The following is a 112,861-nucleotide window of genomic DNA, read 5'->3' as shown; positions in this document are numbered from 1 at the left end:
TAGCTGATCCATCTTTTTTGAAGGAAATTGAAAAGCTATGTAATCAGTACAATGCTCTTTTTATTATAGATGAAGTACAAACTGGAATAGGCAGAACAGGAACACGATTCGCTTATGAGCAAATGGGAATAGGTCCTGATATCGTTACCATCGCAAAGGCGCTTGGGAATGGTATTCCAGTTGGAGCGATGATTGGCCGGAAAGAACTAGCTTCTTCTTTTACTGCAGGGTCACACGGTTCAACTTTCGGTGGGAATTATATTGCTATGACTGCAGCGAAAGAAGTATTGCAATTCATTAAGGAACAATCGTTTTTAAAAGAAGTACAGGAAAAGGGCGAGTACGTATTAAAGAAATTGCAAGAAGAATTACGACACGTTGAATGTGTTCAAAGTATTCGTGGTAAGGGACTTATGATTGGAATCGAATGTAAGCATGAGGTTGCAAATTTCATAGAACAATTAGAAAAAGCAGGACTTCTCGTATTACAAGCAGGGCCTAATGTTATAAGACTATTACCACCACTTATTGTAACGAATGAAGAGCTAGAACAGGCAGTATATATGATAAAAAAAGTGGTTTGTACAAAAAATGCATCAATAATATAAGGGGGAAATTTCATGTCAACTGTACAAGTACCGAAATTAAATACGAAAGATCTTTTAACGTTAGAAGAATTGACGCAAGAAGAAATCATTTCTTTAATTGAGTTCGCTATATATTTAAAAAAGAATAAGCAGGAGCCTTTATTGCAAGGGAAAATATTAGGGCTCATTTTTGATAAACATTCAACTCGTACTCGCGTTTCTTTTGAAGCAGGAATGGTGCAACTCGGAGGACATGGAATGTTTTTAAGTGGGAAAGAGATGCAAATTGGAAGAGGAGAGACGGTTTCAGATACTGCGAAAGTATTATCTCATTATATTGATGGGATTATGATACGTACATTCTCACACGCGGATGTGGAAGAGCTTGCGAAAGAATCGAGCATACCTGTTATTAACGGTTTAACTGATGATCATCACCCTTGCCAAGCGTTAGCAGATTTAATGACGATATATGAAGAAGTTCATACGTTTAAAGGAATTAAATTAGCTTACGTAGGTGACGGGAATAATGTATGTCATTCACTATTGTTAGCAAGTGCAAAAGTCGGAATGAATATGACTGTTGCAACTCCCGTAGGGTATGAACTGAATGAAGAAATTGTTAAAAAAGCGTTAGCGATTGCTGATGAAACAGGAGCTGAAATTGAAATTTTGCATAACCCTGAATTAGCGGTAAACGAAGCGGACTTTATTTATACTGACGTTTGGATGAGCATGGGGCAAGAGGGAGAAGAAGAGAAATATACTTTATTTCAACCTTACCAAATCAATAAAGAACTTGTTATGCATGCGAAACAAACATATCGTTTCTTACACTGTTTACCTGCCCATCGTGAGGAAGAAGTAACAGGAGAAATTATAGATGGGCCACAGTCTGTTGTCTTTGAGCAAGCTGGTAATCGATTGCATGCGCAAAAAGCACTATTAGTAAGTTTATTTAAAAATGTAGAAGAGCCTTCCTAAAAGGGAGGTTTTTTTATATTGAAATGTCGGATGTATATTTAGTTAATTATCTCTATATCATTTATAATAAAAAGAGAAAACTAATTTTATTTTTCATATCATGTAAGGACATACTAGATAAAAAATATAGTTAAAGAGATGATGAATTTGAAAACAACTAAGAAAACATATTCGTTTTTTCAGCGAATGTGGAGAATATTAAAGTTTCAATATTTTAAGTTGCTTCGATCGCCAGAAGGAGCAAAGAAAGTGTCGTTAGGTTTTGCTATTGGATTTGGTTTAGAAATGTTGGTAATTTATACGGCATCGCTCGTATATTTAATATTTTATCCAATTGTCAGGTTAGCAAAGGGATCATTTCCAGCCGCAGTCATTGGTAATATTATTGGGAAAATATCGTTTCTCCCAGTATTTTTGTTTCCGTTTGCTTATGCGTTAGGGAAAACGATTTATCCATTTGATGTACAGAAAATACATCATAAACCATTTACGATATCAGATTTGTTTTCAAGCCATATTTTTACGATGTTAAAGAGCTTATTACAGAGTGAAGTATATGTATTAATTGGTATGACGATAATAGGAATTGTGTTTGGGGTAATTTCATACTTCGTTGTGCATTATTTATATGAAAAGAATCGTAAGTTACGTTTGAAGAAAAGAAAGAAACAAGTGAGAGAACCACTTGTGCAAATATAAAGAATGTCACATTCATTTTCTCCTTTGAATATGTTTAAGAAAAAGGGGGAGAGAATGAATGTATTATTATTACGTACCTCAAGTATACTCGTATCCAACATATTATCCGATACATGATATGCGAAGACAATTTGGAGTGTATCAGCAACCACAGCAAGTGCCGCAACTACAACAACCTGAGCAACAGGTTACTCAAGAGAAAAAACCGTATTTAATGACATGGCCGTATTCAAATGTATACTATGGTAATTATTACGAATCATAAAGCTGCTTCTATTTAGAAGCAGCTTTATGCGTTTGTTTTCAAAATTAAATTTTGAATGGTTTTAAGAGAATAAATGAGCTTTTCACGCTCTTCCTCAGATAATGTTTGAAAATTTTCTTTTAGTTTGCCTAAAATGAATTGCTGATACTGACTTACTAACATTTTCCCTTCAGTTGTTAGGGAAATTAAAATGACCCTTCGATCTTTTTCGCTATAATGACGCTCTATTAGTTCTTCTTGAATAAGTTTGTTTAATAGAGGGGTCATGTTAGGCCGTGAAATCGCTAGCCGCTTGCCAATTTCTGAAACTGCTAATGTACCATTTTCATGCAAAAGCAGTAACACCTGTGTATGTGATGGCGGCATATGTCTTTGAGAAGAAAACTCTCCAGGAAGCATAAATTTGCGATAAAAAAGAGGCACTAGCGAAAGAAGATGATCAACAATACGTTCCCACTCGCGTGATTCCATATAACGGCCCCCTTCCACTATCATTGTAACAAAAAAGACAAGGTATAAAAATAGAATTGTTTCATGGTAGCCTTAATATTTGTAGGATAACACTTGCTTTGTAAATGTATTGGCAATAATCGCATAACCGTTATCATTTGGGTGTACTTGGTCAAATAGTAAATCTTTTTTATCCTTCGATATTAATTTGCGAATTGGTAAAACAATCGACGGTTGATGTGCTTTTGAAATAGAATAAATAGAATCATTCCAACCATCTAAAAACATATCTGCATAACTTGAGATGGAGTCATCTAGTTGTAAAGGGTTATAGAGTTCAGATAGAATGAGTAAAGCATTCGGATTTTGATCTCGAACGGTCTTTACAATATTTTTTACATCCGTTTCAAAACGGGATTTTTCTTTATTTAACATTTTAATACCATCTATAACACCTACATCACGATTTAAGCGAAATAAATTGTTTCCTCCAATATTAATAGTAATTATATTTGCTTCCCTAATTTTTTGTTGAACTTCTTCTGACTGGACTTTTTTAACGAGACGATCTGTAGTGAGACCATTTACACCGAGGTTTTCTACCGTAATTGGCTTATGAATTTGTCCTTCTAGTTGTCTAGAGGCTAATTCGGCAAATCCCCCTTGTGTTGAGCCATATCCTTTTGCAAGTGAATCACCTAATACGAGGTGATAAAAAGAGTCATTCGTTTGTTTATCAATCCAATTTGGGGCAGATGTTTTTTCTGTTTTTCCTTCATTTTCTTTTTGTTTTGTCTCATCGTTCTTTTCAAAATTAGAATAAGAAATGATTAGAAGGAGGAGACAAACAATTGTTAAGATGACTTTTTTCATAAATTCATCCTCCTTGTAATTGGTAATTGTATCATATTCAGCAGTATAAGCAATGTAAGGGCATATTATATGTTTATGAAAACTTTACAATAACTTTACAGAAAATTTGTAGAAGTGTGTCAAAAAATATTGACGGTATGAAAGTACTTTAGATATGATAATGTCAGATAAAGTGAAAATCATCGCCCTAATAGAAGAAAAAAGGTATGTGGTTAGGGACTGATAGAGATTCACTTCATTATTTTGGGGTAATCGTATAAGGGGGATTTTTTGTGAAAAAGTCAAAAAAAATGCTAGCTGGAGCAACACTTGCTATTGGCGTTATAGCACCGCAAGTGTTGCCGACAACAGCTCATGCAGAGGAAAAAGCTGGGGAGAGTACAGTTAACTTACGAATTTTAGAAACATCAGATATTCACGTTAACTTAATGAATTACGATTATTATCAAACGAAAACAGATAATAAAGTAGGTCTCGTGCAAACTGCAACACTTGTTAATAAAGCACGTGAAGAAGCGAAGAACTCTGTCCTATTTGATGATGGGGATGCATTACAAGGGACACCGCTTGGAGATTATGTAGCGAATAAAATAAATGATCCGAAGAAGCCTGTGGATCCTAGTTATACACATCCATTATATCGTTTAATGAATTTAATGAAGTATGACGTCATCTCTCTTGGGAATCATGAATTTAACTACGGTTTAGATTATTTAAACAAAGTGATTAGTAAAACAGAGTTCCCGGTTATTAACTCGAATGTCTATAAAGACGATAAAGATAATAATGAAGAGAACGACCAAAACTACTTTAAACCATATCATATTCTTGAAAAAGAAGTAGAAGATGAATCAGGTCAAAAACAAAAGGTGAAAATTGGTGTAATGGGATTTGTTCCACCTCAAGTTATGAACTGGGATAAAGCAAATTTAGAAGGAAAAGTCATAGCGAAAGATATTGTTGATACAGCGAAAAAGTTAGTTCCAGAAATGAAGGCACAAGGTGCGGATGTTATTGTTGCACTAGCTCATTCAGGTGTCGATAAGAGCGGCCGTACCCCAAAAATGGAAAACGCATCATATTATTTAACAGAAGTTCCTGGTGTTGATGCAGTATTAATGGGACATTCACATACTGAAGTGAAGGATGTATTTAATGGTGTTCCAGTTGTAATGCCTGGTGTTTTTGGCAGTAATTTAGGTATTATTGATATGCAATTGAAAAAGGTAAACGGAAAATGGGAAGTACAAAAAGAGCAATCGAAGCCACAACTTCGTCCGATTGCTGATAGTAAAGGAAACCCATTAGTACAATCAGATCAAAAACTAGTTAATGAAATTAAAGATGATCATGAAGCGACAATTGATTATGTGAATACACCTGTAGGTAAAACGACAGCACCAATTAATAGTTATTTTTCATTAGTACAAGATGATCCTTCTGTACAACTAGTGACAAATGCACAAAAATGGTATGTAGAAAAGTTATTTGCTGAAAATGGACAATATAGTAAATATAAAGGAATTCCAGTTTTATCTGCAGGGGCGCCATTTAAAGCGGGTGGCCGAAACGGTGCTACATATTATACTGATATTCCAGCTGGAACGTTAGCAATTAAAAACGTAGCGGATTTATATGTATATCCAAATACATTATATGCTGTGAAAGTAAACGGGGCACAAGTGAAAGAATGGCTTGAAATGTCTGCTGGTCAGTTTAATCAAATTGATCCAAAGAAAACAGAAGAGCAGCCACTAGTAAATATAGGTTATCCTACATATAATTTTGATATTTTAGATGGCTTAAAATATGAAATTGACGTAACGCAGCCAACGAAATACGATAAAGATGGAAAAGTTGTAAATGCAAATACGAATCGTATTATAAATATGACATATGAAGGTAAGCCAGTAGCTGACAATCAAGAGTTCATTGTAGCTACAAATAACTATCGTGGAAGTAGCCAAACGTTCCCTGGTGTAAGTAAAGGGGAGGTTGTATACCAATCGCAAGATGAAACGCGTCAAATCATTGTGAAATATATGCAAGAAACACCGGTTATTGATCCAGCAGCTGATCAAAATTGGGCATTTAAACCGATTGTTGCAGATAAATTAAATACAACATTTGATTCTTCACCAAATGCACAAAAGTATATAAAGAAAGATGGAAAAATCTCATACGTTGGACCATCTGAAAATGAATTTGCTAAATATGCAATTGATATAACGAAGAAGAACGACGGTGATAAGGAAACTGGTGGAGAGAATCCAACGATACCACCAACAGGTGATGGCAATAATGGAGAGAATCCAACGACACCGCCAACAGGTGATGGCAATAATGGAGAGAATCCAACGACACCACCAACAGGTGATGGCAATAATGGAGAGAATCCAACGACACCACCAACAGATGAAGGTAATAATGGAAATGAACCAAAACAAGATGGAAACAACGCAGGATCTGGACAAACTACAACGGATAATCAAAATTCAAAAGAAACTGTAAGTGAAAATAAAGAAGCTGATAAAGAGGAACGTGATTTACCGAAAACAGGTGCAAGTGTTGCTTCTACAATTGGAGCGGGTCTTGCGTTTGTTGGAGCGGGATTACTTATGTTATTTAGAAGAAAGAAAGCAAATAGATAGTAAAGCATTGTATGAAAAAAGGATTACCAATTATGGTAATCCTTTTTTATGTGTATATTATGAAACTGGTACTGCTTTTTCTTTCTTCCATGAAAGGCCAAATCCAGTAAAACCAACAATAATTGTTAAGACTGGACAAGCTAAACAGAAGATTGCGTATGGAACATAATCGATTGTTGGAACGCTAAGGACGTTTGTTAAGAATACGCCGCTTACACCCCATGGTACGAGCGGATTAATTACTGTACCAGCGTCTTCTAATACTCGTGATAAATTACGACGTTCTAAACCGACTTCATCGTATTTGTTAGCGAATGCTTGTCCTGTTAAAACGATTGATAAGTATTGTTCGCCAAGTAAGAAGTTTACACCAATTGCAGTTGAAGCAGTAGAAATAATTAAGCGTGTACTATTTTTTACGAAGCTAGAGATGATATTCATCAGCTGCGTGATAATGCCCATTCCTTGTAGTAATCCCCCCATACAAAGAGCGAGGAAAATAAGAGCAATTGACATCATCATACTTTGTAAACCACCGCGAGATAATAAGCTATCAATATCTTTTATACCAGTTTTAGAAACGTAACCGTCTTGCATAATTTTCATTAAATCAGCTAAAGAAGTACTAGGTTTAAAAATAAATAGAATGATGATCCCTACTACGATTCCTGCAAGTAATGTTGGAACTGCGGGTACTTTCTTAAATGCGAATAGGAACAGTAATAAAATCGGAATAAGTGTAACGATAGAAATCGTTGCGTTTTTTTCTAACGTACTAATAAAGTTTGTGAAATCAACGTCTCCTCTAGTGCCGCTTCCTAAAATGAAAAATGCGATAAAAGCAATAATGAAAGCAGGGACTGTTGTCCAAAGCATGTTGCGAATATGTTCAAATAAATCTACACCAGTTACAGCTGGAGCTAAGTTTGTTGTATCAGATAAAGGAGACATTTTATCCCCAAAGAATGCACCAGAAATAATTGCACCAGCAATAAGAGCTGGATCGTACCCGAGAGCACTACCCATTCCCATAAAGGCAAGCCCTACTGTTGCTGCAGTTGTAAATGCACTACCGATACTTGTTCCAACAATTGCACAAACAACAAAAACAGTAGGAACGAAAATTTTTGGAGATACAAGTTGGAATCCGTATACCATTAAAGTTGGAATTGTTCCAGCTGCGATCCAAACACTGATTAATACGCCTACAAGTAAGAAAATAAATATAGATGGAATACCAGCTGAAATACTACTTATCATCCCTTTTTCCATAGTAGACCAAGAGATTTTTTTCATAAATCCAAACGCTAATAATATAACGATACCGAATAAAATTGGGATATGCGGTGAAACTTCTAATTTAATAACACTAAAACCAATGCAGAAAAAGATGAAAATTGTTAAAAGAACAGATTCAATTTTTGAAACCATTGTTTTTCCCTCCTAATTAATCGAAAATAGCCTTTTTTATATAAAATTCGCCAATATTATATATTCCCTTCTAAAATTTAGAATTTTGTGACAAATCACCGGTAAATGTTGACACTTCTATATGATACGGAAATGATTGGATAAAAAAACGCCCCTGCATATAATTATGCAGGGACGAAGAAATCGCGGTACCACCCTAGCTTGTGAAAGGAATGTATCACAAAATAAAGGGTCATATGATATGCGCTAATAAAATAAAAACGCCCCTGCAATATATGCAGGGACGAAAAATTCGCGGTACCACCCTAAATTGTGAAACAGTGTCGTTTCACCACTCTTTAGACATAACGGTCTAAACCGTCTTTCACTACTCCTCACGTTTCGTAAAAGAAGCTCCAGGGGGTAATTCATAAATCGCTCTGTACTGGTTCGCACCGACCACCAGCTCTCTGAAATCAGAAATCGAAATACTACTAAATCCTATCAACGCCGATTCATATGATGTTAGTTAAATTTTTATCATATATTCATCATACATGTCAATAAAAATGTTTAATATTTTTATAGGGAAATAAAGGAGAAATGTTTTTAATACTGTGAAAATGTGCGTTATAATGAATTTGAAAGGGGAGGAAAGAGTGAAGAAAAAAATAATTCTTTTTACCACCTTACTAGTCGTTGGCGGAAGTGCTGGAATTTACACAGCTTTTGCAGCTGAATCAGAGCAGTCGAAACAAAAGCAAATACAGCAGTCAGAAGTGAAGAAAGTGAAAGAAACTGAAGAGAAGAAATCGATGGCAAAAACAGCTGCGAAACTAGGAGTTTCTACTGAGGGGAAAACAAAAGAAGAGATTACGAAAGAAGTAGATACCGCTAGGTTTGAGCAGCGCCATGATTTATTAATTGAACATGCTAAGCAACTTGGAATTGATACAGAAGGAAAAAAAGATGAAGAGATTATTTTAGAAATTGGAAAGATACAACATGGAAAGTAGAACAACTTATCGTATGATAAGTTGTTCTTTTTTAAGAACTATTTGATTTAAAAATAATTGACAGTCATTTATTTTTAATGTTAACTATATTTATAAACAAGTTAACATTAGGGGTGACAATTGTGGCTGTTAATAGTAACACGAGTGAAAAATCGTCTTATACATATGAAGAATTATCGAAGAAGAATAAAGATTATGTATGGCACCCATTTACACAAATGAAAGATTATCTAGAAGAAGATCCTGTCATTATTGAACGTGGAGAGGGAAGAAAGCTATACGATGTAAATGGAAATGAATATTGGGACGGTGTTTCGTCTATTTGGTTAAATGTTCATGGGCATCAAGTACCGGAACTAGATGAGGCAATTCGTGAGCAATTAAATAAAATTGCCCATTCTACTATGTTAGGACTTGCTAACGTTCCATCTATTTTATTAGCAGAGAAAATAATTGAGGTTGTACCAGAAGGCTTGAAGAAAGTATTTTATTCAGATTCTGGTTCTACCGCTGTTGAAATTGCAATTAAGATGGCTTTTCAATATTGGCAGCATAAAGGAAAACCGAAAAAACAAAGATTTGTTACATTAAAAGAAGCATATCACGGTGATACAATAGGTGCTGTTTCAGTAGGAGCAATAGACTTGTTTCACCAAGTGTATAGTTCACTATTATTTGAGGCAATTAAAATGCCATATCCATATACATATCGTTCTCCTTATGGAGATAATAAGGAACAAATTGTAAAGAAACATTTAGAGGAAATGGAAGAATTGCTGAAAGAAAAACATGAAGAAGTAGCAGCTATCATTGTGGAGCCATTAATGCAAGGTGCTGGCGGGATGATTACAATGCCAAAAGGATACTTAAAAGGGCTTCGCGATTTATGTACAAAATACAATATATTATTTATTACAGATGAGGTAGCAACTGGATTTGGGCGTACCGGGAAAATGTTTGCATGTGAACACGAGGATGTGACGCCAGATATTTTAACTGCGGGAAAAGGCTTAACAGGTGGTTATTTACCGGTGGCAATTACGGTAGCGACAGATGAAATTTATAATGCCTTTTTAGGAGACTATGAAGAACAAAAAACATTTTTCCATGGTCATAGTTATACAGGGAATCCGTTAGGGTGTGCCGTAGCAATTGCAAATTTAGAACTATATGAAAAAACTAATTTAATAGAAGATGTTGCGCATAAAACAGAATATGTAGCAACACAATTAGAAGCTCTTAATAAATATAAGCACGTAGGAGATATTCGTCAGTGTGGGCTAATGGTTGGTATTGAACTTGTAAAAAACAAGGGAACGAAAGAATCGTTTGAATGGACAGAAAGAGTCGGCGTTCAAGTGTGTAAACGCTCAAGAGAGTTAGGCATGATTTTACGTCCACTCGGTAACACTATTGTATTTATGCCTCCTCTTGCATCTACAATGGCTGAGATTGATGAGATGTTACGCATTTTATATAAAGCAATCTTCGATGTTACGGAGGGAGAGTAATGAGTGGTTTCTTTATAACAGCAACGGATACAGAAGTTGGCAAAACGGTAGTGACAGGAGCATTGGCAGGTATATTTCGAGAGCGTGGACATAATGTTGGTGTATATAAACCATTGCAAAGTGGTCATGTTGCCTCAAATCCAGAAGGAGATGCAGCAAGACTAAAAGCGTTCTCGGATGTACCGACAAAAGAAGATAAAATTTGTCCTTATTCCATTGAAGAACCACTTGCTCCGAGACTTGCTATGAAAAAAGCTGGAAGGACAGTAACGTTAAAAGAAATTACTGATCACTATAAGGAACTACTAAAAGAGTTTAATAGCCTATTTGTAGAAGGTGCTGGTGGGCTTGCCGTCCCGTATACAGAAGACTCTTTAGTAATTGATTTCGCAAAAGAATTAAAGCTCCCTCTTATTGTAGTAGCGCGTCCTACACTTGGGACAGTTAATCATACTGTTTTAACAATTTCTTATGCGAAGGCACATGGTTTAACAGTAGCAGGTGTAATTTTATCTGGTTGTAAAGAATGTGAAAAAGAAAGAGTGCAAGAAAATAAAATAATGATTGAGGAGTTAAGTGGAGTGCCGGTTTTAGGGTTATTACCATTCCTTGAAGGAGAGTTTACAAAGGAAGAATTATTAGAATCGGCAAAAGAGCATATTATGATTTCAAAATTAGAGGAGCTCATCCAAAATGAATCAAACGTGGCGCGCGCATCTTCAATCTAAAGTAGAACAATTAAAGGAGCAAGGGCAGTATCGTAATTTACATGTAACAGAGCGATCCGAAGAGACATGGCTTATTCGAAATAAGAAAAGGATGCTAAATTTAGCATCGAATAATTATTTAGGATTAGCTGGAGATGAAAGGTTGAAAGAAGCTGCTATTGCCTGCACAAGAAAATATGGAACTGGAGCGACAGCATCTCGTCTCGTTGTAGGAAATTATCCACTGTATGAAGAGGTTGAGAGAAGTATATGCGATTGGAAAGGCACTGAAAAAGCTTTAATTGTAAATAGTGGATATACCGCGAATGTTGGGGCGATTTCTTCGTTAGTTGGTCGCCACGATATTGTTTTTAGTGACAAATTAAATCATGCAAGTATCGTTGATGGAATCGTATTAAGCGGAGCAGAGCATAAAAGATATCGTCATAATGATTTGGATCATTTAGAGAAGCTATTGAAAATGGCATCACCTGAAAAGAGAAAATTAATCGTAACAGATACGATTTTTAGTATGGATGGAGATATTGCATATTTGAGAGGCTTAGTTCAGCTTAAAGAGAAATACGGGGCAATCATTATAGTTGATGAAGCACATGCAAGTGGAATATATGGAATCGGTGGAGCTGGATTATCTCATATAGAAAAAGATATTGCTCAAAAAATTGATATACATATGGGGACGTTTAGTAAGGCTTTAGGGTGTTATGGTGCGTATTTAACGGGTAATTCCATTTATATAGAGTATTTACAAAATATGATGAGAAGCTTGATTTTTACTACAGCTTTACCACCAGGAACATTAGGGGCGATACGAAAAGCAATTGAAATTGTGAAAGAAGATAACGAAAGAAGAGAGCGACTTATAGAGAATGGTACATATTTCAGGACGCATTTACAAGAAGCTGGTTTTGATATTGGGAATAGCTCAACTCATATTGTACCGATTGTAGTTGGGTCAAATGAAAATACTTTACGGTTTAGTGAAAGGTTACAAGAGGTAGGTATCGCAGCCATTGCAATTCGCCCACCAACTGTTCCGGTTGGTAGTTCCCGAATTCGCTTTGCAGTTACGTCACAACATACGAGAGCCGATTTAAAGTGGGCAACGCAGCATATTATTCGCATTGGTAAAGAAGAGGGGTTTTTAGTATGAAAGAGCTGAAGATTATTTTTATTCCTGGATGGGGAATGGAAGAAGATGTTTGGACTTTAGTTCTGCCGTATTTTAAAGGATATTCTGTTCAATGTGTAGAGTGGCGTAATGTGAAAGAAAGTAGTGAATTTGCGGGGCGCATCATAGATGCAGCAAATGATGAAAATGTGATTTTAGTTGGGTGGTCATTAGGAGCGCTAGCGGCTATCCAATCTTATAAAAAGATTAAGGCAAAAGGTATAGTTTTAATAGGTGGCACTGCTAAATTTACCAATACAAGTGACTATACAAGTGGGTGGAATTCTTTACATGTAGAACGTATGAAAAAGAATTTAACGAGAAAGAAAGAAGATACTTTGAAGCGTTTCTATGAAAATATGTTTACAAAAAATGAGCTGAAGGAGAATACGAGTTTTGAAGAGATTGCGCTGAATTTTAAAGGAGACTCGATTCAGTCTTTACAATTAGGCTTAGATTATTTAATAGAAACAGATATGAGAAACGAATTAACAGATGTCAAAGTCCCGTTGTTACTTCTTCATGGAGAACAGGATGTGATATGTCCATTATCCGCAGCTCATAGTATGACAGAGAATACGAATGCTAAGCTAAAAGTAGTAAGCGAGGCAGGGCATGCATTATGCGTAACGAATTTTGAATATTGCGCAAATGAAATTATTCAATTTGTAGAGGGGATACGACATGATCAACAAAACGTTACTGCAAAAACGGTTTAACGGGGCGGCGGTATCTTACGATCAATATGCAAACGTACAAAAAAAGATGGCACATTCGTTACTTCCTACATTGAAGGAACGGTATAGTGAAGCATCATCGATACGTATTTTAGAACTTGGATGCGGAACTGGATATGTAACAGAGCAATTATCAAATTTATTTCCGAAAGCGCATATTACAGCCATTGATTTTGCTAATGAGATGATTGCAGTCGCGAAAACTAGAAATAATGTGGAAAATGTGATGTTCCGATGTGAAGATATTGAACAATTAAAATTAGAAGATTCATATGATGTCATTATTTCAAATGCTACATTTCAATGGCTAAATGATTTAAAAGCGACAGTGAAAAATTTATTTAACCATTTGTCTGAAGAGGGAATATTATTATTTTCAACGTTTGGTAATGCAACTTTTCAAGAATTACATACGTCTTTCCAACGTGCTAAGAAAGAAAAGGGGATACACAATTGTACTTCAATTGGACAACGCTTCGTTTCGAAAGAACAATTAGTAAATATATGCAAAAATCCATTAGGAGATGTATATGTTTCTGAAACATGTTACATAGAAAGATTTGCAGAAGTTAGGGAATTCCTACATTCTATTCGAAAAGTAGGAGCGACCAATAGTAATGAAGAGTCTTATTGTCAAAGCCCTTCACTCTTTCGTACGATGCTTCGTATATACGAAAGAGACTTCACGGAAAAAGAAGGGATAGTAGCAACATATCATGCTTTATTTACGTATATAACAAAAGAGGGGAAGAGATGAAATGAAACAAGTGCAAACAAAAAGGGATTGGAAAAAACTTGCATACGACGTAGTAGAAGAGAAAATGATTACGAAAGAAGATGCAATTGCAATATTAGAAGCTGATGATACAGAGGTTTTAGAAATTATGAATGCAGCTTACATCATTCGCCATCATCATTTTGGTAAGAAAGTAAAGTTGAACATGATTATAAATACGAAATCTGGATTATGTCCTGAAGATTGCGGGTATTGTTCACAGTCTATTATTTCAGAAGCACCGATTGATAAGTATGCATGGTTGACACAAGAGAAAATTGTTGAAGGAGCGCACGAAGCAATTCGTCGTAAAGCAGGTACATATTGTATTGTTGCATCTGGTCGTCGTCCAACGGATAAAGAAGTAAATCACGTTATTGGAGCAGTTAAGGAAATTCGTGAAACGACAGATTTAAAAATTTGCTGTTGTTTAGGATTTTTAAATGAAGATCAAGCAGGTCAGTTAGCAGAAGCTGGTGTGCATCGTTATAACCACAATTTAAATACGCATGCCAACAATTATGATAGCATTTGTTCAACGCATACGTATGACGATCGTGTTGATACAGTCCAAAAAGCGAAGCAAGCCGGTATTTCGCCATGCTCTGGGGCAATTTTCGGAATGGGAGAAACGATTGAGCAGCGTGCTGAAATTGCATTTGAATTACAACGTTTAGATGCGGATTCTATTCCATGTAATTTCCTTGTTGCTGTAAAGGGTACTCCGCTTGAAGGGCAAAAAGAATTAACACCTGTAGAATGTTTAAAAGTGCTGGCGATGATGCGTTTTGTAAATCCAACAAAAGAAATTCGTATTTCAGGAGGCCGAGAACTTAATTTACGTTCTGTACAGCCACTTGGTTTATTTGCAGCAAACTCTATCTTTGTCGGGGACTATTTAACAACAGCTGGACAAGAGCCGACTGCGGACTGGGGTATGATTGAAGATTTAGGATTTGAGATTGAAGAATGTGCACTATAAGATAGATGAAAAGCAAACTCTTTAAAGGGTTTGCTTTTTTTGTAAATAAAATGTAATAAAAGTCCATTAACGCTTGATAGTAGTCGCTTTTGGACGAGAAAATAATTTTTGTGGACGAATTTTCCAAGCTCTAATTGTACATAGTAAAAATGTAATTTATATCGGGTTGGAGGATTTTACATGTACAAATACATATTAGCCATTATGACTTGTCTGATTTTAATAAAAGCGATAAGTGCTGATCCAGTTAAAGCGGCTGAAAATCCTGAACAAAAAGAAATGCAACAAAGAATTGAACAGCATTTTCGAACGAAAGCTGAACATTTTGGACTTGAAACAGAAGGAAAAGATTTAAAAGAAGTGAGGAAGGAAATTTCTATTATAGAAGAAGCGAAAAAGAGAGAAAATGTGTGGAGAACAGCACAAACTCTTCGTATAAAAACAGAAGGAAAAACGATGGATGAATTAATAGAAGATGTAAGAAAAAAGGTGAGAAAATAAAAAAGAGGCCGCAGCCTCTTTTTTTTAAGCCCATTGTTTTGATAAATGAGCCATTTCGATCGCAGCAACTGCTGATTCATAGCCTTTATTGCCAGCTTTTGTACCTGCACGTTCAATCGCTTGTTCAATTGTTTCTGTCGTTAATACACCGAAAATAACTGGAATGTCTGTTTGTAGTGATAAAGAGGCAACACCTTTTGCTACTTCATTACAAACGTAATCGTAATGCGTTGTAGCACCACGAATTACTGTACCTAATGTAATAACAGCATCATATTTTCCGCTACCAGCCATCTTTTTAGCGATTAAAGGAATTTCAAATGCACCAGGAACCCATGCAACATCAATATCATTTTCTTCTACACCGTGACGCTTTAATCCATCTAAAGCTCCGCCAAGTAACTTACTTGTAATAAACTCATTAAAACGTCCAACAACAACCCCAACTTTTAATCCTGTACCAACTAAATGACCTTCGAATACCATAATTTATCTCTCCCTTAATTATAAGTTTAGTAAATGTCCTAATTTGCTTACTTTCGTTTGTAAATACGTTTTATTTTCTTCTTTTGTTGGCATTTGCAACGGTACACGCTCGGTTACTTCTAAATCGTAACCTTGTAAGCCAGCAATTTTTCGCGGGTTATTCGTTAATAATCGTAAACTTTGTAAGCCTAAATCTTTTAAAATTTGAGCGCCAATACCGTAATCACGAAGATCAGCTGGGAACCCAAGTTTTTCATTTGCTTCTACAGTATCTAACCCTTCTTCCTGTAACTTATAAGCGCGAAGCTTATTAAGGAGGCCAATGCCTCGTCCTTCTTGTCTCATATAGAGAAGAACGCCTTTTCCTTCACGCTCAATTTGAGCAAGTGCAGCATGTAGCTGTGGTCCGCAATCACAGCGGCACGAACCAAATACATCTCCTGTTAAGCATTCTGAATGAACGCGTACAAGTACAGGTTCGCCTGTTGAAATATCACCTTTTACGAGCGCGATATGTTCTTTCATATCTAATGAGTTAGAATAGCCAATTGCATGAAAAGTACCGAAATCTGTAGGTAATGTAATTTCCACTTCCCTCGTCACAAGTGTTTCGTGATGGCGGCGATAAGCAATTAAATCTTCAATTGTAATCATTTTTATATCAAATTGTTTTGCACACTCTAGTAAATCAGGTACACGTGCCATCGTCCCATCTTCATTTATAATCTCGCAAATGACGCCAGCTGGCTCTGCTCCGCAAAGTTTTGCTAAATCAACAGCAGCTTCTGTATGACCTGCGCGGCGAAGGACGCCACCTTCTTTCGCAATTAATGGAAAGATATGTCCAGGGCGGTTAAAATCAGTTCCTTTAGATGCGGGATTCAATAATTCCTGTATTGTTGTAGCGCGCTCATGAGCACTAATGCCTGTTGTTGTAGAAACGTGATCGATGCTTACTGTAAAAGCAGTATGATGTGAATCTGTATTATGAGAAACCATTGGTTCTAACTGTAGACGTTCTGCGTATTGCTCCGTAATCGGTACGCAAACGAGACCGCGACCGTGTGTAATCATAAAATTAATCGTTTCTGGTGTAATGTACTCTGCTAAAGCAATAAAATCGCCTTCATTTTCTCGGTTTTCATCATCACATACGATAACGACTTTTCCTTGTTTTAAATCTTCTAGAGCTTCTTCAATACGATGAAACATTGTGCTTCCCCCTTATAGAAATCCGTTTTCTTGTAAAAAGCTTTCGGTCATTGAATCTGTTCTTTTTGCGGGCTTTGAAATAAAGCGTTCAATATATTTTCCAATCATGTCACACTCAATGTTTACGATGTCCCCGGCTTTTTTTTCTCCGATTATAGACTCGCTTACTGTGTGGGGGATGAGTGAAATTGTAATTGAAGATTCGTCTATATCAAATATTGTTAAACTAGTGCCATCAATAGCCACGGATCCTTTATGCAAACAATAGCGTAGTAATTCATCAGAAATTGCTATTTTGTAATAGATGGCATTGTAATGCTGTTTTTTAGTTAAAATCGTACCGATGCCATCGATATGTCCGGTGACGAAATGTCCACCGAATCGTCCGTTCGCAGCCATTGCCCGTTCTAAATTCACTTTGGCACTTGGCTTTAGCATACGAAGTGATGTTGCTTTCATTGTTTCAGGCATTGCATCAACAGTGAATGAAGTAGTCGTAAAAGTAGTTACTGTTAAGCAAATGCCGTTAACTGCGATACTATCACCGAGCTTAACATCCGATAAAATTTGATTTGCGCTAATAGTTAGCTTCATTGCTTCACCACTTTGAGTCATGCTTGATATCGTTCCTAACTCTTCTACAATTCCTGTAAACATTCTGTCACCTCGCTTTTTAAGGTTGCAACAATTTTTATATCATTACCAATTTGTTTCATCTCTTGAATTGTTAAGGAAAGTGCATCTTGTAACTTCGAAAAACCAGCTCCGCCAAATAAGGTGGGTGCATCTTTTCCACCAATTAATTTCGGGCTTATATAGGTCACAATTTCATTAAAACTATTTGTTTTTAAGAAGTTTGCATGTACCGTTTGACCACCTTCAACGAACAGAGAAAGAGTTTGTTTCTCCCCGAGTAGGGACAGGACATCTTGTATTTCAATTTGCTTCGTTTTCATTTGGAATACAGCTATATTGTTAGATTCATAAGACGCTATTTTCTCTTTATTTACATTTTTACCGACAATAATCCATGTCGGAGCTAAGCCATCTGTTATGACATGAGAAGATGGCGGCGTTCGTAAGTGGGTATCTAAAATAACGCGTATAGGATGTTTACCTCCGTTTGGAATTCGTGTTGTTAAGTGTGGATTATCAGTTATAACTGTATTCACACCGACAAGGATAGCGTCATGAATATGACGATATTGGTGAACATCAGCTCGCGCTTCTTCACTTGTAATCCACTTACTTTCCCCCGTTACAGTCGCTGTTTTTCCATCTAAGCTCATTGCTGTTTTTATTGTTACAAATGGACGTTTCGTTTTCATATAGTGAAAAAAGTATCGATTTAATAAAGTTGCTTCCGCTTCAAGAACACCAGTAGTCACCTTGATTCCAGCTTCCTCTAATCTCCTTTTTCCATTACCAGAAACGAGTGGATTACAATCAAGGGTGGCAATTACAACACGCTGAACTCCCTTTTCAATGAGTAATTCACAGCAAGGCGGTGTTTTTCCAAAATGGCTACACGGTTCAAGTGTTACATAAACGGTAGCACCTTTTGCTCTTTTGCCAGCCATGTGAAGAGCATGAACTTCAGCATGTTCTTCACCAGCACGCATGTGGGCACCCATTCCGACAATGTTGCCATCTTTTACAACAACGGCACCAACCATAGGATTTGGACTCGTTTGTCCAGTTGTACCTTGTGCTAACTGCAAGGCAATCCTCATATATTCTTGATCTGTCATTCTCTTCACCTCCCCTGAAAAAATCAAAAAACCCCAAGGATATAGAATCCTTGGGGTTTGGGAGACGTGATTTCTAGAAATATAGTTCGAATACGAAAGTATAGGAAAGAAACCTAACGATGACTGATATTTTGGCATAAGGAAAAAACCTAGCAAAATATCAAATTCTTTCAACGCTAGTCGTATCCTTTTATTTCAGTATAGAAACATAAGTATACAAAATAAAACATATATAAAGATTCAAAATGAAACTTTAAAAATATGCATACTGAAATAAAAGTGTATTCGCTATATAAAATTACTAGAAAACATATCCTTCTCCCATCCAGACTATACTGTCGGCCCTAGAGTTTCACTAGATCCACCGTTTTCGAGTTGAAAACGGGTCACGGACTTAGAAGCTTTCGCTTCATCACCGCCGGTTGGGAATTTCACCCGACCCCGAAGGATGTTGTTTGCTCACATTATAGCACAAAAAAGAAAAAAGCAAAGTGAAAAATATTCGAATGTGAAGAATTGTGTGAAAATAGATGTAATAGGAATGGGGATAAAATCAGTAGAAATGTTGTAAGTATACGGTGTTAATAGTAAAAAAACATGCACAAAAAAATGTGCATGTTACGTACAAAACTATTCTGTCTCTGGTGCTCTAACAACAGACTCGAATTTGCCTTTATGCGAAGCATCGCAATAAGGCATGTTTTTCGATAAACCACAACGACATAAAGAAAATGCTGGTTTTGCTGGGAATACATTCCCTTGTGAGTCAACTAATTCCACGTCCCCTGTAACGCGAAAAGAGCCATTATCATTTACTTTAATTTGTACTTTTGCCAACCTTATCCCTCCTTCCCAAACGCTTAATCTCATCATATAATCAAGGAGAGTACTTGACAATACAAAAAGAGCACTTTGTTTGAGAGAGAAGAGAGTGTTATAATAGTTTTTATAACTGACTAGAGTAAGGTGACGAAAGATGGATAAAAAATTACGAACACTACAAAATATTGCAAATGAGCGCACGTGGGCATCATTTTTGAATGATAATCATCCATATAGTTTACTTCATTGGTCAATCGCAGGTGTAGGACAAGAACCGAAAGATGTTTGGTTACTGCAAGATGAGGTGACCTTTCAAACGACGGAATTTCCGACGCTAGATGAGGCAATAAAGTGGATTTCTGAAAATATGGAACAAGTTACAGACGTTTTAGCGCAGTAAAAAAACAGGCTTATGCAAGCCTGTTTTTTGTTTCTTTTACATATGTGTTTAAAAATTGATCGATGGCAGCTTCGTACTCTTCTTTATTTTCATTATAAGAGCAAGCGTGTGCACCATGTTCTGCAATATAAAGCTGTTTATTATTTTCTTTCGCTTCATAAAGTGATTTCGTCATATCAGATAAAATATAGTCATCATCTTTACTATGAATAAAGAGAACAGGATTGTTAATATTTTTTATACAATCAATTGGTGAAACTTCACGAATTGTATAGCCGTCACGAACTTTTAAAAAGGCATTTGCTAAAGGTAATAAAGGCCATTTTGGTAAATGAAATTCAACCTTTAAACGATGTTGTAACTGTCCATAAAAATCAGAGAAAGGACAATCAGCAATATAAAAATCGGCACCATCTTCTACAAGTCCCGCATATTGAAGAAGAGTTGCAGCACCCATAGATTCCCCATGAATTCCGAGTGTAATATTCGTTCCAAAACGATCTTTTAGCCAGTCAACTACTGACTTTAGATCATGTTTCTCATAATAGCCGTAGCTTGTCGTTTTACCACCAGTTTTACCATGACGGCGATGATCATAAATAAATACGTTATATCCTCTGCTTAAAAATAAGTTTGCATATTTAACAGAGTTCATTTTATTTACAGTCACACCGTGGCAAAAAATCATAAATTTATTAGAATGACCAGCTGGCATGTAATATCCATGAAGTTCATATCCGAATTGAGAAGGGATGTGAACCTCTTCTTTTTGAATAGCCTTAAAATCGTCCAAATGAAAATGTTTTCGCGTTTCGCGTTCTAAAACTTCTTCCTCTGTTTTTTTCTTCAAGTACATAACTTTATTTGTAAAGAAAATCCCAATCGCAGTTAGTGCACCTAGTATAGTAAACAATGCTGTAAAAAAACGTTTCATACTTTACCTCATCCTCCAAATACCTCTACATATGATACACTAACATTGTATCACAATGATGTGAAAAGGGGAGAAATCGTATATGGTTTATATACAAAAAATTACATCAGAAATGAAAGAAACAATTCGGGGGGTTATGTGTGAAAACTGGGGGAGTTCAATGATGGTCTCGCGAGGCAGAGCACATCAATTAGAACAATTACCTGGTTTTATCGCACTTAAAAATGACAGAATAGTGGGAATTATAACGTGCGAAGTGCTAGAAAACATGTGTGAAATTGTATCGTTAAATAGTTTTGAGGAAGGAAAGGGGATTGGAACAAAACTGGTGGATTGTGTATTGCAAATGGCAAGGGAAAATGAGTGTGAAAAAGTGTGGCTCATTACGACGAATGATAATATGAACGCACTTCGTTTTTATCAAAAACGTAACTTCATGATGACGAATTTGTATATTGATGCGGTAAAGGAAGCACGAAAAATAAAGAAAGAAATTCCGTTTATTGGTTATGATAATATCGCGATTTCACATGAAATTCAGCTGGAGTATATTTTATGAGTAGAGTGGAAGTTGTGTAACAATTTTCAGAAATATAAAACAATAATCTTGACGAATGTTATATTTTGGTTTAGTTTAAAATTGTAATCTATTACCATATTAAGGGGTGACGATGTGGCAACTATACGTGATGTTGCAAAATTGGCCGGTGTTTCAGTCGCAACCGTTTCAAGAGTCATTAACGAAAAAGGATATGTCCATGAAGATACGGTGAAACAAGTAAAAAAAGCAATTGAAGAGTTACAATATAGACCGAATGCTACAGCAAAGCCTTTATTTAAACAGCCTTCAACGATGATTGCATTACTTGTAGATAATTTGCATAATCCATCATATATCACTTTGCTCCGTTTCGTTGAGGAAATAGCATATAAAGAAGGGTATCAAGTAATAGTTTGTAATATAGAAAATAAGAATAGATACATAGATATGTTGGAGCAAAATAACATTGCAGGCGTTATAATGACGAAATCTGTTTTTCAAAGTATAGGAGAAATCTCACTTCCTTTCGCTGTGCTTGAAGAACGACAATCTCTTATGAGCTATTATGAAAGTGGACAGAAAGCTGTTTCTTTATTAAAAGAGAAAGGCTGCCAGTTTCTTGCTTATATCGGTGAGGGAGTAGAGAGTGAAGAAATGGAAGAGCATGTGGCAGGATTTCTAGATACTACTTGGAAAGAAGGACTTTCTTATCGAGAGGAAATTGTACAAGGGTATACGAATCAGCAGTTCCTTGAATTGTTACAAAAACATCCATACATAGATGGAGTTGTAGCTTCAAGTGATAAGGTCGCTATTGAGGTAATTAGGGCGGCGAAAACTCTTAATATTCATATACCAGGTAAGTTGCAAATCGTTGGATTTAACGGGAGTGTAGAGGGTGAATGGATAAGCCCATCGTTAACGACGATTGGAAGTTATATCGAAGAAAATGGGGAAATAGCTTTTCAGCAGTTAATAGGAAAAATAAAGAAGAAACAAGTGGGACAAGAAGTAGAAATAGAATTTAGATTCATTGAGAGAGAAACAACAAAGTAAAGGTGCGTTTTAAAAACGCACCTTTTAAAGTGTAATCGCGGCAATAAAGCCGAATATAAGTAACGGAATATTATAGTGCAGAAAAGTTGGAACGCACGTATCCCATATATGGTGGTGCTGACCATCAACATTTAAACCGGATGTTGGTCCAAGTGTACTATCAGATGCTGGAGAACCTGCGTCACCTAGTGCACCGGCTGTACCGATAATTGCAATTGTTGCCATCGGACTAAATCCAAGCTGGACGCATAACGGCACGAAAATTGTTGTTAAGATTGGGATGGTTGAAAAGGAAGAACCTATTCCCATCGTAACGAGAAGACCAATAACGAGCATAAGAAATGCAGCAAGTGGTTTATTATTTCCGATTATATGTGCACTCGTTTGCACAAGAGATTCAACATGTCCAGTTTTTCGAAGAACAGCGCCAAATCCAGCGGCAGAAATCATAACAAATCCGATAAAGGACATCATACGCATTCCGCTTGTTAAAATAGCATCTGCTTCTTTAAGAGGGAGACTACCGCTAACTGATAAGACGATAATACCTGCTAAAGCACCGAAGATCATTGATTCTGTTGTTAATTGAACAGTTAGTGTAGCAATTATAGATAATAAGCCAAAAGTAATGCTTTTTTTCGTATAGGGAACGATTTCATTCTCAGCAGCATGAATTTGTTCTGTTTCATATGTACGTGGTTTTCGGTATGTAATGAAAACCGCTACACATAATCCGATAATCATACCGATTGCAGGAATAGTCATCGCTTTTGGAATAAGTGCGACATCAAATGTAAGACCGCTTTGCGCAGCATTTGTTTGCAATACGTCATGATAAATTTTTCCGAATCCTGCTGGGACCCACATGTAAGGGGTAATTAACCCAAATGTAATAAGACATGTTACAAGCCTACGATCCACCCTCAGCTCATTTAATACTTTTAAAAGTGCTGGAATTAAGATCGGAATGAAGGCGATATGAACAGGGATAATATTTTGTGAGAAACAAGCCATTGTTAAAATGATAAATAATATAAGTATTTTAGAATAGACTTGTTTTTTCGTGTCTTGTTCGTTGCCGATCCATTTTAAAGCGGATTGGATCATTGCATCAGGAAGTCCTGTTTTTGAAAGGGAAATAGCAAATCCACCGAGCATTGCGTAGCTTAATGCGATAGGAGCACTGTTCCCAAGACCGGCTGTAAAAGTGCTAATTGTTTCTGAAATACCGAGTCCGCCGATAAGTCCGCCTGTTAAAGCTCCAACGATAATAGCGACAATGACTTGGACACGTAACAAACTAAGCAGTAGCATGACTGCTACTGCGATGAGTACAGCGTTCATAATAAATATAATCTCCCTAATTTTTATTCTGTTAAGGCAAGCAAATGTTTGCAGTGACATATACTTGCGACATATCATTATAAAATGTTTTCTATGAAATGTAAAAGAGCCTTTTGTTATGTATGTTGAAAAGATAGTTCTTGTTTAATTGATTGTAAAGATTTGGCGAATAGTTCAGGCTCTTCTAAATCTGGAGAATGTGCCGAGTTGGGAAACCAAACCATTTTTTTAATAGGAGCTTGAATGATATCGCAATATTGTTGAACGAGTGCATAAGGAGTTTGATAATCATAGCGACCAGAACAAAAATAAACAGGAACAGATAAACTTGAAATAGACGAAAAGAAATCGATTGTTAGCATCTCTTCCCATAAAACTCCGGATTTTAAATTTCCTGCGAGAAATTTGAACCAGTCTAATAGCGTATATTCAGGAGAAAAGAAACCTTTTCGTATGAAAGAAAAGGAAGATCCGTTTTGTATTGCTCCTCCAAATGTACCAAGCCACTTTCTTTGAATAATGAGACGCCTCGTATCTAAAAAAGGTGGTTTCCCTAATTTTAAAAGAGAAGCTAATGCCTTTTTATGGTCATGTTTTTTTGCAGAGCTAATTAAATGTCGGTATAGTAATTCTTCATTTTGCTTCATATGTACGATTTGACCGATGCCGATGTATGCTTCTATATATTCGGGATATTGACTAGCGATTTGTAGTCCGATAATACTCCCCCAAGAATGACCAGCGAGAAATAATTTTTGCTTATTAAAGCGTTTGAGAAGATATTGAATAACCTCTTTTGCATCTGAAACAAATTGATCAATCGTAAAATTTGTTTGGATATCCCGCCATAAAAAGGATTTACCTGCCCCTCGCTGATCCCAATTAATAACGATAAAGTGTTTTTCTAACTCTTTTTGGAAATGGCGAATAAAGCCGATTTGTGCCATACCAGGACCGCCGTGACAGCATAATAAAATAGGCTGTTCCACGTTTTGTCCGCGTATAAGGAGAGATTGTTTCCGGTCATTAATCATAACGCTTTCTATCGTAGCGATACTGTTAGGGATTAATTGCTTCTTTTCGTTATAAAACCGAGGGGTATGGCTACGAAAAAGCATATGTAAACCTCCTTCTCTTAAATGGTATGAATCGCACAGGCTCTTTCTTTTGCATATACTACTAGAAAATCATTGTATCATAACATACTGGTTTGATTTCAAGTTTAGGCGATTAAGAGAGGAGGGAGAATGTGACGATTGGAGAAATTATTGATTCTTTAAATAGGCGCGAATCAATCGCTATTATAGCGAAACGTCTTGAAATGAGCCCTTATACTTTATCCAAAAAATTAAGGGTGATTGGATATGAATATGATGGGGAGCAGAAAAAGCGTGTCTTTATAGGCGATGGAGAAGAACCGCGTCATTTGCAACTCCAAGAAGCTACTGCCCTTCAATATGCAAAAACGGATTATCAATTACTAATTTATGAACAATTGCAAAGTATTTATGAATTGTTAAGAAAAAGAGAAGAAGTAAGCGTGCCGATTATAAGTGGAATTTCAGAGAAAAAGAAACGAACCTTTTCTATTGATACGGAAATATTAGCGAGATTAGATGTTATATCCGAAGTTAAAGGGATTCAAAAGTCTAAAATTGTAGAAGAGGCACTACAGGGATTTTTGCAACGATATGATTTTAATGAGGTATCACATTTAGATAAATGAAGAAAAGGATACTATGTTCAAAGTAAGAACGAGTATCCTTTTTCAGGTTCATGTATATTACGAAAAAGTTAAAGGGTATGTGCGTATAATTTGTAATGAAAAGTGCTCCTTTTATAGGGGATGACATTTCCCATTTACAGCACATACAGTTATTTGAAAAATATTTAATTTAATTTTTGAATCCGTCCATCAATAATTGGCTGAATTGGTTCTTTCAATTGTTTTACATAATCGACTAACGCTTCAAAGTCGTTTGGACCCGTTTCAGCATTTTTTCCATTTTTAAATGATACGAATCCATCACCACCCGAAGCTAGGAAAGCATTTGCAACTACGCTATACGTTTTAGAGGCAACTAGTTCCTCACCATTTGTTAAATGGATATTCGTAACCTTTTCACCATTCGGTTGATTTGCATCCCAAGTATATTGAATACCTGAGATTTGGAGCATTCTCGTTGCGCCTTTTTGCCATTGTTGATTTAAAATATCGCGAATATCTTGACCTGTTAAATCTACTTTAATTAATTGATTCCCGAAAGGCTGAATACCGTATAATTCGCCCCATGTAATATCTCCAGCGTCTAAGTCATTACGAATGCCGCCAGGATTCATAAGAGCGATTTGCGCTTGCATTGTTTGGCGCTGTGCATCGGCAATTACATTTCCAAGAGTAGATTCACCAGCATCGTTTTGTTTACGGTCGATAGCTGCTGTAGATTTTCCAATAACTTCATTTACAAGCGGTGCAATTTTTTCTTTATATTGATCTAACTTTTGTTTTACTTGTTTATCAGGTTCTACACCTTCATGGTACGTTGTAATAACTTCAGCTTTTTTCTTAACAATATCTTTTGTTTTTCTATCAATCGTTACATCTACGTCTGAGAAAGCCGTTCCATAAGAATTTGCTTGTACGATAAGTTTATTATTAACTGTACCATTTACATACGTATGACTATGTCCGCCAAAAATAACATCAACTTCTGGATCTGTTTCATTTGCAATTCGAGTGAGGTCTCCATTTGTTACACCATACTCATCAGTTGTTCCGCCAACATGTGCAAGGACTACGATAGATTTAACGCCGAGACGCTTTAATTGTTGCGCTGATTTATTAATAGCTTCTACTTCGTCAGTGATTTCTACATTTTTAAGCATAGTAGGCATAACGACATTTGGCGTATCAGTTGTAACAACTCCAATGAATCCTACAGGAACTCCGTCAACCATTTTTACAGTAAATGGTGGTAAAAATAAGCGGCCAGTTGATTTGTTATAGAAGTTTGCAGCGACATAAGGGAAGTTTGCTCCTTTGAAATTCCCTGTTTTTTCGTGATATCCACCGTAAATGAGGCGTTTCATTTCATCGATACCTTCATCGAATTCATGATTTCCAATTGTACCAACATCAAACTTTAAGTCATTTAAAAATTCAATAGTGGGTTCGTCTTGTAATAAAGCTGAAACTGGTGGGCTAGCACCGACAATATCTCCAGCATGTACAAGAAGTGTATTTGGATTTTGTTTTTTACGTTCTTTTAAATAAGTGGCTAAGTAATCAGCACCACCAGCTTCTTTGTTGTTAATTTTTTTTACAGTGTCTAGTTGTCCATGGAAATCATTAATACCAAGCATTTGTACGTCTATGTATCGGTTTTGTTCAGCAGGAGTCTGAGATGGAGGAGCGGCGAACACGCTTGAAAAAGTCATGGTGCTTAAAATAGCGACAGCAGGAATAATTTTTTTCCACATAATTAATTTCTCCTTTTTTTATAATCTGACATCATACGACATAATTTTAATAGATTAATAGGATTATATCTATAGTAAAATTTAGTTTTTTCGAAAAATTAACATATTTACAAAAAATGAATAATAGAGAATCGGGGAGTAATGTACCTTTTTTATTGTCGATTTCGTCGTGTATCCTCTATAATGGAGAAAAAAGTAAAAGGTGATTAGTATGAAGAAAAAGAAGCAAAAACAAACACAAAGACACTCTCAAATGAATCAACCAGAGAAAGAATCGCTTACACTAGGTGATCAATTGAACGATTCGTTAATGCAACAATTAAAGAATAAGAAAAAAGAGTTGCAAGTGAGAGAAGAGAAAAAAGAGGCAGCAGAACTGGAAAGAAAGCGTCAAGAGAAAAAAGAACGTGAAAAGAATAAATCATTTGAAGAACTGTTAAGTGAAAGTAGCCTTACTTGGAAAGACTTTAAATAATAAAAAATGATCAGTGAAATGCCACTGATCATTTTTTTGACGAGTTTGTAAGAAAAGGGGAGTTAGAATGAGAAAAATTGTAGTCGTTCCGCATGAAAATCATTGGGGTGAAAAATTTCAAATGGCGGCTGAAAGATTAAAATTGGCGATGCCAGAAATGGTGAAAATTCATCATATTGGAAGTACATCAGTGCCAGGACTAGCAGCTAAACCTATTATTGATATGATCATGGAAGTAGAAAGTATTGACAGAGTAGATCAATGGAATGAGCAATTTAAAGAACTGGGTTACATCATTAAAGGAGAAAATGGTATTTCAGGCCGCCGTTATTTTATTCATGGAACGGAGGAAAAACGTTCGTATCACTTACACGTATTTGAAAAAGGAAATCCTGAGATAGTAAGGCATTTAGCATTTCGTGATTATATGATGGCTCATTGTGAAGAAGCAGAGGCGTATGCAGCTCTAAAGAAAGAACTAGCCGAAAAATATACATATGATGGTACGTTATATACGGAAGGGAAAAATGAGTTTGTACATAATGTTGATGAAAAAGCGAAGAAATGGATAAAAAATAACGTGAATGAATGAGTTCACGTTATTTTTTAAAAATGTATAAAATTATTATGTAAACTGTACGTATGTTTTGACATTTTGAATGAATCTTGTTGAAATAAAGTTGTGGTTTATAAAAATGTAACAATGAAAGGGAGAAAGACTGTGCATATTCCAACAACTACACTTCATAATGGTGTGAAAATGCCGATGATTGGTCTAGGCGTTTATAAAGCGAAAGAAGGCGACGAAGTTAAACAAGCAGTAAAAACAGCGTTAGAAGTTGGATACCGTTCGATTGATACAGCAACTGTATATGAAAATGAAAGCGGTGTCGGAGAAGCGGTTCGTGAATCTGGAATCTCGCGAGAAGACTTGTTTATTACAACAAAAGTTTGGAACGACGATCAAGGGTACGAGGGGACGCTCGAGGCGTTTGAAAAAAGTTTAAAGAAATTACAAATGGACTATGTAGATTTATATTTAATCCATTGGCCGATAAGAGGGAAGTATGTTGATACGTACCGTGCTCTAGAAAAGTTATATGAAGAAGGTAAAGTGCGCGCCATTGGTGTTTCTAATTTTCATAAACATCATTTAGAACTGTTATTACCAAATTGCAAAGTGAAGCCGATGGTAAACCAAGTTGAACTTCATCCAATGTTAGCGCAATTTGAATTGCGTGATTTCTGTCAAGGTGAGCAAATTCAAATGGAAGCGTGGAGTCCTTTAATGAGAGGCGGCAAAGTATTCCAGCATCCAATTATTCAGGCTATTTCTAAAAAATATGAAAAGTCACCTGCACAAGTTATATTAAGGTGGGATATTCAAAGTGGGATTGTGACTATTCCTAAATCTGTTACGCCATCTCGTATTAAAGAGAACTTTACTATTTTTGATTTCTCATTAACTGAAGAAGAGATGGATCAAATTAATACGTTAAATCGTAATTTACATGTAGGAACGAATCCTGATAAATATGATACGTTATAAAAAGACGCTACCAGTATGGTAGCGCCTTTTTAACGATGTAAAGCATATGTATCAAATTTAACAATTTGCTGAAGTTGTTTATATTCTTCTTTTGTTAAAGACATTTGTTCCCCAGCATGTACATTTGCTTGCAACTGTTGAATAGAGCTTGCACCAGGTATAACAGATGCAACAGCTTCATTATGTAAGCAGTATTGAATGGCCGATCCAGTCAAAGATCTTTCTCCTATAAGTTCTTTTACACTCGCGAGTGTTATATTTAATTCATCATAAGAATAGGAGAGGTAATCTTTTTCCTTCACTCTTTCTATCTTGCTTGCATTGTTGTTAGTTAAAATGCCTTTCGCAAGTGGTCCGCGTGCGATGACACTAATTTGATGTTCATTAAGAAGTGGGAACCATTCTTCAGGACGACGATTTAAAAGGCTGTATTCCATTAATACGCTAACGATATTTGATCGTTTTGCATACTCACGAATGACATTTGGACGTATAGAAGAGATGCCATAATGACGAATAATACCTTCTTTTTTTAATTCTTCAAAGGCTTCAACTGTTTCATCTATAGGATCTTCAAGCGTCCCGCCATGCAGTTGATATAAATCAATATAATCTGTTTGAAGTCTACGTAAACTCTCTTTTACTTCGGCCTTTATGTAAGCTTTAGAAGGATCCCAAGACCAGCCGTTTTTTTCTTCTGTCCATCGATTTCCAACTTTTGTTGTAAGAACAATTTGGTCGCGTTTTCCTTTCAGAGCTTTTCCAACAAATTCTTCATTTAATCCATAATCATATAAGTCCGCTGTATCAAAAAAGTTAATTCCTAAATCGATTGCCTCATCGATAATACGCATAGCCTCAGCCTCAGATGTACCGAGAGACATACAGCCAAATCCAATTTCCGTAACATATAAATCTGAGTTTCCTAATTGACGTTTTTTCATAGGTCAACCTCCTTATCTTTATTGTACGAAAGGGGAAGGAGGTTGACAAACGTTTACTTTTTATTTGCTGTAATCCACTCTTGTACAGTTGTATACTCTTTGCCATATTGTTTTAGCTTATGACGAATTTGCCATGCTTTGCCGACTAAAGTGACGCGATTTGGTAAAATGTAAACTTTCATTTCTATCACGCTCCTTTCAATGTGGTAAAATGTATGAAGAACGATTAGGAAATAGAACAGGGAGATGAAGTAGTATGAGTAATCTTGCAGAAAGAACAGTAAAAACTGAACCGATTTTTGATGGTAGAGTTATAAAAGTTCGTGTTGATGATGTAGTATTACCAAATGGAGAAATGAGTAAACGTGAAATCGTAAATCACCCTGGGGCGGTTGCTATTATTGCTATTACTGATGAAGGGAAAATTGTACTTGTCGAGCAGTATCGTAAAGCTCTTGAAAAGACAATTGTGGAAATTCCAGCTGGGAAGTTAGAACCTGGGGAAAAGCCAGAGGTAACAGCAGTTCGTGAATTAGAAGAAGAAACAGGATATGTATGTGAAAATATGGAGCTTATTACATCTTTCTATACATCACCTGGTTTTGCAGATGAGATTTTATATGTATATAAAGCAACAGGATTAAAACAAAAAGAAAATAAAGCAGCTTTAGATGAAGATGAATTTGTGGAATTAATGGAAGTGTCATTAGAAGAAGCGGTTGATCTTATGAAAGACCTTCGCATTCATGATGCTAAGACGATGTTTGCAGTACAATATTTACAATTACAAAAATAAACACTCGCCTAAGGCGAGTGTTTTTAGTTAATTTTTGCATATACACGTGCATCGCGTAAGCTGCCATCTGGTGCTAGGAAATCATTTTCCATTGTACCTTCTAAAATAAATTCTAGACGTTCTGCTAAGTTACATGCGTTCACGTTTGTTGCATCAGTACGAATTTCAATTCTTCTAGCACCTAGCTTATCAAAAGCGAACTGAATCGCACCTTTAACAGCTTCTGTCATATAGCCTTGTTTTGTATAGGCGCTATGTAACCAGAAGTGAAGTGAAAACTTTGGAATGTCCCAGTTTTCAGGCTTAAGAGTAATAGCCCCGATGAATGTACCAGATACTTTATCGTATAAGTGAAAATCAAGTGTTTCACGAAGTAAAAACTGTCCGTGAGCTTCGCGAACAATTTCTTCCGCACTCTCTTCTGTTTCAGCTGTAATTGGCATCCACGGTAATAAGTCTTCTAGAGAAGCTTGGATTGCTTCATATACTTCTGTACCGTCACCCGGAAACGGCTTACGTACTTGCAAGCGCTCAGTTTGAAATAACGTTGGAAAATCTAATAATAATGGTTTCAAGAGAAATCCCTCCTATTCTCTACTATTTAGTTTAGCAAAGTAGAGCGGAATTTCAATGTTAATTCGTCATACTTTTTTTCTTTCTTTCATACATTTTTAGTAAGAGTGTGAACGGAGGGAAGGAAAATGTGGCGAAAAACGTGGCAAGACCGTGTAATGTCTCACATACAGGAAAACTCTTCACTATATATATTTAATGCGGTTTTATTACTGATGGGAGTAATATTTGGAGCGATTCTTGTGAATAGTTTACAAATAAACCAAAAGCAAGATTTATCATTTTATTTACAGCGTTTTTTTGGACAAGTTTCTAAAGGAGAATTTGCTGTCGCGGGCGAAATGTTTCGAGAAAGTTACTTTTCGCAATTAAAATATATCGGCTTTATTTGGATTTTGGGGATTTCAATTATTGGGTTGCCGCTCATTTTTATCTTACTATTTTTAAAAGGGATAGTTGTTGGATTTACAGTAGGTTTTTTAGTAAGTCAGCACGGATGGAATGGACTATTATTAGCATTTGTATCTGTATTGCCACAAAATTTAATTATAATTCCTGTATTTCTCGTTATGACAACAATTGCTGCAAGTTTTTCCTTGAGAATGATTAGACATCAATTTATCCGGAAAATAACTGAGCCACTATTACCGTTATTAATTCGCTATACATGCTTTTTTCTCGTGATTGGAGCGGTATTAGCTATTGCTTCCAGTGTCGAAGCGTATGCATCACCAGTTTTAATGAAAGAAGTTGTGGAAGCTATTAACAAACAATAAATACTTTTTGAGAATAATTATCAATTTGTTTTTATTGTTTTTCTTTTGACAGGAGCCCTTCTTCTGATATAATGGTGTAAGAGTGGCGAGGAGGGAGTAGTACCGAATGGAAGAAAGAATTGAACGAATTAAGAAGCAATTACATGCAGCGAGCTATAAATTGACACCACAACGTGAAGCAACAGTTCGTGTGCTGCTAGAAAATGAAGAAGATCATTTAAGCGCAGAAGATGTATACCTCCTTGTAAAAGAAAAGTCGCCAGAGATCGGATTAGCAACCGTCTATCGAACTTTAGAGTTATTGTCTGAGTTGAAAGTTGTCGATAAGATTAACTTTGGGGACGGTGTTTCGCGTTATGACTTACGCCAAGAAGGTGCACAGCGTTTCCATCATCATTTAATCTGTACACAATGCGGTGCTGTACAAGAAATACAAGAAGATTTACTTGGTGAAGTGGAGAATAAAGTGGAACGAGACTGGAGCTTTAAGGTGAAAGATCATCGTTTAACATTCCATGGGATTTGTAAAAATTGTCAAGAAAATGAAACGGATGAAAAATAACCTTTTCCTATTTAACTAGGAAGAGGTTTTTTATTTGAATAAGGTATAAATTGGTGAAAGCTTGGCATATGTTGTAATAACTTATATTTTGGAGGAATTTACAATGCGCCGAGCTTTAAAATTAACTTTTGATGGGATGAAAGTATTTTTATTATTTACAAGTTGTACGATTTTGTTTTATTTCGCTATACTATGGATAAATGAAGAATATGAAAGTTACCATCGTTATGAAAAGCCAAAAGAAGAGACTGTAGAAAAAGTATCAGGGAATGAGGAGCCGGAAAAGGATGCTTTCGTAAATAGAATGATGTTTTTCTATGAAAATGGGGAGTAGTGTAGATTGGAAGATCAATTAAAAGATTTTATTCATTATATGATTGTTGAAAAAGGTTTGGCGAAAAATACAGTTGTATCTTATGAACGCGATTTGAAAAGCTATGTGAAGTATTTGCAAAATGTAGAACAAACGAAGACGTTTCATGAAGTGACACGCTTGCATATTGTTAACTTTTTGCAGCATTTAAAAGAAAACGGGAAATCTTCAAAAACATTGGCGCGTCATATTGCATCGATTCGTTCGTTTCATCAATTTTTACTTCGTGAACGAGCAGTGGAGCATGACCCATCGGTACATATTGAAACGCCACAAGGGGAACGGAAATTGCCAAAAGTATTATCAATCGACGAAGTAGAAGCATTACTTCAGACCCCGAAAGTGACGAGTGCTTTTGGGATTCGTGATAAGGCAATGTTAGAGTTATTGTATGCAACAGGACTTCGTGTTTCAGAATTAATTGCATTGAATTTAGAAGATGTGCACTTAACGATGGGGTTTGTTCGCTGCATTGGGAAAGGGAATAAAGAAAGAATTATTCCATTAGGAAGCTTAGCGACGGAAGCAATTCAAAAGTATATTGAAAAAGGAAGAAGAGAACTGATGGGTAAAAAAGCAGTAGATGCACTCTTTTTAAACCATCATGGTAATCGATTATCAAGACAAGGGTTTTGGAAAATTTTAAAACGATTAGCGAAAGAAGCAAATATTGCAAAAGAGCTTACACCGCATACGTTACGTCACTCGTTTGCTACGCATTTATTAGAGAACGGGGCAGATTTGCGTGCTGTACAAGAGATGCTTGGACATGCAGATATTTCAACAACGCAAATCTATACGCATGTTTCAAAAACTAGATTAAAAGATGTATATAAACAGTTTCATCCGAGAGCATAGTCACTATGCTCTTTTTTTCATAGATTCAAAAGGGTAAAGTACTTCACAAAAACTTCACAAACATTTCGTACATTGTTTTCAGCGGAAGACTAGAATATTACAATGTATTTCCTCTATACTAAATAAGGAATGAAGGAGGAAATGATGATGAAAAAACTTATTATGATTTTATTTATCGCGATGCTAGCGTTGGCTGGCTGTAATACAAACAAAGAAGAGCCGAAAAAAGAAAAGAAACTTGAAAGTATAAACGTAGCGATTCAAACGAATCCGAAAGAAATTAAACCTGGTGAAAAAACAGAAGTACAAGCACTTGTTACACAAGGAAAAGAAAGAGTAACGGATGCTGATGACGTAAAGTTTGAGATTTGGAAAGATGGCGACGAGAAACACGAGATGTTAGATGGTAAGCATAAAGGAAAAGGTGTTTATGCAGTAGAGAAAACATTTGAAACTGATGGAGTATATCATATTATTCCTCATACAAATGCACGTGATATACACGTTATGCCAGAACACAAAGTTGCTGTAGGGAATGCGAAAGTAGAAGATGCGAAAAAAGAAAGTGGTGATCATAAAAGTGACACAATGATTCATCTTATGGCCGGTGACATAAAAGCAAATGCTGAATCAACAATGAAAGTCCATTTAAAGCAAAAAGAAGAAGCGTTAACTGGTGCTGAAGTGCAACTTGAGATTTGGAAAGATGGTGTTGAAAAACACGAATTTATTCCGGCGAAAGAAGGGAATAAAGGGGAGTATGAAAGTAAACATACTTTCAAAGAGAACGGTGCTTACAAAGTGAAAGTGCATGTAAGAAAAGGCGAACTGCATGAACATAAAGAAGAAACAGTAGAAGTAAAATAAAAAGCAGCTCTTTAGAGCTGCTTTTTATTTTTATATTAGGAAATATGTTATGAAATGATTAGCACTTCTTTGCAGAATGGATTACAATAGAAGTGTGAAGAAAATGAGAAATTCTACGAAAATGTATTAAAAAGAAAGCGTAAACATGTTATGATATCAATATCAGATGTCTGACATCTGACTTAGGAAAAACTAGAAATGTTTTTGATTCGTTTGAAAGTAAAACGAAAAAGTTAGAGAATGATTTAAAGCAGTACTGTTTAATAATGAGGACGAAAGATAATTCCCATTGATAACAGTTTCACTTTATAGCGTTTTGAACATACTACAAGAAGTAGAACTGAACTTATAGGAGGTCGCAGTTATGAATAAATATAAACGTATTTTCCTAGTCGTAATGGACTCAGTAGGGATCGGTGAAGCACCAGATGCTGAGCAATTTGGTGATTTAGGTTCTGATACAATTGGTCACATTGCTGAACATATGAATGGATTACAAATGCCAAACATGGTGAAATTAGGTCTTGGTAACATTCGTGAAATGAAAGGTATTTCTAAAGTAGAGAAACCGCTTGGATATTATACAAAGATGCAAGAAAAATCTACTGGTAAAGATACAATGACAGGACACTGGGAAATCATGGGCCTTTACATTGATACACCATTCCAAGTGTTCCCTGAAGGATTCCCGAAAGAATTACTTGATGAATTAGAAGAAAAAACAGGCCGTAAAATTATCGGTAATAAGCCAGCTTCTGGAACTGAAATTCTTGATGAACTTGGTCAAGAGCAAATGGAAACAGGCTCTTTAATCGTTTACACTTCTGCAGATAGCGTACTACAAATTGCAGCACACGAAGAAGTAGTGCCACTTGATGAGTTATATAAAATTTGTAAAATTGCACGTGAACTAACGTTAGATGAGAAGTACATGGTAGGACGTGTTATCGCTCGTCCATTCGTTGGAGAACCTGGGAAATTCACACGTACACCAAATCGTCATGACTATGCGTTAAAACCATTCGGTCGTACGGTAATGAATGAATTAAAAGATAGTGACTATGATGTAATTGCTATCGGTAAAATTTCTGATATTTATGATGGTGAAGGGGTAACTGAATCACTTCGTACGAAGTCTAATATGGATGGAATGGATAAGCTTGTAGATACATTAAACATGGACTTTACAGGTCTTAGCTTCTTAAACTTAGTTGACTTTGATGCATTATTCGGTCACCGTCGTGATCCACAAGGATACGGAGAAGCTCTGCAAGAATATGATGCACGTCTTCCTGAAGTATTCGAAAAACTACAAGAAGATGATTTATTATTAATTACAGCAGACCACGGTAATGATCCAGTACATCCTGGTACTGATCATACACGTGAATATGTACCGTTATTAGCATATAGCCCAAGCATGAAAGAAGGCGGACAAGAGTTATCACTTCGTCAAACATTTGCTGATATTGGTGCAACTGTAGCAGAAAACTTTAATGTTAAAATGCCAGAACATGGAACAAGCTTCTTAAACGAGCTAAAGAAATAGGGGGATAAACAGATGAATCGTGAACTAATTACAAAATCAGCTTCATACTTAAAAGAGAAATTTCAAGAGACACCACAAGTAGGACTAATCCTTGGATCTGGACTAGGTGTATTAGCAGATGAAATCGAGAATGCAGTAACAGTACCATACAGTGAAATCCCTGAATTCCCAGTTTCAACTGTAGAAGGACATGCAGGTCAACTTGTATTCGGTACACTTCAAGGTGTAACAGTAGTAGCTATGCAAGGACGTTTCCATTTCTATGAAGGATACGATATGCAAAAAGTAACATTCCCAGTTCGTGTTATGAAAGAACTAGGTGTAGAAACAGTTGTTGTAACGAACGCAGCTGGTGGTGTAAATACATCATTTGAACCAGGCGATCTTATGTTAATTTCAGACCACATTAACTTCATGGGTACGAACCCATTAATCGGACCAAATGATTCTGAAATGGGTGTACGTTTCCCTGATATGTCTACATCATATACGCCAGAACTTCGCGAAATGGCGAAACAAGTTGCAGCAGATTTAAATATTAAAGTACAAGAAGGTGTATATGTTGGAATGACAGGTCCTGTATATGAAACACCTGCTGAAATTCGTATGCTTCGTACACTTGGCGGAGATGCAGTTGGTATGTCAACAGTACCTGAAGTAATTGTAGCGCGTCATGCGGGTATGAAAGTACTTGGTATTTCTTGTATTTCAAATATGGCAGCGGGTATTTTAGATCAGCCACTTCACCACGATGAAGTAATTGAAACGACAGAACGTGTTAAAGCTAACTTCTTAGCATTAGTAAAAGCAATTGTAAAACAAATGAAGGGGTGACTTCACAATGAGAATGGTGGACCTAATTGCAAAAAAACGTGATGGACAAGCATTAACGACAGAAGAAATTAACTTTATCGTTGAAGGATACACAAATGGTGATATTCCTGATTATCAAGTAAGTTCACTTGCAATGGCAATTTTCTTCCAAGATATGAATGATCAAGAACGTGCTGATTTAACGATGGCAATGGTAAATAGCGGCGATACAATTGATTTATCAGCCATTGAAGGGGTAAAAGTAGATAAGCATTCAACAGGTGGTGTTGGTGATACAACGACACTTGTATTAGGTCCATTAGTAGCTGCTTTAGGTGTACCAGTTGCGAAAATGTCTGGACGAGGTTTAGGACATACGGGTGGTACAATTGATAAATTAGAAGCAGTACCAGGATTCCATGTGGAAATTGAAAATGATGAATTCATGCGTCTTGTAAATGAAAATAAAATTGCTGTTATCGGTCAAAGTGGAAACTTAACACCTGCTGATAAAAAATTGTATGCACTTCGTGATGTCACGGCAACAGTAAACTCAATTCCGCTTATTGCAAGCTCGATTATGAGTAAGAAAATTGCTGCTGGTGCAGATGCAATTGTTCTTGATGTAAAAACTGGAGCAGGAGCATTTATGAAAACAGATGAAGATGCAAAGCGTTTAGCAGAAGCAATGGTACGCATCGGTAATAACGTTGGTCGTAATACGATGGCAGTTATTTCTGATATGAGTCAGCCGCTTGGTGAAGCAATTGGTAATGCATTAGAAGTACAAGAAGCAATTGATACATTACAAGGTAAGGGACCGAAAGATTTAGAAGAGCTATGTTTAACGCTTGGAAGTCAAATGGTATACCTTGCTGGACAAGCTTCATCTTTAGAAGATGCACGTGAAAAATTAATTGAAGTAATGAACAATGGAAAAGCGTTAGAAGCATTTAAAACGTTCTTATCGGCGCAGGGCGGCGATGCTTCTGTTGTTGATGATCCTTCTAAATTGCCACAAGCACAATATAAAATTGAAGTGGAAGCGAAAGAAGACGGTTACGTATCGGAAATCGTTGCAGATGAAATCGGAACAGCAGCAATGCTTTTAGGAGCAGGGCGTGCAACGAAAGAGTCTGAAATTGATTTAGCAGTTGGTCTAATGCTTCGCAAAAAAGTAGGCGATAGCGTGAAAAAAGGTGACTCTCTTGTTACAATTTACGCAAACCGCGAAAATGTTGAAGACGTAAAAGCGAAAATTTATGAGAACATGAAAATCGCTAAAGACCACGTAGATGCACCAACTTTAGTACACGGAATTGTAACGAAGTAATAAAGTGAAACTTTAATCAGTGGGGGCTTTATCTCCACTGATTATTAGCCTTCACCAATCGGGCGTTTACGAGCAGCCCGACCCAGACCTAACTTCTTTGCTTTCGCTGAATTTTGAGGTAGGGGTCTTACTGCCCGCAAATAGCGGGATAAAAAAAGCTGAGGAGATTTCTCCTTGGCTTTTTTTACTATTTTTTGTTTATAATAATAATGGGTGAAATTATGATTAGAATTTGTGCAATAACGAAAAAAAATGAAGTTTTATACGATGTGTCGCTAGAAGAAACGAAAAAAGAAAACATCGTATGGTATTGGCTTGATTTATATAAGCCGACGAAAGAGGAGTATACATATATTTTACAAGATCACTTCAAGTTCCATCCCCTTGCAATTGAAGATTGTGTAGAGTATGTACAGAGACCAAAGGTAGATTTTTATGATGGATATAACTTTTTAGTTCTTCATGCATTCGGAGAAGACGGATTAGAACCGCATGAAATCGATTTATTTATTAGTGATCGATATATAGTGTCTTTCCATTTCTCTCATAACAATGCGATTGAAAGAGTATGGAAAACGCTCGGTGAAAAGAAACGTATTAAGAAGAGTCCTTTGCATGTAGCACATACAATTATTGACCAAATTGTAGATGATTATTTCGCACCTGTTTATTACATCGAAGACCATTTAAATGCAATTGATGATAATTTAACGGGTGAGACAGCAGGAAGTGTGCTAGAAGAGGTATTTGATATTCGGACAGATTTATCTAAGCTAAGGCGTACGATTATTCCGATGCGTGATTTATTGTATCGCATTTTAAATTCAACTCGTTTTTACGGTATAAGCGATCATGAAATTTATTTTAAAGACATACATGATCATTTGCTTAAACTGACAGAGATGATTGAAGCGAGCCGTGAATTAACAGCAGATATTCGAGATAGTTACTTTTCATTAAATTCCCACCATATGAACAATATTATGAAAACATTAACTGTTTTCTCAACTATTTTCATGCCGTTAACATTTATTGCAGGGGTATACGGCATGAACTTCGCACATATGCCAGAGCTTGGCGGGAAGTATAGTTATTTTATTTGCTTAATTTTAATGGCGTTAATTGGCGGCGGAATGATGGCTTGGTTTTATAAAAAAGGTTGGTTTAAGTAAAAAAACACCGAGGATTTCCTCGGTGTTTTTTTCTTAGCCAATAGCGTGTAATACGAACATGGCTAAGAATAAGCATGTAATAATATACATGGACGGTGCGACTTCTTTACGCTTTCCAAGAGCAACTTTCAAGATAGGATAAGCAATAAATCCGAACGCAATGCCATCAGCGATACTATATGTGAGCGGGATCATAACGATAATTAAAAACGCTGGAAATCCTTCTGAAAAGTCGTTCAGAGGAATTTGTTGAATGCTTGTAATCATCAGACCGCCAATAATAATTAAGATTGGTGCAATGGCACTATCAGGAATTATTTTGACAAACGGAAGCGCAAACAGTGATGCGAAGAATAACAACCCTGTAACGATAGACGTCAGACCTGTTTTTCCGCCTGCAGTAATACCTGCGGCACTCTCTACTGTTGAAACGGTAGGGCTTGTGCCAAATAGACCACATGTCATTGCTGAAATTGCATTTGCTTGGTAAGCACGTGGGAATTTACGATCATCTTCTAATAAACCGTGCAGTAGTCCCATGTTCTCAAAAATAAGCACCATGCTTAAGGAGAATGTTGCAATCCAAAATGGTAAGGAAGAAAGTTTTCCAAATGACATAGCTCCAAACACATCGCCATAATTAGCGAATGAAAACGAACTATTTCCCATTTGACTCGTATCAACAAGACCAAACAGCCATGCAATACCAGTTCCAATTGCAATCGTCCATAAAAAGTTTCCACGTACGTTACGAACAAATAGCACAAGTGCCACAATAAGAGTAAGTAGTGTTGCAAGAACGATAGGACTACTTAATTTCCCCATTGCAACAGCAGTATTAGGATGCGAAACGACTAAACCACCTTTTTGCAAGCCGATGAAAGCTAAAAACAACCCGATACCGACAGTGATCGCTTCCTTTAATGACTTTGGAATCGATACCGAAAGCACGCGAGCAATTGGTGTAAAAGCAGCAATTGCAAAAATAATACCGGCGATAAAAACAGCTGCCAATGCTTCTTGCCAAGCTAAACCGAGCGTATGCACAGCAGTGTACGTGAAGAATGCATTTACACCCATACCAGGGACAAGAATAGCAGGTGCATTTGCCCAAAATGCCATAAGTAGACATCCGACAAATGAACTGAAAACAGTTGCCAAAATTCCTGCTTCAAGAGGAATGCCGGCATCTGATAAGATTGACGCATTTACAATCATAATATAAACGATTGTGAAAAATGACGTGACTCCAGCTAAAACTTCTTGTTTTGGTGATGTTTGGTGTAAGTCTAATTTAAATGTTCTTTCAAGTATTCCTTTCATGTTAAACCTTCTTTTTCATATCCCTCTCCCACCCGTGATATCTCTTATGTAAGAGCTCACCGTCCTTTATTATATCAGAACATCATGTTTTTACAACAACGAAAATGATAACGGTTACTTATAAATGAATTTATTTATAAATACGTAAAAATTGCCCGGATAGATGAAATGATTTCTAGTTCTCCTGATTGAATGGGCGGAGCTGCTTGCGCATGCAAAGTAGCATATGATGCGATCTCCCGTGGTAATTGGACAGATTCTTCAACGAATGAGAGGGGAACAGGATTAATATTTAAATTGTAGGTACTCGCAATTGTACGAGCTTTGTCTACTGCTTGTTGCAGAGCTTGAATGAGAGCTTGCTCATAATATTTATTTGGATGAGATATTCGAAAACGTAATCCTTTTGCAACGTTTGCACCATTCGAAACGGCTATATCATATACTTCCCCTGCTTTTTGCACATTTAAAACGGTAATTTCATACAAATGCTCCACACGGTAGCCTTGTAGTAATGCTTTATCATTTACATATTCGTATTGAGGCGTAATCGTATAAGAAATGGTTTCTATATCTTTATCGGCAATACCTAGCTGTTTGAGTGCATCAAGTAATTGTTTCGATTGCACTGCATTTTCTTCTTGCGCTTGTTTTACATTTTTACTATCCGTTCGAATGCCCAGTGTTAATATGACAACATTTGGTTTTGCTTTTATAATGCCTTCTCCTTGTACAGTAATAGTAGCTTCTTTACCAGTATTTGTCGTACGGATATTATGTAAATACGGATTCATTCCACTTTGCATTTATGCTCACCATCCTTTTTTACATGTATATGTGTGAACAAAAAAGAAAATCGTATGAAAAAAGTTACATAAATGAGAATGTTGAGGGAAGAAAGCATATACAACATAGGTATTTATAGATTATAATATTTGTAAATATGATAAAAAAGGGACGAGGCTAGTGAACGAAAATAGAGAAACACTGATTTTAGATTTATCTGCATCATTTCGAAAGATGATACGTTTATTACAAAATGATATTAATACACGTTTTTCAGAGCATATGCCATATAACGAATTCTCTGTATTACGTGCGTTATTTTTAAAAAGTCCACAGATGGCTTCGCAAATTGCGAGTGAAGTAAACGTAACCTCCAGTCATATTACAGCTGTAACAGATCGTCTCGTACGAAAAGGGTTTGTTGAAAGAAAACGTTCAAATTCAGACCGTCGTATCGTGTACTTAGAAATTACAGAACACGGACGAGAAGTAACTGAAAAGCTTGAAGCTGTGCGTAAAGAATATTATAAAGAGAGATTTAAAGGTTGGAGCGACCAAGAGATAGAAATGGTTTTAGAACTATTTGGCCGCGTATTATAATAAATGAGGATAGGAAGCGATAGCTTTCCTATCCTTTTTCTTTTGAATAAAAATATTTTGAAACCCCGATACTTTAATTAAAAAGATTGGAGGAAAGATTATGAAATATATTGCTGCACTTACCATTTTACTTGGAAGCTTTTTCTGTTTTACTACATTCATGTACGCCGATACCCCTATCCAAGTGGTGCAAAAAGAAGTGAAGTACATTGAAAATGATAATACTGTCTTATATTCGAAATTATGGGTTCGTTCTATGCAAAACACAGTGTTATTCCACCATAGCGATAATATTCGTAATCAGGACACTCTGCGTAACGTAACAAGTTCATCGCTCGTTAAAGCGAAGCAATTACCGTTTCAAAAAGCAGCTATGTACATTCCGAGATTATCGCAGTACGTATCGAAGGCAGGAAAAGAAAATATCCAAGTGTATTACATTGCGGTGCACTATAATGTGAAAAAAGAAAATGCATATCAATTAAATGGTATGAACTATTTTCTGCAAGTGTTTCTGAAAGAGCGTGGGGAATGGAAAATTGCTGAAAGTGTAGTCGCACCGACAGAACAAATTGTACAAAACGGTGATGGATTTGGGATGAAAGAAGAGATGGTGTATGGGGATAGGAGAGAGAATGTAAAATAACCTCCTTTTGAGAGGAGGTTATTCTATTTGAAATTCCAAGAGACCTTCAATCTCAATATTTTAGATAGAAGAAAATAGCTAATTATGCTTGTTCCGAACAAACCAATGTAAAAATTAAGCAACGAATGGGTTCCGCCAATTATTAAACCACCGCTAATTCCAATACAGAAAATAGCGCAGACCATAAATATTTTTTGAAGCTTTGGATATAGTAAGAAACTACCATTCCGCTCATTGAATGAACGAACATATAAATATATACCGAGTGGTAATAAAATAATTATATTTACAATAGGTCCAATCAATGTTTTTACTGAAGGGATTTTTGTAAAGTTTGGTTCATTATGACGCACTCCATCAGGATCGGTATAGGCACTTTGCGGATTATAATCAAATCTAATATGAAAATCTTCTGCTGGACCTGAAATGCGTATGTTTTCCATAACACGATGCATATTGCCATTGTCCTCATGAAAGTCAGTATTCGAGTGAACAGCGATGACTGCTGAGATAAGGGATGGAAATAACAATGGAAACATGAATATAGCTGCAGTGAGAAGTCCCTGCGAGAGAATATTCCCAGTAATTGTTCCTATACATAAAGCAAGCGTATAAATAGCAATTAATACAATTAACATGTATATAAAGTAGCTATGAAATGGGGAGAATACTTGATACTTATTATGAAAAGTCAACTTTTTCATAATAGCAAATAGTCCCCAGTTTAAAACGACAATCGCAACAATATTACAGATTCCAAACAACCATTTTGTTATATAGAGGTGTGAACGTTTAAAGGGCATAGACCACAACAAGTCACTAGAGTTATTTTGTCTTTCCCAACCAATTAATGTACAAGCTAGAACGATAAGTACACCACCTAACAGTATGACAGGGTCTATAAGTGTTAAATCAAAGTGGTAGTGATATACATAGTTCCACTTTTTATTGTCATTTAGAAAGTATAGCTGTTGAATAGAAGCCATATAGTATTTATATGATAAAGTATAGAAGCTAACGAACCAAAACAACCACACAACATATTTACTTTGTTGATACGTTCTTAGCCATAGTGCTTTTTGAAACATAGGCCCCCTCCTTTAAAAAACTTTATAATTTGTTAGACGTGATAGTACAACATAAGTAATGATTCCAGCGAGAAGCAAACTGATATAGTAGTTAAGTAAGAAATTAAATTGATTTATTTTATAGCCACCTAGTAATGCAAAATAAATGGTTGTCCCCCATACCCATATTCGTAAATGTTTTTGGAAAATAAATATCTTTTGAGTGTTTTCATTTGGCGATCGTGTATATAAATATGTTCCAAGTAGTAAGTAAAATATTGTATAGAAAATAGGGAGTAACATTGATTTGGTTGAATAATACATATGAGATGCTGGATTTCTTAAAGTAGTTGGATCGTTGTCCTTCTTACGGAATTTTGGATTATATTCATAATTAATAGAAAAGCGATAAATTGGTGCAACTATATTTGTTTTTTGGTTGATTTCATAAAGTTGTTCATATAATTTATTATTTTTAGTACTTGTAGCATCTAAATGGTTTGTTGTAAAAGTGTATAATAATGAGATGAATGTGAGTCCCATTAGAAGCCACGGAATACAAAAGACCACTTGTGAAACGATGCTTCCAGTAAAAGTACCGATACATAGTGCCGCTGTATATACTGCAACATAAGAAACAATCGCATAAAGAAAGTATCGATGAAATGGTCCAAATGATTGATAATCAAAATGGATTGTTGTTCTATAAATAACATACATAAGGATCCAATTTATAAGTAATGAGCCTACAATACAAAATGAACCAAAAGCCCATTTAGATAAAAAAACATCTTTTCTTTTAAATGGCATCGTCATAAGTAAAGTATTAGACTGGCTACTACGTTCCCATCCCATCAATAAACAAGCTAAAGCAATGATAAGAACAGTTAACCAAAAGCTATTACTTTCCCCTGACCCAAAAGAATAGAAATAATAGTACGTTCCCTTTTCTTGCAACTCGTGATATTCAGCAAGTTGTCGCTCGGCTGCTCTAAAGTATCCGAAAGATAAAAGATAAAGTGAACTAAAGAAAAACAGTAACACAGCATATTTCCCGCGCTTCCAATTCCACATCCACAACGCCTTATGAAACATACCCATCCTCCTCAAGTGTCGTAACGAAGACATCTTCAAGTGACATTGATAATTCTTCAATGAGTATTGGTTGCTCTTTATAAAACTTCTCCAGTGTTGTAGCAACATTTCCTTCAATTAAAATCGTATATACTTTTCCTGTTTGATTTAATATTTTAATATTGCTTAAGTTTTCTAGTTTTTGAGGTAGTGATCGTTCGTAAGCAACTTGCACTTTAGCAAATCGTGATTTTGCATCATCTAGTGATGTAATAGAATCTACTGTATGTCCTTTTAAAATAATGATTGTATCGGCAATTTTTTCAACTTCATCTAAATGGTGAGTGGAGATGAAAATTGTAATTTCTTTTTCTGCTACTTCTTCAACAAGAAATTGTAGAATCTGTCTTTTAACGATAGGATCAAGTCCGTTTGTCGGTTCATCTAAAATGATATATTCTGCTTTCGCAGCGAAAGCTAAAATGATCGCAAGTAATGCTTTCATTCCTTTTGAATAACTACGAATTCGTTTGTTTGGTAAGTTAAAACGTTCTAATATTTCATAAAAATATTGTTCATCAAATGCGGTATAAACTGCTTTATAAAACTTCACGATTTCCTTCACTGTATATCCGTTCAGTATGCTAGTAGAATCCGGAACATATACAACTTTTTGTTTAATTTCAGGATGCTTATGAACATCTGTATCTTCGTATGTAACAGTTCCTGCATCGGGATCTAAAATACCGACCATCGTTCGTAATAAAGTAGTTTTCCCCGCACCGTTTCTTCCGAGCAATCCGACGATACTACCCTTTTGTAATGTGAAAGAAACATCGTCTAAAATCGTTTGATTATCAATTGTTTTCTTCAGATTTGTCACTTTCAGCATCTGTATTTCCTCCAATCTCTTTATAGTATGAATCTATCCAGTTATGAATTTTATCTTTCGTAATCCCAAGATAAGAGGCTTCTAGTAATAATTGATGAAATTGCTTTTCAACCATAGCGATTTTCCTTTCGTCTAATGTTGGGGTAATCGATTGGGATACAAATGTTCCTTTTCCTCGTAATGTTTCAATAATCCCTTGGCGTTCTAATTCTTGATATGCTTTGCTAACTGTATTTGGATTTATGACGAGCAAAGAAGCGAGCTCGCGTACAGAAGGAAGCTTATCACTTGGAGCTAACATGTTTTTCAATACGAGTTCTTTTATATTTTGAACAATTTGTTCCCATATCGGAGTGTTGCTTCTTGGATCAAGTTGAATATGCAAGAGCAATGTCTCCTTCCTGATGAGTATTAAGTGTACTACTACGTGTAATACACTTAATACAATATAGGCAATGAATTTAGTTGTCAACCGAAAATGATAGAAAAATATGGTATTAAAAATGTATAAATTGGAAAAAATAAGTTTGATATAGAATGGAGGGTTAGTCATGAAGCGAGTTTTTGGAATACTTGTTTGTTTCATGTTATTGCTTTCTGGTACTTCAGTTAGTTTCGCACAGTCTGAGAAAACGAAGCAGGAGAAAACAGAAGAAACCGCGCCGAAGTTAGCGGAACAAGCGTCGTCAGCAATCGTAATTGAGCAAGATACAGGTAAAGTTTTATTTGATAAAAATCCGAATGAAAAGTTACCACCTGCCAGTATGACAAAGATTATGACAATGTTGTTAATTATGGAACAAGTTGAAAAAGGAAAACTAAAACTAAATGATAAAGTTAGAGCAAGTGAACATGCAGCTTCAATGGGTGGATCACAAATCTTTTTAGAGCCTGGGGAAGAGATGACCGTAAATGAAATGCTAAAGGGTATTGCCATTGCATCCGGAAATGATGCATCTGTTGCAGTAGCTGAGCATATCGCTGGTTCAGAAGAAGGCTTCGTAAATATGATGAACAAAAAAGCGAAAGATCTAGGACTGAAAAATACCCATTTTCAAAATCCGACAGGTCTCCCGGCCAAAGATCATTATTCTACAGCGAATGATATGGCTATTATGGCGAAAGAGTTGATGAAGTATCCACTTATTCGCAAATACACAGGTAAATATGAAGACTATTTACGTGAAAATACGGATAAGAAGTTTTGGCTCGTTAATACGAATAAGTTAGTACGTTTTTATCCTGGAGTAGATGGAGTGAAAACAGGCTTTACGACAGAAGCGAAATATTGTTTAACGGCATCGGCTGAGAAAAATGGTATGCGTGTTATTTCAGTTGTAATGGGAGCACCTACCTCAAAAGAGCGGAACAATCAAGTAACGAAGCTTCTTGATTATGCATTTGGACAATACATGACAAAGAAATTGTATACACGTGGTGAGAAAATTAAGACTGTACAAGTAGGAAAAGGTAAGGAAGAAAAAGTAGATTTAGTTGCGTCAGACAATGTGTCTCTTCTTATGAAGAAGGGCGAAAATATGGACAAAGTTAAACAAGAAGTGATTGCTGAAAAGAAAGTGAAGGCACCGATTAAAAAAGGTGATGCACTTGGCACACTTGTTATTAAAAGAGATAAAGATGTTTTATTAAAACAAACAATTGTAGCGAAAGAAGATGTTGAGGCAGCGAGCTGGTGGGAGTTATTTAAACGAAGCTTTGGGATGTTTTCAACATCAAAATAGCGGTGAAAATTTTGCCGCTTTTCTGTTCGTATTTACGGGGATAATTGCTGAAAGGTTTCACTTTATGACGAAATAGTTCTTCTTTTGTCAGTAGGAAGGATTCTTGTTTTATATCACGAAAATCTTATGTTAAAGAGTAAAGTTTGAGCATAAGGAGGAAATCGTGTGAGTCTTTCCATGCATTTAGAAGTAAAACGTGACGTCTTATGTGTGAGGCTAGAGGGTGAATTAGATCATCATACTGCTGAAGAGTTGCGAACGAAAGTAACAGATATGATTGAGACACATGGTGTTCATCATATTGTTTTGAGCCTAGAGAACTTAACATTTATGGATAGTTCAGGTTTAGGCGTTATATTAGGCCGATATAAACATGTAAAGGGATTAGGTGGAGAGATGGTTGTCTGTGCAATTTCACCGCCTGTTAAACGTTTATTTGAAATGTCAGGTCTATTCAAAATTGTTCGTTTAGAAGAAAGTGAAGCGCATGCGCTCGCGACGTTGGGGGTGGCATAGATGAGAAATGAAATGAACCTTCAATTTTCAGCGTTAAGTCAGAATGAATCATTTGCTCGTGTTACGGTAGCTGCTTTTATTGCGCAATTAGACCCGACGATGGAAGAACTAACAGAGATTAAAACAGTTGTGTCAGAAGCGGTTACAAATGCAATTATTCATGGGTATGAAGGAAATGCAGAAGGTGTTGTTTATATTTCAGTGATTTTGGAAGAAGCGATGGTGAAACTCACGATTCGAGATGAAGGGATTGGTATCTTTAACTTAGATGAAGCAAGACAACCCCTTTTTACAACTAAACCTGAATTAGAGCGTTCCGGAATGGGATTTACTATCATGGAAAATTTTATGGATGAAGTAGAAGTTATTTCAAACGAATCTTTCGGGACAACAATCCATTTGACAAAATACTTATCAAATAGTAACGCTCTATGCAATTAAGGAGAATAGCCAATGGACATAGAGGTCAGAAATGAGAAGAAGAAACCTCAGTTAAAGGACCACGAGCTAAAAGCGTTAATTCAAAAGAGTCAAGATGGAGATCAACAAGCGAGAGATACAATCGTTCAAAGTAATATGCGTCTCGTATGGTCGGTTGTGCAGCGATTTCTTAATCGAGGATACGAACCAGACGATTTATTTCAAATTGGATGTATTGGACTCTTAAAATCGGTAGATAAATTTGATTTATCTTTCGACGTGAAATTTTCAACATATGCAGTTCCAATGATTATCGGTGAAATACAACGATTTTTACGTGACGATGGATCAATTAAAGTAAGTCGATCTTTAAAAGAAACAGGAAACAAAGTCCGAAAGATGAGAGACGAGCTTTCGAAAGAATTTGGAAGGGCTCCAACGATTAATGAGGTAGCAGAGGCTCTTGAACTAACGCCAGAAGAAGTTGTTCTGGCGCAAGAAGCGAGTCGTGCTCCTTCATCGATACATGAAACTGTGTATGAAAACGATGGAGATCCAATTACTATTTTAGATCAAATTGCAGATCAATCGGAAACGAAATGGTTTGATAAAATTGCTTTAAAAGAAGCAATTAGAGAACTGGATGAACGAGAACGGCTAATTGTATATTTGCGCTATTATAAAGACCAAACCCAATCAGAAGTAGCGGAGCGTATAGGCATTTCGCAAGTACAAGTTTCAAGACTTGAAAAGAAAATATTAAAACAGATGAAAGATCGAATAGATGAGTAGCTATCTATTCGATTTTTTTATTGCCACGAAAAGGAGAAAATTCCAACTATTTCTAAAGAGTTTACAGAATTTATTGATAATTCAGTTAATTTAAACTATAATCCAAGTATGAACTTGTCACAAAGGGGGAAGGAAACATGGAAACGAGGCAACAATGGGGAACGAGGGCTGGATTTATTTTTGCAGCAATCGGTTCCGCTGTTGGACTAGGGAATATATGGCGTTTTCCTTATACAGCGTATGAAAACGGGGGAGGCGCATTCTTTTTACCGTACTTATTTGCATTATTAACGACTGGTATTTCATTGTTAGCTTTCGAGTTTGCTCTTGGGCATCGTCATCGTGGTTCGGCGCCACTTACATTCTTCCGTATTCATCGACGTGCTGAATTTATTGGATGGTGGCAAATGTGTGTGACATTTATTGTTTCAACATATTACGCTGTAATCATTGCTTGGTCTATTTCGTATACGTACTTTGCAATTACTGGAGCATGGGGGAAAGACACGCAATCATTTTTATTTAAAGAATATTTACATGTTGCAGATAAACCAGGACAGTTTGGAGGGCTTGTGCCGGAAGTATTAATTCCGTTAGCTCTCGTTTGGATTATTGTGCTTGGTGTTGCGTTTAAAGGAGTTAAAAAAGGAATCGAAGTTGTTAACCGCATTTTTATTCCTTTACTAGTTGTTATGTTCCTTATTATCGTTGTTCGTGCAGTAACGATGGAAGGTGCGATGCAAGGATTAGATGCATTCTTTAAACCAGATTGGAGTCGTATTTTTGATGGGAAAGTATAGCTTGCTGCTTACGGTCAAATTTTCTTTAGTTTATCTTTAGCATTCGGAATTATGATTACGTATTCTAGTTATTTACCGAAAAACTCAGATACAACAAATAATGCTTTTATTACAGGGTTTGCAAATTCAGGATTTGAATTGTTGGCAGGTATTGGTGTCTTTGCAGCTCTTGGATTTATGGCAAATAACATGGGGGTACCGGTTGATAAAGTAGCTAGTGCTGGCGTAGGACTTGCATTTGTAGTATTCCCGCAAATTATTAATGAGTTACCGATGTCACCGTTATTTGGTGTACTATTTTTCTTATCTTTAACTGTTGCTGGAATTACATCACTCATTTCACTTGCAGAAGTATGCTTTGCCGCTGTATCTGAAAAATTCAGCTTGAGTCGTCAAAAGACGATTGGAATTATGGGAACGCTATTAGTATTAGTTTCTCTTGTTTTTGCAACGCGAGGGGGACTTATGTTCCTAGATGTTGTTGATTACTTCGCTAACAATTTTGGATTGATTACAATTGCACTTGTTGAAGTAGTTACAATAGGACTAATCTTGCGCCGTTTACCAGTTTATCAAAATCATGCAAACTTTGTGTCTGATATAAAGTTAGGGACGTTTTGGAGAGTGAGTTTACTCGTTATTACTCCACTTATGTTAGGGTATATGTTAATTGATGGTACAATCCAAAACATTAAAAAGAACTACGGAGATTATCCGACGGAATTTGTTGTAACGTATGGTTGGTCGATAGCGGCAGCATTCCTTCTAGTCGCGCTAGTTATTGGTCTGAAAAAATGGAATGCACAAATACATTCAGATTCTGCCCAGCTTGAAAAAGAATGGAAGGACCGAGGTGTTTCATGATGAGTGGATCAGCGATTATGATGATGGTTATAGGTATGGTAGTCATTTGGGGAGGACTTGCATTAAGTATTGCAAATTTATTTAAGAAAAAGGCATAAGCTAAAAAACATCTGTACCGAAACGGTACAGATGTTTTTTTATGAAAAAATTGTATTAGAAAAAAATTCAATAACCATACTACAACTACGAGGAAGAGTGAAGGGGTGAATGAAAATTGGAAGGAACAATTTATATTAAAATGCGCAATCGTTTAAAAGTTTCTCCTGCGTACGAAATAAAGCTGAGTGATGTTGCTCAACTTGCAGGAGATTCTTTTGTAGTTGAGTCGTTACAAAATGAGATAGTTTACAACATAACAGCACATGATAAGACGCATGTTGTAATTGATGTCATGAAAGTAATTGAGATTATTCAACAAAAAGCATCTCATGTACAAATTAATTTACTGGGTTCTGGACAAACTCTTGTTGAAATTATATATAAAAAAAAGAAAGTGCATCCGGTTTTCTTTGGACTTGTATGGTTTTTGCTTTTCATTGGAGCGGCCCTTGCGATAATTTATTTCCATGAGGATGTAAGTATGCAACAAGTACATCAACGGTTATATTACATGATTACTGGAGAGTTTAAGGAGCAACCACTATTATTTCAAGTTCCATATTCAGTAGGTCTTGGATTAGGTATGGTTTTATTTTTCAATCATGTATTTCAAAAGAGAATTAATGAAGAGCCTAGTCCGTTAGAAGTTGAGATGTTTCAATATCAACAGTCGCTTGATCAATATGTAATTGTTAATGAAAACAAGGATAACACGAAACAGCTTGCCGATGATTGAATGTGGGTTTGTTATATTAATTGGTTTAGCTGGCGGGATTGCAGTAGGTAGCGGATATGTTGCCTTTTTAGCTGTTCTCGGTATTATCCCGCGCTTAGCTCAATTAACGAGAAGTGGAAAGCATATTCAATATTTTGAGTGGGCTGTCATTGCGGGTACTTTAACTGGGGCTTGGTGTAGTTTGAAAAACATTACATTTCAAACATCGCAATATTGGCTCGTAATATTAGGGTTATTTTGTGGCACATTCATTGGAATGCTTGCTGCGGCATTAACAGAAGTATTAAATGTTTTACCTATTTTAGCGAAACGAGTCGGGGTAGAGGGGAAAATTGTTATTTTGCTCGTTGCTCTTGTACTTGGAAAAGTAATAGGCTCATTGTTTCACTGGATTTATTTCGTAAAGTAGGAGGCAATATATATGGCAGGGCGAAAACTGAAAGATGATTACATAAATAAAGTGAAGGAGTACCATCCAAAGCCAAACTATTTGCTAAATTGTGTGAAGGCATTTCTTGTAGGTGGGTTCATTTGTACAGTCGGAGAAATATTGATGAAATTTTATATACATTATTTTCACTTTAGTGAACAAGAGGCAGGAAATCCGACAGTTGCAACGCTTGTTTTATTATCAGCAATTTTAACAGGGTGTGGTGTATATGATAAAATCGGGCAATTTTCTGGAGCGGGATCAGCAGTACCAGTTACTGGATTTGCGAATTCTATGGCGAGTGCTGCGCTAGAACATAGGAGTGAAGGAGTTGTTCTAGGAATTGCTACTAACATGTTTAAGCTTGCAGGAAGTGTCATTGTATTTGGAGTCGTCGGTGCATACATTATCGGGTTAATAAGATATACATTTCAAATTTTAATGTCTTAAAGGAGGGGGAGGTATGAGATTGACAGGGAAACAAACGTGGGTATTTCAAAATGATATCTTCGTGAATGCAACTGGTACTGCTGTCGGTCCGAAAGAAGCTGAAGGCCCTCTTGGAAAGGATTTTGATATTTCATATTCTGACTTACATTGCGGAGAGGAAAACTGGGAACTTGCTGAACGAAGGTTAATGTCAGACTCAATTCAACAAGCGATGCAAAAAGGAAATAAAAAAAAATCACAAATTGATTTCTTTTTAGCGGGAGATTTATTAAACCAAACAGTGACAGCAAATTACGTTGCTCGTGAGTATGGTATTCCTTTTTTAGGGATGTTCAGCGCTTGTGCGACGTCAATGGAAACTTTGGCGATTGGATCAGCTTTTATAGATGGTGGATTTGCGAATCGTATTTTAGCTACAGTAAGTAGTCATAATGCGACGGCTGAAAGACAGTTTCGTTCCCCAACAGAATACGGAGGACAAAAGCCAGGGACAGCAAACTCAACTGTTACTGGAGCAGGATCAATATTGATTAGCAATGAGGAGAGTGCAATTAAAATAACATCAGCAACAATCGGAAAAGTACAGGATTTAGGAATTGCTAATCCTTTAGATATGGGATCGGCAATGGCACCAGCTGCTGCTCATACAATTCAACAGCATTTTGAAGATTTGAGAAGAAGTGCAGCTGATTATGATCTTATTGTTACTGGTGATTTATCAGCTGTTGGAACACCAATTGCGAAACAGCTTTTACTTGAGGAAGGGTATGATTTGGGGAATGTATACAACGATTGTGGGTTAATGATTTACAATTCAAATCAAGAAGAAGTGTTCGCAGGGGGCAGTGGTTGTGCTTGTTCAGCTGTTGTAACATACGGTCATTTATTGCGTGAAATGCAAAAAGGTAATTTACAAAGAATTTTTGTAGTTGCAACTGGAGCTTTATTAAGCCCGGTGATGATGCAGCAAAAGGAAACGATTCCAACGATTGCGCATGGTGTTGTGTTTGAAAGAGTTAAAGGAGAGTGAATTGTGGATTTTATATATGCATTTCTTGTAGGAGGAGCTATTTGTGTAATTGGACAAGTGTTGTTAGATTTCGCAAGGTTAACACCAGCACATTTAATGGCAACTTTTGTAGTCGCCGGAGCTATTTTAGACGGATTTGGATTGTACGATAAGCTTATAAAATTTGCAGGTGCTGGGGCAACGGTCCCTATTACAAGTTTTGGACACTCACTATTACACGGGGCAATGCATGCGGCAGAAAAACATGGATATTTAGGAATTGGAATCGGTATGTTTAGCTTAACGTCAGCGGGGATTTCAGCGGCGATATTATTTTCATTTTTTGTTGCACTTATATGTAAACCGAAAGGATAAATCGAATGAGACGAAGGGTTGTTTTGGTCACAGATGGAGATGAATATGCAAAGCGGACAATTGAGCTGTTAACAAAGGAATTTGGGGGAAGGTGTATTTCAGCATCGCAAAGTAATCCGACCAAATTGACAGGGAAGAAAGTTGTTGAGCTTATTATGCAAACGCCATATGACCCTGTATTTGTCATGTTTGATGACAGTGGATTTATAGGAGAAGGATCTGGTGAAAAGGCGTTAAAGTATGTTGCAACACATAAACAAGTTGATGTACTGGGTATTTTAGCAGTAGCATCTAATACACATCATTGGGAATGGGCGCGTGTAGATGTAAGTGTAGATCGGAATGGGAATTTGACAGAATACGGCGTTGATAAATTTGGACTCCCAGATGGTGAAATTGGCAGGATTAGTGGGGATACGATTTATTGTTTAGATGGTCTGAATGTTCCTGTCATTGTAGGGGTCGGTGATATTGGCAAGATGTGCGGAAATGATGAATGGGAGAGAGGATCACCTATTACTAGAAAAGCGATTCAATTAATTTTGGAAAGGAGTGGGTTTTATGACGAAGCCTAAAAAAGTGAATATCCCGATTTCATCTTTTTTAAGTGATAATGAAAATTATTTAAAGCAAACGGTTGGACTAGGTGTTACATATGATGTTGGTATTCGTAAATTTCAAATTTTAAATAAAGAAATTGGTGTGTTATTTGTAAATGGACTTTGTGATACGAATTATATTATCCCTATTTTAGAAGAAGCGGTGGATACAAATGAAATAAGGGATGTAGAAGAAGATACAGTAAAGCTTTTAGAGAATCGTTTAATTCACCAACAAGTAAGTAAAGTAAAAACGATGGATGAGGTAATGCTCCAAGTATTATCAGGACTCATTGTTATATTTGTGGAAGGTGAAACGGAAGCGTTCGCAATAGATGTTCGTAGTTATCCGGGCCGGACACCGACAGAACCAGATACAGAAAAGGTAGTGCGTGGTGCAAGGGATGGCTTTGTTGAAAATATCGTTGTAAATACAGCGTTAATTCGTAGAAGAATACGCGATCCACGTCTTCGAAATGAAATGGTTCGAGTAGGGGATAGATCGCAAACGGATATTTGTATTACATATGTACAAGATGTTGCAAATCCGGATTTAGTGAAGATTATAAAACAAGAATTAAATAACATTGAAGTAGATGGGATTACAATGGCGGATAAAACGGTAGAAGAATTTGTAGTCAAACAAGGTTATAATCCATTCCCGCTTATTCGATATACAGAAAGGCCAGATGTAGCAGCAAATCATCTATTAGAAGGCCATGTGTTAGTACTCGTTGATACATCACCAAGTGCTATGATCACTCCAACAACATATTTTCACCATTTACAACATGCAGAAGAGTTTAGACAAAATCCAGCTGTAGGTACATTTTTACGTTGGGTACGTTTTTTAGGTGTTATATTTTCACTGTTCTTACTGCCATTTTGGTTAGTTTTTGTTTTTGATCCAACTCTTTTACCGGAAAGTCTTGCTTTCATTGGACCAAATAAGATGACGCATTTACCAATTTTATTACAAATTTTGATGGCGGAAATCGGACTCGAATTTTTAAGGATGGCTGCCATTCATACACCGACATCATTGTCGTCTGCAGCAGGATTAATTTCAGCTATATTAATTGGTCAAATTGCAATTGATGTAGGTTTGTTTGTACCAGAAGTTATTTTGTACGTAGCAGTTTCTATGATTGGAGCATATGCTACGCCAAGTTATGAACTAGGGCTTGGGAATAAGATTGGAAAATTATTTGTTATTATTTTGACGGGTATATTTCATGAAATGGGATTTGTCATTGGAATGACGATATTGATTTTATTTTTAACATCTATAAAAAGCTTGCAAACACCGTATTTATGGCCGTTTTTACCGTTTGATTGGGGCGCGTTAACGAAAATTTTACTTCGTCCAACTATGTCTAGTTTAAAGGTTCGTCCAAGTATTGTAAGGCCTCAAAATGTGCGAAGACAAAAATAAGTGGGATTATGCTCCCGCTTATTTTTTATTGAAAATTTATTGTTTTTTTAACAAAAATCAAACATTTTTTTTGTACAATTAGAGTAGATATTGTGTATGGAAGGGGAAGAGGACATGATTAAACTATTTGTAAGTGATTTAGATGATACGCTCGTTTACAATGTGAATCATATGCAAAAAGAAGATGAACGAGCGCTTTGTTGGCTAGCTGAAAAAGGGACAAATATTTGTTTTGCCTCTGGCCGTTTTACTCACCGAATTGATGAGGCGGTAAAAAGGTTTTCGTTCCCGTATTACACAACTAGTTTAAATGGAGCGACAATGATACTACCGGATGGAAAAGTATTTCATGAATCAAGTTTTGAAGATGGGGTTGCCCAGGAAATATATCGATATATACATAAAAAGGGACTAGCAGATATTGTTTGTGCAAATGAGCAGCGATATACAAAAAGGAAGAATGAACATCATCATACTTTTGAAGAGTATATGGGAGTGCATATTGCTGAAATCGAAGAACTAGAAGAGGAATTTGGGAAGACGGTACATCCTGCGAAATTGTTTGTTTTTGGAGAAGAAGAAAAAATTGTAGCATTAGATCAAGAGTTGCGAGATACATTTCAGAGCGAAGCGGAAGTTTTTATATCGGGTAAGCGCTATGTTGACATTATGCCAAGAGGTGTAAGTAAAGGAAGCGCTCTGAAGAGATTAATGGAACATTTAAAAATTGAAGCAAATGAAGTTGCATGTATTGGAGATTCTTTCAATGATATTTCTATGTTTGAAGTAACCCCGCACTCCTTCACCCTTCATCATGCTCATCCGTATGTGAAGGAGAAAGCAAATCATGTTGTTCGTTCGGTTGAAGAAGCTATTATGAAATTACCGTTACTTGTATAAAAAAGAAGCCCGCCAGCGGCGAGCTTCTTTTTTACTTGAATAAAGATTTAACGAAATCGATGATACTAGAGAAGAAATCTTTTACTTTATCTAGGAAACTTTGTCCTTCTTCAGATCCTAAGAAGGCAGACACATGGTCTTTTGCTTTATCTAATTGGCTACCAACTTGGTTCCAATCGATATTAAGATTTTTCATTTTATCAAATAACGCTACTAAGTTATCCAACTGTTCATCTGTTAATGTAATGCCAAGTTGATCAGCAATTTTTTTAATTAATGAGCGTAAATCTTCAGTTGTTTTTGGCTGTTCTTTTGCAATTTCTTCTTTAATTTTTGCAACAAGTTGAACTGCTTTTTCTTCACCAATTTTATCACCAAGTTTTGCTGTTTGCACCATTTCTTCATTGGCTACTTTTTTAACATCTTCTGGAATTTCTTTGTTCGATGTTGTTTCATAGGCCTTCATTAAACCTGTTAAAGCAGCAGTTCCGGAAACTTTAAATGGTGCAGTAATTTGAATCTCTGCATCTTTCACACCTGCTGTAATAAGTGCATTTGTGTACATTGCATCTGTTATCGAATTAATGTTTTTTGAGCGTACAATGAGACCTGACCCTGGTTTTGTGTATGTAATCATAGAAGAGGAAATTGCTCTTGTACCAATTTGTGATTTTGGAACAATTCCTTCTAGAAATTTATGTTCTTCCGCATTAGACACAGTGATGATTGTAGCATCTTTTGGTGCTTTCATTTCTTTTAACAGCTCTTGTTTTTGTTGTTCAGATAAGTTTTCTCCTAGTGTAACAATTGATTCTCCCTCAATGATGTCTGCAAATGAAGCTGTTGGCATAATAAATACGGCTACAGCTAATAGCAGAGCTAGTAATTTCGCTTTCACGAAAAATCGCTCCCTTTCTCTTTCTAAAATTTTCGGGCAACACAGTTATTATAGTATATTTTTAAAATTTGTCACCTAGCTTTTTCCACATTTCGAAAAAGAAGTATGCAGATTGTCGGATTCTTTTTGTTTCTCGTCATGAATATGTTAATATAGTGCTGAGATAGTTGAAAGGAGACATATACATATGAAAACTTTAGGATACATATTAATGGAAAATGGCGAAAAAATCGATTTGGAATTTTTCCCAGAAGAGGCACCAAAAACAGTAGAAAACTTTAAAAAATTAGCAGAGCAAGGATTTTATGATGGTGTGACATTCCACCGAGTTATTCCTGGCTTCGTAAGCCAAGGTGGAGACCCAACAGGAACAGGAGCAGGTGGCCCAGGTTACTCTATTCCATGTGAAACTGATGGAAATCCTCATAGACATCTTGTTGGCTCACTTTCTATGGCACATGCTGGCCGTAACACAGGCGGTAGCCAATTCTTTGTTGTTCATGAGCCACAACCGCATTTAGATGGCGTACATACTGTATTCGGTAAAGCAACAAGCGGTATTGAAACGGTATTAAACATGCGTCAAGGTGATGTAATGAAAGAAGTTAAAGTTTGGGAAGAATAAGTTATGAGAAAAAGAGAGCGATTTTGCTCTCTTTTTTATTTCCTATAAACAGGAATTGTTATATATTTTAAAGTATATGACACAAATAGGACGGCTACTAACGTTAAATTATATTGTTCATGAGAACACACTTTTAATAAAATACATAGGATGGAGTACGAATTATATGCTTCAATAAATGGATTTCTCTTAACATATTGCTTTTGGTAGAACTACTTTTTTCAAAAGTGGTTAGTAATTAAAATGTGATGAGAAAGGGATTTTCCTTTTAGTTCTTATATAGTATTGTCTCTTTTTTGAGCGGTGTAATAGAAAGAAATAGCGTGGAAACATATATTTGACTTTCTTCTTAACGCTTTGTATGATTATCAAGTTGTTTCAGCCTCTTCTCACTCTGGTAAAAATATTGTAGAATGAATGTGATATGAAAAGAGTGATTGATGGGATAAATAGTTTGTAACTTTTGTAAGAAGGGATAAGGGTTATGTTAATTCGTTTTAAAAAAAGTTATGAAAAAATTGCAATGGGGCTTCTTTCATTTATGCCAACTGAAAAAGATGTAAAAACATTACAATTGACAATGAAAGAATATGAAGCGAAAGAGGATTGGCAATTGTATTTGTGGAAACAAAATGAAGATTTTGTTGGGATAATGGGGATTATAAAAAAAGAAGATCAGGTATTGGAAATTCAGCATTTGAGCGTGAATCCGTCTCACCGTCATATGGGGATTGGGACGAAGATGGTTCAAGAGCTTAAGAGTAAATTTCTTGAGTTTACAATTTGCGGAAATGAGCAAACAGCAAGTTTTTGCAAAAAGTGTAAAGAGCTTGAACAAAATATACATTCATGAAAGCAGGGATAAGTAGTTTATTATCTCTGCTTTCTTTTTTGTAGTTGTTCGTGTCGTTCAGAAATGACTTCTGTTCGATCACGCAATGTGTGCTTATTTATGATGTATTCACCAGGAATGACGTTCACATCTTTCCAAGAGAGGTTTTGTTTCTTACATAACTGTATGCATTGTTTTTCTAACGATGTGTCTAATAATGGTAAAAATAATGGCGCGAAAATTTTCTTTTTGTGGATAGATTGTAGCCTCTCATTTAATAGGAATATAAGTTGTTTATGATCTATTCCTAATTGATGTAACGGCGCACTGTTCTTTTCTAAAAGTGCTATTGCGCTTTTTATCATCTTCTCTGCGCCATTCCAGTTGGATCGTCTGTGATGGTATAAGGAAACAGCAATTTGAATGAGACCGACTAAGTAATTGTCGCGTTCTCCTCTAGGTTTTAATTTCCAATACTCTTCTAATATTTCATGACATTCAAAATAATCATAGTCTCCATGAAAATGAATTAAAAATTGTATGTACTCGGTAGGATACATTTTTTTCGCTCCTGTCTAAAGGTTCTATGTACAGTTTATCATAGAAATATTAACAATAAGCGACTAGAGAAATATCCCTAGTCGCTTTATTGCTTCCTATTAGCAGAAGCAAGCTGCTCCTACAATGATTAGTAAAATGAACAGTACAACAAGTAATGCGAACCCACCGCTAAAACCGCAATCAACGTGACCCATAGTTTTTTGACCTCCTACATTGTTCTTACTACATTGTTATCATATGAAGCGGTGGGCATTATGACATGGGCATAGGTCTATTTTTAATTAAATTTCTTAAAAAGGTTGGATAGAACATGAGGATGCTCTATACTTATGGTGTTATAGAAAAAATGTGGTGGGATGCTTTGTGCAGTATAATTTTAAAGTAGAGGCTTTTGAAGGGCCTTTAGATCTATTGTTACACTTAATAAATCGTTACGAAATTGATATATATAATATTCCTGTAGCGGAAATTACAGAGCAATATCTATCTTATGTCCATACGATGAAAGAATTACAATTAGATGTTGCCAGTGAGTATTTAGTAATGGCTGCAACGTTATTACAAATTAAAAGTAAAATGTTGTTACCGAAACAAGAAGAAGATGTACCTGATAACGGTGAAGACTTTATAGATGATCCTCGTCAAGAATTGATGGAGAGGTTAATTGAATATAAGAAATATAAGCAAGTTGCTACTGAGTTAAAAGAAAGAGAACAAGAAAGAGCACAGCTATATACACGTCCGCCAATTGATTTTACATCATTTCAACAAGAAGAGGAGACAAGCTTACCTCTTGATGTTACGTTATATGATATGTTAGCGGCATTTCAAAAGCTAATGCGTCGTAAAAAAGCAAAAACCCCCGTAACAGCGCGAATTACTCGCCAAGAAATACCAATTGCACAGCGAATGACTGATATTCTACAACAGTTAGAAGTAAGAGGCGGTCGTCAAAGCTTTTATGATTTGTTTGCTGATGAAGAACGCGAAATAATGGTTGTAACATTTTTAGCGGTTCTTGAGCTAATGAAAAATCAACAAATCATAATTGAGCAAGAACATAATTTTGATGAAATTTTCGTATCAAGCTCTAATAAATCCGTATAGAGCCAGCATGTGAAGATGGGATATAAATATTTTATCTCATGTTAGGTTTTAATGTATCGTTTGGAACGAGAGAAGAAATATTGAACCGAACGCATTTACTGTGATTCGGTTTTTTTATGTGTATTTTTTATGGGAAATAGGAGGAAGGAGTTCGTAAAATGGATAGAAAAGAACAAAAAGCGATTATTGAAGGGCTTTTATTTGTTGCAGGTGACGAAGGGATTTACCCGGAACAGATAGCTAAAGTTCTGGAAGTTGAAGTGGAAGAAGTAATAAACAGTATAGAGGAAATGCAAAAAGAGTGCGAAGGATCGAATCGCGGTTTGCAAATTGTACAATATGCAAAAGTGTATCGTTTTGCAACAAAGAAAGAACATGCTTCGTACTATCAAAAATTAATAGATACTCCAACTGCGGCTTCACTTTCTCAAGCAGCTCTTGAAACGTTGGCAATTGTTGCGTACCGTCAACCGATTACAAGGACAGAAATGGAAGAGATTAGAGGTGTGAAAACGGACAAGGCATTACAAACGTTAGTTTCACACTTACTTATAAAAGAAACAGGAAGAGCGGAAGGCCCAGGGCGTCCTATCTTATATGGAACTACGAAAGAATTTTTGGACACGTTTGGATTGAAAACGTTAGATGATTTACCACCTCTTTCGGAAGAAAATGAACAAATGAATGAAGCGGATTTATTCTTTGGTTCTTTACAGGAATTATCAAAATAAAAGCTTAGCATTTTGCTAAGCTTTTTTTGTATATCAATTACAGAGCGTGCCATACTAAATGAAAAAAGGAGACGAGCTATGAAAGGTGTACGGAGTATTCTATTGTTGGTTTCTGTTTTATTATGTTTTTCGTTAAACAGCGCATCGGCTAAAAGATATATGATGTCTATTCATACTGCGTCTTCTATACATATGCAGCGGCAACACTTTGGTAAAATGAAAGTGAGTTTTTTAAAAGTTGGACAAGGTGATGCGACACTTATTACATTGCCAAATGGTCAAACGATGTTAATAGATGGGGGCCCGTATGAAGCGGGAGAGGTTATTATTCAAAAACTAATTGAAAAAGGAATTAATCATTTAGATGTGATTGTAAGTACTCATCCGGATATGGACCATATAGGGGGACTTATTCCAATTGTAGAACAAATGCCGGTTGCACTCGTATTAGATAGTGGAAAAACATATAGTTCATTTACTTATCATACGTATCGGAATAATATTAAAAAAAGGGGTATATCTTTCATTTCAGTGAAGGAAGGACAATATATACCGCTAGATCCACATGTTTCTATACAAGTGTTGAACAATGGTAAATCGAAAGACGAGAATAACGAGTCCTCAATTGTGCTAAAGATTCGATATGGTAAAGCGGACTTTTTATTAATGGGTGATGCTGATATACGGACAGAAAATGAAATATTAAAGCAATTTGATGTACATGCAGATGTATTAAAAGTTGGGCATCATGGCTCGTATACTTCAACGAGTGAAACATTCTTAAAAAAAGTAGATCCACAATTCGCTATTCTTTCGTACGGGAGTAGAAATCCGTATGGGCATCCTCATCAAAGTGTAGTAAGACGATTAAAACAGCGTGGTATAATGATATACGGAACAAACAAGCGTACTGTAGAAATAGAAACAGATGGTGAACATATTACTATGGGGACGAGTGGTCTTATGCCATTACTTAAGTAACCAATTATATAAGAGGGTATTTTCCATTTTGGAAAAAATGAATAATATATATTATAATGAAAAAGAAATCAATTTCCTTTTTTCGCTAAACGAAGAGGAAATTTCATTAGAATGTATAGACAACTACTTGTGTGTATATTAAGATGGAATTAGGCGAATAAGGTAATAATAATAAGTAGGTATTTCATGGGAAAGGATCGATGAAAATGAAAACGCAAGTTGTCATCAATGCCAAAATTTATACAGGTAAAGAAGTAGTGGAAAACGGATTTATTCGTTACGCAGAAACAGTTAAAGAAATTGGTTTGATGGCTCAATATGTATCACAAGAAAATGAAACTGTGTTAGATGCGGCAGGAAAGATTGTGATTCCAGGTATGATTGATGTTCATATTCATGGTGGATACGATATTGATGCGATGGATGCAAATAGCGATGGATTAGTAACTCTTGGTAAAGAAATGCTAAAAGAAGGAGTTACAACGTACTTCCCAACAACAATGACACAAGCTCCAGAAGCGATTGAAGCGGCGCTAAGTGCTGCGAAGGAAGCGAAAGATAAAGGGGCACATTTCGAATATATTCATTTAGAAGGACCATATGTTTCAAAAAAACGTGCGGGTGCACAACCACTTGAACATATTGTTCCTGCGAGTATCGAGCAATTTAAACAATGGCAGGAAGCAAGCGGTAATCTAATTAAATTAGTAACATATGCACCGGAAGAAGAAGGTGCGTTAGAGTTTGAACAGTATCTTGCTGAAACAGGTGTTGTTGGCACAATGGGGCATACAGATGCGATTGATGCACAACTGAAAAATAGAAAAATTACACATGCAACACATTTATACAATCAAATGCGTGGATTACATCATCGTGAACCAGGAGTTGTTGGTCATGTGTTATTAAATCCAGATGTAATGGTTGAAGTAATTACAGATGGTATTCACATTCACCCTGATATGGTGAAATTAGCGTATAAATTAAAAGGACCGAAAAAAGTAAGTGTCATTACAGATGCAATGCGTGCAAAAGGTCTTGAAGAAGGATTATATGAACTTGGCGGACAGCCAGTACATGTAAAAGATGGCAGTGCCCGATTAGAAGATGGAACGTTAGCTGGTAGTATTTTGAAAATGGATCAAGCTTTCCGAAATGTAATTGAATTTACAGGATGTTCAATCGAGGATGCAGTGTTGATGACATCAGTTAACCAAGCAGAAGAGTTTGGATTAAATAATAAAGGCGCGTTAGCGGCAGGTAAAGATGCAGACTTTGTTGTTATGACTGAAGAATTACATGTATATGATACGGTTCGTTTAGGAATTCATATGAAGGAAGGGAAGTAATTAGATGAATATTCTTGTTGTAAAAACTCCAGAAGAATTAGCAGAAGCAGGTTATAAGTTAATTAAAGAGGTTGTAAAATCAAAAGAAAATCCAACTTTAGGAATGGCTACAGGAAGCTCTCCATTAGGTATTTATGCAGAAATGCGAAAAAATAAACTTGATACAAGTCATACAACCACTGTAAACTTAGATGAGTACGTAAATTTACCACACGAAGATAAAAACAGCTATCACTATTTCATGCAAGAACAGTTGTTTGATCATCTTCCATTAAAACAAACTTATGTACCGAATGGGATGGCAAGTGATTTAGAGGAAGAGTGCAAGCGTTATGAAGGCATTCTAGTAGCTAACCCAGTTGATTTACAGATTCTTGGAATCGGTGAAAACGGTCACATCGGATTTAATGAGCCAGGAACACCATTTAATTCTCCAACTAACATTGTAGAATTAACAGAATCTACGCGCCAAGCAAACCTTCGCTTCTTTGAAAATGAAGAAGATGTGCCGACTCATGCGATTACAATGGGAATTGGAAGTATTATGAAAGCGAAACAAATTCTACTTGTTGCTATGGGATCTAAAAAGGCAGAAGCTATTAAAGAATTATTGCAAGGTGAATATAGTGAGGCGTGTCCTGCTACAGTTTTACAACGTCATCCGAATGTAACCGTAATCGCAGATCCAGAAGCTCTATCTTTATGCAGTGAGGCGATTGCTGATGAACATCGACAAGTATTCACCATTTCCGATCTATTATCAGATTCAAGAGTGGGTGAAACAGCTAATTGAGGAAGGCGAATGGAAGCCGGGAGATAAAATTCCATCTGAGAATGAACTTTGTGATAAGTTCGAAGTGAGTCGTATGACAATCAGACAGGCGATTAATAACTTAGTGGAACAAGGTTATTTATACCGGAAACGTGGGATTGGAACGTTCGTCCAACTTCCGAAAGTGGAGCAAAAGTTGCAAGGAATGACGGGATTCACAGAAGATATGATTTCTCGTGGTATGAAACCGAGCAGCCAGTTATTAAGTTTCCGCCTAGTTCCAGCTACTGCTAAAATAGCAGACCGGTTGAGAATACAAGAGGGAGAATCGGTTTATGAAGTGAGGCGTACGCGCTTAGCTGATGACGAACCGATTGCATTTGAGACGACATATTTGTCGCCAACTCTTGTGAAAGATATTAACGAAGAAATATTGCAACAATCTTTATATGAACATTTAGAGAAAAAACTGGGCTTTAAGCTTGTTCGCGCTACTCAATCAATTGAAGCTTCAATTGCAACGGATAATGAAGCTGAACATCTGCATATTCCTAAAAAGGCGCCTGTACTTGTAATGCGTCAATGGTCATATTCAGAAGGTGAGTTACCGTTAGAGTATGTGAAATGTATTTATCGTGGTGATCGTTACAAGTTTATTACGAACATCGCACGTAACAAGTAATATATTTCAGTTTGTGAAGTACAGTGAACTTTGATGTTTTCAACATGTAAAGAAATAAAAATACGACTCATCCTTATAAGGATCGAGTCGTATTTTTATTTGCTTCTTCATTATAAACAAGCACTTGGTTAACGGCATCTTTGACAGCATCTACTACATAGTGAGCGTGCTCTTTTACCGCGTTATCAGCTTGAGACATAGCAAAACTATGAGGAGTTAAAGAAAACATTGGAATATCATTGTAAGAATCCCCTATGCATGCAACCTCCTCTGGTTGTATTTGAAACTCTTGTAATAAAACAGAAATAGCAGAACCTTTACTAATATTTGGTGGCATTACATCTAAACATTGTTCAGCTGAAATAAAAGTACTAACTTTTCCATGGAATTTTTCATCGATCTTTTTTTGAAGGAGTTGTAAGTTTTCTTTTGTTCCACCGATAGAAATTTTATTTGGAAAAATTGTATCATCGATTTTCTGTAATAAATTTGGTTCTTCAACAGAAGTCATTGTTACTTGTTTTTCGAGTTCATGAATAAAAGGTGTCTTTTCTTCAATATAGTAATTATGCTCATCACTTACATAACGGAAATAAGGGTCTTGATTTGTCATAGCTAGTAAATCAGGAAGAATGCTGGAATCAAAAGTTGCGGACAATAGTTGCTTATTTTCATTTGTGTATACAAACACACCGTTTACACTAATACGATGGAAATTTGTATTTACAGCTTTCATTAAGTCTGCGATTTCATTATCAAGTCGTCCAGAAGCGAAGCAAAGAATAACATTTTGCTCAGCAAGACTGCGAAGTGCCGCAACATCCTGTTCATCAATCAGACCTCCGTGCTGCATCATTGTACCGTCAATATCACTTACAAACATTTTAATCATGTTGCTGTCTCCTTTCTATGTACAGTTGCTCTTACATTATACGCATCATATACAAACATGTCTAAAAAATGAATTTTTATCAAATGGTAGATGTTTTACATTGACGACAAAGAAGAATGTTCTGTAACATAAAAGTAGGCTATTTAAGTACGAGGGTGGTGTTATATGAGTAATTATCTAGAAATTAAAAAAGTTTTAAATAATAATGTCATCATTGCTAGCCATCCTGAACACGAGGAAGTAGTAGTGATCGGTAAAGGAATTGGATTTGGAAAAAAGGCTGAAGATGTGTTGGAGCAAGAACAAATTGAGAAAATGTTTGTTTTAAAAAATGAACGTGATCGAGAACAATACAAACTTTTAGTGCCACATGTGAGTGAAAAGCTAATTGAATTGATGAATGATATTATGTTATACATTCAAGAAAAAGCGGAGTCTCCATTAAATGAACATATTCATATCGCTTTAACAGATCATATTTCTTTTGCAATTAAAAGGCTAAAACAAGGACTTACAATAGATAATCCTTTTTTAGTTGAAACGAAAATGCTATATCCAGAGGAATATGAAATTGCTGAAGGAGTTGTGCAACTTTTAAATTCTCGTTTGCAAATTACATTGCCAGAAGGAGAAGTTGGCTTTATCGCACTCCATATTTACAGCTCGCTTACAAACTCTGATTTATCTTCTGTTAATCAAAATTCCCGTCTTATTGCACAACTTGTTTCTTTAATTGAGATAAGCCTACAAATTACATTAGACCAAGAAAGCATTCATTATTTACGCCTTATTCGTCATTTGCAATATGCTATTGAACGGGTGAAAAAAGGAGAAAAAGTAGAAGAAGCACAAAGTTTTGCTGATTTATTAAAGGCAGAATATCCAGTCTGTTATAACTTAGCTTGGAAGCTAGTTAAGGTAATGCAAAAAGAATTACAACTTCCTGTTTATGAAGCGGAGAGTATTTATTTAACGATGCATTTACAACGATTAGTGAAAGCAGAACATGTGTAAAAAGACATATATTTTTGTCTAAAATGAAAACGTTAAAAAAAATGATTGAATCGCTTACAATAGTTATGTATAATAACTAATGCAAAGTTATACACAATTCGACAAACAAATTAAGGTAAATAACGAAAACGTTTGCTTTAATTATAGTGAACTTATACGTAATCCTATTTTTGACACGTGTTACTGATTCGATCAGGCATGAGTGGAGAAAAGCTGGGAATGTAAGCTAAAGAAAGGGACATACTACCCTTTGTATAGCTATCGTTCTATCTTTTTTTTCCTCATGCCTTTTTGGCGTTTGTCGAAAAGTATCAATATAGATAAGAGAGGAAGGGTTTCCATGTTTAAGAAGATCTTTGGTGTTCTTCAAAAAGTCGGAAAAGCGCTTATGCTTCCAGTAGCGATTTTACCGGCAGCAGGTATTTTACTTGGATTTGGTAATGCATTTCAAAATCCACAACTAACAAATGTTATTCCTGCTTTAAAAGCAGATTGGTTCGTAATGGTTGCAAAAATTATGGAACAATCTGGTGATATTATTTTCGCTAACCTTGCGCTATTATTCGCAGTTGGGGTAGCAATCGGTTTAGCTGGTGGAGACGGAGTAGCTGGTTTAGCAGCGTTCGTCGGCTACTTAATTATGAACAAAACGATGAGTGTGTTCTTAGAAGTAGATAAACTAGTGAAAGTAACAAGCACTGGAACAGATCCAGTGAAAATTGGATTTTCAGATCCAGCATATGCAAACGTATTAGGAATTCCAACGCTGCAAACAGGAGTGTTTGGTGGTATTATCGTCGGGATAGTAGCGGCATATTGTTATAATAAATACTTCAACATTGAATTACCATCATACTTAGGTTTCTTTGCAGGTAAGCGTTTCGTACCGATCGCAACTGCAACATTCTCTTTAGTAGTAGGTATTATCATGTGCTTCATTTGGCCATACATTCAGGGTGGCTTAAATACGTTCTCACATCAAATGATTGATGCAAATAGAACGATAGCAGCATTTATATTCGGTTTAATCGAACGTTCATTAATTCCATTTGGATTACATCATATTTTCTATTCACCGTTCTGGTTCGAATTCGGTCAGTATACAAATGCAGCTGGCGAATTAATCCGTGGTGACCAAAAAATCTTTATGGCACAGTTAAAAGACGGCGTAGAATTAACAGCTGGTACATTTACAACTGGTAAGTATCCGTTCATGATGTTCGGTCTTCCAGCAGCAGCTTTAGCAATGTACCATGAAGCACGTCCAGAAAATAAAAAATTAGCAGCTGGTATTTTAGGATCTGCTGCATTAACATCTTTCTTAACAGGTATTACAGAACCGCTTGAATTTTCATTCTTATTCGTAGCACCAGTATTATTCGGAATTCATGCAGTATTCGCTGGTCTATCATTTATGACAATGCAAATTTTAGGTGTTAAAATTGGTATGACATTCTCTGGTGGTTTAATTGACTTCATATTATTCGGTGTACTACCAGGTCGTACGGCATGGTGGTGGGTAATTATTGTTGGTCTTGTACTAGCAGTTATTTACTACTTCGGATTCCGTTTCGCAATCCGTAAATGGAACTTAAAAACACCTGGTCGTGAAGTAGCGAATGCTAATGAAGGCGCAGGGAAAACAGAAGCAGGAGAACTTCCACGTGAAGTATTAGTAGCACTTGGTGGTAAAGAAAACATTGCTTCGTTAGATGCTTGTATTACTCGTTTACGCGTTCAAGTTAACGAACAAAAAAATGTAAATAAAGACCGCTTAAAAGAGCTTGGAGCAGCCGGTGTACTTGAAGTTGGAAATAACATTCAAGCTATTTTCGGACCGAAATCTGACACATTAAAATCACAAATTCATGATATTATGTCAGGTCGTACACCTCATGTTGAAAAAGAAGCGCCTGTAAAAGCGGAAGAAGCTCCTCAACAGGTTGATGAAAATGAAACAATCGTTTCACCAATTGAAGGGAAAATCTTACCGATTACAGAAGTACCCGACCAAGTATTCTCAGGGAAAATGATGGGAGATGGATTTGCGATTGAGCCAACAGAGGGAACAGTAGTTTCTCCGGTTAATGGTGAGATTGTAAATGTATTCCCTACAAAACATGCGATTGGTATTCAGTCTGAAGGCGGAAAAGAAATTTTAATCCACTTCGGTATTGATACTGTAAAATTAAATGGTGAAGGCTTTGAAGCGCTTGTAGCACAAGGTGATAAAGTGAAGCAAGGACAACCATTATTAAAAGTAGATCTTGCATTTGTAAAAGAAAATGCACCATCTATTATTACACCAATCGTCTTTACGAATTTACAACAAGGGCAACAAGTCGAATTGAAAAAAGATGGAAATGTTAAGAAGGGCGAAAACGCTATTATTGACATTCATTAGGAATTTGACGCAAAATGTTTATAATTATAATAGGCGATGTGGTTGACCGAACATCGCCTATTATATACAATAGATGATGTAGTACTCACGTCTATACAACTAAAAAAATACTGTATTTAAAGGAGATAAATTATCATGGAAAAAATCTTTAAAGTAACTAGCGACTCAGGAATTCATGCTCGTCCAGCAACTCTACTTGTAAACACTGCAAGCAAATTTGGTTCTGACATTAACTTAGAGTATAACGGAAAAAACGTTAACTTAAAATCAATCATGGGTGTTATGTCTTTAGGAATTCAACAAGGCGCGGAAATTAAGGTCACTGCAAATGGTGATGATGCAGCTCAAGCACTAGCAGCTATCGAAGAAACTCTGAAAAACGAAGGATTAGGAGAATAATGACTCTTAACATTCAAGGGATCGCTGCATCAAGTGGGATTGCTATTGCAAAGGCTTTCAGACTTGAGAATCCTGAATTTAACATTGAAAAGAAATCAATTACAGACGAAGCTGCTGAAATTGCACGCTTAGACGCTGCGCTTGAGAAAGCAAAATCTGAACTAGAAGCTATTAAGGACCATGCTTTTGCTGAGCTAGGTGCTGATAAAGCTGCTATCTTTGAAGCGCATTTATTAGTATTAAATGATCCAGAATTAGTAAATCCAGTAAAAGATAAAGTAAATGGCGAAAAAGTAAATGCTGAATTTGCAATGGATGAGGTTGCATCAATGTTTATTTCTATGTTTGAAAACATGGATAACGAATACATGAAAGAACGTGCTGCGGATATTCGCGACGTAACAAAACGTGTTCTTGCACATTTACTAGGAATTAACTTCTCAAATCCTGGTACAATTTCTGAAGAAGTAATCATCATTGCTGAAGATTTAACACCATCTGATACAGCTCAGTTAAACCGTGAGTATGCAAAAGGTTTCACAACTGATATCGGTGGACGTACATCTCACTCTGCAATTATGGCTCGTTCTATGGAAATTCCAGCTGTTGTTGGTACGAAAGTTGTTATGGAGAAAATCCAAAACGGCGATATCGTAATCATTGACGGTTTAGATGGAGAAGTAATTGTAAACCCATCTGAAGAAACTCTTCGTTCTTTTGAAGAAAAGAAAGCGAAATTTGAAGAGCAAAAAGCTGTATGGGCAAAATTAAAAGACCAAGCAACTGTAACAAGTGATGGACATCACGTTGAGCTTGTTGCTAATATCGGAACACCAAATGATGTACAAGGTATTATCGATAATGGCGGAGAAGGTGTTGGTTTATACCGTACAGAATTCTTATACATGGGCCGTGACAATCTTCCAACAGAAGAAGAGCAGTTCGAAGCGTATAAAGCAGTTCTTGAAGGTGTAAAAGAAGATCAACCAGTCGTTGTTCGTACACTTGACATCGGTGGAGATAAAGAGCTTCCATACTTACATTTACCAAAAGAAATGAACCCATTCTTAGGATACCGTGCAATTCGCTTATGTCTTGATGAGCAAGATGTGTTCCGTACACAACTTCGTGCATTACTTCGTGCTAGCGTATACGGTAACTTAAAAATTATGTTCCCGATGATTGCAACTCTTGATGAGTTCCGTCAAGCGAAAGCAATCTTATTAGAAGAGAAAGAAAGACTTGTAGAAGCGGGTACAACTGTTTCTGATTCTATTGAAGTGGGGATGATGGTTGAAATTCCAGCTTCAGCAGTATTAGCAGATCAATTCGCAAAAGAAGTTGATTTCTTCTCTATCGGAACAAATGACTTAATCCAATACACAATGGCTGCAGACCGTATGAACGAACAAGTAGCTTACTTATACCAACCGTATAACCCATCTATTTTACGTCTTGTAAAAATGGTTATCGATGCTGCTCATAAAGAAGGCAAATGGGCTGGTATGTGTGGTGAGATGGCAGGAGATTCACTTGCTATCCCATTATTATTAGGATTAGGTTTAGATGAGTTCAGTATGAGTGCAACATCAATTCTTCCTGCAAGAACACAACTAAGCAAGTTGTCAAAAGCAGAAATGGAAACTTTAGCAGAAAAGGCATTAATGATGTCAACTGCTGAAGAAGTTGTTGAATTAGTTAAAAGCATATAAGTATAAAAAAACCTGAGTCGATTTGAAATCGGTCTCAGGTTTTTTTGCTACATATACCTTAGGTGATTTTATTGATTAAACTTATCTTAAAGAGCAATTGCGATAACATCCTCTGGGCAAACACGTAAAATCCCTTCAAATCTATCGTCATTACGATTGTTTCCATTCTTATCATCTTTGTTGTTGTCTTTGTCGTCATCTTTTCTTAATTGAGAGAATAGAGCAACACCGTTACAGAACCCCTCAAAAACTAAATTGCGGAATGTTGCATTTCCTTTTAGTTTAAGAAGCGAAACCTCAGTTCCTATAGAAAGATGTGCAAGCACGTTACATACAGCATGTCGTTGTGGTCTAATTTCTTCTTTCTCTTTCTCACGATGGTTGTGGTTGCGCTCTCTTTCATGATGATGACATTCTCTAAAGTTATCACAGCATCCAAATGATCCAAACATAATCCTCATCACCCCCTTCACACTTATAATCTATGTAAGTTCGGCAGTCGGTGACTGGACAGATAATGGAAATTTTTCTAGGGGATTTTCTCATTTTAAATGACTAGATGGGTATTTAGTATGGAATGATGTTTAAAATAGGGGAAATGTCACAAAAAAATGTAAAGACCACCGAAATGAATGAAATAGGTAGCCTTTACACTTTTTTGCTTTTATATAAAACGATGATATATACAGGAAGAGCTAAGAGTAGTGGTGCAATGGATCGTACAGTATGTTTTTCTGCTTCTAATTGTAACGCTTCTTCTTTTGGGAATTGTAACACTGATATGTTTGCAGCATCGCCAATAAAATATAGCAGTAGTACAGTTACTATGTAACTTAAAAGTGCGATAAAGCTTCCGTATGAACTCAATGAAAATCCCTCTCTTGTTATTTATTTGTTATCATTGTATCACAATTGTAACAAAAATACACGGTTATATTTTGATACTTTAACAAATTTCGACACAAAACGCCATATTTGTTTATGGGGATAGCATGAAAATTACGATTTCTCTATGTATAGATGTCGAATAATACATTGTAATATTACGGATGTGTGACAGAATATAAAAAAACGAAGGTAATGAAATTACCTTCGTTTTTATTATTTCGCCCATTCACTTACTTGTTCTACGCTCATGCGTGGTGCAGGATGACCTTTTAAAGTTGATTCACCAATTGTAATAAGCATAATTGGTACGTGACGAGATGAAACATTAAATTCTTCCATTAGTGCTTGTGGGTTGAAACCACCAATTGCGCAAGTATCCCAGCCAGTTGCTTTAGCAGCAAGCATAAGTTGCATTGCTGCTAAAGCAGCATTTGAAAAGGCAGCATCTCTTGGGAATTGCTCACGAGCATATGCAGATTCAATGTTTTTAGCTAAGCGTTCTTTTGCTTCTTCTTTCATAAATCCTTGTTCTACGATTGGACCATAAACGGGTTCAACGTTTTTATAAGCTTCTAAATCACCTAAAATAGCGACTACTGCAGAAGCATCAAGAATTTGTTGTTGGTTATAAGCAATTGGATGTAATCGTTTTTGTACATCTTCGCCTTGGAAAACAAGGAATTTCCAGTGTTGCAGGTTCCAAGCAGAAGGTGCTTGAGCAGCTGCTTTTAAAATTTCGTGTAATTCTGTAGATGAAATTTCTTTTTCGGGGTTGAATGCACGTGTAGATGTGCGTTCATATAAAACGTTAAAAAAGTCACTGTTTGTCATTATATATCCTCCAAATTACATATCAGCTTAATTTAAAATACATGTAATATATTCTACTTACATTTTGTAAGTTATTGAATTTAAGAATATAATAACTTTATTTTAATTGTCAAGTTTTAAGTGCTAAGGAGGGCATTCATACAAACGATACAATTCCTACAATCATACACTAAAAAAGGAATTTATTGAGTAAAAAGGCGAAGATAACATTCTCAATTAGCTTGTTAATATGTATCCCTCACTAATCGAATTTTTTTGAGAACAATCTTTTATAAAATGATTGTGAGGAATTCAGTAAAACAAGATATATGAAGTGAGTGAAGACTAGTGATGAACATACTACATTTTTTATTAGAGAATACTGTTTTCCAAAATGTATTACAAGATCTTCAGTTGAATGTCCTTTATATAGAAGATGGATGTACACATCAACAAACGATAGAAAATGTCCATCCAAAGTGTATGTTTATAGCAAATAGTTTTGAAGAAGGAGAAATATTGTTTCATAGAACTAGACCGCATATTGTAATTATGTATGTAACAGATGTTGATCAAATAAAATATATAAAGAATATATATGATTCACGGAGTACATTCATTATCATTTGGGATCAACAGATAAACAGTGAGTTTGCAGATTTACTAATGTTAGGAATACGTAATATTGTTATAGCACCAGTAACCCCACAAGTGGTACTAGAGGAAGTGAATAAGAGTTTATATCAACTTTCTTTAGTGCAGCAAGTAGGTTTACAACAAGAATTGCTTCAAACGATGTTTGATTTTCAAAATGATTTATTATTTGTAGTAGAAGATGATGAGATTGTTGATTGTAATACGAATTTTTTACAATTCTTCGGATATGATAATTTATTTACGTATCGCGAACAACATTTAGTGTTTGCAGAACATCTTATTAGAGAGAACGGATATTATTCGACGACTCACGATATAACATGGTTGGATGATACTTTATCAAATGGAAGAAGAATTAAAATGTACAATCATGAAGGAGAAGCATTGACTTTTCTATTACGTGCGATACCATTACCAGAAGACTTATCGCGATTTATAGTAAAATGCACAGAGATTACAGAATTAGATGAAATCTATCAAGAGCAAGAAAGACTTGCAATGATAGATTCATTGACAGAAATATATAATCGTTTGAAATTCCAACAAATATTGGAGAAAGAGTGGGAGAATGTAATACGTAACGATGAAAAAATAGCACTTATTTTGTTTGATATAGATAATTTTAAATCAGTAAATGACACATATGGTCATGATTTTGGCGATTTAGCATTAGTACAGCTTGCAGATCTTATGAAATCTAAAGTTGAAAATCAACATATATTTGCAAGGTGGGGAGGAGAGGAATTTATAATATTAGTGACAAATACGGTAGAAAAAGAAGCGTTTCAAGTTGCGGAGTCATTACGATTTTTTATTGAAACAAAGCAATTCTCTGGAATTTCAAAGTTAACAGCGAGTTTTGGAGTTGCGTTACATGAGAATGGGATTACTAAAGAAGAATTAATGCAAAGAGCGGATATTGCATTATATGAAGCAAAAAAAAATGGGAAAAATCAAGTATGTATATATAGGAAAGAAAAAATGTGATTTTTCGCAACAAATTGTTGCGATTTTTTTTTATTACCTGATAATAGAATATGGGGGACCATTTTAAATGAAGTAACGACGGAGGAACAATATGATAAAAAAAATAATGGTTATGGCTTCACTGTCTGCTGTAGTTTGCGGCGGAGTATACTATTTTCTCTATAGTCCCGATCCAAAGGAACAAGCAGTATTAACAACAAAGGTAACTCCTGCTATTGAGTCAGAGGTACAAGATAATATGAAAGAAGTACAAAAAATTGATTATGCTAGTATATCTCAAAAGTTAGATCAGTATTTATTAGGAAAGCAATTTAATGGGACAGTTTTGGTGACAGATAAAGAGCATGTTATATTAAATAAAGGATATGGATATGCTGACGTTCAAAATAAAATAGAAAATACGCCTCAAACAAAATATCGTATCGGTTCTATTACGAAAACGGTTGTTGCTACATCCGTTTTACAGTTACAAGAACAAGGGAAGTTAAATATCCAGGATAATGTAAATAAATACATTCCTTCATTTCCAGCAGATAAAAACATTACGTTATATCACTTGTTAACGCATACATCTGGTTTACCGGAAAGTGGGAAAGGAAAGGTTAATGTAGCTTCACGTATCAATTTAATAAATTGGATTGGAAGTCAAAAGTTAGATTTTCCACCAGGAACAGGTTGGAAGTATACGGATTATAATTATATGGTACTTGCTTATATTATAGAAAATATAACGAAAAAGCCTTTAGGAGATTATATAAAAGAAAATATATTTACAAAGGCAGAGATGCATGAATCAGGTATGGGAAATATGGTGCCTGGAGATAAAAACTTCACGAAGGGTTATGTGAAGAAAAATCAAGAACTTGTACCAGCGCAAAAATTAGGGATGGACTGGTTATATGGCTCTGGTGAGATGTATACGACAGTAGGGGATATGAAGAAATTAGATGAAGCGATTATAAATGGAAAGCTTCTTTCTGAACAAAGTATACAAGCGATGTTTACACCTTCACAAGAAAGAAAATATGCATTTAGCTTTTACATATATCCTGATTTTTTCCATAACCATGGTGTACTATCTGGTTGGAATACGTTTAATAATTTCAATAAAGAAAAAGGAACGTTTGTTATTTTATTCTCAAATGTGAAAAATAGTTTGGATGATGATTTTAATAAGGAATTTCGGAAGATGGTAAATGATTTATTAGAACAAAGGGGATGAGAAGATGGAGAATAAAAATTTATCAATAGGTTTCATTGGTATTGGTGTGATGGGAAAAAGTATGGTTAACCATTTAATGCAAAGTGGTTATAAAGTATATGTATATAATAGAACGAAGGAAAAGGCGGATTCTTTAGTGCAAGAGGGTGCGACTTGGTGTGATACACCGAAAGCGTTAGTAAAGCAAGTTGATGTTGTTATGACGATGGTTGGTTATCCTCATGATGTAGAAGAAGTGTACTTTGGGATAGATGGAATTTTAGAACATGCAAATGAAGGTACGATAGCAATTGACTTTACAACATCTACACCAACATTGGCAAAACGTATTAATGAAGTCGCGAAAAGCAAGAATATATATACATTAGATGCACCAGTGTCTGGAGGGGACGTTGGGGCTAAAGAAGCTAGACTAGCAATTATGGTCGGTGGAGAGAACAGAATATATGATATTTGCTTACCTCTATTTGAAAAACTAGGAACAAATATTCAGTTGCAAGGCCCTGCTGGGAGTGGACAACATACAAAAATGTGCAATCAAATTGCAATTGCTTCTAACATGATAGGAGTATGTGAAGCGGTAGCGTATGCGAAAAAGGCTGGACTTAATGCAGATAAAGTATTAGAGAGTATTTCGACAGGAGCAGCAGGTAGCTGGTCATTAAGTAATTTAGCTCCTCGAATGTTAAAAGGAGATTTCGAACCTGGTTTTTATGTAAAGCATTTTATGAAAGATATGAAGATTGCTTTAGATGAAGCTGAAAAATTACAATTACCAGTACCGGGTTTAACCTTAGTGAAGGAATTGTATGAAGAGCTAATCGCAGATGGAAAAGAGAATAGTGGAACACAAGTATTATACAAAAAGTATATAAGGGGGTAAATGAGATGGATCTCCAAAAGTTTGACGAGATGATTGATGCTGTGCAACGAGCAACTTGTGTACAGATTAATGATAAGCAAAAAGAAGCTTTTAAACAAAAATACGATTTTGGACCAGATTTTGAATATGGAAGAGATGAGAAAGGGCATTATGTTATCCGAACCTCGAAAAAGATGTTAGAGGAAATGGAGTTTTATTTGGCATTGAAATATGATCGGGATGGAATTGCCCTTTATATGCATGCTGAGATTGAAGGGACATGTCATGTATCCGTTAGCTATAGTGAAGATGCACTTCATTTGCAAGAATTGTTTCAATTTCTAGAAGAAAATAAATAAAAAGTCCTCATTTGAGGACTTTTTATTTATTTAGGCAGGCATAATATTTAAGTTGGATAATTTATCCCGCATTAACGGGCAGTAAAACTCCCACCTCAAAATTCAGCTGGAGCAGAGAAGTTAGGTGGGAGATCAACTGCCCGTAAACGCCCGATTGGTGAAGACTAATAATCAGTGGGGATGAACAAAACCCCCACTGATTAAAGTTTCACTTTATAGGCTGGAAGCGCGACGGCATCTTTCAATTGGGAATGGAATAACTTGTGCAATGTGATTAGGGCCGAGCTGTTTCGCGCGAGCATGGCGTAGTATATAAAATGCGCACAGAATAGAAACAGGAATAGCACCATATAAACCAAAAAATAAAGCGCTTACACATGATGCGACAAAACCTAAAACACCAACTTCTAATTCTTCCATAATAGCTCCTAAAATGACAGGAATAGCTCCGCATGTAACTCCTAGTATAAGTGCGATAAGTAAACTCATGATTATCCCCCTCTGTTTGCAATATTCTTTTCCTTCTTATTAGTTGTAGTATATCACACGTAAAACAGAATTTTCAGAAAAAAATCAAAAAAGTTCAATAAATGTTCAAAAAATATTCCGAAATGTACTTGATAAAGTGGAATTATGATTCGAGATATTTGATTTTAACAAACGAAAGGGACAAATCATTTTAGTAAATAAAAAATCAGGCTTACTTCAATGTTATGAAATAAGCCTGTTCCATAGGAGGATGTATATATGTAGAGTGAATAAAAGATTGGAAAAGGGGTTCCAAGTTCTTTTATTCAACTAGCTACCTTAATAAATTGGAACCCAACCTTCTGTTGTAACAAAAATACGAATAGCTACAACTTGGCGATCATCTTGTAAGGTAAAATAGTGTCTTGCATTTTCAGGCACAGATATAAGATCACCAGGCTCAAGTTCAACGTCAAAGAATCGACCATCTTTTCCTTCAATAGCGAAGATGCCATGACCGCTGACAATAAAGCGAACTTCATCGTCAGTATGATGGTGTTCTTTTTGGAAATTAATTAATAACTCGTCGAGGTTAGGTGTGCTATTTGAAAGTGAAATCACATCATATGCTTTATAACCTCTGCGCTCTGAAACATCAGCAATTTCTTTTGAAAACAACGTTAATATTTCAGCTTTGTTTTCATCTGTTAAGGAGTAATTTTCTTTTAAATGAGTAGGAAGTTTAGAAATATTCCATTTCTCATATAAAACATCTGCTCCTTGTAGAAAGTTTGATACTTCTACTTCATTTTCAATACGAGTATTTTCCTCATGAATACGAATTTGCGCCATTAGAAACGCCTCCTTGAATTGATAATAATTTTATATGAAATTGGAATAAAAACTCATAAGCCTCTAATCTTTTTTTTGCATCAAAGCTATCACGGCCCCATACGGTAATGCCATGGTTTCGAATTAATATTGCCCCTGAATCTCCTTGTATATGCTTTCGGAATTTCTCTCCAAGCGTCGGGATATGAGCATCATTTTCGATAATAGGAATGTTAATCGTTGCACCTTCTTCCCAAATATCAAGAGCTTTAATAATCTCTTGATTTTGAAGGGTGACTTTATCGCTATACAAATTTGTGATGACATTATTATCAGTTGTATGAACATGAAGTACGCACCCGGCATTCGTACTGTTATAAATATGTGTATGCAATATTGTTTCTGCTGAAGGGCGTAACTCAGTTTCTAAAACGGGAACTCCTTGATGATTTACTAATATAAAATCATCTGGAGTGGTTTTTGTTTTATCTTTTCCACTTGCTGTAATAAGAAAAGTAAGGGGATCATGACTGACTTTTATAGAAATATTTCCACTTGTTGCTGGAAACCAATTCCGAGTTGTTAATTCTTTTTTTATTTCACTTAAGTCATACCATTGACGAAAAAGTTGTTTCATGATTTCACCTCCAACAAATGTTGTAATTCGACTTGAATATCGTGAAATGTGTTAAAGGATGTATAAGCAATATGATTTTCTTCACATTTTGTAATAAGGAAGTCACGGGCAAATACTTTATCTGCTTGTTTTGCTGCTTGTAAATCAGTAATGGAATCTCCTATCACAATATGAAAATCATCTTTAGAGCTTAGTTTCCGAATTAATGATGATTTACAGAGACCGCAACTATGCTGACATTGCTCGTCACAAGGGTGCGGCCATTTAACTCCAATAAATTCTCCTGAAAAGTCAGTTGCATTACAATAAATTTGTTCTTTAGGGATTATTTCTTGTAAGAGTGGATAGACGAAGAAATCCATTCCACCTGATATAACGTAAAAGGAAATGTTATTTTCATTAATAAATTGTATGAATTCATGAAAACCTGTACGGATTTCAGCAGTTTCTTGTAAAAACTGAATAATATCATCGTGTAGATTAATAGGTATTAATCGAAATAATTGAGAAACACCTTCTTGAATAGAAAGTTCTTGCGATAAAATTTTTTGCTTTATTTCCTCTGCTTCTGGTGGTGCGAATTTTTCCATAATGGACATGATATTATCGTTATTTGTAATCGTACCATCGAAATCACAAAATACTTGAATACTCATAATTTCACCTCATGGGAAGGATTTCCCCATATTTGTAGTGCGCTATGCAAATTTATTTCATCCACTTCATGGAGTGGTTTACCTTGTAAAGTAGCTTCAATTGCAGCACGGAAAGCTTTGCCACCACCTTGAGCTCCATTTGGATGTCCATGAATCCCGCCGCCGGCATTAATAACAACATCCTTACCAAAATCTCGTAGAATAAAGGGAACGAAACCAGGATGAATTCCAGCAGATGGAACAGAAAAACTTTTCTTGAAATAGTGGTCTTCCTCAGTTAATGCTTCTGTAATGAGAAGAGCTTCCTCTTTTTCTAATGCAACGTTGCCGTATGGTGATGGGAATAAAGAGAAATCAGCACCAGCGTAACGTAGTAATTTTCCAAGTAGTAATGGAGAAGAGAACCCGTATAGTTTCGATGACGAATATGCGCCACTTACAGCAGGGTGTGCCATAATAGGAATTGGAATTTCATCGTCTTCTACAAGTGATTGCAGTACATCTAATCCATAAGAAAATACATTAAATAAAAGAATGTCTGCTCCAGCTACCACCGCACGTTTCGCGTTCTCTTTTAAATCATAAGTTCGCCCTGTTAAATTTACTGCGTATAAAGTTTTATGTCCGTAAGTTTCGTATACAGATTGTAAAACTTCTTTCCCAGATTCAATTCTTTTTGTAAGTGGTGTTAATGAGTTTTCGAATAAAATTTCATCATCTTTTACAATATCTACGCCTCCAATTGCCTGATCGCGTAGTTGAGTTTTTAAATATCCAATATTCCGTCCTATCATCCCTTTGAAAATGCTCATTAGAAGAGGGCGATCTTGAACTTGTAAAAGGTTTCTGATGCCTTCAATTCCAAATTTCGGTCCAGGGAACTGTTTCTTTAATTCGTCTGAGAATGTTAAATCAATTAGTTTAATTTCCCCATCTAACGAAAGTTTTCCAAATGTTGTTGTCAAAATGGCTGGTAAGTCTGGGCTGAAGTTCAGCGATGGATAATGAATTTTAATGATTCCACGTGATACTTTTTTGCCAAGATAAGAGTTAATATGTTCTTGTTCGTCTAACTCTTCAATATGAATGACATTGCCTTTATGTTGTTTTAATTGTTCTTGTAATAAGTGTGGTAAATGAGTCCACGAGCCAATTGTTAAACCAATTGCAATTTGTTCCGCTTTCTTTTCTAAGTTGTGAGAATCATCGTGGATTAAATATGTCGCTATAATTCCGCTCATTGTTATAACCTCCTAGTTAAATAAAAAAACCTCTCAGCTAAGGAGAGGTTTTTTTACAACCAGCTCCTTATCTGTCAGCGTAACGCTGCGAGAATTAGCACCGTGTCTACAATTGTAGATCGGTTGCCGGGTTTCGTCGGGCTCGTCCCTCCACCTGCTCTTGATAAGAAGTATTTAGAAATGTTTAAATTTTTAAGATAACTGAATTTTGTCAGAAATTTTTCATGTTGTCAATTACTTTTTGAAAAAATTTAATTTATCAATTCGATTAATTGCTTCTCGTAATCTATCTTCTGTATGCAAGAGACCAACACGGACATACCCTTCGCCGTGCTCACCAAATCCAACACCAGGAGCAACTGCAACGTGTGCTTTTTCTAGCAAAATATCAGAAAATTGCTCAGATGTATATCCTTCTGGTACAGGAAGCCATGCAAAGAATGATCCGGTTGGAATATCTACATTCCAACCAATTGAGTGACAAGCTGAAATAAGAGCGTTTCTCCGAGATTCATAACTATTAACAAGTTCTACCACACAAGACTGCGAGCCTAATAGTGCTTCGCGGGCAGCATCTTGAACTGCACCAAAAATACTAACATACATATGATCTTGCAATAGGTTAATTGTTTCGATGACACTTTCATTCCCCACTGCAAAAGCAATACGCCAGCCAGCCATATTGAAAGTTTTTGACAAAGTATAAATTTCAATTCCTGTATTTTTGGCGCCATCTGCTTGCAAGAAACTAACAGGCTTTTGATCATCAAATCCGATAGCACCGTAAGCAAAATCATGAACAACTAATATATTATGTTTATTAGCAAAATGAATGGTTTCATCAAAGAAATCTTTTGATGCAGTAGCACCGGTAGGATTATTAGGATAGTTTAAAAACATTAACTTTGCTTGCTTGGCAATAGAGTCATCAATTTTCGTATAATCCGGTAAAAAATAATTTTCTGCAATAAGCGGCATTGTTTCAAAGTGCGCTTTTGCTAAAGCAATTCCGGATAAATAGTCTGGATAGCCTGGATCTGGAACGAGAATGGTATCACCAGGGTTTGTAAAACAAATTGGTAATTCTACTAATCCAGCTTTTCCACCAAACAAAATAGCAACTTCAGTTTTTGGATTTACTACTACATCATATTCACGTTGATAGAATGTTGCCACGGCTTCTTTTAAGCTTTCATGTCCGCGAAATGGCGGATATTTATGATGAATGGTCTTTTCGGCAGCATGTTGTAAAGCTTTTACGATATGCTGCGGTGTTGGTTGATCTGGATTTCCTTGACCTAGATTAATAACATCGTGACCAGCTGCAACGACTTTGTTAACTTTTGCAACAAGTGAAGCGAAAAATTGTGTCGGCAATGATGTTACTACTTCGGAAGGTTGAAAATTTTTCATACTTTTCACCTCTTTTGAAAGTTGTTACAATTCTAGTGACAAATGATATAATCTTTCCAGTATTTTGTAAAGAAAAAATTAGGAATGGGGCGGACAAAATGAAAGTCGCATGTATTCAAATGGATATTATCTTTGGAGATGTAGAAAAAAATATTGAGAATGCCAAAAATAAAATAAGCGAAGCGATGAAGGAAAGACCAGATGTTATCGTCTTACCAGAATTATGGACAACAGGATATGATTTAACAAGACTTTCTGAAATTGCAGATATGGATGGATTGGAAACGCAAGAAATGTTGAAAGAATGGTCGAAACAATATGGTGTACATATTGTTGGTGGTTCCATAGCGAAGCAAACAGAGCAAGGTGTTACAAATACAATGTATGTTGTAAACAATGAAGGGAATCTAGTCAATGAATATAGTAAAGTACATTTATTTCAGCTTATGGATGAACATAAATATTTAGTAGCTGGTAATGAGACAGGTGAATTTAAGCTAGATGATGTAGAGTGCGCTGGCACAATTTGTTATGATATTCGATTTCCGGAGTGGCTGCGTGTTCATACTGTTAAAGGTGCAAAAGTTTTATTTGTTGTAGCAGAATGGCCATTAGTTCGTTTAGCACATTGGCGTTTGCTATTGCAAGCAAGAGCAGTTGAAAATCAGTGTTATGTTGTTGCGTGTAATAGAGCAGGAAAGGATCCGAATAATGAGTTTGCAGGTCATTCTTTAATTGTCGATCCTTGGGGAGAAGTTGTAGTAGAGGCAAATGAAGAAGAATCAATTTTATTTGGAGAGCTTACATTGGAGAAAATTAAAGAGGTACGTAAAGGGATTCCAGTTTTTGCAGATCGCCGTCCAGAATTATACAAATAAAATGTTGACAAGTGATTTTTATTCTTGTTATAGTCTTCAACATAAAGTTAAAAATTCAAAAAAATATACAACTCTTATCAAGAGCAGGTGGAGGGATTTGGCCCGATGAAGCCCAGCAACCGACCGTAATACCATTGTGAAATGGGGCGTTTATGACGCCAAAAGGCACGGTGCTAATTCCAGCAGAAAGTAAAATTTCTGGCAGATAAGAGGGGAGAAGATAAACTTCAAACCTCTTTCTTAGTGGAAAGAGGTTTTTCTGCGTTAGAAAAACCTCTGAATTTAAAAAGGAGGAAAAGACGATGGGATATTATTCATTAACAGAAGTAACAGCTGTACAATATGCGAAAGAACATGGATATTTTGAAAAGAAAGCGAATGTAGTTTGTCATGAAATCGGAGATGGAAATTTAAATTACGTGTTCAAATTAGATGATGGAGAGAGATCAATTATAATAAAACAAGCACTTCCATATGCGAAAGTAGTTGGTGAGAGCTGGCCGTTGTCTATAAAAAGAGCAACGATTGAAAGCAAGGCATTACAAATTTTTGCGAAGTATGTACCAGATTATGTTCCGGTAGTGTACAGTCATGATGAAGAGTTAGCAGTTACAGTAATAGAAGACTTATCAAGACTAACAATTACAAGAAAAGGATTAATAGATGGAGAAGGATATCCACTTTTATCCCAGCATATCGGTCGTTTTCTAGCACATGTTTTATTTTATACTTCAGATTTCGGTTTACAGTCAGAAGAGAAAAGGGTACTAGAAGGTACATTTGTAAATCCAGACCTTAGTAAAATTACAGAAGATTTAGTTTTTACTGATCCGTTTGGACATTACGATACGAATGATTATGAGTCAGATTTACAGTCAGTGATTGATGAACTTTGGAGTGACAAAACTTTAAAACTAAAAGTAGCACAATATAAATATAAGTTTTTAACGAGAAAAGAAGCGCTCATTCATGGTGATTTACATACTGGTAGTATTTTTTCATCACCTTCTGAAACGAAAGTGATTGATCCAGAATTTGCAACGTACGGTCCATTTGGATTTGATATCGGTCAATTTATTGCAAATCTATTATTAAATGCTTTATCTAGAGAAGAAGAAAAGAGAAGTGTACTATTTTTCCATATAGAAAAGACATGGAGTTATTTTGTAGAAACTTTTACGAAGTTATGGATTGGAGAAGGTGTAGAATCATATACGAAAGAAAAACAATGGTTACCAATTATTTTGCAAAATATCTTTACTGATGCCGTCGGGTTTGCCGGATGTGAACTGATTCGCAGAACAATTGGCTTAGCTCATGTAGCGGATTTAGATGGAATAGCAAATAAAGAAAAAAGAATTCAAGCTAAGAAGCAAGCGCTGTACTTAGGAAAAGAACTAATAAAATATGAATCTAAGTGTGCTGATATTCAACTGTTTCGAACATTATTTCAACAGACAGTTTCAGGAGGCATAAAAGCATGAGTACAATTGTAACTGTTCCGAGATCTGTAAGTTGGAAAGGTGATGCAATTGCGGTATTAAATCAAACAAAGTTGCCTCATAGTACAGAATATAAAACGTTGACGACTATTGAAGAGGTATGGAAAAGTATCATAATGTTAGAAGTACGCGGAGCGCCTGCAATTGGAATTGTAGCTGCATTTGGTTTGGCGCTTGCAGCAAAAAAATATAATACTTTACATATTGAGGAATTTCAAAAGAAGTTTAATAGAGATTGTAACTATTTAGGGACATCACGCCCGACGGCAGTCAATTTATTTTGGGCAATTGATCGCATGAGAGAATCTATTCGAGAGATTACTACAATAAAAGAAGCACAAAAAATATTAGAGGAAGAAGCACTTCGTATTCAACAAGAGGATGAAAAGGTGTGCCGAAGTATTGGAGAACATGCTTTAACATGTTTTAAAGACGGTGATAAAATTTTAACAATTTGTAACGCTGGAAGTATTGCAACTGCTAGATATGGAACAGCATTAGCCCCATTTTATATTGGGAAAGAGAGGGGTGTACGTTTACATGCGTATGCATGTGAAACGAGACCGGTTTTACAAGGTAGTCGTTTAACGACATGGGAATTGAAGCAAGCAGACATTGATGTAACGCTTATTACGGATAATACTGCAGCACATGCAATTCGAACGAAAGAAATTAATGCGATTATCGTAGGGGCAGATCGAATCGTTGAAAACGGTGATACTGCTAATAAAATAGGAACATTAAATTTAGCTATATTAGCAAAGTATTTCGGTATCCCATTTTATGTTGCAGCACCGTTATCTACATTTGATACTACGAAACAAACAGGTGCTGAAATTGTCATTGAAGAAAGAGATGAAACAGAAGTTACGAAAATTTTTGGGAAACAAGTGGCGCCAATTGGAACGCCTGTATTTAACCCTGCATTTGACGTAACACCGCATGAATTAATTACAGGAATTATAACTGAGAAAGGTATTTTACGTGGAGATTATAAGCAAGAAATTACATCATTATTTGAAAAAACAAGCTAACTGCGCAGTCGCTATATAAAAAACCGGTAGAAAAGCATGTTTTTAAATGGTCGAGAGGGACTGGCTATGTATAGGAGCGGTCAGTGCCTGTTCCTACCACGCGCAACGTTTTAAAACAAAGAAAAATAGCAAGGTGTAGGACCATTTGTATCTTCATGGCAGCAATCTATATGCTGAAAAATGAAATGTATGGCTGAGTAGTTAAAAAACAAGCTAATAAAAAATAGCTTGTTTTTTATGCCTTAAGTCTTCCTTTCCTCTTATTTATGTAATGAAGGGAGGAGAGAAAGATGGAAGAGTGGATCAGGATGATAGGTAATGTGGGATTTCCGATTGTTGTAACGCTATATTTACTACATCGCATTGAAAGTAAATTAGACGGAGTGATTGTTGCAATTGAGAAACTCCCTAAACAATTACTAAAGTAGGAAGATCCTCGCGATAGAAAGTAAAATAAAGTTTGCTCTTCGTGAGCAAACTTTATTTTTTATTGAGCAGTATATCCACCATCGATAACAACAGCTTGACCAGTTATGCCTTTTGCTTTTTCACTTGCTAAAAACATAGCATAATCTGCAATTTCTTGTACTTGCAACAAGCGTTTTTGCGGTACAAGAGGATAAATAACATCTTCTAAAACATTTTCAAGTGGTACATTTCGTGTAGTAGCTAAATCCTCTAGTTGATTACGTACAAGAGGGGTATCGACATAACCAGGACAAAGGGCATTTACAGTAATACCATGGGTAGCACCTTCTAAAGCGGCAACTTTTGTTAATCCAATTACGCCATGTTTTGCGCTATTGTAGGCAGCTTTTCCAGCGAATCCGACAAGGCCGTTAATAGAAGCGACGTTAATAATCCGGCCGTATTTTTGTTTTTTCATAATAGGAAAAGCGTGTTTGATGGCGATAAATGGAGCGATTTGCATAATTTTAATAAGAAGCTCGAATTTCTCAGTTGGAAAATCTTCAATCGGTGAAACATGTTGCATTCCTGCATTGTTAATTAATACATCTAGTGAACCGAAGTGAGTAACTGTTTGAGAAATTGCTGCTGCAATTTCTTCTTCAGCTGTAACGTCACATTTTAAACCGATAGCTTGATAGCCTTCTTTTTGCAATTGTTCAGCAGCTTCTTTTGCACGATCTTCAAGGCGATCACTAATGACAACTTTCGCACCTTCTTTTGCAAAAGCGTTCCCCATTTCATAACCAATACCGCTCGCAGCACCTGTTAAAAAGACAACTCGATTTGTAACCATGATGAAAAACACTCCTTCATAATAAAAGTTCTCTTATTGCTCTATTTAGAGAGGTGATAATGAAATTCCTGCAAACATTTGGAAAAATATATTTAGCTATCTTGTTTTACAAAATAGTCTCTGCTATACTACTTTGTAAAGCAAGATACTTACGCTTATCTATCTTGTAAAACAAGATAGTGGGAGGATTTCAATTATGTCGACAAGTCAAATGCTGAAAGGGATTTTAGAAGGGTGCTTACTTGCTATTATTTCTGAAGGTGAAATATACGGTTATGAAATGAGTGAAAAGCTAGCAAAGTATGGTTTTACAATGGCGAGTGAGGGAAGTATTTATCCGTTGTTAATACGGATGCAAAAAGAGGGGCTAATATCAAGTGTAATGAAGGAATCTCCATCTGGTCCGAAACGGAAGTATTATACGTTAACAGAAAAGGGAGAAGATGAACTAGATGAATTTATGGGTCGCTGGGAAGCGATGCAAAGTAGTGTAGAACGTCTACTTGAAGGGAAGGGAAGGAGAAAATAATGTTATCAAGTGAAGCACGAAATTTTTTATTAGATATGAGATTGTTTTTGACGGCAAAGAGTGTGAAAGAAAGTGATATTGAAAGCTTTTTAGAAGATGCAGAGTTGCATTTAATAGAAGGTGAGAGTGAAGGGAAAAGTGTAGAAGAAATTTTCGGAAGTTCACCGAAAGAATATGCCAATGAACTTGTAAAAGTGATGGAAAGAGATAGACAGGAAACGTGGAAGCAAATTGGGTTTACGGTAATGAATATCGTTTCGTTTTGGATTATTGCTTCTATTTTAATGGTTAATAATGGGATTTTACAGATTTCGCTTATTCAATGTATTGGCTATAGTTTTACATTGATTGTAGCTGTAATGGGTCCTAATTTTCTACTTCGCAAAATGACCTTTGTAAAAAGTTTTACAAAAACGTGGTTTTCCATGTGGTTTTTAGTCATGATTGCGCCAATGTTTTTATTAGGAGCAGTTACGATATTAGATGTGATATATCCTACAACGATGTTTACGTTGACTCTAGTCCAAAGTTATATATTAGCTGGAGGGATCTTTATCCTCACGGTAGCTATAAATATATATTTTGAAGGATGGTTTAAAAACTTATATTTAATTATTCCGCTTTCTATTATGTTAGTGTTTAAAACATTTACATCAGAAGATCTCGTGCCAATGTTATTTCAAATTATATGTTTATACGGAAGTTTGTTTATTTTAATTTTTCTTGAAATTATGATGAAGACGAATAGAAGAGAAACGGTTAAATAAGGGAGGGGTTATAATGCAAGTTTCTAAGGAAGGGGAAAAGTTTTTAATCGATACGAAAGTGTATTTAATTACGAAGGGAATTAAAGAAGCGGATGTGGATGCTTTTCTAGAAGATGCAGAACTACATTTAATAGAAGGTGAGAAAAAAGGAAAGACGGTAAGTGATATATTTGGTGATTCGCCAAAAGCGTATGCTGAAGAATTGGCGAAAGAGATGGAGAAGGATAAAAACGGGAGTATAAAAAGTATTTTAGGCATGATAATTGGTATTGGTGGATACTGGTTACTTACAAATATTTTATTTGAAAGTCCAAATCATGAATTTACATTAACAAATGTGCAGTTAATTGGATATCCGATTGTATTAATGATTACTCTTGCAGGAACTATTTTTGCATTTAAAATGTCATCATTTAAAAGTAAACTAAAAGAATTTAGTATTCTTTACTTAGCTTCGATGATACCAATTTTATTACTAGTATTATTAATATTTATGAATAAATGGTATGGGACACCTATAGTGAACCTTTCTGCTATGCAAAGTTATATATTAGCTGGAACTATCTTAATTGTACTGTTAGTTGCTGAAGCATATATACTTGGCTGGATTGGAATCTTAGCTGTCATTATACCGCTATTAATTATGTTTGTATTTAAGGAGTTGGGAAAGCAAAACCCGTATTGGGGAATGTTAGAGCCTTTACTTCTGTGCGGTAGTTTATACGTATTAATGAGATGGTATTTAAAAATTGAAGAGCGAAAAAGTGTAAACTAGAAGAATACATGATGACTATTTTGATACTTTATTAGATGACACATCAGGATATATTTTGTTCTTCGGATTAATAGGAAAAGGGCTGCTCTGGATATGAAAAAAAGTATTTCCAAAGAAATATTATATGGGGATTTTTAGAGGGATTACATTTACTTTTAGTTGTATATTTTTATTTCTCGCAGCCGGTATTTGGTTTGTTGATTGGAATATATTGTTTTAAACAGTAACAATATCGTTACTGTTTTTTTCTTTGTAATAAAGGACTTTGTAAAGAGAGCGCTTTTTGTTCATTTGTTAATAATGAATTGATGTGAACTTTATTAGGGCTAGGGACTATAGGGTACATAAGGTTTGATGGTGAATGGTGATGTTCAGAACCGGTTGGAGAGTGGGGATCTGCGTGCGTAAGTTTTCCATGAATTCGTCTTGTGAATAAAATATGACCAATTTCGTGAGCGAGGGTGTATATATTTTTCATTGGAGCAGCTGAGTTTGTTAGAACGATGTAACCAGTAAGTTGTTGTTGTTTCGCTAGAGAGTAAGCGCAAGCGATTACTGCGGTTTCTTTGAAATAATCACTGCCAATATAACAAATATAAAGGTCACATTCAGGAGCTTCGTTAACACAAGTTTGAAAAAAGGATGATAATTTCTCCTGACTTTGAATGGAGTTTTTATAACTAATTTCCCGATTAGAAAAACGGAAAAGTTCGTTTAGTACAATTACTTCTTTAATTTGAAATGTAATGGGATGCCAAATTGATTCTGCAACTGCTAAATCTTTTGCAATACGGTCGTCAGAAATATCGGCGCCTGGAGTAATGCAAACACATATATTAACGTATGAATCCATAAAGAACACCTCAAATGAAAAAATTCTTTCTATAATATATGTGGGGAAAAGGTCCTATGTATGGATAAACGCCTTGTTTATTACACGAATATATAGACTACAAGTCGAAAAAATTTCATAGTTCTATAACGTAGTATGGTCATCTTTTTGATATAGTAAAGAAAAGGGGGAGAATATATGTATACATTAAAAATCGTTTCAGACAGAGAAGCTCTGTATCAATTTGCGAGCTATGTAAGAGTTGTGCAAGGGGTTGAAGATGTATATGTAGAGGTGGGAGAACCTTTATATGAACATCCATTAATGAAATTTTATGTACATATTACAATTGAAGAAACATATGATCAGTATAAAGCGTTACAAGAAATAGCTAGATTAGTAGAATTAGGGCGTTTTACATATGTCCATTATAGCAATGAGGAAATTGAAGAAGCTTTTGAAGCTGTAAAATACGAAAGCTTTAAGAAATAACGGTAAAAAAAGGAAGCGAAAGCTTCCTTTTTTGTTGAAAATTACATCAACAAAAGGAAGAGAATTTTGTTATGATAAGGAAGGGTGAGGAAAGGAGAGTTTACATATTGGGGTATATTGAAGAGTTACGCAAAGTAGTTGGTACGAGACCACTTATTTTAGTAGGATCAGCAATTATTATATTAAATGATAATCAAGAAGTATTGCTTCAATATCGTTCAGATACATATGATTGGGGTGTGCCTGGCGGGGCAATGGAACTGGGAGAAACGACAGAAGAAACTGCTCGTAGAGAATTATTCGAGGAGACGGGGTTAAGTGCAAAAATAATGCAATTTCTTGGCGTTCTTTCAGGAAAGGAAGTTTATTTCCGTTATCCAAATGGAGATGAAATTTTTAATGTGATTCATCTGTATCAGGCACATCATGTAAGCGGAGAATTAAAGCTCGATCATGAAGGGTTACAACTTCAATATTTTCCAGTAGATAAGTTACCGAAATTGAATGAAACGACAGAGAAGATATTACAAAAATTCTTATACGCATTGACAGAATAGAAGGTTAATTCCTTCTATTTTTATTATATTAAATATTTTGATTTTTTGGTATGTTTATAGTATGATAACTGTAGACATACATCTTATGGAATTCCATCTAAAAACTTACTAGGGTACATAAGAGAGGGGCAAGTACAAAATGCATAATGTTGTCATTACAGCTGCAGTTCGTTCACCAATTGGAACTTTCGGAGGAGCACTAAAAAATATAACACCAGTAGAATTAGCTGTTCCTGTACTTCAGGAAGCTGTAAAAAGAGGCGGAGTAGAGCCACATGAAGTTGATGAAGTAATTTTAGGTCATTGTATTCAAAGAACTGATGAAGCAAATACAGCAAGAACAGCTGCATTAGCGGCAGGATTTCCTGACACAGTTACTGGTTATACAATTCAACGTCAATGTTCTTCAGGTATGCAAGCAATTATGTCTGCTGCAATGCAAATCCAATTAGGTGTAAGTGATATTGTTGTTGCAGGTGGAGTAGAAGCAATGAGCTCGAGCCCTTATGCATTAAAACAACACCGCTGGGGACAACGTCTACAGCACGGAGAAATTCGTGATACGGTGTGGGAAGTTTTAGAAGATCCGATTCACCATATTATGATGGGTGAAACAGCGGAAAATTTAGTTGAACAATATGAAATTACAAGAGAGGAACAAGATGAAGTTGCGCTTCGTAGTCATACATTAGCGTTGCAAGCGATGGAGTCTGGATACTTTGACGATCAAATTGTTCCTATTACGATAAAAGAACGTAGAAAAGAAGTTGTATTTGCGAAGGATGAACATCCACGTGCAGATATTACAGCTGAAAAATTAGCAGGATTAAAACCAGCTTTCCGTAAAGATGGATCAGTAACTGCAGGGAATTCATCTGGTCTTAATGACGGAAGTGCAGTTCTAGTATTAATGAGCGAAGAAAAAGCAAAAGAAAAAGGCTTACAGCCGTTAGCTCGAATTGTTGGATATTCAGTAGCAGGTGTAGATCCGAAAATTATGGGTATTGGACCAGCACCAGCAATTCGCAAAGGATTAGAAAAAGTAGATTGGTCATTAGAAGATGCAGATTTACTTGAAATTAATGAAGCTTTCGCTGCACAATACCTAGCTGTAGAGAAAGAGTTAGGGTTAAATCGTGAGAAAGTGAATGTAAACGGTAGTGGTGTAGGACTTGGACATCCAATCGGTTGTACAGGAGCTCGTATTACGGTAAGTATAATTCACGAATTAAAAAGACGTGGATTAGAGAAAGGTATTGCCTCTCTATGCGTTGGAGGCGGTATGGGAGTAGCTTTATTTATAGAAGCATTATAAAAAAGAGGCAGCGATTGCTGCCTCTTTTTTTATGACTCAAATAAGTGATGAAATAATCGATCGCGATTTTCAAAGAAAAGTTTCGTTGTTTGGTAATGCTCCGTTTCTTCTAATGTCGATTCGTGAATCCCTTCTTGAGTTAAAGAGTATATAGTAGATTCAGGATAAGCCATTAAAATGGGAGAATGCGTCGCGATAACAAATTGTGAACCTTGTTCAGCTAGCTCGTGCATGCGAATGAGCATTGAAAGTTGCCTCATGGGGGATAAAGCTGCCTCAGGCTCATCTAAAATATATAAACCTTGTCCTGAAAAGCGGTTCATAAATAATGAGAAGAATGATTCTCCATGGGATTGTTTGTGTAGTGAAATACCACCATAGGAATTAATAATTTTTTCCCCAAGTCCTTCTCGATCGTTATCCATTTCATCAATGTAAGAAGCAACATTATAAAATGATTCAGCACGAAGAAAGAAGCCGTCGTTTGGTGTATTGAAACTTTTTGAAATTCGAAGATATTCATGTAAAGATGAATGGGAATCATTTGTGCTAAAACGGAAGTTCTTCGTTCCACCTTCTGCATTAAAACCTAAAGCAACTGCAATCGCTTCGAGTAATGTTGATTTACCCGTTCCGTTTTCTCCAATAATGAATGTTACATTCGGATGGAAAAGGAGTGATTGTAATGTTCGTATAGCCGGTAAACAGTATGGATATGCGGAAAAGCTAGGGATATTTTCTTTTTTTAATGTGACACTTTTTAAAAAGGGTACGTCAATCAATATATAAACCTCAATTCATAACGGATTTTGATTCTAAAAAAGTAGCAAATACAAGCGTAAGACAACTTGCGCATAATAATGTATATTGAAGCATGCCAAAACCGAGACCTTCCGAGCCGAAAGTCATTCTCTTCCATATAAAAATGAAAAGAACACTCATAAAGCCAAAGAGAGCAGGCATATATTTTATAATTTTCAAGTGCTTCCATAGAAAGAAGCCAATGTATGTACTTAAAAACAAGGTAAACAGAACAAGAAAAAATACAAGTGTTAATGACACATGAATCCCCCTATTTTCTGAATATTTCAAGTGGATTATAACATGTAAACTATCATATTCCAATGTGAAAATAAATATTGCATGGAGATTATTCATGTCGTTATGATAGTATGTATTCTATTGAAATTATGAAAAGGAGTTAAAACATGCCGTTTACATTTGCACATCCAGCAGCTGTTCTCCCTTTTGCTAAGAAACATTCTAGTTACATTTCAGTAACGGCTCTTATATTAGGTAGTATGGCACCTGATTTTGAATATTTTTTACATTTTAGGCCATACGGTATTATTGGCCATACATGGGCTGGTTTCTTATATTTGAATTTACCACTCGTTTTTTTATTAGCATATGCATATCATCGTATTTTAAAAGGGCCGTTTATAACACATTTACCTAAGCCTTTTGCTACGTACTATAAATATATAGCTGATGAAAAGTGGGGGCTTTATACTTGGAAAGATTTTTTTGTATTTTGCTATTCTGCTTTATTCGGTATGGTGACGCATGTCGTTTGGGATGCTTTTACTCATAAGACAGGCTATTTTGTTATGAAGATGCCGTTGTTACGGCAAGAATTACATGGTATTCCAATTTATAAATATATGCAGCATGGGAGTACATGTTTTGGTCTACTATTACTAATATATGTACTATGGAAATATAGGAGGGAAACTGATAAAGATACTAGTGTAGCTTCGGAGAAAAGGAAATATTGGGCTTCATCTATCGTTGTGGCAGCCATTATATTTATCGTTCACGCGTTATTAGATCCCTATTTTCATATTTTCCAAATAGGGGGTATAATAGTATCTGGACTGACAAGTTCGTTTTGTGGACTTCTTATTGTTTCTATAGTTTACAAAGCAAGGGACTAATTTACCCCGCATTAACGGGCAGTAAGACTCCCACCTCAAAATTCGGCTGGAGCGAAGAAGTTAGGCGGGAGATCAACTGCCCGTAAAAGCCCGATTGGTTCAACTAATAATCAGTGGGGGATGGACAAAACCCCCACTGATTAAAGTTTCACTTTATATTAATGAATGATAGTGTTAGGAGAAATTAAATGATGAAAGCATGGAAAAGTATTTTTGTTTTATGTAGTTTTCTTCTTATGTTAAGTGGTTGCTTCCATCAAGAAGAAAAGAAGGCAGAACCTAAAAAGAAAGAATCTATTCCAGAAACAAAAGAGTATGGTGGGCGTGAGCTTAAAAAAGTAGGACAAAAAGTGAAAGAAAAAGGATGGGGGACATTTGAATTAGAACAGATTCATTCTGTGAATCAGACATTTGAAGTAGCCCCAATGAAAATTCACGTACAAGACGTTAAAGTTATCTCATTATCACAAATGAGCAAAGAAGCAAAAAATACATTGAAAGTGTATACTGCATTAACTCCTGAAGAAGTAAAGCGTAGATTAGGAGATAAAGTGAGTCAAGAAGACGCTGAATTATATGCATCGTTAAGTGGAACAGAGATTAGCGATACGATTCGGTATGTTGAAATTACATATAAGGTAGAGAATAGTGGAGGTAAGAACATGCAATTCTTCTCTATGAATGATGTTATTATTAATGACAAACAGCATTTTAATGTAGCGACTCAAAACTTTTTATATGAAGAAGACACACTTGTAGGCACAAAGAGTGCATCAAGGGAAGATTATAAGCCTGGTGAGACACGAGAAGGAATTATCGGTTTAATACTTGATGATGGAAAAGAGAAGGTAAAGGATATTAAGTTTACAACAGATGATTTAGCAGCAGGAGATACTCAGGAAGCTGTTAAAGAGCCACAAACTTTCCATATCTCATTTCCTAAGTAGTGTATTTAAATGAAAACAGTCAGCATAAAAAGTTATGCTGACTGTTTTTTTAGCTCTTTCACATATGAATCTACACTTTGAAAAGGTACAGTAATTTTAAAAGCATCTTTCTGCTCGTTAAATTGTTTTTCATTATAAGGACCGAATCGTTTATTATGCTTTACATCGATAATCCAATAATGTTCACTTTTTTTATTTGTAATTGCTGCGTCAGGATTATTTGGATCTGACTTTTCCTCAATTTGTTTTGTGATAATGTATTTATCGTCCCAAGCAATTTCTGTAATTTTTGCAGGGATGTATTGTGTAGCATATACAGCATCCTGCGTGGGGAAAAGTTCAAATGCATCTCCAGAAGTATGGATGAGTTCGTATTCATCGTTAATCGTATATGTTAAATGGTTTGTATTGCCTGTACAACCCGTTAATAAGAGTGCGGCAAATAGGATTATCCATCTTTTCAATATGGGAACCTCCTTTACAATGCTGTTGTAAAACATTGTACAAGAAAAGTAAGCGAAACGCCAGTTTACAATGTTTTTTAGAAGTGGTACGATGAAACGGGTAAAGAAGGATATGAAGGAGTCGACACAAAATGAAGTTAAAGATGCATCGTCCAGCGCTTGTAATGAATCGCATAGGTGCTTCCCTTATTGACATGTTTTTAATCTCGGTTACGTACGGTGCAGTAGTAGCTATTATTACCGGAAACTATAGTGCTATTTTCAATCGTTTTAATATAAGTTTAGGTGACTATAGATATGACCTTACACTTGTTTTCGTATTAATGGCCATAAATTTTATTGTGTTACCTTTTCTTTGGAACGGTTCTACACTTGGTAAAAAGGTAACAAGAACAAAAATAATCTCGTTAAAAAGTGAAAAATTAACGTTACAAACATTAATAATACGATTTTTGGTATTATTATTACCAAGCATATTATTACTTGGAGTTCCATTAATATGCAATGTATATATGATGTTATTCCGCAAAGATAATTGTGGCTTCCATGATTTAATTGCAAAGACGAAAGTGATGAGTCTTGTATAATTAATTTTTAGAGTATACGTGCTACTAATGAAATAAGACTTTTTATTGTTTCTATATAAAAAGTCTTATTTTTAATTTTGTGAAAAATTTCATCATTCTCTTATTTTTCGAAAGATTCAATAAATGAAATTGATATAGGGCGGATATTTCCTATATAGCACCCTCCATATTATTGATGGATGTTTAAAGAAGCGGTAGCTAATTCAAACATCCTATTTTCGTTTTGAAAAGATTGAAAATTAAGAGAATGGTATAATGGTTATAAATAATATCGTTATATAACAAAGGGGGATTTGGAATGACTGGAGGTAGCTTAATATTTTGGGGAATTCTTATTTTTATTGGTTTAACCGTCGATCAATATAATAGTAAGAAAAAAAAAGAAACAAAAAAGTAATCGTTTACAATTTGTAGCGTGAACTTTTCCTGCTTGCAGACTAATCTAATAAAGGAGTATACTGAATGACGGTAAGACTTATAGAAGGGGTAATGAAAATGAAGCTTGCAGGAAAGGTTGCCATTGTAACTGGTGGTGGCATCGGTATTGGACGTAGTACAGCTCTTTTGTTGGCTAAGCAAGGCGCAAAAGTAATTGTGACGGACATTGATCAAGAAAGTGGACAAGCAACAGCCGAGGAAATTACGGATTTAGGCGGAGAAGCACTTTTTGTATCCTACGATATGGGGAAACAAGGAGATTGGCAACGTGTTATTAGTTTTGCTATGGAGGCATATAGTCGTATTGATATGCTTTTTCAAAATGCTGGTCTATATAAAATAGATTCTATTTTTTCTCGCCAACAAGAGAACGATTCCAATGTACTTTGTATTAATGACGTTTGGATAGAGATAAAACAATTAACGTCATCTTTTATGAAACAGCAAGAAGAAGTGGTGCTTAGTGATTTGCCGGTTTTTGGTATTATTAGCACGAGAGGACAATCATTTCATACAATAGAAGCCCTAGTATAATAATGGAAAACCGCCCCCAGTATATATGTGGACGGTTTTTTTGTATGTTCTATAATAGAACTTTATTTTTTAACGAATACGTTGTTCGGTTTGGCTATCAAAGAAATGTGCTTTATTCATATCAAAAGCAAGATTAATTTGGTCACCAGGTGAAAAAGTATGTCTTGCATCAACACGTGCTGCAAAATCTTGATTTCCAAGTTTCATATATAAAATGGATTCAGCCCCTAACAACTCTGCAACCTCAATTTTTGTTGTGAAAGTAGTAGCTTGTGAAGCTTCTAAAAATAATAGTTCATCATGAATATCTTCTGGACGAATACCTAAAACAATTTCTTTATTTACATAGCCTTGTTCGCGTAATAACTTCATTTTTCCTTCAGATACTTTAATCTTTAGTGAACTGTCTATAACGAAATCGGTTTCAGTTAATTTTCCACGGAAGAAATTCATTGCGGGTGAACCGATAAAACCACCAACGAAAATATTTTCAGGTGTTTCATATACTTCTTTTGGAGTTCCAATTTGTTGGATTTTGCCGTCTTTCATAACAACAAGACGTGAAGCCATTGTCATAGCCTCAGTTTGATCATGTGTTACATAAATTGTCGTTGTGCCAAGGCGGTGGTGTAATTTAGAAATTTCTGATCGCATTGCAACACGTAGTTTAGCGTCTAAGTTTGATAATGGTTCATCCATTAAGAAGACTTTTGCGTCTCGAACGATTGCCCTACCTAATGCAACACGTTGACGTTGTCCACCTGATAAAGCTTTCGGTTTTCTATCTAAATATTGTTCAAGCCCTAAAATTTGAGCTGCATGTTTCACTCGACGGTCGATTTCATCTTTCGGTATTTTTCGAAGTTTTAATCCAAATGCCATATTATCATACACACTCATATGTGGATAAAGAGCGTAGTTTTGGAAGACCATTGCGATATCTCGATCTTTTGGAGGAACATCGTTCATTAGCTTACCATCAATTGAAAATTCTCCTTTTGAAATATCTTCAAGTCCAGCTACCATTCGTAGTGTTGTAGATTTTCCACAGCCAGAAGGACCAACGAATACGATAAATTCTTTATCTTGAATGTGTAAGTTAAAATCTGTTACGGCTGTTACGTTATTATCATATATTTTATAAATATTTTCTAATTTTAGTTCTGCCATGATATTTCCCCCTAGAAAGTTTATGCAAACGTTTTCTTTGAATTTATTATAAACGAATAGATTCAAAAAAGAAATAAAAACACTATAAAAAAATAAAACGTTTTCATTATCCCTATGAATATATAATAAGTTCCACATGTTTTATTAGAAAAAGAAAATAAATATTGTAAGCGCTATTTTAAATTTGGATAGAATCTGTTATCATTCAGTAATGAAAACGTTTGCGCCTTAAAAAGACAAAAGAATCAATAGTATAGATGAAATGGGGTAGCATAATGGAAAAACAATGGTGGAAAGAAAGTGTAGTATATCAAATTTATCCTCGTAGCTTTATGGATAGTAACGGTGATGGTATAGGTGATCTTCGTGGTATTATTTCAAAGCTAGATTATTTAAAAGAATTAGGTATTGATGTAATTTGGTTATCGCCAGTCTATGAATCTCCAAACGATGATAATGGTTACGATATAAGTGATTATTGTAAAATTATGAGTGAGTTCGGAACAATGGAAGACTGGGATGAACTATTACATGAAATGCATAAACGTAATATGAAACTTATGATGGACTTAGTTGTTAATCATACTTCAGATGAACATAATTGGTTTATTGAATCACGTAAATCGAAAGATAATAAATATAGAGACTATTATATATGGCGTCCTGGAAATGAAGGAAAAGAACCGAATAACTGGGGAGCCGCTTTTAGTGGATCTGCATGGCAGTACGATGAAATGACAGATGAATATTATTTGCATCTGTTTTCTAAAAAACAGCCAGATTTAAACTGGGATAATGAAAAGGTAAGACAAGATGTTTATGACATGATGAAGTTTTGGTTAGAAAAAGGAATTGATGGGTTCCGTATGGATGTTATTAATTTTATTTCTAAAGAAGATGGCTTACCAGCTGTTGAAACGGATGAAGAAGGATATGTTTCAGGGCATAAACATTTTATGAACGGTCCGAACATTCATAAGTATTTGCATGAAATGAATGAAGATGTATTGTCTCAGTATGACATTATGACGGTTGGGGAAATGCCAGGTGTAACGACAGAAGAAGCTAAATTGTATACAGGGGAAGCTAGAAAAGAACTGCAAATGGTATTCCAATTTGAACATATGGATTTAGATTCTGGAGAAGGTGGGAAATGGGATGTAAAACCATGCTCACTTCTTACTTTGAAACAAAATTTAACAAAGTGGCAAAAAGCATTAGAACAAACAGGATGGAATAGCCTTTATTGGAATAACCATGACCAGCCTCGCGTTGTATCTCGTTTTGGTAATGATGGCGCTTATCATACTGAATCAGCAAAAATGTTAGCGACAGTACTTCATATGATGAAAGGGACACCATATATTTATCAAGGAGAAGAAATCGGAATGACCAATGTTCGATTTGAATCGATTGATGAATATCGAGATATTGAAACATTAAATATGTATAAAGAAAAAGTTATAGAGCGCGGCGAAGATATAGATAAAGTGATGCAGTCTATATATATAAAGGGCCGAGATAATGCTAGAACTCCGATGCAGTGGGATGATAGAGAACATGCTGGATTCACAACGGGTGAGCCTTGGATTGCGGTAAACCCTAACTACAAAGAGATTAATGTGAAACATGCGATCCAAGACGAAGAATCGATTTTTTATTACTATAAAAAATTGATTGAGTTACGCAAAAACAATGAAATAGTTGTGTATGGAACATATGATTTAATACTAGAAAATAACCCTTCTATTTTTGCTTATGTAAGAACATATGGAGAAGAAAAACTTCTGGTGATTGCAAACTTCACTGCAGATGAATGTGTATTTGAATTGCCAGAGGATATTGTTTATAGCAAATTAGAGTTATTAATACACAATTATGAAGTGGCAAATGGATCGATAGAAAATATTACACTACGTCCATATGAAGCGATGGTATATAAAGTGAAATAAGAAAAATCCTTATGCCATCTAGGCATAAGGATTTTTCTATCACCATTTTAAAATAGAGAATCCGTACGGTGGAAGTGTAACTTGTAATACACTTGCTTCCGCTGAAAATTCTTCGTTTGTATAAATGTTAATTATTTTCTTCCCAGTAATATGAAGAGGGAGTGAAGTTGTAACTTCACTGTTAGTAGGATTTAAAACGAAAAAGATAGTTTCATCTTCATATGTTTTTGTATAAGAAATATAATTATGTTCATCATTTGCCTCAATGAATTGAAAAATACCGTTTCCTCCAAATGCTTTATGTTGTTTCCGTAATGAAATTAATGTTTGTATATGTGTAAATAAAAGAGTATCTTGTTCTCTTTCATCCCATATCATGCATTTGCGGCAGTCAGGGTCCATTCCACCATCCATACCGATTTCATCGCCGTAATAAATACAAGGAGAACCGATGAAAGAAAGGTGAAATACATAGAGTAACTTTAACTTATTTTTATCCCCGTTACATGTCGCTAAAATTCTTGGTGTGTCATGACTGTCTAATAAATGAAATGCTGCTTCATTTACATTCATAGAGTAGGAATGTAAAGAATCTGTAATTTGTTTCATGAATTCACTTGCTTTAATGGAATCGTTAGCAAAGTAAGAAAGTAGAGCATTTGTAACAGGATAGCTCATTACAGCATCAAATTGGTCACCTTGTAGCCATGGGAGTGCATCGTGCCAAATTTCGCCTAAAATATATACTTCAGGATTTAATGCTTTTATTTCACTTCGGAATTCTCTCCAAAAACTGTGATCAACTTCATTTGCTACATCAAGGCGCCAACCATCTATATGGAATTCCCTTACCCAATAACGACCTACTTCAAGTAAATATTCTTTTACATCTGGATGTGCCGTATTTAATTTAGGCATATATGGTGTAAACGCGAAAGTATCGTAATTAGGAAGTGGCTCAGTAATAATCGGAAATTCATGAATATGGAACCACTCTTTATAAGCTGACTGATCGCCATTTTCTAGTACGTTTTGAAATTTATCAAAGAAGTATCCGCTATGATTAAAAACAGCGTCGAGCATTACTTTTATACCACGTGTATGACATGCTTCAACGAGTTCTTTGAAAGTTTCTTTCGTCCCGAATTGTGGATCGATTTCCATGTAGTCAATTGTGTCATATTTATGATTTGAATGAGCTTTGAAAATAGGTGTAAAATATATTCCGGAAATTCCAAGCTTAACAAGGTAATCAAGATTTTGAAGAATACCAGCAAAATCTCCGCCGAAAAAATTAGTTGGAGTTGGTTCGGTACTTCCCCAAGGGAGGGTGTTTGCCGTATTTAATGTGCTATCCCCGTTAGCGAATCGTTCCGGGAAAATTTGATACCATACTGTGTCTTTAATCCAGGATGGTGCCCTGAAAACGTCTTTTGCATGAATGAATGGAAAGCAGAAAAAGTTACCGACATCGTCATTTGGGATATTAGAAAAAAATCCTCGTTCTGTATAAATAAGAGTCTCTACGTCGTTTTTTAATTCGAATCCATAACGTAAGCGTTTAAATTTTGGTTTGATTGAAACAGACCAATAATCAAATAACTCAGTAGATCCGGTTTTTTTCATTGGTGTACTCGCTGTAATCCATTTCCCGTCTTGCCATTCGTACGGATCACCGTAGATGAGAGCGGCGCTGTGAACGTCATCTCTTTTTGTGTGTATTCGGATGTGAATTGTTTTTTCGTCGTAAGCGTATGCATAATTATCTTTTGGCCTATGATAGATCGCTTCTTTAAGCATATAGAAAATCCCCCTTTAATATCTCTATACATATAGTTCCCGTAAATGAAATAATAAAGATTATGTTGCAAACGATTGCCTTCCACATAACTTTAATATTGCTTATAAGAGTAGTATTCATTTTATGTAAAGTCAATGAATAAAGAGTATGATAAGATTATTTTGAAAATTAATATTTGCAAAATGAATAAAAGGATGTATAATGATAGACAAATAGCGCAAACGTTTTCATAGATTCGAGATATTGTTTGCGCTTCTATTAAACTATTAAATGCAAACGTTTTCAATTGAAGAGGTACATAGACAATTTAGGGAGGTTTTTGGGATGAAGAAAGCATTATCACTATTAACGATTTCAGCATTGTCAATCGGTATGTTATCTGCATGTGGGCCGAAAGATTCAGGAAAAAAAGAGGAAAGTAAAGCGAAGAAAGACTATGATCTTCTCGTTTGGGAAGATGATAAAAAAGGTGTTGGTTTAGAACCAGCTGTGAAAAGCTTTGAGAAAAAATATAATGTGAAAGTTAAAGTTGTTGAAATGCAAATGACAGATCAAGTGAAGAAGTTACGTCTTGATGGACCTGCGGGGACAGGACCAGATGTTGTAACATTGCCACACGATCAAATTGGAAATGCAGTAACAGAAGGCTTACTTTCTGAAGTAAAAGCAGATGACACAGTGAAGAGTAAATTTACTGACTTATCAATAAAGGCACAGACATACAACGGGAAATTATATGGTTTACCAAAAGCAATTGAAACACCAATTTTTATTTACAATAAAAAATTAATGCAAAAAGCACCAGAAACGATGGACGAGCTGTTTAACTTCTCAAAAGACTTTACGAAGGATGGCAAGTACGGATTTTTAACATTAGGAGATAACTTCTACTTTGCTAACGCGTTTATGGCAGGTATGGGCGGATATGTATTTGGTGAGAAAGACGGAAAGCCAAATGCAAGTGATGTTGGATTAAATAATAGCGGAGCAGTACAAGGGGCTGAATATCTTCAAAAATGGTACAAAGAAAAGTTATTCCCGAAAGGTATTATCGGTGAGTCTGGTGGCCCTGCTGCTGATGGATTATTCAATGAAGGAAAAGCAGCATCTATTATGAACGGACCGTGGGCGTTCCAAGCGATGGAAAAGAACGGAATTGATTATGGTGTTGCTCCAATGCCAAAATTACCAAATGGTCAACCGATGAAAACATTTGTTGGAGTAAAAGGATGGCATGTAACAAGCTTCTCTAAACAAAATGATTTAGCAACAAAATTCACTGAGTGGGTAACAAATGAAGAAAACGCAAAAATTAGATTTGAGAAGACAAAAGAAATTCCTCCAGTAAAATCAGTAATGGAAGATCCAATTATTAAAGATAATGAAGCTGCAAAAGCAGTTGCAACTCAATCAGAAAATGGAATTCCAATGCCGAATATTCCAGAAATGCAAGAAGTATGGAAACCAGCTGGAGACGCTCTTCAGTTAGTTGTTACAGATAAAGAGGCACCAAAGGCAGCACTTGATAGTGCAGTGAAACAAATTAAAGGAAATATTGAGGCAAATCATAGTAAGCAAAAATAAGGTGAAATTCGTGCCTCTAATATGAGAGGCACGAATTCTCTCCCTTCCAAGTAGGAAGAAAAAAGGGGGAAGGAACATGCAAACATCTATGGAACCAATGAAAGATATGAACGGTTCGAAACATAGGAAAATGGCGACCATGTTATCTATTATTCCAGGTATTGGTCAACTATATAATAAACAATATGTAAAAGGTCTTATTTTTCTAGTATTAACAGGTTCATTTATTGTAGCATTTGCTGATTTGTTAAATATGGGATTATGGGGAATTGTAACGCTCGGTACAGAAGTTCCACGTGACCATTCTGTCTTTCTATTAGTAGAAGGGATTTTGGCACTAATCGTCATAGTGTTTGGACTCGGAATATATGGATTTAACTTATATGATGCATACCAAAATGGGAAAAAACGTGATATAGGAACACCATTAAACTCAGTAAAAGAGCAATACCGTAACTTATTAGATCAAGGTTTTCCATATTTAATGGTTTCACCAGGATTTCTATTACTAATCTTTGTAGTTGTATTTCCAATCATTTTTGTAATCTTAATTGGATTTACGAACTATGACTTATATCACTCTCCTCCAGCTAAATTGGTAGATTGGGTGGGCTTTAAAAACTTTATTGATATTTTCACATTACCAATGTGGAGAGAGACATTTTTAAGTGTATTTTCTTGGACTGTCATTTGGACATTTGTTGCAACAACATTACAAGTTGCACTTGGTATTTTCTTAGCGATTATCGTAAATCAGCCTGGTATTAAAGGTAAGGCAATTATTCGAACAATCTTCATTTTACCGTGGGCTGTTCCAGCATTCGTATCTATTCTTGTCTTCTCGGGTATGTTTAATGAAACATTTGGAGCAATTAATAATCAAGTATTAGCTTTATTCGGGATTGAAAAGATTGCTTGGATGACAGATCCGTTTTGGGCGAAGATTGCTTTAATTATGATCCAAACGTGGCTTGGTTTCCCATTCGTCTTTGCAATGACAACAGGTATATTGCAATCGATTCCAGGAGAATTATATGAAGCGGCTACAGTAGATGGAGCAACTGCTTGGCAACAGTTCCGCAAAATTACATTGCCACTTGTTTTATACGCAACAGCACCAATTTTAATTACACAATATACGTTTAACTTTAATAACTTTAGTATCATTTATCTATTTAACGGCGGAGGTCCTGCTGTAGCGGGGCAAGATGCAGGTGGAACGGATATTTTAATTTCATGGATTTATAAGTTAACGATGACTTCAGCGCAGTACGGAAAAGCAGCAGCTCTTACAATGATTTTATCGTTAATCGTTATTACAGTTGCTTTATGGCAATTTAAGAGAACAAAATCATTCCAAGAAGAGGATATGATGTAAATGAATATTAAACGACAAAAGATGTTACGTCTTTCATTAAGTTATTTGGTTATCTTCATAATGTGTGCGATTATTTTCTATCCATTACTATGGATTATTGGTTCATCGTTTAATCCAGGAGATAGTTTGTCTGGTTCTAGCATTATTCCGAAAAATGCAACGTTAGATCATTATCGTAAGCTACTTGATCTTGATTCAAGTAAGTACTTACTTTGGTATAAAAATACATTAAAAGTTAGTGTTATGACGATGATTTTTTCGGTGTTAGCAATTAGCTTTACTGCTTATGCATTTTCGAGATATCGTTTTTTCGGAAGAAAAAATGGTTTATTAACATTTTTAATTCTACAAATGATTCCGAACTTTGCAGCGTTAATCGCACTATACGTATTAGCGCAGTTAACAGGATTAATTGATACACATCTTGCATTAATTTTAATTTATGTGGGCGGAGCAATTCCGATGAACACTTGGCTTATGAAAGGGTATTTTGATACGATTCCGAAAGAGTTGGATGAGTCAGCCCGCATGGATGGAGCAGGACACTTCCGTATTTTTTGGCAAATCATTATGCCGCTTGCAAAGCCAATCGTAGCGGTTGTAGCATTATTCACTTTCATCGGTCCATTTACAGATTTTATTTTAGCAAGTATTATTTTACGCACGCCGGAAAATTACACTTTAGCAGTTGGATTATATGAAATGGTAGCGAAAAAATTTGGTAATGAATTTACAACATTTGCAGCTGGATCAGTATTAATTGCAATACCAATTTCAATTTTATTCCTATCATTACAAAAATACTTCATTTCTGGTTTAACAGCTGGAGGTACGAAAGGGTGAAAATGGGACATTACGTCCCATTTCTCTTTTCATCTCTCTATAAAAGCCTTTGTAGGGAGATGAAAAGAGATTTGACATTAAATGAGAAAAAATGTGAAATAAATAGTATATTATAGTATAGGAAAAAAGAGCTATATCCCTTACAATACATGGAGAGGGAGAATAAGATGATTTTTGCAAGATAGAATAAAGTGATGAAAGTTTACGACTGCTCCTATTGCTTGCACCGATTGCAAGATAACAATATATGAAATATGGCAGAGAAGTGAGAGGGGGGATTTTTATGACAGTTACAATTAAAGATGTGGCGAAGAAGGCAAATGTTGCACCATCGACGGTTTCCCGTGTAATTGCTGATAATCCAAGTATAAGTGAAAAGACAAAGCGCCGTGTTCGAAAAGTAATGAGTGAACTAGGCTATCACCCAAATTTAAATGCAAGAAACCTTGCAAATCAAACAACGAAAACGCTTGGGCTCGTTATGCCGAGCTCTGCAAGTAAAGCTTTTCAAAATCCGTTTTTCCCGGAAGTTATAAGAGGAATTAGCTCTTTTGCACATGTGGAAGGGTATGCGCTTTATATGTCGACAGGTGAAACGGAAGAAGAAATTTTTAATGGTGTTGTAAAGATGGTACAAGGGCGTCAAATTGGTGGCATTATTCTTTTATATTCAAGAGAGAACGATCGGATTATTCAATATTTGCATGAACAAAATTTCCCGTTTGTTTTAATAGGAAAGCCATATGATCGAAAAGATGAAATTACATATGTAGATAATGACAATTATACGGCTGCAAGAGAAGTAGCGGAATATTTGATTTCATTAGGGCATAAGCAAATCGCGTTCATTGGCGGTGGCTCAGATTTACTTGTAACGAGAGATCGTTTGGCGGGGATGAGTGATGCTTTGAAACTAGCAGATATTCTATTGCCGAAAGAGTATATTTTACACTTTGATTTTTCAAGAGAGAGTGGTCAACAGGCTGTTGAGGAATTAATGGGACTAAAACAACCACCGACAGCAATTATGGCAACGGATGATTTAATTGGACTTGGCGTGCTAAGTGCGCTTTCTAAAAAAGGATTTGTTGTACCGAAAGATGTTTCGATTGTAAGCTTTAACAATGCTTTATTATCAGAAATTGCTAGTCCACCACTATCGACAGTTGATGTGAATATTTATCAATTAGGGTATGAAGCGGCAAAAGCTTTAGTTGATAAGGTGGAGCATTCTGAGTCTACTGCAAAATGTATTATCATTCCACATAAATTATTGAAACGTCAAACTTGTGATCAGTATGCATAAAAAAGCTAAGAGTTTAACTCTTAGCTTTTTGCTTTAGAAAGGCTTCTAAACGATCACAGCCTTCTTTTAAAGTTTCGATACTATAAGCATAGGAAAGACGAAGATAACCTTCACCATATTCAGAAAATGCGGTTCCAGGAACGACGGCTAGCCCAGCTTCTTTTACAAGATCAAGTGCAAAATCAAATGATGAAGATGTTAAGTGTCCAACATATGGGAATAAATAAAATGCACCTGTTGGCTTCTCAACCGTTAAACCCATTTGAATGAGTCTATTATACACGTAATCACGGCGTTTTTTGTATTGATAGCGCATCATCTTCGGTGCATCTTTAGCAGCTGTTAAAGCTTCGATTGCAGCATATTGGGCAATTGAAGTAGCGCACGTAACATTGTATTGATGAACTTTTAAAATGTGTTTTGCTAAATAACTTGGGGCGAATAAAAGTCCGATACGCCAGCCGGTCATAGAATGTGATTTTGATAAGCCATTAATGACAATAGTCTTATCACGCATTTCGGGGAAATGAGCGATAGATGTGTGTTTGTCTTCATATACAAGTTCGCTATAAATTTCATCGGAAAGAACGAAAATATTTTTATCTTTTAAGATAGATACAATATCTTCTAATTCTTCTTTTGATAACGTAACACCAGTTGGATTAGAAGGATACGGTAAAACGACGCATCTTGTTCGTTCTGTAATTGCATTTTGCAGAGCTTCAGCTGTTAAACGAAATCCAGTTTCACGAACATCTATAAAAATAGGAGTTGCACCGCATAGTCGAATAATCGGCTCGTAACCAGGATAAATAGGAACAGGTAAAATTACTTCCGTTCCTGGTTCTAAAATAGTTCGGAATGCAACATCAATCGCTTCACTAGCGCCAATTGTAATAATGGTTTCGTTTTCAGGTGAATAGTGTAAATCGTAATTATCTTTTACAAAGTTACAAGCCGCCTCGCGTAATTCTAATAAACCAGCGTTGTGTGTATAGCTTGTATAATTTTCTGTAATGGCCCGTTTTGCCGCTTCTTTTACTAGAGAAGGTGTAGGGAAATCGGGTTGTCCAATTGTTAAAGAGATTAGATTATCATAGTTTTGAATCATGTTAGAGAATTGGCGGATTCCAGAAATTTGGATGTCCTTCACTCTAGGGTTAATGAATTGTTCCATTGTATCTCCCTTTCTTCCGTTTGAAAATTAAGTCCATTTTATCATATTTTCTATGATTACGCTTTGTATATGAAATTTAGAAAGGGAGAACAGAAAAAAAGCCGCTGAAAGCGACTTTTTAATAACCGTATTCCCAATCTATTTCATCTTCGTTCCAAAGTACGGAAGATACTTTGCCAAGATGGACAACGGATTCATTTACAGCACATGTACAGTTTTCTTCCCCTGCTTTATGTTGCAATTCTTCGTATACTGATTTTTCAACGTTTTCTAGCACAACCAAATTTTCTTCTTTTAAAACAAGCGTAGTACCCGCCATATTTATCTTCCTCCTACTAAAGTAATGATCACTTATTTGTAAACATAGATAGTATGGATTATATGCTGTATTTTGCGATAGTTGTCCGTCTAGTGAAGTGTTTTTTATTTTCTTTGTAATCCGTATTCATTGTATACTGCACGAAGGAAATTTGGTACAGGGTTTACAATCATTTCGGAAATTTGTAACATTTATTATTAGTTGTTAACAAATAATTAACAAAAATGTTAAGAAAAATCAAAATTTTAAAACAAATCGACTTATAAAATGATATAATCATATCAAAATACATATAGGGGATGAGAGGCTATGGAGCTGATTCGTGATTTAATGATCCAAATTGCCATCATTATTTTACCACTATTTTTATATGAAGCGATTCGTTTAAATCGTTATCAAGAAATGCTTCCGAAGCCTAATCGCTACTTTATTATGTTTTTATCTAGCGTTACACTCGTTCTCTCCATGACATACTCTATTTGTTTTGGTACCGTTTGCGGATACAATTTTCATCCAATCCCAATTGTTAGTGGTTTTTTATATGGTGGGATTGTTGGGCTCATCCCTGCCATTATTTTTGTTGCATATGAATGGATTTTTAAGGGGCTCAGTTGGTTGCCTATCGTAGAAGTTATATTTCTTTCGATAATTCCATTGTTTTTGTCAAAGAAATGGTCTCTTTTTTCAAGAGATAAGAAGCTAATATTAGCTTTTATGATTGCATCATTTTATGTTCTTGTTTCATTAGTAGTTGGGATGTTGAATGTCCTTTTAGAAACAGGTTTTACACCGTACATATCTAATCTATATAGTGGGTATATATTTGCATCACTTATTATGGTTATGACAATGGTATTTCAAGTGTATTTGACTGAGTATTTAAACGAAAATGCATTATTGCGTACAGAAATGCAAAAATCAGAAAAACTTAATATTGTAAGTGAGTTAGCTGCAAGTGTTGCACATGAAGTTCGAAACCCTCTCACTGTTGTACGAGGGTTTATTCAATTGCTAGAGAGTACGGAAGACGTAAAAAACAAAGATTATATGCGTCTCGTATTAGCTGAACTGGATCGTGCTGAACAGATTATTTCAGATTATTTAAATTTAGCAAGGCCTCAAATTGAAAAAAAAGAACATATTTGTTTATCAGCACAATTAATTGAAATGACAACTCTTATGTCATCATTTGCAGCGATGCAGGGCGTTTATTTGCAAGTTGAGATTTCTGAGAGCCTTTATACTATCGGTGATAAGACGAAATTGAAGCAAGCTATTATGAATGTTGTTAAAAACGGTATTGAAGCAATTCAAGGAAACAAAGGGTATTTAAAAGTAACAGCTATTCAAAAAGATGAAATGATAATAATAAGAGTTAAAGATAGTGGTGTTGGAATGACAAAGGAACAGTTAGCAAGGCTTGGACAACCGTATTATTCTTTAAAAGAAAAGGGGACAGGATTAGGCCTTATGGTAACATTTAGTATTTTACAAGCACATAATGGTACATTGGAATATAAAAGTGAAAGCGGAAAAGGAACTGAAGCTATTATTATATTGCCAGCTGTACGATATAAGGAATAAAAGTTACCGGTAGAAGGTAACTTTTTATTTTGTCGTGCATTAGAAAAATATACAAAATTTCATTCATTTATTTTTTCTTGTTTTGTTCGAACGAATAAACTTTTAAATGATTGAAAGAAACTTTGCTCTTTTGAGGCGGCAACTAATCTTTTTGTTTCTTGAATTTCACGAATAACTTGCATAAGTTGTGTATCACGGTTGCTGTCTTTATTGTAGATTTGATTGACAAGTTTATTCATTTTTTCTTCTTGTTTTGATTCTCGCTTATACATATGATTCATTAATAAGTCCATCTTTTCTTTTTGGAGTGCATCTGTTTGAGCGGCGTGAATAACTAGCTCTTGTAACATTTTTTCTTGAGAGCCTTCTTTTACATAAACTTGTTGCATTAGTTCATCTAATTTCTCGTCTTTTAAACGATTTTGTGTAATGAGAGTAGAGTTTTGATGAATAATTGCTTCATTTAATTGAGCAAGCATTTCAAGTTTTAACATGAACTCCTCAAAGTTACGCCCATCTTCTTTTGGTTGCACTTCTTGTTTATCTTGAATAACAGGTACAGGTGGGGCCTCTTTTTCTTTTAAAATAATAGGTATTGTTTCTGAAATATCTTCTTGTAATGTAGCAGCTCTTTCATGTATAGATTTCAATAGTTTTAAATCATCCAATTTATAAATACGAGCATCAGCTGTTTTTGAAATGATATAGCCGTGTTCCTCTAAGAGTTGGCTATATTTTCGGACTATATGTTTTGGGATACCTGTTTTATTTGTAACATCTTTCGTTTTATAAATAGCTTCCATGATAGTTCCTCCCCAAAAAGTATCGTATATATCATTTCAATCTTTTATGAGGACTTCCTTTGAAAAAGAATGTCGGAAGGTTATTAGTTTTCTACAGCATTAGTGAAAAGATGAGGAAAAATGAATGTTTTTGGCGGAATGGAGAGGAAGAGCTAAAATAATGTCTGAAAACATACATAGAAGAAGTTTGTTATAATAACTGAGGAAAAGAAATTGGTAGGAACACGGAGGTACACATGAAGCAATTTAAAGGTATTATCATTTCAATTATTGCAATTCTTTCTCTTTTGGTAGCGGTATATGAAGTACTTGTGCCAGAGGAGACAAGTACTAAAAAAACAACTACGTATGATCAAATTCTAGAGTTCCCGAAAGAACGATATCCAGAGACCGGAAAACATATAACGGATGCTATAAAAGAAGGGCATTCAGAAATGTGTACAATTGATCGTAATGGTGCAGCGGATAGAAGGAAATTATCGTTAGCGCCATATCCGACGAAGAAAGGTTATGACCGTGATGAATGGCCGATGGCGATGTG

127 protein-coding genes, 2 pseudogenes, 3 riboswitches and 1 other annotated feature (2 of these 133 only partly in view) are annotated in these 112,861 nt (G+C 35.6%); of the genes and pseudogenes, 85 read left to right on the top strand and 44 right to left on the bottom strand.

Annotation, left to right across the window (positions count from 1 at the left end):
- From BWGOE10_RS20705 to BWGOE10_RS20690, 4 genes are all read left to right on the top strand, one after another.
- On the top strand, positions 1-608 hold the 3' portion of the coding sequence (locus tag BWGOE10_RS20705; RefSeq protein WP_070144782.1) for an acetylornithine transaminase. 553 nt of this gene lie to the left of the window's left edge; only the last 608 of its 1,161 coding nucleotides appear in the window; its start codon lies off the left edge, out of view; it ends in the stop codon at positions 606-608.
- A 12-nt stretch (positions 609-620) separates the two neighbouring features.
- The gene (gene argF, locus BWGOE10_RS20700; protein WP_070144781.1) at positions 621-1,571 is read left to right on the top strand and encodes an ornithine carbamoyltransferase; all 951 of its coding nucleotides are present in this window, start codon (positions 621-623) and stop codon (positions 1,569-1,571) included.
- Between the two features lie 147 nt (positions 1,572-1,718).
- On the top strand, positions 1,719-2,270 hold the full coding sequence (locus BWGOE10_RS20695; RefSeq protein ID WP_070144780.1) for a DUF2062 domain-containing protein: 552 nt from the start codon (positions 1,719-1,721) through the stop codon (positions 2,268-2,270).
- A 58-nt stretch (positions 2,271-2,328) separates the two neighbouring features.
- Positions 2,329-2,535 (top strand): hypothetical protein, encoded by a 207-nt coding sequence (locus BWGOE10_RS20690; protein WP_070144779.1) that lies wholly within the window; start codon positions 2,329-2,331, stop codon positions 2,533-2,535.
- 24 nt (positions 2,536-2,559) lie between these two features.
- Here the strand turns inward: BWGOE10_RS20690 and BWGOE10_RS20685 are convergent, their stop codons facing one another.
- Positions 2,560-3,006 carry a MarR family winged helix-turn-helix transcriptional regulator gene (locus tag BWGOE10_RS20685; RefSeq protein WP_002088507.1) on the bottom strand — a complete coding sequence of 149 codons (447 nt, stop codon included), beginning with the start codon at positions 3,004-3,006 and terminating at the stop codon, positions 2,560-2,562.
- A gap of 72 nt (positions 3,007-3,078) precedes the next feature.
- The gene (locus tag BWGOE10_RS20680) at positions 3,079-3,858 is read right to left on the bottom strand and encodes a GDSL-type esterase/lipase family protein (RefSeq protein ID WP_070144778.1); all 780 of its coding nucleotides are present in this window, start codon (positions 3,856-3,858) and stop codon (positions 3,079-3,081) included.
- Positions 3,859-4,130: 272 nt separating this feature from the next.
- On the opposite strand from BWGOE10_RS20680, the gene cpdB reads away from it, so the two are divergent.
- Positions 4,131-6,509 (top strand): bifunctional 2',3'-cyclic-nucleotide 2'-phosphodiesterase/3'-nucleotidase, encoded by a 2,379-nt coding sequence (gene cpdB / locus BWGOE10_RS20675; protein WP_070144777.1) that lies wholly within the window; start codon positions 4,131-4,133, stop codon positions 6,507-6,509.
- 57 nt (positions 6,510-6,566) lie between these two features.
- Here cpdB and nhaC read toward each other — a convergent pair whose 3' ends face one another.
- Entirely contained in the window at positions 6,567-7,940 is a 1,374-nt protein-coding gene (gene nhaC, locus BWGOE10_RS20670; RefSeq protein ID WP_070144776.1) for a Na+/H+ antiporter NhaC, read from the bottom strand.
- 276 nt (positions 7,941-8,216) lie between these two features.
- Positions 8,217-8,436 (bottom strand) — a binding site (T-box leader).
- A 142-nt stretch (positions 8,437-8,578) separates the two neighbouring features.
- Here nhaC and BWGOE10_RS20665 point away from each other — a divergent pair.
- The 8 genes from BWGOE10_RS20665 (at position 8,579) to BWGOE10_RS20630 (ending at position 15,340) form a co-directional block, all read left to right on the top strand.
- On the top strand, positions 8,579-8,935 hold the full coding sequence (locus tag BWGOE10_RS20665; RefSeq protein WP_070144797.1) for a hypothetical protein: 357 nt from the start codon (positions 8,579-8,581) through the stop codon (positions 8,933-8,935).
- A 77-nt stretch (positions 8,936-9,012) separates the two neighbouring features.
- A complete protein-coding gene (bioA, locus tag BWGOE10_RS20660; protein ID WP_070144775.1) occupies positions 9,013-10,446 on the top strand; it encodes an adenosylmethionine--8-amino-7-oxononanoate transaminase in 1,434 nt (477 codons plus the stop codon).
- Complete coding sequence (gene bioD, locus BWGOE10_RS20655; RefSeq protein WP_070144774.1) at positions 10,446-11,174, top strand: dethiobiotin synthase; 729 nt, start codon at positions 10,446-10,448, stop codon at positions 11,172-11,174. Before bioA ends, bioD begins: the two co-directional genes overlap by 1 nt.
- Complete coding sequence (bioF, locus tag BWGOE10_RS20650; protein WP_070144773.1) at positions 11,140-12,327, top strand: 8-amino-7-oxononanoate synthase; 1,188 nt, start codon at positions 11,140-11,142, stop codon at positions 12,325-12,327. Before bioD ends, bioF begins: the two co-directional genes overlap by 35 nt.
- Positions 12,324-13,064, top strand: a complete 741-nt coding sequence (locus BWGOE10_RS20645; RefSeq protein WP_070144772.1) for an alpha/beta fold hydrolase — start codon at positions 12,324-12,326, stop codon at positions 13,062-13,064. Before bioF ends, BWGOE10_RS20645 begins: the two co-directional genes overlap by 4 nt.
- A complete protein-coding gene (gene bioC, locus BWGOE10_RS20640) occupies positions 13,030-13,839 on the top strand; it encodes a malonyl-ACP O-methyltransferase BioC (protein WP_070144771.1) in 810 nt (269 codons plus the stop codon). Before BWGOE10_RS20645 ends, bioC begins: the two co-directional genes overlap by 35 nt.
- Before the next feature lies 1 nt (position 13,840).
- Positions 13,841-14,839, top strand: coding sequence for a biotin synthase (bioB, locus tag BWGOE10_RS20635; protein WP_000815853.1), 999 nt, complete (start codon positions 13,841-13,843; stop codon positions 14,837-14,839).
- A 180-nt stretch (positions 14,840-15,019) separates the two neighbouring features.
- The gene (locus BWGOE10_RS20630; RefSeq protein ID WP_002111666.1) at positions 15,020-15,340 is read left to right on the top strand and encodes a hypothetical protein; all 321 of its coding nucleotides are present in this window, start codon (positions 15,020-15,022) and stop codon (positions 15,338-15,340) included.
- A gap of 24 nt (positions 15,341-15,364) precedes the next feature.
- Here BWGOE10_RS20630 and ribH read toward each other — a convergent pair whose 3' ends face one another.
- The 5 genes from ribH to BWGOE10_RS32585 form a co-directional block, all read right to left on the bottom strand.
- Positions 15,365-15,826 carry a 6,7-dimethyl-8-ribityllumazine synthase gene (gene ribH, locus BWGOE10_RS20625; RefSeq protein WP_026590052.1) on the bottom strand — a complete coding sequence of 154 codons (462 nt, stop codon included), beginning with the start codon at positions 15,824-15,826 and terminating at the stop codon, positions 15,365-15,367.
- 18 nt (positions 15,827-15,844) lie between these two features.
- A complete protein-coding gene (gene ribBA, locus BWGOE10_RS20620) occupies positions 15,845-17,038 on the bottom strand; it encodes a bifunctional 3,4-dihydroxy-2-butanone 4-phosphate synthase/GTP cyclohydrolase II (protein WP_070144770.1) in 1,194 nt (397 codons plus the stop codon).
- Between the two features lie 12 nt (positions 17,039-17,050).
- Complete coding sequence (ribE, locus tag BWGOE10_RS20615; RefSeq protein WP_002199422.1) at positions 17,051-17,695, bottom strand: riboflavin synthase; 645 nt, start codon at positions 17,693-17,695, stop codon at positions 17,051-17,053.
- A complete protein-coding gene (gene ribD, locus BWGOE10_RS20610) occupies positions 17,677-18,789 on the bottom strand; it encodes a bifunctional diaminohydroxyphosphoribosylaminopyrimidine deaminase/5-amino-6-(5-phosphoribosylamino)uracil reductase RibD (RefSeq protein ID WP_070144769.1) in 1,113 nt (370 codons plus the stop codon). The genes ribE and ribD overlap by 19 nt, the downstream gene beginning before the upstream one ends.
- 309 nt (positions 18,790-19,098) lie before the next feature.
- Positions 19,099-19,242, bottom strand: a riboswitch (FMN riboswitch).
- Between the two features lie 177 nt (positions 19,243-19,419).
- Complete coding sequence (locus BWGOE10_RS32585; protein WP_081338188.1) at positions 19,420-19,662, bottom strand: CDGSH iron-sulfur domain-containing protein; 243 nt, start codon at positions 19,660-19,662, stop codon at positions 19,420-19,422.
- Positions 19,663-19,765: 103 nt separating this feature from the next.
- Between BWGOE10_RS32585 and BWGOE10_RS20600 the strand changes: the two genes are divergently transcribed.
- Positions 19,766-20,011, top strand: coding sequence for a YqkC family protein (locus BWGOE10_RS20600; RefSeq protein WP_000358701.1), 246 nt, complete (start codon positions 19,766-19,768; stop codon positions 20,009-20,011).
- 10 nt (positions 20,012-20,021) lie between these two features.
- Here the strand turns inward: BWGOE10_RS20600 and BWGOE10_RS20595 are convergent, their stop codons facing one another.
- Positions 20,022-20,945 carry an alpha/beta hydrolase gene (locus BWGOE10_RS20595; protein WP_070144768.1) on the bottom strand — a complete coding sequence of 308 codons (924 nt, stop codon included), beginning with the start codon at positions 20,943-20,945 and terminating at the stop codon, positions 20,022-20,024.
- Positions 20,946-21,027: 82 nt separating this feature from the next.
- Here BWGOE10_RS20595 and BWGOE10_RS20590 point away from each other — a divergent pair, with 82 nt between their 5' ends.
- Positions 21,028-21,504: a GNAT family N-acetyltransferase gene (locus BWGOE10_RS20590; protein WP_070144767.1), complete on the top strand. Its 477-nt coding sequence runs from the start codon at positions 21,028-21,030 to the stop codon at positions 21,502-21,504.
- Between the two features lie 114 nt (positions 21,505-21,618).
- A complete protein-coding gene (locus BWGOE10_RS20585) occupies positions 21,619-22,542 on the top strand; it encodes a LacI family DNA-binding transcriptional regulator (RefSeq protein WP_070144766.1) in 924 nt (307 codons plus the stop codon).
- 24 nt (positions 22,543-22,566) lie between these two features.
- Here BWGOE10_RS20585 and BWGOE10_RS20580 read toward each other — a convergent pair whose 3' ends face one another.
- Together BWGOE10_RS20580 and BWGOE10_RS20575 are read right to left on the bottom strand one after the other, a co-directional pair.
- Complete coding sequence (locus tag BWGOE10_RS20580) at positions 22,567-23,886, bottom strand: Na+/H+ antiporter family protein (protein ID WP_070144765.1); 1,320 nt, start codon at positions 23,884-23,886, stop codon at positions 22,567-22,569.
- Between the two features lie 116 nt (positions 23,887-24,002).
- Complete coding sequence (locus BWGOE10_RS20575; RefSeq protein ID WP_070144764.1) at positions 24,003-25,004, bottom strand: alpha/beta fold hydrolase; 1,002 nt, start codon at positions 25,002-25,004, stop codon at positions 24,003-24,005.
- Positions 25,005-25,135: 131 nt separating this feature from the next.
- On the opposite strand from BWGOE10_RS20575, the gene BWGOE10_RS20570 reads away from it, so the two are divergent.
- Positions 25,136-25,612: a ribbon-helix-helix domain-containing protein gene (locus BWGOE10_RS20570; protein ID WP_070144763.1), complete on the top strand. Its 477-nt coding sequence runs from the start codon at positions 25,136-25,138 to the stop codon at positions 25,610-25,612.
- 164 nt (positions 25,613-25,776) lie between these two features.
- On the opposite strand, the gene BWGOE10_RS20565 is transcribed toward BWGOE10_RS20570, so the two are convergent.
- Entirely contained in the window at positions 25,777-27,366 is a 1,590-nt protein-coding gene (locus BWGOE10_RS20565; protein WP_070144762.1) for a bifunctional metallophosphatase/5'-nucleotidase, read from the bottom strand.
- Between the two features lie 211 nt (positions 27,367-27,577).
- Here BWGOE10_RS20565 and BWGOE10_RS20560 point away from each other — a divergent pair, with 211 nt between their 5' ends.
- The 3 genes from BWGOE10_RS20560 to BWGOE10_RS20550 all read left to right on the top strand — a co-directional run bounded on the left by BWGOE10_RS20560 (position 27,578) and on the right by BWGOE10_RS20550 (position 29,390).
- Positions 27,578-27,841: a YqkE family protein gene (locus BWGOE10_RS20560; protein ID WP_070144761.1), complete on the top strand. Its 264-nt coding sequence runs from the start codon at positions 27,578-27,580 to the stop codon at positions 27,839-27,841.
- Between the two features lie 67 nt (positions 27,842-27,908).
- Positions 27,909-28,433 (top strand): GrpB family protein, encoded by a 525-nt coding sequence (locus tag BWGOE10_RS20555; RefSeq protein ID WP_070144760.1) that lies wholly within the window; start codon positions 27,909-27,911, stop codon positions 28,431-28,433.
- Between the two features lie 129 nt (positions 28,434-28,562).
- Positions 28,563-29,390 (top strand): aldo/keto reductase, encoded by an 828-nt coding sequence (locus tag BWGOE10_RS20550; protein WP_070144759.1) that lies wholly within the window; start codon positions 28,563-28,565, stop codon positions 29,388-29,390.
- A 29-nt stretch (positions 29,391-29,419) separates the two neighbouring features.
- Here BWGOE10_RS20550 and BWGOE10_RS20545 read toward each other — a convergent pair whose 3' ends face one another.
- Positions 29,420-30,334: an aldo/keto reductase gene (locus tag BWGOE10_RS20545; protein ID WP_070144758.1), complete on the bottom strand. Its 915-nt coding sequence runs from the start codon at positions 30,332-30,334 to the stop codon at positions 29,420-29,422.
- Between the two features lie 53 nt (positions 30,335-30,387).
- On the bottom strand, positions 30,388-30,516 hold the full coding sequence (mciZ, locus tag BWGOE10_RS20540) for a Z-ring formation inhibitor MciZ (RefSeq protein WP_000870295.1): 129 nt from the start codon (positions 30,514-30,516) through the stop codon (positions 30,388-30,390).
- Positions 30,517-30,590: 74 nt separating this feature from the next.
- Between mciZ and BWGOE10_RS20535 the strand changes: the two genes are divergently transcribed.
- Positions 30,591-31,130 carry an NUDIX domain-containing protein gene (locus BWGOE10_RS20535; protein ID WP_070144757.1) on the top strand — a complete coding sequence of 180 codons (540 nt, stop codon included), beginning with the start codon at positions 30,591-30,593 and terminating at the stop codon, positions 31,128-31,130.
- 23 nt (positions 31,131-31,153) lie between these two features.
- Here BWGOE10_RS20535 and BWGOE10_RS20530 read toward each other — a convergent pair whose 3' ends face one another.
- Positions 31,154-31,705 (bottom strand): GNAT family N-acetyltransferase, encoded by a 552-nt coding sequence (locus tag BWGOE10_RS20530; RefSeq protein WP_000803499.1) that lies wholly within the window; start codon positions 31,703-31,705, stop codon positions 31,154-31,156.
- Between the two features lie 126 nt (positions 31,706-31,831).
- Between BWGOE10_RS20530 and spoIIM the strand changes: the two genes are divergently transcribed.
- The 9 genes from spoIIM to corA all read left to right on the top strand — a co-directional run bounded on the left by spoIIM (position 31,832) and on the right by corA (position 40,006).
- Positions 31,832-32,479: a stage II sporulation protein M gene (spoIIM, locus tag BWGOE10_RS20525; protein ID WP_070144756.1), complete on the top strand. Its 648-nt coding sequence runs from the start codon at positions 31,832-31,834 to the stop codon at positions 32,477-32,479.
- A gap of 106 nt (positions 32,480-32,585) precedes the next feature.
- On the top strand, positions 32,586-33,041 hold the full coding sequence (locus BWGOE10_RS20520; RefSeq protein WP_000392654.1) for a Fur family transcriptional regulator: 456 nt from the start codon (positions 32,586-32,588) through the stop codon (positions 33,039-33,041).
- A 103-nt stretch (positions 33,042-33,144) separates the two neighbouring features.
- Positions 33,145-33,375: a YqzK family protein gene (locus BWGOE10_RS20515; protein ID WP_002088473.1), complete on the top strand. Its 231-nt coding sequence runs from the start codon at positions 33,145-33,147 to the stop codon at positions 33,373-33,375.
- Between the two features lie 6 nt (positions 33,376-33,381).
- Positions 33,382-34,272: a site-specific tyrosine recombinase XerD gene (gene xerD / locus BWGOE10_RS20510; protein WP_070144755.1), complete on the top strand. Its 891-nt coding sequence runs from the start codon at positions 33,382-33,384 to the stop codon at positions 34,270-34,272.
- Between the two features lie 147 nt (positions 34,273-34,419).
- Positions 34,420-35,139, top strand: coding sequence for a FixH family protein (locus tag BWGOE10_RS20505; protein WP_070144754.1), 720 nt, complete (start codon positions 34,420-34,422; stop codon positions 35,137-35,139).
- 364 nt (positions 35,140-35,503) lie between these two features.
- Positions 35,504-36,688, top strand: coding sequence for a phosphopentomutase (gene deoB / locus BWGOE10_RS20500; protein ID WP_070144753.1), 1,185 nt, complete (start codon positions 35,504-35,506; stop codon positions 36,686-36,688).
- Positions 36,689-36,700: 12 nt separating this feature from the next.
- The gene (locus BWGOE10_RS20495; protein ID WP_001078443.1) at positions 36,701-37,522 is read left to right on the top strand and encodes a purine-nucleoside phosphorylase; all 822 of its coding nucleotides are present in this window, start codon (positions 36,701-36,703) and stop codon (positions 37,520-37,522) included.
- A gap of 7 nt (positions 37,523-37,529) precedes the next feature.
- On the top strand, positions 37,530-38,834 hold the full coding sequence (locus BWGOE10_RS20490) for a pyrimidine-nucleoside phosphorylase (protein WP_070144752.1): 1,305 nt from the start codon (positions 37,530-37,532) through the stop codon (positions 38,832-38,834).
- Between the two features lie 209 nt (positions 38,835-39,043).
- Positions 39,044-40,006 (top strand): magnesium/cobalt transporter CorA, encoded by a 963-nt coding sequence (corA, locus tag BWGOE10_RS20480; protein WP_070144796.1) that lies wholly within the window; start codon positions 39,044-39,046, stop codon positions 40,004-40,006.
- Between the two features lie 33 nt (positions 40,007-40,039).
- Here the strand turns inward: corA and BWGOE10_RS20475 are convergent, their stop codons facing one another.
- Together BWGOE10_RS20475 and BWGOE10_RS20470 are read right to left on the bottom strand one after the other, a co-directional pair.
- Entirely contained in the window at positions 40,040-41,329 is a 1,290-nt protein-coding gene (locus BWGOE10_RS20475) for an NCS2 family permease (RefSeq protein ID WP_070144750.1), read from the bottom strand.
- A gap of 134 nt (positions 41,330-41,463) precedes the next feature.
- On the bottom strand, positions 41,464-42,135 hold the full coding sequence (locus BWGOE10_RS20470) for an SIMPL domain-containing protein (protein WP_002067033.1): 672 nt from the start codon (positions 42,133-42,135) through the stop codon (positions 41,464-41,466).
- Positions 42,136-42,295: 160 nt separating this feature from the next.
- Between BWGOE10_RS20470 and BWGOE10_RS20465 the strand changes: the two genes are divergently transcribed.
- Entirely contained in the window at positions 42,296-42,715 is a 420-nt protein-coding gene (locus BWGOE10_RS20465; protein ID WP_070144749.1) for a MarR family winged helix-turn-helix transcriptional regulator, read from the top strand.
- 100 nt (positions 42,716-42,815) lie between these two features.
- Positions 42,816-43,361 carry a hypothetical protein gene (locus tag BWGOE10_RS20460; RefSeq protein ID WP_070144748.1) on the top strand — a complete coding sequence of 182 codons (546 nt, stop codon included), beginning with the start codon at positions 42,816-42,818 and terminating at the stop codon, positions 43,359-43,361.
- A gap of 23 nt (positions 43,362-43,384) precedes the next feature.
- Here BWGOE10_RS20460 and BWGOE10_RS20455 read toward each other — a convergent pair whose 3' ends face one another.
- From BWGOE10_RS20455 to BWGOE10_RS20440, 4 genes are read right to left on the bottom strand one after another with little or no spacing between them, the layout of a single operon-like run.
- Positions 43,385-44,449 (bottom strand): ABC transporter permease subunit, encoded by a 1,065-nt coding sequence (locus tag BWGOE10_RS20455; protein WP_070144747.1) that lies wholly within the window; start codon positions 44,447-44,449, stop codon positions 43,385-43,387.
- Between the two features lie 12 nt (positions 44,450-44,461).
- Complete coding sequence (locus BWGOE10_RS20450; RefSeq protein WP_070144746.1) at positions 44,462-45,523, bottom strand: ABC transporter permease; 1,062 nt, start codon at positions 45,521-45,523, stop codon at positions 44,462-44,464.
- On the bottom strand, positions 45,513-46,394 hold the full coding sequence (locus BWGOE10_RS20445) for an ABC transporter ATP-binding protein (RefSeq protein WP_070144745.1): 882 nt from the start codon (positions 46,392-46,394) through the stop codon (positions 45,513-45,515). Before BWGOE10_RS20445 ends, BWGOE10_RS20450 begins: the two co-directional genes overlap by 11 nt.
- Positions 46,360-46,779: a GntR family transcriptional regulator gene (locus BWGOE10_RS20440; RefSeq protein ID WP_070144744.1), complete on the bottom strand. Its 420-nt coding sequence runs from the start codon at positions 46,777-46,779 to the stop codon at positions 46,360-46,362. The genes BWGOE10_RS20445 and BWGOE10_RS20440 overlap by 35 nt, the downstream gene beginning before the upstream one ends.
- A 166-nt stretch (positions 46,780-46,945) precedes the next feature.
- Between BWGOE10_RS20440 and dacF the strand changes: the two genes are divergently transcribed.
- From dacF to BWGOE10_RS20370, 14 genes and pseudogenes are all read left to right on the top strand, one after another.
- The gene (gene dacF, locus BWGOE10_RS20435) at positions 46,946-48,136 is read left to right on the top strand and encodes a serine-type D-Ala-D-Ala carboxypeptidase DacF (protein ID WP_070144743.1); all 1,191 of its coding nucleotides are present in this window, start codon (positions 46,946-46,948) and stop codon (positions 48,134-48,136) included.
- 165 nt (positions 48,137-48,301) lie between these two features.
- Positions 48,302-48,652, top strand: coding sequence for an anti-sigma F factor antagonist (spoIIAA, locus tag BWGOE10_RS20430; protein ID WP_002088460.1), 351 nt, complete (start codon positions 48,302-48,304; stop codon positions 48,650-48,652).
- The gene (gene spoIIAB, locus BWGOE10_RS20425; protein WP_001243400.1) at positions 48,653-49,093 is read left to right on the top strand and encodes an anti-sigma F factor; all 441 of its coding nucleotides are present in this window, start codon (positions 48,653-48,655) and stop codon (positions 49,091-49,093) included.
- A 12-nt stretch (positions 49,094-49,105) separates the two neighbouring features.
- Positions 49,106-49,864, top strand: coding sequence for an RNA polymerase sporulation sigma factor SigF (sigF, locus tag BWGOE10_RS20420; protein WP_002122210.1), 759 nt, complete (start codon positions 49,106-49,108; stop codon positions 49,862-49,864).
- Positions 49,865-50,001: 137 nt separating this feature from the next.
- Positions 50,002-51,528 (top strand): annotated as a pseudogene (locus BWGOE10_RS20415) (sodium-dependent transporter).
- Positions 51,528-51,626 (top strand): methionine/alanine import family NSS transporter small subunit, encoded by a 99-nt coding sequence (locus BWGOE10_RS20410; RefSeq protein ID WP_000016829.1) that lies wholly within the window; start codon positions 51,528-51,530, stop codon positions 51,624-51,626. Before BWGOE10_RS20415 ends, BWGOE10_RS20410 begins: the two are co-directional and overlap by 1 nt.
- A gap of 116 nt (positions 51,627-51,742) precedes the next feature.
- Complete coding sequence (locus BWGOE10_RS20405; protein ID WP_070144742.1) at positions 51,743-52,363, top strand: stage V sporulation protein AA; 621 nt, start codon at positions 51,743-51,745, stop codon at positions 52,361-52,363.
- Complete coding sequence (spoVAB, locus tag BWGOE10_RS20400; RefSeq protein WP_070144741.1) at positions 52,356-52,772, top strand: stage V sporulation protein SpoVAB; 417 nt, start codon at positions 52,356-52,358, stop codon at positions 52,770-52,772. Before BWGOE10_RS20405 ends, spoVAB begins: the two co-directional genes overlap by 8 nt.
- A 12-nt stretch (positions 52,773-52,784) precedes the next feature.
- Entirely contained in the window at positions 52,785-53,243 is a 459-nt protein-coding gene (gene spoVAC, locus BWGOE10_RS20395; protein ID WP_070144740.1) for a stage V sporulation protein AC, read from the top strand.
- Positions 53,244-53,256: 13 nt separating this feature from the next.
- Positions 53,257-54,273 carry a stage V sporulation protein AD gene (gene spoVAD / locus BWGOE10_RS20390; protein WP_070144739.1) on the top strand — a complete coding sequence of 339 codons (1,017 nt, stop codon included), beginning with the start codon at positions 53,257-53,259 and terminating at the stop codon, positions 54,271-54,273.
- Positions 54,274-54,276: 3 nt separating this feature from the next.
- Positions 54,277-54,627, top strand: coding sequence for a stage V sporulation protein AE (gene spoVAE / locus BWGOE10_RS20385; RefSeq protein WP_070144738.1), 351 nt, complete (start codon positions 54,277-54,279; stop codon positions 54,625-54,627).
- Positions 54,628-54,632: 5 nt separating this feature from the next.
- On the top strand, positions 54,633-55,202 hold the full coding sequence (locus BWGOE10_RS20380) for a stage V sporulation protein AE (RefSeq protein ID WP_002088445.1): 570 nt from the start codon (positions 54,633-54,635) through the stop codon (positions 55,200-55,202).
- The gene (gene spoVAF / locus BWGOE10_RS20375; RefSeq protein ID WP_070144737.1) at positions 55,189-56,661 is read left to right on the top strand and encodes a spore germination protein SpoVAF; all 1,473 of its coding nucleotides are present in this window, start codon (positions 55,189-55,191) and stop codon (positions 56,659-56,661) included. The genes BWGOE10_RS20380 and spoVAF overlap by 14 nt, the downstream gene beginning before the upstream one ends.
- A 96-nt stretch (positions 56,662-56,757) precedes the next feature.
- A complete protein-coding gene (locus BWGOE10_RS20370) occupies positions 56,758-57,561 on the top strand; it encodes a Cof-type HAD-IIB family hydrolase (protein ID WP_070144736.1) in 804 nt (267 codons plus the stop codon).
- 31 nt (positions 57,562-57,592) lie between these two features.
- Here the strand turns inward: BWGOE10_RS20370 and BWGOE10_RS20365 are convergent, their stop codons facing one another.
- Positions 57,593-58,459: a DUF1002 domain-containing protein gene (locus tag BWGOE10_RS20365; protein ID WP_070144735.1), complete on the bottom strand. Its 867-nt coding sequence runs from the start codon at positions 58,457-58,459 to the stop codon at positions 57,593-57,595.
- A gap of 187 nt (positions 58,460-58,646) precedes the next feature.
- On the opposite strand from BWGOE10_RS20365, the gene BWGOE10_RS20360 reads away from it, so the two are divergent.
- Both BWGOE10_RS20360 and ribT read left to right on the top strand, forming a co-directional pair.
- Positions 58,647-59,084, top strand: a complete 438-nt coding sequence (locus BWGOE10_RS20360; RefSeq protein ID WP_000853785.1) for a peptidylprolyl isomerase — start codon at positions 58,647-58,649, stop codon at positions 59,082-59,084.
- A gap of 484 nt (positions 59,085-59,568) precedes the next feature.
- Positions 59,569-59,937 (top strand): GNAT family N-acetyltransferase RibT, encoded by a 369-nt coding sequence (gene ribT, locus BWGOE10_RS20355; protein ID WP_000908403.1) that lies wholly within the window; start codon positions 59,569-59,571, stop codon positions 59,935-59,937.
- 20 nt (positions 59,938-59,957) lie between these two features.
- Here the strand turns inward: ribT and BWGOE10_RS20350 are convergent, their stop codons facing one another.
- On the bottom strand, positions 59,958-60,476 hold the full coding sequence (locus BWGOE10_RS20350; protein WP_070144734.1) for a DUF309 domain-containing protein: 519 nt from the start codon (positions 60,474-60,476) through the stop codon (positions 59,958-59,960).
- A gap of 99 nt (positions 60,477-60,575) precedes the next feature.
- A complete protein-coding gene (locus BWGOE10_RS20345; protein ID WP_000510194.1) occupies positions 60,576-60,671 on the bottom strand; it encodes a YjcZ family sporulation protein in 96 nt (31 codons plus the stop codon).
- A 169-nt stretch (positions 60,672-60,840) separates the two neighbouring features.
- On the opposite strand from BWGOE10_RS20345, the gene BWGOE10_RS20340 reads away from it, so the two are divergent.
- The 6 genes from BWGOE10_RS20340 (at position 60,841) to phnF (ending at position 66,099) form a co-directional block, all read left to right on the top strand.
- A complete protein-coding gene (locus BWGOE10_RS20340) occupies positions 60,841-61,584 on the top strand; it encodes a segregation/condensation protein A (protein WP_070144733.1) in 744 nt (247 codons plus the stop codon).
- Positions 61,585-61,742: 158 nt separating this feature from the next.
- Entirely contained in the window at positions 61,743-62,315 is a 573-nt protein-coding gene (gene scpB, locus BWGOE10_RS20335; protein ID WP_002014908.1) for an SMC-Scp complex subunit ScpB, read from the top strand.
- 78 nt (positions 62,316-62,393) lie between these two features.
- Positions 62,394-63,296 (top strand): ComEC/Rec2 family competence protein, encoded by a 903-nt coding sequence (locus BWGOE10_RS20330; protein ID WP_070144732.1) that lies wholly within the window; start codon positions 62,394-62,396, stop codon positions 63,294-63,296.
- Between the two features lie 206 nt (positions 63,297-63,502).
- Positions 63,503-64,645 (top strand): N-acetylglucosamine-6-phosphate deacetylase, encoded by a 1,143-nt coding sequence (gene nagA, locus BWGOE10_RS20325; protein WP_002111602.1) that lies wholly within the window; start codon positions 63,503-63,505, stop codon positions 64,643-64,645.
- 4 nt (positions 64,646-64,649) lie between these two features.
- The gene (nagB, locus tag BWGOE10_RS20320; RefSeq protein ID WP_070144731.1) at positions 64,650-65,438 is read left to right on the top strand and encodes a glucosamine-6-phosphate deaminase; all 789 of its coding nucleotides are present in this window, start codon (positions 64,650-64,652) and stop codon (positions 65,436-65,438) included.
- Positions 65,368-66,099, top strand: a complete 732-nt coding sequence (gene phnF / locus BWGOE10_RS20315; RefSeq protein WP_078172874.1) for a phosphonate metabolism transcriptional regulator PhnF — start codon at positions 65,368-65,370, stop codon at positions 66,097-66,099. Before nagB ends, phnF begins: the two co-directional genes overlap by 71 nt.
- 73 nt (positions 66,100-66,172) lie before the next feature.
- Here the strand turns inward: phnF and BWGOE10_RS20310 are convergent, their stop codons facing one another.
- Positions 66,173-66,991, bottom strand: coding sequence for a Cof-type HAD-IIB family hydrolase (locus BWGOE10_RS20310; RefSeq protein WP_070144730.1), 819 nt, complete (start codon positions 66,989-66,991; stop codon positions 66,173-66,175).
- Between the two features lie 165 nt (positions 66,992-67,156).
- Between BWGOE10_RS20310 and glcT the strand changes: the two genes are divergently transcribed.
- The 4 genes from glcT (at position 67,157) to ptsP (ending at position 72,520) form a co-directional block, all read left to right on the top strand.
- Positions 67,157-68,005, top strand: a complete 849-nt coding sequence (gene glcT, locus BWGOE10_RS20305; protein ID WP_002160625.1) for a glucose PTS transporter transcription antiterminator GlcT — start codon at positions 67,157-67,159, stop codon at positions 68,003-68,005.
- Positions 68,006-68,345: 340 nt separating this feature from the next.
- On the top strand, positions 68,346-70,409 hold the full coding sequence (gene ptsG, locus BWGOE10_RS20300; RefSeq protein WP_070144729.1) for a PTS glucose transporter subunit IIABC: 2,064 nt from the start codon (positions 68,346-68,348) through the stop codon (positions 70,407-70,409).
- A 135-nt stretch (positions 70,410-70,544) separates the two neighbouring features.
- A complete protein-coding gene (gene ptsH / locus BWGOE10_RS20295) occupies positions 70,545-70,808 on the top strand; it encodes a phosphocarrier protein HPr (protein ID WP_070144728.1) in 264 nt (87 codons plus the stop codon).
- Entirely contained in the window at positions 70,808-72,520 is a 1,713-nt protein-coding gene (gene ptsP, locus BWGOE10_RS20290) for a phosphoenolpyruvate--protein phosphotransferase (protein WP_002160626.1), read from the top strand. Before ptsH ends, ptsP begins: the two co-directional genes overlap by 1 nt.
- An 86-nt stretch (positions 72,521-72,606) precedes the next feature.
- On the opposite strand, the gene BWGOE10_RS20285 is transcribed toward ptsP, so the two are convergent.
- From BWGOE10_RS20285 to BWGOE10_RS20275, 3 genes are all read right to left on the bottom strand, one after another.
- Positions 72,607-72,972, bottom strand: coding sequence for a DUF3915 family protein (locus BWGOE10_RS20285; RefSeq protein ID WP_002160627.1), 366 nt, complete (start codon positions 72,970-72,972; stop codon positions 72,607-72,609).
- Positions 72,973-73,168: 196 nt separating this feature from the next.
- Positions 73,169-73,387 carry a hypothetical protein gene (locus tag BWGOE10_RS20280; RefSeq protein ID WP_002160628.1) on the bottom strand — a complete coding sequence of 73 codons (219 nt, stop codon included), beginning with the start codon at positions 73,385-73,387 and terminating at the stop codon, positions 73,169-73,171.
- A 234-nt stretch (positions 73,388-73,621) separates the two neighbouring features.
- Complete coding sequence (locus BWGOE10_RS20275; RefSeq protein WP_002160629.1) at positions 73,622-74,239, bottom strand: nitroreductase family protein; 618 nt, start codon at positions 74,237-74,239, stop codon at positions 73,622-73,624.
- Between the two features lie 330 nt (positions 74,240-74,569).
- On the opposite strand from BWGOE10_RS20275, the gene BWGOE10_RS20270 reads away from it, so the two are divergent.
- The 4 genes from BWGOE10_RS20270 (at position 74,570) to BWGOE10_RS20255 (ending at position 78,305) form a co-directional block, all read left to right on the top strand.
- Entirely contained in the window at positions 74,570-75,862 is a 1,293-nt protein-coding gene (locus BWGOE10_RS20270; protein ID WP_070144795.1) for a GGDEF domain-containing protein, read from the top strand.
- A gap of 91 nt (positions 75,863-75,953) precedes the next feature.
- A complete protein-coding gene (locus tag BWGOE10_RS20265; protein ID WP_070144727.1) occupies positions 75,954-77,084 on the top strand; it encodes a serine hydrolase domain-containing protein in 1,131 nt (376 codons plus the stop codon).
- 4 nt (positions 77,085-77,088) lie between these two features.
- Entirely contained in the window at positions 77,089-77,967 is an 879-nt protein-coding gene (locus BWGOE10_RS20260; protein WP_070144726.1) for an NAD(P)-dependent oxidoreductase, read from the top strand.
- Positions 77,968-77,972: 5 nt separating this feature from the next.
- A complete protein-coding gene (locus BWGOE10_RS20255) occupies positions 77,973-78,305 on the top strand; it encodes a DUF3909 family protein (RefSeq protein ID WP_002122159.1) in 333 nt (110 codons plus the stop codon).
- A gap of 213 nt (positions 78,306-78,518) precedes the next feature.
- Here BWGOE10_RS20255 and BWGOE10_RS20250 read toward each other — a convergent pair whose 3' ends face one another.
- From BWGOE10_RS20250 to BWGOE10_RS20225, 6 genes are all read right to left on the bottom strand, one after another.
- Positions 78,519-78,794 (bottom strand): hypothetical protein, encoded by a 276-nt coding sequence (locus BWGOE10_RS20250; RefSeq protein ID WP_002014891.1) that lies wholly within the window; start codon positions 78,792-78,794, stop codon positions 78,519-78,521.
- Between the two features lie 318 nt (positions 78,795-79,112).
- Entirely contained in the window at positions 79,113-79,625 is a 513-nt protein-coding gene (locus tag BWGOE10_RS20245) for a 1,2-dihydroxy-3-keto-5-methylthiopentene dioxygenase (RefSeq protein ID WP_070144725.1), read from the bottom strand.
- Positions 79,603-80,241 (bottom strand): methylthioribulose 1-phosphate dehydratase, encoded by a 639-nt coding sequence (locus BWGOE10_RS20240; RefSeq protein ID WP_070144724.1) that lies wholly within the window; start codon positions 80,239-80,241, stop codon positions 79,603-79,605. The genes BWGOE10_RS20245 and BWGOE10_RS20240 overlap by 23 nt, the downstream gene beginning before the upstream one ends.
- Positions 80,238-80,897: a 2-hydroxy-3-keto-5-methylthiopentenyl-1-phosphate phosphatase gene (locus BWGOE10_RS20235; RefSeq protein ID WP_070144723.1), complete on the bottom strand. Its 660-nt coding sequence runs from the start codon at positions 80,895-80,897 to the stop codon at positions 80,238-80,240. Before BWGOE10_RS20235 ends, BWGOE10_RS20240 begins: the two co-directional genes overlap by 4 nt.
- Positions 80,894-82,138: a 2,3-diketo-5-methylthiopentyl-1-phosphate enolase gene (gene mtnW, locus BWGOE10_RS20230; RefSeq protein WP_070144722.1), complete on the bottom strand. Its 1,245-nt coding sequence runs from the start codon at positions 82,136-82,138 to the stop codon at positions 80,894-80,896. The genes BWGOE10_RS20235 and mtnW overlap by 4 nt, the downstream gene beginning before the upstream one ends.
- 64 nt (positions 82,139-82,202) lie before the next feature.
- Positions 82,203-82,308: riboswitch (SAM riboswitch) on the bottom strand.
- 64 nt (positions 82,309-82,372) lie between these two features.
- Positions 82,373-83,551: a pyridoxal phosphate-dependent aminotransferase gene (locus BWGOE10_RS20225; RefSeq protein ID WP_070144721.1), complete on the bottom strand. Its 1,179-nt coding sequence runs from the start codon at positions 83,549-83,551 to the stop codon at positions 82,373-82,375.
- A gap of 14 nt (positions 83,552-83,565) precedes the next feature.
- On the opposite strand from BWGOE10_RS20225, the gene BWGOE10_RS20220 reads away from it, so the two are divergent.
- The 4 genes from BWGOE10_RS20220 (at position 83,566) to BWGOE10_RS30410 (ending at position 87,393) form a co-directional block, all read left to right on the top strand.
- Entirely contained in the window at positions 83,566-84,429 is an 864-nt protein-coding gene (locus tag BWGOE10_RS20220) for a carbon-nitrogen family hydrolase (RefSeq protein WP_070144720.1), read from the top strand.
- Positions 84,430-84,500: 71 nt separating this feature from the next.
- A riboswitch (SAM riboswitch) is annotated at positions 84,501-84,641 on the top strand.
- Between the two features lie 90 nt (positions 84,642-84,731).
- Entirely contained in the window at positions 84,732-85,913 is a 1,182-nt protein-coding gene (gene mtnK, locus BWGOE10_RS20215; RefSeq protein WP_070144719.1) for an S-methyl-5-thioribose kinase, read from the top strand.
- Positions 85,910-86,965 carry an S-methyl-5-thioribose-1-phosphate isomerase gene (gene mtnA, locus BWGOE10_RS20210; RefSeq protein WP_070144718.1) on the top strand — a complete coding sequence of 352 codons (1,056 nt, stop codon included), beginning with the start codon at positions 85,910-85,912 and terminating at the stop codon, positions 86,963-86,965. The genes mtnK and mtnA overlap by 4 nt, the downstream gene beginning before the upstream one ends.
- A 290-nt stretch (positions 86,966-87,255) precedes the next feature.
- Entirely contained in the window at positions 87,256-87,393 is a 138-nt protein-coding gene (locus tag BWGOE10_RS30410) for a YvrJ family protein (protein ID WP_000393342.1), read from the top strand.
- 59 nt (positions 87,394-87,452) lie between these two features.
- Here the strand turns inward: BWGOE10_RS30410 and BWGOE10_RS20205 are convergent, their stop codons facing one another.
- The gene (locus tag BWGOE10_RS20205; protein WP_070144717.1) at positions 87,453-88,229 is read right to left on the bottom strand and encodes a 3-hydroxybutyrate dehydrogenase; all 777 of its coding nucleotides are present in this window, start codon (positions 88,227-88,229) and stop codon (positions 87,453-87,455) included.
- Positions 88,230-88,425: 196 nt separating this feature from the next.
- On the opposite strand from BWGOE10_RS20205, the gene BWGOE10_RS20200 reads away from it, so the two are divergent.
- From BWGOE10_RS20200 to BWGOE10_RS30405, 4 genes and pseudogenes are all read left to right on the top strand, one after another.
- On the top strand, positions 88,426-88,758 hold the full coding sequence (locus tag BWGOE10_RS20200; RefSeq protein ID WP_000107974.1) for a PadR family transcriptional regulator: 333 nt from the start codon (positions 88,426-88,428) through the stop codon (positions 88,756-88,758).
- A complete protein-coding gene (locus BWGOE10_RS20195; protein WP_070144716.1) occupies positions 88,758-89,525 on the top strand; it encodes a DUF1129 domain-containing protein in 768 nt (255 codons plus the stop codon). The genes BWGOE10_RS20200 and BWGOE10_RS20195 overlap by 1 nt, the downstream gene beginning before the upstream one ends.
- 13 nt (positions 89,526-89,538) lie before the next feature.
- Complete coding sequence (locus BWGOE10_RS20190) at positions 89,539-90,300, top strand: DUF1129 domain-containing protein (protein WP_070144715.1); 762 nt, start codon at positions 89,539-89,541, stop codon at positions 90,298-90,300.
- 4 nt (positions 90,301-90,304) lie between these two features.
- Positions 90,305-90,520 (top strand): annotated as a pseudogene (locus BWGOE10_RS30405) (DNA-binding protein).
- Positions 90,521-90,535: 15 nt separating this feature from the next.
- Here the strand turns inward: BWGOE10_RS30405 and BWGOE10_RS20185 are convergent.
- Complete coding sequence (locus tag BWGOE10_RS20185) at positions 90,536-91,153, bottom strand: ImmA/IrrE family metallo-endopeptidase (RefSeq protein WP_002122123.1); 618 nt, start codon at positions 91,151-91,153, stop codon at positions 90,536-90,538.
- 177 nt (positions 91,154-91,330) lie between these two features.
- Between BWGOE10_RS20185 and BWGOE10_RS20180 the strand changes: the two genes are divergently transcribed.
- From BWGOE10_RS20180 to BWGOE10_RS20170, 3 genes are all read left to right on the top strand, one after another.
- Complete coding sequence (locus tag BWGOE10_RS20180) at positions 91,331-91,624, top strand: DUF3928 family protein (RefSeq protein ID WP_070144714.1); 294 nt, start codon at positions 91,331-91,333, stop codon at positions 91,622-91,624.
- Between the two features lie 107 nt (positions 91,625-91,731).
- Entirely contained in the window at positions 91,732-92,181 is a 450-nt protein-coding gene (locus BWGOE10_RS20175) for an NUDIX hydrolase (protein WP_002145954.1), read from the top strand.
- A 139-nt stretch (positions 92,182-92,320) separates the two neighbouring features.
- Complete coding sequence (locus tag BWGOE10_RS20170) at positions 92,321-93,496, top strand: acetyl-CoA C-acetyltransferase (RefSeq protein WP_070144713.1); 1,176 nt, start codon at positions 92,321-92,323, stop codon at positions 93,494-93,496.
- A gap of 29 nt (positions 93,497-93,525) precedes the next feature.
- On the opposite strand, the gene BWGOE10_RS20165 is transcribed toward BWGOE10_RS20170, so the two are convergent.
- Entirely contained in the window at positions 93,526-94,278 is a 753-nt protein-coding gene (locus tag BWGOE10_RS20165) for an AAA family ATPase (RefSeq protein WP_070144712.1), read from the bottom strand.
- Positions 94,279-94,288: 10 nt separating this feature from the next.
- Entirely contained in the window at positions 94,289-94,558 is a 270-nt protein-coding gene (locus tag BWGOE10_RS20160; protein WP_070144711.1) for a hypothetical protein, read from the bottom strand.
- Between the two features lie 146 nt (positions 94,559-94,704).
- On the opposite strand from BWGOE10_RS20160, the gene BWGOE10_RS20155 reads away from it, so the two are divergent.
- A complete protein-coding gene (locus tag BWGOE10_RS20155) occupies positions 94,705-95,433 on the top strand; it encodes a DUF4184 family protein (protein WP_070144710.1) in 729 nt (242 codons plus the stop codon).
- Positions 95,434-95,621: 188 nt separating this feature from the next.
- Complete coding sequence (locus tag BWGOE10_RS20150; protein ID WP_070144709.1) at positions 95,622-96,380, top strand: hypothetical protein; 759 nt, start codon at positions 95,622-95,624, stop codon at positions 96,378-96,380.
- 32 nt (positions 96,381-96,412) lie between these two features.
- Here BWGOE10_RS20150 and BWGOE10_RS20145 read toward each other — a convergent pair whose 3' ends face one another.
- Positions 96,413-96,844 (bottom strand): DUF3997 domain-containing protein, encoded by a 432-nt coding sequence (locus tag BWGOE10_RS20145; RefSeq protein ID WP_070144708.1) that lies wholly within the window; start codon positions 96,842-96,844, stop codon positions 96,413-96,415.
- 131 nt (positions 96,845-96,975) lie between these two features.
- On the opposite strand from BWGOE10_RS20145, the gene BWGOE10_RS20140 reads away from it, so the two are divergent.
- From BWGOE10_RS20140 to BWGOE10_RS20130, 3 genes are all read left to right on the top strand, one after another.
- Positions 96,976-97,431 (top strand): RDD family protein, encoded by a 456-nt coding sequence (locus BWGOE10_RS20140; RefSeq protein WP_070144707.1) that lies wholly within the window; start codon positions 96,976-96,978, stop codon positions 97,429-97,431.
- A gap of 298 nt (positions 97,432-97,729) precedes the next feature.
- A complete protein-coding gene (locus BWGOE10_RS20135) occupies positions 97,730-97,828 on the top strand; it encodes a flagellar motor protein (RefSeq protein WP_070144706.1) in 99 nt (32 codons plus the stop codon).
- Between the two features lie 65 nt (positions 97,829-97,893).
- Positions 97,894-98,403: an SDR family NAD(P)-dependent oxidoreductase gene (locus BWGOE10_RS20130; protein WP_002066937.1), complete on the top strand. Its 510-nt coding sequence runs from the start codon at positions 97,894-97,896 to the stop codon at positions 98,401-98,403.
- 69 nt (positions 98,404-98,472) lie between these two features.
- Here BWGOE10_RS20130 and BWGOE10_RS20125 read toward each other — a convergent pair whose 3' ends face one another.
- Positions 98,473-99,573 carry an ABC transporter ATP-binding protein gene (locus BWGOE10_RS20125; RefSeq protein WP_070144705.1) on the bottom strand — a complete coding sequence of 367 codons (1,101 nt, stop codon included), beginning with the start codon at positions 99,571-99,573 and terminating at the stop codon, positions 98,473-98,475.
- A gap of 275 nt (positions 99,574-99,848) precedes the next feature.
- On the opposite strand from BWGOE10_RS20125, the gene BWGOE10_RS20120 reads away from it, so the two are divergent.
- Positions 99,849-101,525, top strand: coding sequence for a glycoside hydrolase family 13 protein (locus BWGOE10_RS20120; protein WP_098786085.1), 1,677 nt, complete (start codon positions 99,849-99,851; stop codon positions 101,523-101,525).
- Positions 101,526-101,564: 39 nt separating this feature from the next.
- On the opposite strand, the gene BWGOE10_RS20115 is transcribed toward BWGOE10_RS20120, so the two are convergent.
- Entirely contained in the window at positions 101,565-103,325 is a 1,761-nt protein-coding gene (locus BWGOE10_RS20115) for an alpha-glycosidase (protein WP_070144703.1), read from the bottom strand.
- Positions 103,326-103,650: 325 nt separating this feature from the next.
- Between BWGOE10_RS20115 and BWGOE10_RS20110 the strand changes: the two genes are divergently transcribed.
- The 4 genes from BWGOE10_RS20110 (at position 103,651) to malR (ending at position 108,437) form a co-directional block, all read left to right on the top strand.
- A complete protein-coding gene (locus BWGOE10_RS20110; protein ID WP_070144702.1) occupies positions 103,651-104,910 on the top strand; it encodes an extracellular solute-binding protein in 1,260 nt (419 codons plus the stop codon).
- 76 nt (positions 104,911-104,986) lie between these two features.
- The gene (gene malC, locus BWGOE10_RS20105) at positions 104,987-106,288 is read left to right on the top strand and encodes a maltosaccharide ABC transporter permease MalC (RefSeq protein ID WP_070144701.1); all 1,302 of its coding nucleotides are present in this window, start codon (positions 104,987-104,989) and stop codon (positions 106,286-106,288) included.
- A complete protein-coding gene (gene malD / locus BWGOE10_RS20100) occupies positions 106,289-107,131 on the top strand; it encodes a maltosaccharide ABC transporter permease MalD (RefSeq protein WP_070144700.1) in 843 nt (280 codons plus the stop codon).
- Positions 107,132-107,414: 283 nt separating this feature from the next.
- The gene (gene malR, locus BWGOE10_RS20095) at positions 107,415-108,437 is read left to right on the top strand and encodes a maltose operon transcriptional repressor MalR (RefSeq protein WP_070144699.1); all 1,023 of its coding nucleotides are present in this window, start codon (positions 107,415-107,417) and stop codon (positions 108,435-108,437) included.
- Positions 108,438-108,450: 13 nt separating this feature from the next.
- Here the strand turns inward: malR and BWGOE10_RS20090 are convergent, their stop codons facing one another.
- Together BWGOE10_RS20090 and BWGOE10_RS20085 are read right to left on the bottom strand one after the other, a co-directional pair.
- Positions 108,451-109,614 (bottom strand): aminotransferase A, encoded by a 1,164-nt coding sequence (locus BWGOE10_RS20090; protein WP_070144698.1) that lies wholly within the window; start codon positions 109,612-109,614, stop codon positions 108,451-108,453.
- 118 nt (positions 109,615-109,732) lie between these two features.
- Positions 109,733-109,933 (bottom strand): hypothetical protein, encoded by a 201-nt coding sequence (locus BWGOE10_RS20085; protein WP_000929280.1) that lies wholly within the window; start codon positions 109,931-109,933, stop codon positions 109,733-109,735.
- Between the two features lie 309 nt (positions 109,934-110,242).
- Here BWGOE10_RS20085 and kinB point away from each other — a divergent pair, with 309 nt between their 5' ends.
- Positions 110,243-111,517 (top strand): sporulation sensor histidine kinase KinB, encoded by a 1,275-nt coding sequence (gene kinB / locus BWGOE10_RS20080; RefSeq protein ID WP_070144697.1) that lies wholly within the window; start codon positions 110,243-110,245, stop codon positions 111,515-111,517.
- 59 nt (positions 111,518-111,576) lie between these two features.
- On the opposite strand, the gene BWGOE10_RS20075 is transcribed toward kinB, so the two are convergent.
- Positions 111,577-112,320 carry a DUF3967 domain-containing protein gene (locus BWGOE10_RS20075; protein ID WP_070144696.1) on the bottom strand — a complete coding sequence of 248 codons (744 nt, stop codon included), beginning with the start codon at positions 112,318-112,320 and terminating at the stop codon, positions 111,577-111,579.
- A 236-nt stretch (positions 112,321-112,556) separates the two neighbouring features.
- Between BWGOE10_RS20075 and nucA the strand changes: the two genes are divergently transcribed.
- Positions 112,557-112,861, top strand: the 5' portion of a protein-coding gene (gene nucA, locus BWGOE10_RS20070; protein WP_002014817.1) for a DNA-entry nuclease. The gene runs 130 nt beyond the window's last position; only the first 305 of its 435 coding nucleotides appear in the window; its start codon is at positions 112,557-112,559; its stop codon lies beyond the right edge, outside the window.

It is taken from the genome of Bacillus mycoides (genome assembly GCF_001757995.1).
Taxonomy (GTDB): domain Bacteria; phylum Bacillota; class Bacilli; order Bacillales; family Bacillaceae_G; genus Bacillus_A; species Bacillus_A mycoides_B.
This window is presented reverse-complemented; position numbering and strand designations above follow the sequence as displayed.

What these genes read in the sequence shown, in the direction of transcription:
- argF (WP_070144781.1), top strand. Translation starts at nt 621, where the DNA reads ATGTCAACTGTACAAGTACCGAAATTAAATACGAAAGATCTTTTAACG.
- BWGOE10_RS20690 (WP_070144779.1), top strand. Translation starts at nt 2,329, where the DNA reads ATGTATTATTATTACGTACCTCAAGTATACTCGTATCCAACATATTAT.
- BWGOE10_RS20685 (WP_002088507.1), bottom strand. Translation starts at nt 3,006, where the DNA reads ATGGAATCACGCGAGTGGGAACGTATTGTTGATCATCTTCTTTCGCTA.
- BWGOE10_RS20680 (WP_070144778.1), bottom strand. Translation starts at nt 3,858, where the DNA reads ATGAAAAAAGTCATCTTAACAATTGTTTGTCTCCTCCTTCTAATCATT.
- nhaC (WP_070144776.1), bottom strand. Translation starts at nt 7,940, where the DNA reads ATGGTTTCAAAAATTGAATCTGTTCTTTTAACAATTTTCATCTTTTTC.
- bioA (WP_070144775.1), top strand. Translation starts at nt 9,013, where the DNA reads ATGTTAACTATATTTATAAACAAGTTAACATTAGGGGTGACAATTGTG.
- bioD (WP_070144774.1), top strand. Translation starts at nt 10,446, where the DNA reads ATGAGTGGTTTCTTTATAACAGCAACGGATACAGAAGTTGGCAAAACG.
- bioF (WP_070144773.1), top strand. Translation starts at nt 11,140, where the DNA reads ATGAATCAAACGTGGCGCGCGCATCTTCAATCTAAAGTAGAACAATTA.
- BWGOE10_RS20645 (WP_070144772.1), top strand. Translation starts at nt 12,324, where the DNA reads ATGAAAGAGCTGAAGATTATTTTTATTCCTGGATGGGGAATGGAAGAA.
- bioC (WP_070144771.1), top strand. Translation starts at nt 13,030, where the DNA reads ATGATCAACAAAACGTTACTGCAAAAACGGTTTAACGGGGCGGCGGTA.
- bioB (WP_000815853.1), top strand. Translation starts at nt 13,841, where the DNA reads ATGAAACAAGTGCAAACAAAAAGGGATTGGAAAAAACTTGCATACGAC.
- BWGOE10_RS20630 (WP_002111666.1), top strand. Translation starts at nt 15,020, where the DNA reads ATGTACAAATACATATTAGCCATTATGACTTGTCTGATTTTAATAAAA.
- ribH (WP_026590052.1), bottom strand. Translation starts at nt 15,826, where the DNA reads ATGGTATTCGAAGGTCATTTAGTTGGTACAGGATTAAAAGTTGGGGTT.
- ribBA (WP_070144770.1), bottom strand. Translation starts at nt 17,038, where the DNA reads ATGTTTCATCGTATTGAAGAAGCTCTAGAAGATTTAAAACAAGGAAAA.
- ribE (WP_002199422.1), bottom strand. Translation starts at nt 17,695, where the DNA reads ATGTTTACAGGAATTGTAGAAGAGTTAGGAACGATATCAAGCATGACT.
- ribD (WP_070144769.1), bottom strand. Translation starts at nt 18,789, where the DNA reads ATGACAGATCAAGAATATATGAGGATTGCCTTGCAGTTAGCACAAGGT.
- BWGOE10_RS32585 (WP_081338188.1), bottom strand. Translation starts at nt 19,662, where the DNA reads ATGATGAGATTAAGCGTTTGGGAAGGAGGGATAAGGTTGGCAAAAGTA.
- BWGOE10_RS20600 (WP_000358701.1), top strand. Translation starts at nt 19,766, where the DNA reads ATGGATAAAAAATTACGAACACTACAAAATATTGCAAATGAGCGCACG.
- BWGOE10_RS20595 (WP_070144768.1), bottom strand. Translation starts at nt 20,945, where the DNA reads ATGAAACGTTTTTTTACAGCATTGTTTACTATACTAGGTGCACTAACT.
- BWGOE10_RS20590 (WP_070144767.1), top strand. Translation starts at nt 21,028, where the DNA reads ATGGTTTATATACAAAAAATTACATCAGAAATGAAAGAAACAATTCGG.
- BWGOE10_RS20580 (WP_070144765.1), bottom strand. Translation starts at nt 23,886, where the DNA reads ATGAACGCTGTACTCATCGCAGTAGCAGTCATGCTACTGCTTAGTTTG.
- BWGOE10_RS20575 (WP_070144764.1), bottom strand. Translation starts at nt 25,004, where the DNA reads ATGCTTTTTCGTAGCCATACCCCTCGGTTTTATAACGAAAAGAAGCAA.
- BWGOE10_RS20565 (WP_070144762.1), bottom strand. Translation starts at nt 27,366, where the DNA reads ATGTGGAAAAAAATTATTCCTGCTGTCGCTATTTTAAGCACCATGACT.
- BWGOE10_RS20560 (WP_070144761.1), top strand. Translation starts at nt 27,578, where the DNA reads ATGAAGAAAAAGAAGCAAAAACAAACACAAAGACACTCTCAAATGAAT.
- BWGOE10_RS20555 (WP_070144760.1), top strand. Translation starts at nt 27,909, where the DNA reads ATGAGAAAAATTGTAGTCGTTCCGCATGAAAATCATTGGGGTGAAAAA.
- BWGOE10_RS20545 (WP_070144758.1), bottom strand. Translation starts at nt 30,334, where the DNA reads ATGAAAAAACGTCAATTAGGAAACTCAGATTTATATGTTACGGAAATT.
- mciZ (WP_000870295.1), bottom strand. Translation starts at nt 30,516, where the DNA reads ATGAAAGTTTACATTTTACCAAATCGCGTCACTTTAGTCGGCAAAGCA.
- BWGOE10_RS20535 (WP_070144757.1), top strand. Translation starts at nt 30,591, where the DNA reads ATGAGTAATCTTGCAGAAAGAACAGTAAAAACTGAACCGATTTTTGAT.
- spoIIM (WP_070144756.1), top strand. Translation starts at nt 31,832, where the DNA reads ATGTGGCGAAAAACGTGGCAAGACCGTGTAATGTCTCACATACAGGAA.
- BWGOE10_RS20520 (WP_000392654.1), top strand. Translation starts at nt 32,586, where the DNA reads ATGGAAGAAAGAATTGAACGAATTAAGAAGCAATTACATGCAGCGAGC.
- BWGOE10_RS20515 (WP_002088473.1), top strand. Translation starts at nt 33,145, where the DNA reads ATGCGCCGAGCTTTAAAATTAACTTTTGATGGGATGAAAGTATTTTTA.
- BWGOE10_RS20505 (WP_070144754.1), top strand. Translation starts at nt 34,420, where the DNA reads ATGAAAAAACTTATTATGATTTTATTTATCGCGATGCTAGCGTTGGCT.
- deoB (WP_070144753.1), top strand. Translation starts at nt 35,504, where the DNA reads ATGAATAAATATAAACGTATTTTCCTAGTCGTAATGGACTCAGTAGGG.
- BWGOE10_RS20495 (WP_001078443.1), top strand. Translation starts at nt 36,701, where the DNA reads ATGAATCGTGAACTAATTACAAAATCAGCTTCATACTTAAAAGAGAAA.
- BWGOE10_RS20490 (WP_070144752.1), top strand. Translation starts at nt 37,530, where the DNA reads ATGAGAATGGTGGACCTAATTGCAAAAAAACGTGATGGACAAGCATTA.
- corA (WP_070144796.1), top strand. Translation starts at nt 39,044, where the DNA reads ATGGGTGAAATTATGATTAGAATTTGTGCAATAACGAAAAAAAATGAA.
- BWGOE10_RS20475 (WP_070144750.1), bottom strand. Translation starts at nt 41,329, where the DNA reads ATGAAAGGAATACTTGAAAGAACATTTAAATTAGACTTACACCAAACA.
- BWGOE10_RS20470 (WP_002067033.1), bottom strand. Translation starts at nt 42,135, where the DNA reads ATGCAAAGTGGAATGAATCCGTATTTACATAATATCCGTACGACAAAT.
- BWGOE10_RS20460 (WP_070144748.1), top strand. Translation starts at nt 42,816, where the DNA reads ATGAAATATATTGCTGCACTTACCATTTTACTTGGAAGCTTTTTCTGT.
- BWGOE10_RS20455 (WP_070144747.1), bottom strand. Translation starts at nt 44,449, where the DNA reads ATGTTTCAAAAAGCACTATGGCTAAGAACGTATCAACAAAGTAAATAT.
- BWGOE10_RS20450 (WP_070144746.1), bottom strand. Translation starts at nt 45,523, where the DNA reads ATGTTTCATAAGGCGTTGTGGATGTGGAATTGGAAGCGCGGGAAATAT.
- BWGOE10_RS20445 (WP_070144745.1), bottom strand. Translation starts at nt 46,394, where the DNA reads ATGCTGAAAGTGACAAATCTGAAGAAAACAATTGATAATCAAACGATT.
- dacF (WP_070144743.1), top strand. Translation starts at nt 46,946, where the DNA reads ATGAAGCGAGTTTTTGGAATACTTGTTTGTTTCATGTTATTGCTTTCT.
- spoIIAB (WP_001243400.1), top strand. Translation starts at nt 48,653, where the DNA reads ATGAGAAATGAAATGAACCTTCAATTTTCAGCGTTAAGTCAGAATGAA.
- sigF (WP_002122210.1), top strand. Translation starts at nt 49,106, where the DNA reads ATGGACATAGAGGTCAGAAATGAGAAGAAGAAACCTCAGTTAAAGGAC.
- BWGOE10_RS20410 (WP_000016829.1), top strand. Translation starts at nt 51,528, where the DNA reads ATGAGTGGATCAGCGATTATGATGATGGTTATAGGTATGGTAGTCATT.
- spoVAB (WP_070144741.1), top strand. Translation starts at nt 52,356, where the DNA reads ATGATTGAATGTGGGTTTGTTATATTAATTGGTTTAGCTGGCGGGATT.
- spoVAC (WP_070144740.1), top strand. Translation starts at nt 52,785, where the DNA reads ATGGCAGGGCGAAAACTGAAAGATGATTACATAAATAAAGTGAAGGAG.
- spoVAD (WP_070144739.1), top strand. Translation starts at nt 53,257, where the DNA reads ATGAGATTGACAGGGAAACAAACGTGGGTATTTCAAAATGATATCTTC.
- BWGOE10_RS20380 (WP_002088445.1), top strand. Translation starts at nt 54,633, where the DNA reads ATGAGACGAAGGGTTGTTTTGGTCACAGATGGAGATGAATATGCAAAG.
- spoVAF (WP_070144737.1), top strand. Translation starts at nt 55,189, where the DNA reads ATGACGAAGCCTAAAAAAGTGAATATCCCGATTTCATCTTTTTTAAGT.
- BWGOE10_RS20370 (WP_070144736.1), top strand. Translation starts at nt 56,758, where the DNA reads ATGGAAGGGGAAGAGGACATGATTAAACTATTTGTAAGTGATTTAGAT.
- BWGOE10_RS20360 (WP_000853785.1), top strand. Translation starts at nt 58,647, where the DNA reads ATGAAAACTTTAGGATACATATTAATGGAAAATGGCGAAAAAATCGAT.
- ribT (WP_000908403.1), top strand. Translation starts at nt 59,569, where the DNA reads ATGTTAATTCGTTTTAAAAAAAGTTATGAAAAAATTGCAATGGGGCTT.
- BWGOE10_RS20350 (WP_070144734.1), bottom strand. Translation starts at nt 60,476, where the DNA reads ATGTATCCTACCGAGTACATACAATTTTTAATTCATTTTCATGGAGAC.
- BWGOE10_RS20345 (WP_000510194.1), bottom strand. Translation starts at nt 60,671, where the DNA reads ATGGGTCACGTTGATTGCGGTTTTAGCGGTGGGTTCGCATTACTTGTT.
- scpB (WP_002014908.1), top strand. Translation starts at nt 61,743, where the DNA reads ATGGATAGAAAAGAACAAAAAGCGATTATTGAAGGGCTTTTATTTGTT.
- BWGOE10_RS20330 (WP_070144732.1), top strand. Translation starts at nt 62,394, where the DNA reads ATGAAAGGTGTACGGAGTATTCTATTGTTGGTTTCTGTTTTATTATGT.
- nagA (WP_002111602.1), top strand. Translation starts at nt 63,503, where the DNA reads ATGAAAACGCAAGTTGTCATCAATGCCAAAATTTATACAGGTAAAGAA.
- nagB (WP_070144731.1), top strand. Translation starts at nt 64,650, where the DNA reads ATGAATATTCTTGTTGTAAAAACTCCAGAAGAATTAGCAGAAGCAGGT.
- phnF (WP_078172874.1), top strand. Translation starts at nt 65,368, where the DNA reads ATGAACATCGACAAGTATTCACCATTTCCGATCTATTATCAGATTCAA.
- BWGOE10_RS20310 (WP_070144730.1), bottom strand. Translation starts at nt 66,991, where the DNA reads ATGATTAAAATGTTTGTAAGTGATATTGACGGTACAATGATGCAGCAC.
- glcT (WP_002160625.1), top strand. Translation starts at nt 67,157, where the DNA reads ATGAGTAATTATCTAGAAATTAAAAAAGTTTTAAATAATAATGTCATC.
- ptsG (WP_070144729.1), top strand. Translation starts at nt 68,346, where the DNA reads ATGTTTAAGAAGATCTTTGGTGTTCTTCAAAAAGTCGGAAAAGCGCTT.
- ptsH (WP_070144728.1), top strand. Translation starts at nt 70,545, where the DNA reads ATGGAAAAAATCTTTAAAGTAACTAGCGACTCAGGAATTCATGCTCGT.
- ptsP (WP_002160626.1), top strand. Translation starts at nt 70,808, where the DNA reads ATGACTCTTAACATTCAAGGGATCGCTGCATCAAGTGGGATTGCTATT.
- BWGOE10_RS20285 (WP_002160627.1), bottom strand. Translation starts at nt 72,972, where the DNA reads ATGTTTGGATCATTTGGATGCTGTGATAACTTTAGAGAATGTCATCAT.
- BWGOE10_RS20275 (WP_002160629.1), bottom strand. Translation starts at nt 74,239, where the DNA reads ATGACAAACAGTGACTTTTTTAACGTTTTATATGAACGCACATCTACA.
- BWGOE10_RS20270 (WP_070144795.1), top strand. Translation starts at nt 74,570, where the DNA reads ATGAACATACTACATTTTTTATTAGAGAATACTGTTTTCCAAAATGTA.
- BWGOE10_RS20265 (WP_070144727.1), top strand. Translation starts at nt 75,954, where the DNA reads ATGATAAAAAAAATAATGGTTATGGCTTCACTGTCTGCTGTAGTTTGC.
- BWGOE10_RS20260 (WP_070144726.1), top strand. Translation starts at nt 77,089, where the DNA reads ATGGAGAATAAAAATTTATCAATAGGTTTCATTGGTATTGGTGTGATG.
- BWGOE10_RS20255 (WP_002122159.1), top strand. Translation starts at nt 77,973, where the DNA reads ATGGATCTCCAAAAGTTTGACGAGATGATTGATGCTGTGCAACGAGCA.
- BWGOE10_RS20250 (WP_002014891.1), bottom strand. Translation starts at nt 78,794, where the DNA reads ATGAGTTTACTTATCGCACTTATACTAGGAGTTACATGCGGAGCTATT.
- BWGOE10_RS20245 (WP_070144725.1), bottom strand. Translation starts at nt 79,625, where the DNA reads ATGGCGCAAATTCGTATTCATGAGGAAAATACTCGTATTGAAAATGAA.
- BWGOE10_RS20240 (WP_070144724.1), bottom strand. Translation starts at nt 80,241, where the DNA reads ATGAAACAACTTTTTCGTCAATGGTATGACTTAAGTGAAATAAAAAAA.
- BWGOE10_RS20235 (WP_070144723.1), bottom strand. Translation starts at nt 80,897, where the DNA reads ATGAGTATTCAAGTATTTTGTGATTTCGATGGTACGATTACAAATAAC.
- mtnW (WP_070144722.1), bottom strand. Translation starts at nt 82,138, where the DNA reads ATGAGCGGAATTATAGCGACATATTTAATCCACGATGATTCTCACAAC.
- BWGOE10_RS20225 (WP_070144721.1), bottom strand. Translation starts at nt 83,551, where the DNA reads ATGAAAAATTTTCAACCTTCCGAAGTAGTAACATCATTGCCGACACAA.
- mtnK (WP_070144719.1), top strand. Translation starts at nt 84,732, where the DNA reads ATGGGATATTATTCATTAACAGAAGTAACAGCTGTACAATATGCGAAA.
- mtnA (WP_070144718.1), top strand. Translation starts at nt 85,910, where the DNA reads ATGAGTACAATTGTAACTGTTCCGAGATCTGTAAGTTGGAAAGGTGAT.
- BWGOE10_RS30410 (WP_000393342.1), top strand. Translation starts at nt 87,256, where the DNA reads ATGGAAGAGTGGATCAGGATGATAGGTAATGTGGGATTTCCGATTGTT.
- BWGOE10_RS20205 (WP_070144717.1), bottom strand. Translation starts at nt 88,229, where the DNA reads ATGGTTACAAATCGAGTTGTCTTTTTAACAGGTGCTGCGAGCGGTATT.
- BWGOE10_RS20200 (WP_000107974.1), top strand. Translation starts at nt 88,426, where the DNA reads ATGTCGACAAGTCAAATGCTGAAAGGGATTTTAGAAGGGTGCTTACTT.
- BWGOE10_RS20195 (WP_070144716.1), top strand. Translation starts at nt 88,758, where the DNA reads ATGTTATCAAGTGAAGCACGAAATTTTTTATTAGATATGAGATTGTTT.
- BWGOE10_RS20190 (WP_070144715.1), top strand. Translation starts at nt 89,539, where the DNA reads ATGCAAGTTTCTAAGGAAGGGGAAAAGTTTTTAATCGATACGAAAGTG.
- BWGOE10_RS20185 (WP_002122123.1), bottom strand. Translation starts at nt 91,153, where the DNA reads ATGGATTCATACGTTAATATATGTGTTTGCATTACTCCAGGCGCCGAT.
- BWGOE10_RS20180 (WP_070144714.1), top strand. Translation starts at nt 91,331, where the DNA reads ATGTATACATTAAAAATCGTTTCAGACAGAGAAGCTCTGTATCAATTT.
- BWGOE10_RS20170 (WP_070144713.1), top strand. Translation starts at nt 92,321, where the DNA reads ATGCATAATGTTGTCATTACAGCTGCAGTTCGTTCACCAATTGGAACT.
- BWGOE10_RS20155 (WP_070144710.1), top strand. Translation starts at nt 94,705, where the DNA reads ATGCCGTTTACATTTGCACATCCAGCAGCTGTTCTCCCTTTTGCTAAG.
- BWGOE10_RS20150 (WP_070144709.1), top strand. Translation starts at nt 95,622, where the DNA reads ATGATGAAAGCATGGAAAAGTATTTTTGTTTTATGTAGTTTTCTTCTT.
- BWGOE10_RS20140 (WP_070144707.1), top strand. Translation starts at nt 96,976, where the DNA reads ATGAAGTTAAAGATGCATCGTCCAGCGCTTGTAATGAATCGCATAGGT.
- BWGOE10_RS20135 (WP_070144706.1), top strand. Translation starts at nt 97,730, where the DNA reads ATGACTGGAGGTAGCTTAATATTTTGGGGAATTCTTATTTTTATTGGT.
- BWGOE10_RS20130 (WP_002066937.1), top strand. Translation starts at nt 97,894, where the DNA reads ATGACGGTAAGACTTATAGAAGGGGTAATGAAAATGAAGCTTGCAGGA.
- BWGOE10_RS20125 (WP_070144705.1), bottom strand. Translation starts at nt 99,573, where the DNA reads ATGGCAGAACTAAAATTAGAAAATATTTATAAAATATATGATAATAAC.
- BWGOE10_RS20120 (WP_098786085.1), top strand. Translation starts at nt 99,849, where the DNA reads ATGGAAAAACAATGGTGGAAAGAAAGTGTAGTATATCAAATTTATCCT.
- BWGOE10_RS20115 (WP_070144703.1), bottom strand. Translation starts at nt 103,325, where the DNA reads ATGCTTAAAGAAGCGATCTATCATAGGCCAAAAGATAATTATGCATAC.
- BWGOE10_RS20110 (WP_070144702.1), top strand. Translation starts at nt 103,651, where the DNA reads ATGAAGAAAGCATTATCACTATTAACGATTTCAGCATTGTCAATCGGT.
- malC (WP_070144701.1), top strand. Translation starts at nt 104,987, where the DNA reads ATGCAAACATCTATGGAACCAATGAAAGATATGAACGGTTCGAAACAT.
- malD (WP_070144700.1), top strand. Translation starts at nt 106,289, where the DNA reads ATGAATATTAAACGACAAAAGATGTTACGTCTTTCATTAAGTTATTTG.
- malR (WP_070144699.1), top strand. Translation starts at nt 107,415, where the DNA reads ATGACAGTTACAATTAAAGATGTGGCGAAGAAGGCAAATGTTGCACCA.
- BWGOE10_RS20090 (WP_070144698.1), bottom strand. Translation starts at nt 109,614, where the DNA reads ATGGAACAATTCATTAACCCTAGAGTGAAGGACATCCAAATTTCTGGA.
- BWGOE10_RS20085 (WP_000929280.1), bottom strand. Translation starts at nt 109,933, where the DNA reads ATGGCGGGTACTACGCTTGTTTTAAAAGAAGAAAATTTGGTTGTGCTA.
- kinB (WP_070144697.1), top strand. Translation starts at nt 110,243, where the DNA reads ATGGAGCTGATTCGTGATTTAATGATCCAAATTGCCATCATTATTTTA.
- BWGOE10_RS20075 (WP_070144696.1), bottom strand. Translation starts at nt 112,320, where the DNA reads ATGGAAGCTATTTATAAAACGAAAGATGTTACAAATAAAACAGGTATC.